At 34.6% G+C, this 114,053-nt stretch carries 142 protein-coding genes, 1 tRNA gene and 2 pseudogenes (2 of these 145 only partly in view); 120 read left to right on the top strand and 25 right to left on the bottom strand.

The genetic code is table 11. The features are described from left to right. The 4 genes from A4G25_RS04080 to A4G25_RS04065 all read left to right on the top strand — a co-directional run. On the top strand, positions 1–114 hold the 3' portion of the coding sequence (locus A4G25_RS04080; RefSeq protein ID WP_047132416.1) for an ABC transporter permease. It extends 699 nt beyond the left edge of the window; the window shows 114 of its 813 coding nt (coding positions 700–813); its start codon lies off the left edge, out of view; the stop codon is at positions 112–114. Further along, positions 111–1,184, top strand: a complete 1,074-nt coding sequence (locus A4G25_RS04075; protein ID WP_047132417.1) for an ABC transporter substrate-binding protein — start codon at positions 111–113, stop codon at positions 1,182–1,184. The genes A4G25_RS04080 and A4G25_RS04075 overlap by 4 nt, the downstream gene beginning before the upstream one ends. Before the next feature lie 30 nt (positions 1,185–1,214). Further along, positions 1,215–2,372 carry a lipoteichoic acid stability factor AuxB gene (gene auxB / locus A4G25_RS04070; RefSeq protein WP_047132418.1) on the top strand — a complete coding sequence of 386 codons (1,158 nt, stop codon included), beginning with the start codon at positions 1,215–1,217 and terminating at the stop codon, positions 2,370–2,372. Between the two features lie 265 nt (positions 2,373–2,637). Then, a complete protein-coding gene (locus tag A4G25_RS04065) occupies positions 2,638–3,438 on the top strand; it encodes a DUF4064 domain-containing protein (protein ID WP_052766762.1) in 801 nt (266 codons plus the stop codon). A 51-nt stretch (positions 3,439–3,489) separates the two neighbouring features. Here A4G25_RS04065 and A4G25_RS04060 read toward each other — a convergent pair whose 3' ends face one another. Then, complete coding sequence (locus A4G25_RS04060) at positions 3,490–4,833, bottom strand: Nramp family divalent metal transporter (RefSeq protein ID WP_047132419.1); 1,344 nt, start codon at positions 4,831–4,833, stop codon at positions 3,490–3,492. Between the two features lie 202 nt (positions 4,834–5,035). After that, a complete protein-coding gene (locus A4G25_RS04055) occupies positions 5,036–5,647 on the bottom strand; it encodes a YktB family protein (protein WP_047132420.1) in 612 nt (203 codons plus the stop codon). Positions 5,648–5,808: 161 nt separating this feature from the next. Here A4G25_RS04055 and A4G25_RS04050 point away from each other — a divergent pair, with 161 nt between their 5' ends. After that, entirely contained in the window at positions 5,809–6,630 is an 822-nt protein-coding gene (locus A4G25_RS04050; RefSeq protein ID WP_047132421.1) for an inositol monophosphatase family protein, read from the top strand. Between the two features lie 159 nt (positions 6,631–6,789). Here A4G25_RS04050 and A4G25_RS04045 read toward each other — a convergent pair whose 3' ends face one another. Then, complete coding sequence (locus tag A4G25_RS04045; RefSeq protein ID WP_047132422.1) at positions 6,790–6,981, bottom strand: DUF5325 family protein; 192 nt, start codon at positions 6,979–6,981, stop codon at positions 6,790–6,792. A gap of 94 nt (positions 6,982–7,075) precedes the next feature. Here A4G25_RS04045 and typA point away from each other — a divergent pair, with 94 nt between their 5' ends. Further along, positions 7,076–8,923, top strand: a complete 1,848-nt coding sequence (gene typA, locus A4G25_RS04040; protein ID WP_047132423.1) for a translational GTPase TypA — start codon at positions 7,076–7,078, stop codon at positions 8,921–8,923. A gap of 131 nt (positions 8,924–9,054) precedes the next feature. Here the strand turns inward: typA and A4G25_RS04035 are convergent, their stop codons facing one another. Next, positions 9,055–9,243 carry a DUF2197 domain-containing protein gene (locus A4G25_RS04035; protein WP_047132424.1) on the bottom strand — a complete coding sequence of 63 codons (189 nt, stop codon included), beginning with the start codon at positions 9,241–9,243 and terminating at the stop codon, positions 9,055–9,057. Between the two features lies 1 nt (position 9,244). Further along, on the bottom strand, positions 9,245–9,727 hold the full coding sequence (locus tag A4G25_RS04030; protein WP_047132425.1) for a hypothetical protein: 483 nt from the start codon (positions 9,725–9,727) through the stop codon (positions 9,245–9,247). Between the two features lie 136 nt (positions 9,728–9,863). Here A4G25_RS04030 and A4G25_RS04025 point away from each other — a divergent pair, with 136 nt between their 5' ends. The 3 genes from A4G25_RS04025 to A4G25_RS04015 all read left to right on the top strand — a co-directional run bounded on the left by A4G25_RS04025 (position 9,864) and on the right by A4G25_RS04015 (position 15,479). Then, a complete protein-coding gene (locus tag A4G25_RS04025; RefSeq protein ID WP_015899990.1) occupies positions 9,864–10,139 on the top strand; it encodes an Fpa/YlaN family protein in 276 nt (91 codons plus the stop codon). A gap of 243 nt (positions 10,140–10,382) precedes the next feature. Next, positions 10,383–11,603, top strand: coding sequence for a cell division peptidoglycan polymerase FtsW (gene ftsW, locus A4G25_RS04020; protein ID WP_047132426.1), 1,221 nt, complete (start codon positions 10,383–10,385; stop codon positions 11,601–11,603). Positions 11,604–12,029: 426 nt separating this feature from the next. Continuing rightward, positions 12,030–15,479, top strand: coding sequence for a pyruvate carboxylase (locus A4G25_RS04015; RefSeq protein ID WP_047132427.1), 3,450 nt, complete (start codon positions 12,030–12,032; stop codon positions 15,477–15,479). Between the two features lie 138 nt (positions 15,480–15,617). Here the strand turns inward: A4G25_RS04015 and A4G25_RS04010 are convergent, their stop codons facing one another. Beyond that, positions 15,618–16,544, bottom strand: coding sequence for a COX15/CtaA family protein (locus tag A4G25_RS04010; RefSeq protein WP_047132428.1), 927 nt, complete (start codon positions 16,542–16,544; stop codon positions 15,618–15,620). Between the two features lie 272 nt (positions 16,545–16,816). Here A4G25_RS04010 and cyoE point away from each other — a divergent pair, with 272 nt between their 5' ends. From cyoE to A4G25_RS03990, 4 genes are all read left to right on the top strand, one after another. Then, positions 16,817–17,728 carry a heme o synthase gene (cyoE, locus tag A4G25_RS04005; RefSeq protein WP_047132429.1) on the top strand — a complete coding sequence of 304 codons (912 nt, stop codon included), beginning with the start codon at positions 16,817–16,819 and terminating at the stop codon, positions 17,726–17,728. 25 nt (positions 17,729–17,753) lie between these two features. After that, positions 17,754–18,215 (top strand): DUF420 domain-containing protein, encoded by a 462-nt coding sequence (locus A4G25_RS04000; protein ID WP_015899995.1) that lies wholly within the window; start codon positions 17,754–17,756, stop codon positions 18,213–18,215. 131 nt (positions 18,216–18,346) lie between these two features. Beyond that, positions 18,347–19,387 (top strand): CAP domain-containing protein, encoded by a 1,041-nt coding sequence (locus tag A4G25_RS03995; RefSeq protein ID WP_047132430.1) that lies wholly within the window; start codon positions 18,347–18,349, stop codon positions 19,385–19,387. Positions 19,388–19,407: 20 nt separating this feature from the next. Next, positions 19,408–19,848, top strand: a complete 441-nt coding sequence (locus tag A4G25_RS03990) for a YlbF/YmcA family competence regulator (RefSeq protein WP_047132431.1) — start codon at positions 19,408–19,410, stop codon at positions 19,846–19,848. Positions 19,849–19,955: 107 nt separating this feature from the next. On the opposite strand, the gene A4G25_RS03985 is transcribed toward A4G25_RS03990, so the two are convergent. Continuing rightward, positions 19,956–20,882: a lysophosphatidylglycerol phospholipase D gene (locus tag A4G25_RS03985; protein ID WP_047132432.1), complete on the bottom strand. Its 927-nt coding sequence runs from the start codon at positions 20,880–20,882 to the stop codon at positions 19,956–19,958. A 132-nt stretch (positions 20,883–21,014) separates the two neighbouring features. Between A4G25_RS03985 and A4G25_RS03980 the strand changes: the two genes are divergently transcribed. Then, complete coding sequence (locus A4G25_RS03980) at positions 21,015–21,269, top strand: DUF2129 domain-containing protein (RefSeq protein ID WP_015899999.1); 255 nt, start codon at positions 21,015–21,017, stop codon at positions 21,267–21,269. 52 nt (positions 21,270–21,321) lie between these two features. Here A4G25_RS03980 and A4G25_RS03975 read toward each other — a convergent pair whose 3' ends face one another. Beyond that, the gene (locus tag A4G25_RS03975; RefSeq protein WP_047132433.1) at positions 21,322–21,711 is read right to left on the bottom strand and encodes a DUF7147 family protein; all 390 of its coding nucleotides are present in this window, start codon (positions 21,709–21,711) and stop codon (positions 21,322–21,324) included. A 61-nt stretch (positions 21,712–21,772) separates the two neighbouring features. Between A4G25_RS03975 and rsmD the strand changes: the two genes are divergently transcribed. Then, positions 21,773–22,324: a 16S rRNA (guanine(966)-N(2))-methyltransferase RsmD gene (gene rsmD / locus A4G25_RS03970; RefSeq protein WP_015900001.1), complete on the top strand. Its 552-nt coding sequence runs from the start codon at positions 21,773–21,775 to the stop codon at positions 22,322–22,324. Continuing rightward, positions 22,317–22,802 (top strand): pantetheine-phosphate adenylyltransferase, encoded by a 486-nt coding sequence (gene coaD, locus A4G25_RS03965; RefSeq protein WP_046100552.1) that lies wholly within the window; start codon positions 22,317–22,319, stop codon positions 22,800–22,802. Before rsmD ends, coaD begins: the two co-directional genes overlap by 8 nt. Before the next feature lie 154 nt (positions 22,803–22,956). On the opposite strand, the gene A4G25_RS03960 is transcribed toward coaD, so the two are convergent. Continuing rightward, the gene (locus A4G25_RS03960) at positions 22,957–23,904 is read right to left on the bottom strand and encodes an ornithine cyclodeaminase family protein (RefSeq protein WP_047132434.1); all 948 of its coding nucleotides are present in this window, start codon (positions 23,902–23,904) and stop codon (positions 22,957–22,959) included. A 19-nt stretch (positions 23,905–23,923) separates the two neighbouring features. Continuing rightward, the gene (locus A4G25_RS03955; RefSeq protein WP_047132435.1) at positions 23,924–25,072 is read right to left on the bottom strand and encodes a nucleotidyltransferase; all 1,149 of its coding nucleotides are present in this window, start codon (positions 25,070–25,072) and stop codon (positions 23,924–23,926) included. Positions 25,073–25,199: 127 nt separating this feature from the next. Here A4G25_RS03955 and A4G25_RS03950 point away from each other — a divergent pair, with 127 nt between their 5' ends. From A4G25_RS03950 to pheT, 5 genes are all read left to right on the top strand, one after another. Then, on the top strand, positions 25,200–25,748 hold the full coding sequence (locus A4G25_RS03950) for a YceD family protein (protein ID WP_047132436.1): 549 nt from the start codon (positions 25,200–25,202) through the stop codon (positions 25,746–25,748). 88 nt (positions 25,749–25,836) lie between these two features. Then, positions 25,837–26,010 carry a 50S ribosomal protein L32 gene (gene rpmF, locus A4G25_RS03945; protein WP_046100555.1) on the top strand — a complete coding sequence of 58 codons (174 nt, stop codon included), beginning with the start codon at positions 25,837–25,839 and terminating at the stop codon, positions 26,008–26,010. A gap of 173 nt (positions 26,011–26,183) precedes the next feature. Next, positions 26,184–26,930, top strand: coding sequence for a TrmH family RNA methyltransferase (locus A4G25_RS03940; RefSeq protein ID WP_047132437.1), 747 nt, complete (start codon positions 26,184–26,186; stop codon positions 26,928–26,930). Positions 26,931–27,254: 324 nt separating this feature from the next. Continuing rightward, the gene (pheS, locus tag A4G25_RS03935; RefSeq protein WP_047132438.1) at positions 27,255–28,313 is read left to right on the top strand and encodes a phenylalanine--tRNA ligase subunit alpha; all 1,059 of its coding nucleotides are present in this window, start codon (positions 27,255–27,257) and stop codon (positions 28,311–28,313) included. Next, on the top strand, positions 28,313–30,718 hold the full coding sequence (pheT, locus tag A4G25_RS03930) for a phenylalanine--tRNA ligase subunit beta (RefSeq protein WP_047132439.1): 2,406 nt from the start codon (positions 28,313–28,315) through the stop codon (positions 30,716–30,718). The genes pheS and pheT overlap by 1 nt, the downstream gene beginning before the upstream one ends. Before the next feature lie 70 nt (positions 30,719–30,788). Here pheT and rnhC read toward each other — a convergent pair whose 3' ends face one another. Further along, positions 30,789–31,733 (bottom strand): ribonuclease HIII, encoded by a 945-nt coding sequence (gene rnhC, locus A4G25_RS03925; protein ID WP_047132440.1) that lies wholly within the window; start codon positions 31,731–31,733, stop codon positions 30,789–30,791. 302 nt (positions 31,734–32,035) lie between these two features. Here rnhC and zapA point away from each other — a divergent pair, with 302 nt between their 5' ends. The 14 genes from zapA (at position 32,036) to A4G25_RS03855 (ending at position 46,647) form a co-directional block, all read left to right on the top strand. Further along, on the top strand, positions 32,036–32,302 hold the full coding sequence (zapA, locus tag A4G25_RS03920) for a cell division protein ZapA (protein WP_015900011.1): 267 nt from the start codon (positions 32,036–32,038) through the stop codon (positions 32,300–32,302). Between the two features lie 9 nt (positions 32,303–32,311). After that, positions 32,312–32,833, top strand: a complete 522-nt coding sequence (locus tag A4G25_RS03915; protein ID WP_047132441.1) for a CvpA family protein — start codon at positions 32,312–32,314, stop codon at positions 32,831–32,833. 117 nt (positions 32,834–32,950) lie between these two features. Continuing rightward, entirely contained in the window at positions 32,951–34,663 is a 1,713-nt protein-coding gene (polX, locus tag A4G25_RS03910; protein WP_047132462.1) for a DNA polymerase/3'-5' exonuclease PolX, read from the top strand. Positions 34,664–34,672: 9 nt separating this feature from the next. Further along, positions 34,673–37,021 (top strand): endonuclease MutS2, encoded by a 2,349-nt coding sequence (locus tag A4G25_RS03905; protein WP_047132442.1) that lies wholly within the window; start codon positions 34,673–34,675, stop codon positions 37,019–37,021. Between the two features lie 137 nt (positions 37,022–37,158). Beyond that, complete coding sequence (gene trxA / locus A4G25_RS03900) at positions 37,159–37,473, top strand: thioredoxin (RefSeq protein ID WP_047132443.1); 315 nt, start codon at positions 37,159–37,161, stop codon at positions 37,471–37,473. A 242-nt stretch (positions 37,474–37,715) separates the two neighbouring features. After that, on the top strand, positions 37,716–39,503 hold the full coding sequence (gene uvrC / locus A4G25_RS03895) for an excinuclease ABC subunit UvrC (RefSeq protein ID WP_047132444.1): 1,788 nt from the start codon (positions 37,716–37,718) through the stop codon (positions 39,501–39,503). A gap of 494 nt (positions 39,504–39,997) precedes the next feature. After that, positions 39,998–40,612 carry a succinate dehydrogenase cytochrome b558 subunit gene (locus A4G25_RS03890; protein WP_047132445.1) on the top strand — a complete coding sequence of 205 codons (615 nt, stop codon included), beginning with the start codon at positions 39,998–40,000 and terminating at the stop codon, positions 40,610–40,612. A gap of 55 nt (positions 40,613–40,667) precedes the next feature. Then, entirely contained in the window at positions 40,668–42,461 is a 1,794-nt protein-coding gene (gene sdhA, locus A4G25_RS03885) for a succinate dehydrogenase flavoprotein subunit (protein ID WP_047132446.1), read from the top strand. Beyond that, a complete protein-coding gene (gene sdhB / locus A4G25_RS03880) occupies positions 42,461–43,285 on the top strand; it encodes a succinate dehydrogenase iron-sulfur subunit (protein WP_015900019.1) in 825 nt (274 codons plus the stop codon). The genes sdhA and sdhB overlap by 1 nt, the downstream gene beginning before the upstream one ends. A gap of 185 nt (positions 43,286–43,470) precedes the next feature. Beyond that, positions 43,471–44,118, top strand: coding sequence for an NAD(P)H-binding protein (locus tag A4G25_RS03875; RefSeq protein ID WP_047132447.1), 648 nt, complete (start codon positions 43,471–43,473; stop codon positions 44,116–44,118). A gap of 15 nt (positions 44,119–44,133) precedes the next feature. Then, a complete protein-coding gene (locus A4G25_RS03870; protein WP_047132448.1) occupies positions 44,134–44,526 on the top strand; it encodes a MarR family winged helix-turn-helix transcriptional regulator in 393 nt (130 codons plus the stop codon). Positions 44,527–44,740: 214 nt separating this feature from the next. After that, a complete protein-coding gene (gene racE / locus A4G25_RS03865; RefSeq protein ID WP_047132449.1) occupies positions 44,741–45,541 on the top strand; it encodes a glutamate racemase in 801 nt (266 codons plus the stop codon). Positions 45,542–45,556: 15 nt separating this feature from the next. Next, positions 45,557–46,141, top strand: coding sequence for an XTP/dITP diphosphatase (locus A4G25_RS03860; protein WP_047132450.1), 585 nt, complete (start codon positions 45,557–45,559; stop codon positions 46,139–46,141). After that, positions 46,138–46,647, top strand: a complete 510-nt coding sequence (locus A4G25_RS03855) for a YfcE family phosphodiesterase (protein ID WP_047132451.1) — start codon at positions 46,138–46,140, stop codon at positions 46,645–46,647. Before A4G25_RS03860 ends, A4G25_RS03855 begins: the two co-directional genes overlap by 4 nt. A gap of 55 nt (positions 46,648–46,702) precedes the next feature. Here the strand turns inward: A4G25_RS03855 and A4G25_RS03850 are convergent, their stop codons facing one another. Then, complete coding sequence (locus tag A4G25_RS03850; RefSeq protein ID WP_047132452.1) at positions 46,703–46,882, bottom strand: hypothetical protein; 180 nt, start codon at positions 46,880–46,882, stop codon at positions 46,703–46,705. 157 nt (positions 46,883–47,039) lie between these two features. Next, complete coding sequence (locus A4G25_RS03845; RefSeq protein ID WP_047132453.1) at positions 47,040–47,417, bottom strand: VOC family protein; 378 nt, start codon at positions 47,415–47,417, stop codon at positions 47,040–47,042. A 108-nt stretch (positions 47,418–47,525) separates the two neighbouring features. Here A4G25_RS03845 and A4G25_RS03840 point away from each other — a divergent pair, with 108 nt between their 5' ends. Together A4G25_RS03840 and A4G25_RS03835 are read left to right on the top strand one after the other, a co-directional pair. Next, positions 47,526–47,978: a VOC family protein gene (locus A4G25_RS03840; RefSeq protein ID WP_047132454.1), complete on the top strand. Its 453-nt coding sequence runs from the start codon at positions 47,526–47,528 to the stop codon at positions 47,976–47,978. A 170-nt stretch (positions 47,979–48,148) separates the two neighbouring features. Further along, entirely contained in the window at positions 48,149–48,595 is a 447-nt protein-coding gene (locus tag A4G25_RS03835; protein WP_047132455.1) for a GNAT family N-acetyltransferase, read from the top strand. Positions 48,596–48,691: 96 nt separating this feature from the next. Here the strand turns inward: A4G25_RS03835 and A4G25_RS03830 are convergent, their stop codons facing one another. Beyond that, the gene (locus tag A4G25_RS03830; RefSeq protein WP_047132456.1) at positions 48,692–49,075 is read right to left on the bottom strand and encodes a hypothetical protein; all 384 of its coding nucleotides are present in this window, start codon (positions 49,073–49,075) and stop codon (positions 48,692–48,694) included. A 129-nt stretch (positions 49,076–49,204) separates the two neighbouring features. Further along, positions 49,205–49,699, bottom strand: a complete 495-nt coding sequence (locus tag A4G25_RS03825) for a hypothetical protein (protein WP_047132457.1) — start codon at positions 49,697–49,699, stop codon at positions 49,205–49,207. A gap of 372 nt (positions 49,700–50,071) precedes the next feature. Between A4G25_RS03825 and A4G25_RS03820 the strand changes: the two genes are divergently transcribed. From A4G25_RS03820 to A4G25_RS03800, 5 genes are all read left to right on the top strand, one after another. Further along, a complete protein-coding gene (locus A4G25_RS03820) occupies positions 50,072–50,461 on the top strand; it encodes a hypothetical protein (RefSeq protein WP_047132458.1) in 390 nt (129 codons plus the stop codon). A 273-nt stretch (positions 50,462–50,734) separates the two neighbouring features. Then, positions 50,735–51,232: a fibrinogen-binding protein gene (locus A4G25_RS03815; RefSeq protein ID WP_047132459.1), complete on the top strand. Its 498-nt coding sequence runs from the start codon at positions 50,735–50,737 to the stop codon at positions 51,230–51,232. Between the two features lie 299 nt (positions 51,233–51,531). Next, on the top strand, positions 51,532–52,023 hold the full coding sequence (locus A4G25_RS03810; protein WP_052766763.1) for a serine O-acetyltransferase: 492 nt from the start codon (positions 51,532–51,534) through the stop codon (positions 52,021–52,023). Positions 52,024–52,840: 817 nt separating this feature from the next. Then, complete coding sequence (locus tag A4G25_RS03805) at positions 52,841–53,311, top strand: hypothetical protein (RefSeq protein ID WP_052766764.1); 471 nt, start codon at positions 52,841–52,843, stop codon at positions 53,309–53,311. Between the two features lie 78 nt (positions 53,312–53,389). Continuing rightward, positions 53,390–54,331: an HIRAN domain-containing protein gene (locus A4G25_RS03800; protein WP_052766765.1), complete on the top strand. Its 942-nt coding sequence runs from the start codon at positions 53,390–53,392 to the stop codon at positions 54,329–54,331. A 675-nt stretch (positions 54,332–55,006) separates the two neighbouring features. On the opposite strand, the gene A4G25_RS03795 is transcribed toward A4G25_RS03800, so the two are convergent. Beyond that, positions 55,007–56,035, bottom strand: a complete 1,029-nt coding sequence (locus A4G25_RS03795; RefSeq protein ID WP_047132460.1) for a tyrosine-type recombinase/integrase — start codon at positions 56,033–56,035, stop codon at positions 55,007–55,009. Positions 56,036–56,166: 131 nt separating this feature from the next. Between A4G25_RS03795 and A4G25_RS03790 the strand changes: the two genes are divergently transcribed. Next, the gene (locus A4G25_RS03790; RefSeq protein WP_063164615.1) at positions 56,167–56,787 is read left to right on the top strand and encodes a hypothetical protein; all 621 of its coding nucleotides are present in this window, start codon (positions 56,167–56,169) and stop codon (positions 56,785–56,787) included. Here A4G25_RS03790 and A4G25_RS12950 read toward each other — a convergent pair. The 4 genes from A4G25_RS12950 to A4G25_RS03775 form a co-directional block, all read right to left on the bottom strand. After that, positions 56,784–56,930 carry a hypothetical protein gene (locus tag A4G25_RS12950; RefSeq protein ID WP_156483155.1) on the bottom strand — a complete coding sequence of 49 codons (147 nt, stop codon included), beginning with the start codon at positions 56,928–56,930 and terminating at the stop codon, positions 56,784–56,786. The genes A4G25_RS03790 and A4G25_RS12950 overlap by 4 nt on opposite strands. A 263-nt stretch (positions 56,931–57,193) precedes the next feature. Next, entirely contained in the window at positions 57,194–57,436 is a 243-nt protein-coding gene (locus A4G25_RS03785; protein ID WP_047130985.1) for a hypothetical protein, read from the bottom strand. A 102-nt stretch (positions 57,437–57,538) separates the two neighbouring features. Further along, the gene (locus A4G25_RS03780) at positions 57,539–58,006 is read right to left on the bottom strand and encodes an ImmA/IrrE family metallo-endopeptidase (RefSeq protein WP_047130984.1); all 468 of its coding nucleotides are present in this window, start codon (positions 58,004–58,006) and stop codon (positions 57,539–57,541) included. 14 nt (positions 58,007–58,020) lie between these two features. Further along, positions 58,021–58,350, bottom strand: a complete 330-nt coding sequence (locus tag A4G25_RS03775; protein WP_047130983.1) for a helix-turn-helix transcriptional regulator — start codon at positions 58,348–58,350, stop codon at positions 58,021–58,023. A 156-nt stretch (positions 58,351–58,506) separates the two neighbouring features. Here A4G25_RS03775 and A4G25_RS03770 point away from each other — a divergent pair, with 156 nt between their 5' ends. From A4G25_RS03770 to A4G25_RS13190, 4 genes and pseudogenes are all read left to right on the top strand, one after another. Further along, positions 58,507–58,731, top strand: a complete 225-nt coding sequence (locus A4G25_RS03770; RefSeq protein ID WP_047130982.1) for a helix-turn-helix transcriptional regulator — start codon at positions 58,507–58,509, stop codon at positions 58,729–58,731. Between the two features lie 13 nt (positions 58,732–58,744). After that, positions 58,745–59,512: a phage antirepressor KilAC domain-containing protein gene (locus tag A4G25_RS03765; RefSeq protein ID WP_047130981.1), complete on the top strand. Its 768-nt coding sequence runs from the start codon at positions 58,745–58,747 to the stop codon at positions 59,510–59,512. A gap of 11 nt (positions 59,513–59,523) precedes the next feature. Beyond that, the gene (locus tag A4G25_RS03760; protein ID WP_046100573.1) at positions 59,524–59,724 is read left to right on the top strand and encodes a hypothetical protein; all 201 of its coding nucleotides are present in this window, start codon (positions 59,524–59,526) and stop codon (positions 59,722–59,724) included. 317 nt (positions 59,725–60,041) lie between these two features. Next, positions 60,042–60,128, top strand: a pseudogene (locus A4G25_RS13190) (hypothetical protein); the annotation flags it as partial. Between the two features lie 2 nt (positions 60,129–60,130). On the opposite strand, the gene A4G25_RS03755 reads toward A4G25_RS13190, so the two are convergent. After that, positions 60,131–60,337: a hypothetical protein gene (locus A4G25_RS03755; protein ID WP_046100574.1), complete on the bottom strand. Its 207-nt coding sequence runs from the start codon at positions 60,335–60,337 to the stop codon at positions 60,131–60,133. 59 nt (positions 60,338–60,396) lie between these two features. Here A4G25_RS03755 and A4G25_RS03750 point away from each other — a divergent pair, with 59 nt between their 5' ends. From A4G25_RS03750 to A4G25_RS03480, 59 genes and pseudogenes are all read left to right on the top strand, one after another. Continuing rightward, positions 60,397–60,627 carry a DUF771 domain-containing protein gene (locus tag A4G25_RS03750; protein WP_047130979.1) on the top strand — a complete coding sequence of 77 codons (231 nt, stop codon included), beginning with the start codon at positions 60,397–60,399 and terminating at the stop codon, positions 60,625–60,627. Next, positions 60,624–60,788 carry a hypothetical protein gene (locus A4G25_RS12945; protein ID WP_156483154.1) on the top strand — a complete coding sequence of 55 codons (165 nt, stop codon included), beginning with the start codon at positions 60,624–60,626 and terminating at the stop codon, positions 60,786–60,788. The genes A4G25_RS03750 and A4G25_RS12945 overlap by 4 nt, the downstream gene beginning before the upstream one ends. Positions 60,789–60,870: 82 nt before the next feature. Further along, positions 60,871–61,080, top strand: a complete 210-nt coding sequence (locus tag A4G25_RS03745; protein WP_047130978.1) for a hypothetical protein — start codon at positions 60,871–60,873, stop codon at positions 61,078–61,080. Beyond that, the gene (locus A4G25_RS03740; protein ID WP_047130977.1) at positions 61,080–61,565 is read left to right on the top strand and encodes a siphovirus Gp157 family protein; all 486 of its coding nucleotides are present in this window, start codon (positions 61,080–61,082) and stop codon (positions 61,563–61,565) included. Before A4G25_RS03745 ends, A4G25_RS03740 begins: the two co-directional genes overlap by 1 nt. Next, complete coding sequence (locus tag A4G25_RS03735) at positions 61,566–62,246, top strand: ERF family protein (protein WP_047130976.1); 681 nt, start codon at positions 61,566–61,568, stop codon at positions 62,244–62,246. Next, the gene (ssb, locus tag A4G25_RS03730) at positions 62,246–62,677 is read left to right on the top strand and encodes a single-stranded DNA-binding protein (protein WP_047130975.1); all 432 of its coding nucleotides are present in this window, start codon (positions 62,246–62,248) and stop codon (positions 62,675–62,677) included. The genes A4G25_RS03735 and ssb overlap by 1 nt, the downstream gene beginning before the upstream one ends. Positions 62,678–62,688: 11 nt before the next feature. Further along, a complete protein-coding gene (locus A4G25_RS03725) occupies positions 62,689–63,372 on the top strand; it encodes a putative HNHc nuclease (RefSeq protein WP_047130974.1) in 684 nt (227 codons plus the stop codon). Beyond that, a complete protein-coding gene (locus A4G25_RS03720; protein WP_047130973.1) occupies positions 63,359–64,069 on the top strand; it encodes a DnaD domain protein in 711 nt (236 codons plus the stop codon). The genes A4G25_RS03725 and A4G25_RS03720 overlap by 14 nt, the downstream gene beginning before the upstream one ends. After that, positions 64,069–64,425 (top strand): hypothetical protein, encoded by a 357-nt coding sequence (locus A4G25_RS03715; protein WP_047130972.1) that lies wholly within the window; start codon positions 64,069–64,071, stop codon positions 64,423–64,425. The genes A4G25_RS03720 and A4G25_RS03715 overlap by 1 nt, the downstream gene beginning before the upstream one ends. Further along, the gene (locus tag A4G25_RS03710) at positions 64,415–65,650 is read left to right on the top strand and encodes a DnaB helicase C-terminal domain-containing protein (protein ID WP_408641260.1); all 1,236 of its coding nucleotides are present in this window, start codon (positions 64,415–64,417) and stop codon (positions 65,648–65,650) included. Before A4G25_RS03715 ends, A4G25_RS03710 begins: the two co-directional genes overlap by 11 nt. Then, the gene (locus tag A4G25_RS03705) at positions 65,647–65,877 is read left to right on the top strand and encodes a hypothetical protein (protein WP_047130970.1); all 231 of its coding nucleotides are present in this window, start codon (positions 65,647–65,649) and stop codon (positions 65,875–65,877) included. The genes A4G25_RS03710 and A4G25_RS03705 overlap by 4 nt, the downstream gene beginning before the upstream one ends. Continuing rightward, entirely contained in the window at positions 65,852–66,040 is a 189-nt protein-coding gene (locus A4G25_RS03700) for a hypothetical protein (RefSeq protein WP_047130969.1), read from the top strand. Before A4G25_RS03705 ends, A4G25_RS03700 begins: the two co-directional genes overlap by 26 nt. A gap of 2 nt (positions 66,041–66,042) precedes the next feature. Then, the gene (locus A4G25_RS03695; RefSeq protein ID WP_047130968.1) at positions 66,043–66,564 is read left to right on the top strand and encodes a hypothetical protein; all 522 of its coding nucleotides are present in this window, start codon (positions 66,043–66,045) and stop codon (positions 66,562–66,564) included. Further along, on the top strand, positions 66,565–67,062 hold the full coding sequence (locus A4G25_RS03690; RefSeq protein ID WP_047130967.1) for a DUF3310 domain-containing protein: 498 nt from the start codon (positions 66,565–66,567) through the stop codon (positions 67,060–67,062). It abuts the gene before it with no gap. Continuing rightward, entirely contained in the window at positions 67,055–67,507 is a 453-nt protein-coding gene (locus A4G25_RS03685; protein ID WP_047130966.1) for a nucleoside 2-deoxyribosyltransferase, read from the top strand. Before A4G25_RS03690 ends, A4G25_RS03685 begins: the two co-directional genes overlap by 8 nt. Continuing rightward, positions 67,507–68,193, top strand: a complete 687-nt coding sequence (locus tag A4G25_RS03680) for an N-6 DNA methylase (protein WP_174531717.1) — start codon at positions 67,507–67,509, stop codon at positions 68,191–68,193. Before A4G25_RS03685 ends, A4G25_RS03680 begins: the two co-directional genes overlap by 1 nt. Beyond that, positions 68,145–68,348 (top strand): hypothetical protein, encoded by a 204-nt coding sequence (locus tag A4G25_RS03675; RefSeq protein WP_063164614.1) that lies wholly within the window; start codon positions 68,145–68,147, stop codon positions 68,346–68,348. The genes A4G25_RS03680 and A4G25_RS03675 overlap by 49 nt, the downstream gene beginning before the upstream one ends. Continuing rightward, complete coding sequence (locus tag A4G25_RS03670) at positions 68,335–68,745, top strand: hypothetical protein (protein WP_047133049.1); 411 nt, start codon at positions 68,335–68,337, stop codon at positions 68,743–68,745. Before A4G25_RS03675 ends, A4G25_RS03670 begins: the two co-directional genes overlap by 14 nt. Next, entirely contained in the window at positions 68,742–69,143 is a 402-nt protein-coding gene (locus A4G25_RS03665; RefSeq protein WP_063164613.1) for a YopX family protein, read from the top strand. The genes A4G25_RS03670 and A4G25_RS03665 overlap by 4 nt, the downstream gene beginning before the upstream one ends. Beyond that, the gene (locus tag A4G25_RS03660) at positions 69,133–69,327 is read left to right on the top strand and encodes a hypothetical protein (RefSeq protein ID WP_047132963.1); all 195 of its coding nucleotides are present in this window, start codon (positions 69,133–69,135) and stop codon (positions 69,325–69,327) included. Before A4G25_RS03665 ends, A4G25_RS03660 begins: the two co-directional genes overlap by 11 nt. Then, complete coding sequence (locus A4G25_RS03655; protein WP_047132962.1) at positions 69,324–69,566, top strand: hypothetical protein; 243 nt, start codon at positions 69,324–69,326, stop codon at positions 69,564–69,566. Before A4G25_RS03660 ends, A4G25_RS03655 begins: the two co-directional genes overlap by 4 nt. Then, the gene (locus A4G25_RS03650) at positions 69,567–69,788 is read left to right on the top strand and encodes a hypothetical protein (RefSeq protein WP_047132961.1); all 222 of its coding nucleotides are present in this window, start codon (positions 69,567–69,569) and stop codon (positions 69,786–69,788) included. Then, complete coding sequence (locus A4G25_RS03645) at positions 69,781–70,080, top strand: MazG-like family protein (RefSeq protein ID WP_063164612.1); 300 nt, start codon at positions 69,781–69,783, stop codon at positions 70,078–70,080. Before A4G25_RS03650 ends, A4G25_RS03645 begins: the two co-directional genes overlap by 8 nt. Before the next feature lie 44 nt (positions 70,081–70,124). After that, positions 70,125–70,331 (top strand): helix-turn-helix transcriptional regulator, encoded by a 207-nt coding sequence (locus tag A4G25_RS03640; protein ID WP_047133007.1) that lies wholly within the window; start codon positions 70,125–70,127, stop codon positions 70,329–70,331. A 14-nt stretch (positions 70,332–70,345) separates the two neighbouring features. Then, positions 70,346–70,522, top strand: coding sequence for a hypothetical protein (locus tag A4G25_RS12940; RefSeq protein ID WP_156483153.1), 177 nt, complete (start codon positions 70,346–70,348; stop codon positions 70,520–70,522). 11 nt (positions 70,523–70,533) lie between these two features. After that, positions 70,534–70,767 (top strand): DUF1381 domain-containing protein, encoded by a 234-nt coding sequence (locus tag A4G25_RS13125; RefSeq protein WP_047133008.1) that lies wholly within the window; start codon positions 70,534–70,536, stop codon positions 70,765–70,767. After that, positions 70,764–70,937, top strand: coding sequence for a transcriptional activator RinB (rinB, locus tag A4G25_RS03630; RefSeq protein WP_047133009.1), 174 nt, complete (start codon positions 70,764–70,766; stop codon positions 70,935–70,937). Before A4G25_RS13125 ends, rinB begins: the two co-directional genes overlap by 4 nt. After that, a complete protein-coding gene (locus A4G25_RS13040) occupies positions 70,934–71,119 on the top strand; it encodes a hypothetical protein (RefSeq protein WP_232011926.1) in 186 nt (61 codons plus the stop codon). Before rinB ends, A4G25_RS13040 begins: the two co-directional genes overlap by 4 nt. After that, a complete protein-coding gene (locus tag A4G25_RS03620) occupies positions 71,116–71,586 on the top strand; it encodes a Holliday junction resolvase RecU (protein WP_047133010.1) in 471 nt (156 codons plus the stop codon). Before A4G25_RS13040 ends, A4G25_RS03620 begins: the two co-directional genes overlap by 4 nt. A gap of 48 nt (positions 71,587–71,634) precedes the next feature. Then, a complete protein-coding gene (locus A4G25_RS03615; protein WP_047133011.1) occupies positions 71,635–72,081 on the top strand; it encodes a transcriptional regulator in 447 nt (148 codons plus the stop codon). Between the two features lie 683 nt (positions 72,082–72,764). Then, positions 72,765–73,100, top strand: a complete 336-nt coding sequence (locus A4G25_RS03610) for an HNH endonuclease (RefSeq protein ID WP_047133032.1) — start codon at positions 72,765–72,767, stop codon at positions 73,098–73,100. 186 nt (positions 73,101–73,286) lie between these two features. Further along, the gene (locus tag A4G25_RS03605) at positions 73,287–73,649 is read left to right on the top strand and encodes a hypothetical protein (protein WP_082107885.1); all 363 of its coding nucleotides are present in this window, start codon (positions 73,287–73,289) and stop codon (positions 73,647–73,649) included. After that, the gene (locus A4G25_RS03600; protein ID WP_047133012.1) at positions 73,646–75,316 is read left to right on the top strand and encodes a terminase TerL endonuclease subunit; all 1,671 of its coding nucleotides are present in this window, start codon (positions 73,646–73,648) and stop codon (positions 75,314–75,316) included. Before A4G25_RS03605 ends, A4G25_RS03600 begins: the two co-directional genes overlap by 4 nt. A 15-nt stretch (positions 75,317–75,331) precedes the next feature. After that, positions 75,332–76,510, top strand: a complete 1,179-nt coding sequence (locus tag A4G25_RS03595) for a phage portal protein (RefSeq protein WP_047133013.1) — start codon at positions 75,332–75,334, stop codon at positions 76,508–76,510. Further along, complete coding sequence (locus tag A4G25_RS03590) at positions 76,473–77,180, top strand: head maturation protease, ClpP-related (protein WP_047133014.1); 708 nt, start codon at positions 76,473–76,475, stop codon at positions 77,178–77,180. The genes A4G25_RS03595 and A4G25_RS03590 overlap by 38 nt, the downstream gene beginning before the upstream one ends. Positions 77,181–77,191: 11 nt before the next feature. Next, positions 77,192–78,403 (top strand): phage major capsid protein, encoded by a 1,212-nt coding sequence (locus A4G25_RS03585; RefSeq protein WP_047133015.1) that lies wholly within the window; start codon positions 77,192–77,194, stop codon positions 78,401–78,403. A 17-nt stretch (positions 78,404–78,420) separates the two neighbouring features. Then, positions 78,421–78,708, top strand: coding sequence for a hypothetical protein (locus A4G25_RS03580; RefSeq protein ID WP_047133016.1), 288 nt, complete (start codon positions 78,421–78,423; stop codon positions 78,706–78,708). Beyond that, positions 78,692–79,060 carry a hypothetical protein gene (locus A4G25_RS03575; protein ID WP_047133017.1) on the top strand — a complete coding sequence of 123 codons (369 nt, stop codon included), beginning with the start codon at positions 78,692–78,694 and terminating at the stop codon, positions 79,058–79,060. The genes A4G25_RS03580 and A4G25_RS03575 overlap by 17 nt, the downstream gene beginning before the upstream one ends. Next, positions 79,050–79,439: a hypothetical protein gene (locus A4G25_RS03570; protein ID WP_047133018.1), complete on the top strand. Its 390-nt coding sequence runs from the start codon at positions 79,050–79,052 to the stop codon at positions 79,437–79,439. Before A4G25_RS03575 ends, A4G25_RS03570 begins: the two co-directional genes overlap by 11 nt. A 5-nt stretch (positions 79,440–79,444) precedes the next feature. Next, positions 79,445–79,855, top strand: coding sequence for a hypothetical protein (locus A4G25_RS03565; protein WP_047133034.1), 411 nt, complete (start codon positions 79,445–79,447; stop codon positions 79,853–79,855). Between the two features lie 11 nt (positions 79,856–79,866). Further along, on the top strand, positions 79,867–80,490 hold the full coding sequence (locus tag A4G25_RS03560) for a major tail protein (RefSeq protein WP_047133019.1): 624 nt from the start codon (positions 79,867–79,869) through the stop codon (positions 80,488–80,490). A 19-nt stretch (positions 80,491–80,509) separates the two neighbouring features. After that, entirely contained in the window at positions 80,510–80,689 is a 180-nt protein-coding gene (locus tag A4G25_RS03555; RefSeq protein WP_047133020.1) for a hypothetical protein, read from the top strand. Positions 80,690–80,748: 59 nt separating this feature from the next. Then, positions 80,749–81,096, top strand: coding sequence for a phage tail assembly chaperone G (gpG, locus tag A4G25_RS03550; protein ID WP_063164610.1), 348 nt, complete (start codon positions 80,749–80,751; stop codon positions 81,094–81,096). A gap of 46 nt (positions 81,097–81,142) precedes the next feature. Continuing rightward, complete coding sequence (gpGT, locus tag A4G25_RS12935; RefSeq protein ID WP_156483152.1) at positions 81,143–81,295, top strand: phage tail assembly chaperone GT; 153 nt, start codon at positions 81,143–81,145, stop codon at positions 81,293–81,295. A 28-nt stretch (positions 81,296–81,323) separates the two neighbouring features. Continuing rightward, positions 81,324–82,316 (top strand): annotated as a pseudogene (locus A4G25_RS03545) (phage tail tape measure protein); the annotation flags it as partial. 118 nt (positions 82,317–82,434) lie between these two features. After that, positions 82,435–83,364: a hypothetical protein gene (locus tag A4G25_RS03540; RefSeq protein ID WP_047133023.1), complete on the top strand. Its 930-nt coding sequence runs from the start codon at positions 82,435–82,437 to the stop codon at positions 83,362–83,364. A gap of 177 nt (positions 83,365–83,541) precedes the next feature. Continuing rightward, positions 83,542–87,477: a phage tail tape measure protein gene (locus A4G25_RS03535; protein WP_413783659.1), complete on the top strand. Its 3,936-nt coding sequence runs from the start codon at positions 83,542–83,544 to the stop codon at positions 87,475–87,477. A gap of 1 nt (position 87,478) precedes the next feature. Next, positions 87,479–88,333: a distal tail protein Dit gene (locus A4G25_RS03530; RefSeq protein ID WP_082107886.1), complete on the top strand. Its 855-nt coding sequence runs from the start codon at positions 87,479–87,481 to the stop codon at positions 88,331–88,333. A gap of 9 nt (positions 88,334–88,342) precedes the next feature. Then, positions 88,343–89,932, top strand: coding sequence for a phage tail protein (locus A4G25_RS03525; RefSeq protein WP_082107887.1), 1,590 nt, complete (start codon positions 88,343–88,345; stop codon positions 89,930–89,932). Then, a complete protein-coding gene (locus A4G25_RS03520) occupies positions 89,925–90,155 on the top strand; it encodes a hypothetical protein (RefSeq protein ID WP_047133026.1) in 231 nt (76 codons plus the stop codon). Before A4G25_RS03525 ends, A4G25_RS03520 begins: the two co-directional genes overlap by 8 nt. Then, on the top strand, positions 90,152–92,116 hold the full coding sequence (locus A4G25_RS03515; protein WP_047133027.1) for a right-handed parallel beta-helix repeat-containing protein: 1,965 nt from the start codon (positions 90,152–90,154) through the stop codon (positions 92,114–92,116). The genes A4G25_RS03520 and A4G25_RS03515 overlap by 4 nt, the downstream gene beginning before the upstream one ends. After that, positions 92,116–93,594 (top strand): BppU family phage baseplate upper protein, encoded by a 1,479-nt coding sequence (locus A4G25_RS03510; protein WP_052766786.1) that lies wholly within the window; start codon positions 92,116–92,118, stop codon positions 93,592–93,594. Before A4G25_RS03515 ends, A4G25_RS03510 begins: the two co-directional genes overlap by 1 nt. Then, positions 93,594–93,965, top strand: a complete 372-nt coding sequence (locus A4G25_RS03505; RefSeq protein WP_047133028.1) for a DUF2977 domain-containing protein — start codon at positions 93,594–93,596, stop codon at positions 93,963–93,965. The genes A4G25_RS03510 and A4G25_RS03505 overlap by 1 nt, the downstream gene beginning before the upstream one ends. 19 nt (positions 93,966–93,984) lie before the next feature. Further along, positions 93,985–94,137, top strand: a complete 153-nt coding sequence (locus tag A4G25_RS12795; protein ID WP_082107888.1) for an XkdX family protein — start codon at positions 93,985–93,987, stop codon at positions 94,135–94,137. A 37-nt stretch (positions 94,138–94,174) separates the two neighbouring features. Further along, entirely contained in the window at positions 94,175–94,597 is a 423-nt protein-coding gene (locus A4G25_RS03500) for a hypothetical protein (RefSeq protein WP_047133029.1), read from the top strand. Continuing rightward, positions 94,584–94,982 (top strand): hypothetical protein, encoded by a 399-nt coding sequence (locus tag A4G25_RS03495; protein WP_063164609.1) that lies wholly within the window; start codon positions 94,584–94,586, stop codon positions 94,980–94,982. The genes A4G25_RS03500 and A4G25_RS03495 overlap by 14 nt, the downstream gene beginning before the upstream one ends. Positions 94,983–95,029: 47 nt before the next feature. Further along, entirely contained in the window at positions 95,030–95,506 is a 477-nt protein-coding gene (locus A4G25_RS03490; RefSeq protein ID WP_047133038.1) for a phage holin, read from the top strand. Further along, positions 95,503–96,966 carry an SH3 domain-containing protein gene (locus A4G25_RS03485; protein ID WP_063164608.1) on the top strand — a complete coding sequence of 488 codons (1,464 nt, stop codon included), beginning with the start codon at positions 95,503–95,505 and terminating at the stop codon, positions 96,964–96,966. The genes A4G25_RS03490 and A4G25_RS03485 overlap by 4 nt, the downstream gene beginning before the upstream one ends. A gap of 547 nt (positions 96,967–97,513) precedes the next feature. Then, complete coding sequence (locus A4G25_RS03480; protein ID WP_047131331.1) at positions 97,514–98,224, top strand: hypothetical protein; 711 nt, start codon at positions 97,514–97,516, stop codon at positions 98,222–98,224. 147 nt (positions 98,225–98,371) lie between these two features. Here the strand turns inward: A4G25_RS03480 and A4G25_RS03475 are convergent. After that, positions 98,372–98,445, bottom strand: a tRNA-Arg gene (locus tag A4G25_RS03475). Between the two features lie 336 nt (positions 98,446–98,781). Here A4G25_RS03475 and A4G25_RS03470 point away from each other — a divergent pair. Together A4G25_RS03470 and A4G25_RS12790 are read left to right on the top strand one after the other, a co-directional pair. Beyond that, positions 98,782–98,916, top strand: coding sequence for a beta-class phenol-soluble modulin (locus tag A4G25_RS03470; RefSeq protein ID WP_015900036.1), 135 nt, complete (start codon positions 98,782–98,784; stop codon positions 98,914–98,916). A gap of 55 nt (positions 98,917–98,971) precedes the next feature. After that, positions 98,972–99,109, top strand: coding sequence for a beta-class phenol-soluble modulin (locus A4G25_RS12790; protein WP_015900037.1), 138 nt, complete (start codon positions 98,972–98,974; stop codon positions 99,107–99,109). A 48-nt stretch (positions 99,110–99,157) separates the two neighbouring features. Here the strand turns inward: A4G25_RS12790 and A4G25_RS03465 are convergent, their stop codons facing one another. Together A4G25_RS03465 and A4G25_RS03460 are read right to left on the bottom strand one after the other, a co-directional pair. Beyond that, positions 99,158–99,913 carry a hypothetical protein gene (locus tag A4G25_RS03465; protein WP_126498524.1) on the bottom strand — a complete coding sequence of 252 codons (756 nt, stop codon included), beginning with the start codon at positions 99,911–99,913 and terminating at the stop codon, positions 99,158–99,160. Positions 99,914–100,248: 335 nt separating this feature from the next. Further along, the gene (locus tag A4G25_RS03460; protein WP_047131330.1) at positions 100,249–100,431 is read right to left on the bottom strand and encodes a hypothetical protein; all 183 of its coding nucleotides are present in this window, start codon (positions 100,429–100,431) and stop codon (positions 100,249–100,251) included. Positions 100,432–100,636: 205 nt separating this feature from the next. Between A4G25_RS03460 and A4G25_RS03455 the strand changes: the two genes are divergently transcribed. Continuing rightward, positions 100,637–101,317: a YjjG family noncanonical pyrimidine nucleotidase gene (locus tag A4G25_RS03455; protein ID WP_047131329.1), complete on the top strand. Its 681-nt coding sequence runs from the start codon at positions 100,637–100,639 to the stop codon at positions 101,315–101,317. 51 nt (positions 101,318–101,368) lie between these two features. On the opposite strand, the gene A4G25_RS03450 is transcribed toward A4G25_RS03455, so the two are convergent. Continuing rightward, positions 101,369–101,818, bottom strand: a complete 450-nt coding sequence (locus A4G25_RS03450) for an N-acetyltransferase (RefSeq protein ID WP_047131328.1) — start codon at positions 101,816–101,818, stop codon at positions 101,369–101,371. Positions 101,819–101,967: 149 nt separating this feature from the next. Between A4G25_RS03450 and bshC the strand changes: the two genes are divergently transcribed. From bshC to pgeF, 11 genes are all read left to right on the top strand, one after another. Further along, entirely contained in the window at positions 101,968–103,581 is a 1,614-nt protein-coding gene (gene bshC, locus A4G25_RS03445) for a bacillithiol biosynthesis cysteine-adding enzyme BshC (protein WP_047131327.1), read from the top strand. Positions 103,582–103,723: 142 nt separating this feature from the next. Further along, positions 103,724–104,155, top strand: a complete 432-nt coding sequence (gene mraZ, locus A4G25_RS03440) for a division/cell wall cluster transcriptional repressor MraZ (RefSeq protein WP_046099485.1) — start codon at positions 103,724–103,726, stop codon at positions 104,153–104,155. 35 nt (positions 104,156–104,190) lie between these two features. After that, a complete protein-coding gene (rsmH, locus tag A4G25_RS03435) occupies positions 104,191–105,105 on the top strand; it encodes a 16S rRNA (cytosine(1402)-N(4))-methyltransferase RsmH (RefSeq protein ID WP_232011966.1) in 915 nt (304 codons plus the stop codon). Positions 105,106–105,124: 19 nt separating this feature from the next. Next, complete coding sequence (gene ftsL, locus A4G25_RS03430; RefSeq protein WP_015900045.1) at positions 105,125–105,529, top strand: cell division protein FtsL; 405 nt, start codon at positions 105,125–105,127, stop codon at positions 105,527–105,529. Continuing rightward, a complete protein-coding gene (locus A4G25_RS03425) occupies positions 105,510–107,663 on the top strand; it encodes a penicillin-binding protein (RefSeq protein WP_047131325.1) in 2,154 nt (717 codons plus the stop codon). The genes ftsL and A4G25_RS03425 overlap by 20 nt, the downstream gene beginning before the upstream one ends. Before the next feature lie 98 nt (positions 107,664–107,761). Beyond that, the gene (mraY, locus tag A4G25_RS03420) at positions 107,762–108,727 is read left to right on the top strand and encodes a phospho-N-acetylmuramoyl-pentapeptide-transferase (protein ID WP_047131324.1); all 966 of its coding nucleotides are present in this window, start codon (positions 107,762–107,764) and stop codon (positions 108,725–108,727) included. 3 nt (positions 108,728–108,730) lie between these two features. Continuing rightward, complete coding sequence (murD, locus tag A4G25_RS03415; protein WP_047131323.1) at positions 108,731–110,080, top strand: UDP-N-acetylmuramoyl-L-alanine--D-glutamate ligase; 1,350 nt, start codon at positions 108,731–108,733, stop codon at positions 110,078–110,080. Between the two features lie 14 nt (positions 110,081–110,094). Then, the gene (locus tag A4G25_RS03410) at positions 110,095–111,015 is read left to right on the top strand and encodes a cell division protein FtsQ/DivIB (protein ID WP_052766729.1); all 921 of its coding nucleotides are present in this window, start codon (positions 110,095–110,097) and stop codon (positions 111,013–111,015) included. 102 nt (positions 111,016–111,117) lie between these two features. Beyond that, positions 111,118–112,530, top strand: a complete 1,413-nt coding sequence (gene ftsA / locus A4G25_RS03405) for a cell division protein FtsA (protein WP_047131322.1) — start codon at positions 111,118–111,120, stop codon at positions 112,528–112,530. Between the two features lie 29 nt (positions 112,531–112,559). Further along, positions 112,560–113,732 carry a cell division protein FtsZ gene (ftsZ, locus tag A4G25_RS03400; protein ID WP_047131321.1) on the top strand — a complete coding sequence of 391 codons (1,173 nt, stop codon included), beginning with the start codon at positions 112,560–112,562 and terminating at the stop codon, positions 113,730–113,732. Between the two features lie 228 nt (positions 113,733–113,960). Further along, positions 113,961–114,053: the 5' portion of a peptidoglycan editing factor PgeF gene (pgeF, locus tag A4G25_RS03395; RefSeq protein WP_047131320.1), read on the top strand. 702 nt of this gene lie beyond the right edge of the window; the window shows 93 of its 795 coding nt (coding positions 1–93); its start codon is at positions 113,961–113,963; its stop codon lies off the right edge, out of view.

Here is a 114,053-nt window from a genome sequence, read left to right as displayed (position 1 = left end):
AATGCAATTTCAACATTAATCTTTATGGTGATTGTTGTCGGTATTTTAGGTTATTATCTTGTACAACGATTTACTAAACACAGACTTTCAGTGAAGCGAGGTATCATGCGATGAAAAAATTTGTTCAACTAATTGTTGGTGCATTGATACTGGGTCTCATATTTTTAGGTCTTAGTAAATGGTATAGTTCAGAAGATAATCAAAAAACAGGAAAAAAGATTTATGTCTATAATTGGGGAGAATATATCGATCCTGATCTAATTAAGAAATTTGAAAAAGAGACTGGAATCAAGGTAGTATATGAAACGTTTGATTCAAATGAAGCGATGGAAGCAAAAATACGAAATGGCGGTACGCATTATGATGTGGCTTTTCCTAGCGAATACACAGTTCAAAAGATGAAAAAAGATTATTTATTATTACCGTTAGATCATCAAAAACTGCCGAACATGAAAAATTTAGATTCTAATTATATGAATATGGATTATGATCGACACAATCGCTATTCAGTGCCTTACTTTTTTGGAACAGTAGGAATTATTTATAATAAAGATGCTTATCCAAAAGAAGATTTTACAAGTTGGCATAGTTTATATAATCCTAAGTTTAAAAATGATATTATATTAGTGGACGGTGCCCGAGAGATTATGGGTATGAGTTTAAATAAATTAGGATACAGTCTTAACGATACAAATCCGAAGCATCTGCAAGAAGCGGAAAATGACTTGAACCACCTCGCTCCGCAAGTCAAAGGCGTAGTCGGAGATGAAGTTACCATGATGCTTGAACAACATGAAGCAAATATTGCTGTTGTTTGGAGTGGTACTGCAGCACCGATTGTCCAAGAACATCCTGAATTCAATTATGTGGTACCAAAAGAAGGTTCTAATTTATGGTTTGATAATATGGTAATCCCTAAAACAGCTCAAAATAAAGAAGGGGCATATCAATTTATCAATTTCTTGTTAGATGCGCAAAATAGTAAGCAGAATACAGAATGGGTCGGTTATGCGACACCAAACAAAGCAGCTGCACAAAAATTACCAGCTGAAATTCGAAATGATCATCGATTTTATCCAACAAAAGATACTCAAAATAGGCTTGAAGTATATAAAGATTTGGGTAAAGATATTCTAAGTGATTATAACGAGCATTTTTTGAATTTTAAAATGACGTTACAATAGATAAGTAAAATGTAATAGGGAGTGTTAGTGATGTCTGGAGAACCACAATACACACAAATTAGACGGCCAGTGAGCAGAGTGGCTGAAAAAGTACTGGGGTGGCTGAACTGGATAGGGTTATTGCTACTTACAGTAGCAACGATGTTTATTGCACTTGTTTCATTCAGCAATGACACATCTATTCAAAAATTAGAACAAACATTAACCAATAATGAATTTGCACAACAAGTTTTGACTAATAATGGACTCAATACAACGCAATTTGTTATTTGGCTCCAAAACGGAATATGGGCAGTTATTGTATACCTCATTGTGTGCTTATTAATATCATTCTTAGCTCTTATTTCTATGAATATTAGAGTGTTATCAGGAATTCTATTCTTAATTGCATCAATTATTACATTACCGCTTGTTTTATTACTTGCAACAGTAATAATTCCAGTACTCTTCTTCATCGTAGCAATCATGATGTTTGCACGTAAAGATCGCGTTGAAACAGTACCTTATTATCCAGGCGGTTATGGACCATATGATCGTGATTATGGACATGATGATTACTATGAACGTGAAAGAGGTTATCATGGAGGATATGAGGATGCTGGTCGACGTCCACGTCACGAACCTTCTTATGAAAAACGTGACAGAGAACTTGCTGAAGAGGAAGATGATACTCGCGTTTATCATCCTGAAAAAGAGGCTGAAGAACCTGCTTATGCAGCTTCTAACTTTAAAGGAGACTCAGAAAACGACCGCATAGATACACAAGAAACTGATAATCCTGAAGAAGAGCCGCAATTTCTTTCACGTCAAGCTAAATACAAACAAAAATCAGCTGATGAAGTCAAAGAGCAGCAAGAAATGGATCAATATGAACGTGAACAAGCACGTATTGATGAAATTGAAGGCAACAACGAGCCGGAAGAAGTTCAAAACCGTGTGAATGAACCACGTAAAGGAGAAACACCTGAAGAAAAAGCAGCGCGTAAACGTGAAAAGAAAGAACGTAAAAAACGTGCGAAAGCATTACGTAAACAACGACCAAGTGCTGTGAACCAGCGTCGTATGAATTTTGAAGAACGTCGCTCGTTCAGCCAAAGCAAGCCTGAAGAAACAGAACAACCATCAAACGACAATACAACTAAAGATAGTATTGAAGAAAAAGCAGATGAAACGAAAGAAGAAAAATAAATAGAAAATAAGTAACGGTTATGTCAACCCTTTTTAAGGGTGAGGCATAACCGTTATTTTTTAGCCTCATCAACCTAAAGAAACCTAAAGGAATTAATTAAATTATTAGTTGTAATTTGAAACTATGCATGCTTAAACACTATTTGATAGGGTATTTACGATTATAAGACCAGTTCAAATGGCCTTAATTTAATGGCCGAGGTTAGCATAGAGAGTATAACGTAATCAAGCAACCTCGATCTTGCCTAATCAGGAGGGTAATTCCATGAATAGAAAACTAGAGAGAGTGTTGGGTTGGATTGGTGTAGGACTAACTTTACTTTATACATTGTTATTCCTTATAGGTTTAACGTTAGGTAAAGGTACTTTATCTAAAATATTATTAAAACAAGGCGATTCAAGTATGTCTGGTACTTACTTAGAACAATCAATGATTTTTGAAGCAGTCGCATTGATTGTTGTAGCAATTATTGCTGCAGTAGGTATTGTATTAAGTAAGAAGAGCCGTATTCTCGGCGGTGTTTTACTTGTTATCGCAGCAATTGCCGGCATATTCTTATCAAACTTTATTGCAACAATTTTATTCTTCATTGCAGGTATTATGTTATTTGTAAGAAGAAGCAAGAAAAAACATTTTGAAAACCAAGAATATGATAGAGAACATGGTTATTTTGATGCTACGACAAGTAAGTATGATGATTTAGATGAAGCTCATAAAAAAGGTAAAGTAGATCCTAACTTAGAAGACCCTGAACATTTTTCTGAAGCAGAACATGCAGAACACAATCGCAAAGAAAGAGAAAGACGGGAAAGTGGTATTTTAGGCGGCAAAAAGCATGATGAAAGTCATCAAAAAAATGATAATCAAGGTCCAGAAGAAAAACGTATCTATTCTGAGACGCGTGGTTATGATAAGAATGGAACTGAATTCTCTGAAGAAAGAGAAGAAACATTCTATGAAGATAAAAAAGAAGATGTCAGCAACAATGATTTAACAAGCCAACGTAGACGTAATGATGACGAAAAGCCAAGCCGTCATGATTTAAATGATGATAAGAAAGATTAAATAAAAAGTAATCCTCGATTCAATTAAGAGTCGAGGATTACTTTTTTAAGATTAAAGCTCTTGGAAAGTTTGAATAATTAAGTGGATATTCAAAACGCTAAGTATGACGATTAATGTCCAAGATACGATATTAATCCATAATTTATTTTTAAAGCGTCCCATTAAGTCTGAGTTGTTGGTTGCAAGTTGTAATGGTATTAATGAAAACGGCAACGCAATACTTAAAAACACTTGAGAAAATACAAGTAATTGTTCCATCATGGCTTCATTACCATGGAAAATAATTAAACATACGATAACAGGTATTATTGCGATTGCACGTGTAATTAAACGATTCAACCAGTTAGGAATTTTTAAGTTGATAAATCCTTCCATTACAATTTGGCCTGCTAAAGTCCCTGTGATTGTAGAGTTTTGTCCTGAAGCTAATAAAGCGACAGCAAATAATGTACTCATCAGACCACCTAATGAAGCACCTAAAAGAGGTTGTGTCTTCAATGCATGGTATAAGTCGTAGAATCCGCCTAAGCTTTCAGAATTGCCTCCAAAGAACAAAGCAGCCCCTAATACTAGCAACAAACAATTTATAATAAATGCAATACTCAATTGAATATTTGAATCAATCGTTGCGTATTTGATTGCTTGTGCTTTTGAGCCTTCATCTTTTCTGTCATAAGTTCGCGATTGTACAATTGATGAATGTAAATAGAGGTTATGCGGCATGATTGTTGCACCCACAATACCCAATGCAATATATAACGCACCGTGCTCTGTAATAATTTTACTGCTTGGTATAAATCCGTTCAAAATACGGTTTACATCTGGAGAAGCGATATAAACTTCAAAAATAAAGATTGCCAATACTGTAAAAATAAGCGCACCGACAATGGCTTCGATTTTTCTAAAGCCGAATTTCATAATGAATAATAGTATAAATACATCTAAGACAGTAATAATTGCGCCGACGAGTAATGGGATTCCGAATAATAGGTCAAGTGCAATTGCGCTGCCGATGACTTCAGCGATATCAGTTGCGATAATTGCGAGTTCAGCTATAATCCAGAATACATAACCTAATGGTTTGTTCAAGTAATGCTTAGTGACTTGTGCTAAATCATAACCAGAAGCAATACCTAATCTTACCGTCATACTTTGTAAGAGCATTGCAGATAAGCTTGAAATAAGGATTATAAATAATAAAATATATCCATATTTCGCGCCGCCTTGCATAGATGTTATCCAGTTCCCTGGGTCCATATAGCCAACAGCGACAAGTAAACCTGGTCCTAAGAAAGACAAGAACTTTTGTTTAATACTGCTGTTGGAATTAAAGCTGACAGAATTGTTTACTTCATCTAAGCTGTCAGTATCATATTTGACCTGTCTTTTGCTCAAGAAGGTCACCTCCGCTTCTAATACTTCTAATATTGTTCAATAATAAAGTAAAAATAAAGTTAGGTCAACCTAAAAATTTAATGTGAACGCTTTTTTAGCGGAGGGCGATACAATTTCACAAAATAAAAAAGCACCTTGCCTGTTAACACAGAAAAGGCGCTAAAATAATCCTGAGTGTAGTTATAAGCTTTTAAATATGCTATTATGAATAAAACTTAAGTAAATGATCAAAAGTATCTTCTAGATAACTTTTAAAAGCTTTATCAGTTTTAAGTTCAGGCGCTTTAGGGGATAATGTACGTGCAATGAAAAATTCGCCTTTTTTCAACTGATGTGCACGGTGCAATGCTTCTTTTAATTCATCGGTCGTAAGATCTTTGATAAGTGGTTTTTCCATTTTAACGTGATCTGTACAAATACGATAATCATCCGGCAGGTTTTCAATCTCATCAAAGTGCTTTTCAAAAACTTCAATATAATGGTTTTTGTTTTTCGCTTCATGCATCACACCGAACATTACAAAGACTTGGTCCTCATATAAGCCGATTTGAAAATGAGGTAGCATTTTATAACCGCGTTTATTAGTAGAAAAGGCGACCCAAGTATCTTTAGGTGGATTAACCGTACGTCGCGCATGTTTGGCAATATGTGCATAGAATTCGTCAGGTGTGTGGGTATTTAAGAAATCTGTGAAATATTCACCAAGTGCCGCCAGTTTAGGTTGAATTTCTGATTCTATTGCTGACATGCGTCCTTCTAACCCTGGCACTTCAAAGACTTTAAAGTTTTTTTGAGTAAATGTGTATTTAGACATGATGTACCTCCTATGTAGGTGTATTGAAGATATTGTAGCATAGTTTTAATACCCAATCAGAGCAGATGCAATTGAGGACGGTATAATTTCATGTGTATGAAAGTGAAAATGTTATGTTAGTAACGATGTAGTTCGTAATATCAATAAAGGGGTGTTCGCAAGTGGCAGTATATGATTATGCAAAAGGACTCGTGATTGAAGCGGGTAACAATATTCGAAAAATGATGCAAGAAGAAATTGATATTGAAACAAAATCTAATCCTAATGACTTAGTAACAAATGTCGACAAAGCGACAGAAGATTTTATCTATAATAATATCATCGACAATTATCCAGATGCACAGGTGATAGGGGAAGAAGGACATGGCAAGCCTATGTCTGAATTAAAACCTGAAGGCATCGTATGGGTGATTGATCCGATTGACGGCACATTGAATTTTGTGCATCAGCAAGAAAATTTTGCAATCTCTATTGGTATATATAATGACGGTAAACCTTATGCTGGTTTTGTATATGATGTTATGAACGACAAATTATATCATGCCAAAGCAGGTGAGGGTGCATTTGTAAATGAACACCCATTGAAACCGATTGCAGACAGTGAATTAAAGAAAAGTTTAATTGGAATTAATCCAAACTGGTTAACAAAGCCGCAAATAGGTGTTATATTCAAAAAGGTAGTAGATGATGCGAGAACCGCACGGGCATACGGTTCAGCAGCTTTAGAAATCGTTAATGTTGCGCGAGGCAAACTCGCTGCATATATGACGCCAAGATTACAGCCTTGGGATTTTGCAGGCGGTTTGATTATTTTAAATGAAGTAGGCGGGGTAGGTTCAGATTTATTAGGAAAACCTTTAGATCTGACACAACCGCATTCTGTACTTGTCGGTAATAAAGCAGTGCATGAAGAAATTTTGAATAAGCACATGCTTTCAGAAAGAGAGACACTTGAAGCGCTGCACGCAAGATACAAACAATAAAAAGGTCGGGACCATGTATGCATTAGGCAAATGAGCAGTAATCTGCTCATCTGCTGCATGGCATGAACCCAACCTTTTTCTTTTGACTGAAATTTATGAGTAATCTCCATTATGCAGGGTACTGCAATAAATGGATACCTTTGTTACAAATATGACGAGTTATAACCAGCCATTTTCTCGGTATTTCTTTTTCGTAGCAAATCCTGCGCCAAAGATACCAATCATGATTACAAATGTAATGATTGAGAATGGTAAACTCTTAGCGGCAATACTGAAACTGAACAGTAAAAGGAACAGAACTGCTAGAACAGTGTATACCCAAAAAATCGCATGTGATTTTTTTTTCTGCATTCAAACCCCACCTTATTATTCTTTGCTCAATAATATGATATAATAAAAAAGTTGCAAATTGAAGTGGGAATTTACTCAAGAAAGGAAATTTAGTATGACAAATTTAAGAAATGACGTTCGTAATATTGCTATCATCGCTCACGTTGACCATGGTAAAACAACTTTAGTTGATGAATTATTAAAACAATCTGGTATTTTCCGTGAGAATGAACACGTTGACGAACGTGCAATGGATTCAAATGATTTAGAAAGAGAACGCGGTATTACAATTTTAGCGAAAAATACTGCGGTTGATTATAAAGGCACTAGAATTAATATCTTAGATACACCAGGACATGCTGACTTCGGCGGCGAAGTTGAACGTATTATGAAAATGGTAGATGGTGTTGTATTAGTTGTTGATGCCTACGAAGGTACAATGCCTCAAACACGTTTCGTGTTGAAAAAAGCGTTAGAACAAAACTTAAAACCAGTTGTCGTTGTAAATAAAATCGACAAACCTTCAGCACGTCCTGAAGCGGTTGTAGATGAAGTGTTAGACTTATTTATCGAATTAGAAGCAAACGACGAACAATTAGAATTCCCTGTGGTTTATGCTTCAGCGGTAAACGGTACAGCAAGCTTAGACCCTGAAACTCAAGATGAGAATATGCAATCATTATATGAAACAATTCTTGAAGAAATCCCAGCACCAAAAGATAACAGAGAAGAACCATTACAATTCCAAGTTGCGTTATTAGATTACAATGACTATCTAGGACGTATCGGTATTGGCCGTGTGTTCAGAGGAACAATTAAAGTCGGCGACCAAGTATCGTTATTGAAACTCGACGGCAGTGTTAAAAACTTCCGTGTGACTAAATTATTCGGTTTCTTCGGATTGAAACGTGAAGAAATCCAAGAAGCGCATGCCGGTGATTTAATTGCAGTGTCTGGTATGGAAGACATCAACGTAGGTGAAACTGTTACACCGCTTGATAACCAAGAAGCATTGCCAGTATTACGTATTGATGAGCCGACATTAGAAATGACTTTCCGTGTTAATAACTCACCATTTGCGGGTCGTGAAGGTCAATACGTAACTGCACGTCAAATTCAAGACCGTTTAGATCAACAACTTGAAACAGACGTATCATTGAAAGTAACACCAACAGATTCACCAGATGCTTGGACAGTAGCTGGTCGTGGTGAATTACACTTATCTATCTTAATCGAGAATATGCGTCGTGAAGGATATGAATTACAAGTATCTAAACCGCAAGTAATCTTAAAAGAAATTGATGGTAAATTATGCGAACCATTCGAACGTGTACAATGTGAAGTGCCTCAAGAAAATGCAGGTGCAGTTATTGAATCATTAGGTCAACGTAAAGGTGAAATGTTAGACATGGTTACAACTGATAACGGTTTAACACGTTTAATCTTTATGGTGCCAGCACGTGGATTAATTGGTTACACAACTGAATTTATGTCAATGACAAGCGGTTATGGTATTATCAACCATACTTTCGAAGAATTCCGTCCACGTATTAAAGGACGCATCGGCGGCCGTCGTAACGGTGTATTAGTATCAATGGACCAAGGTAAAGCAAGTGCATACGCTATTATCGGTTTAGAAGATCGCGGTACAAACTTCATGGAACCTGGTACTGAAGTATACGAAGGTATGATTGTTGGGGAAAACAACCGTGATAATGACTTAACAGTTAATATTACAAAAACTAAAAACCAAACCAACGTACGTTCAGCAACAAAAGACCAAACTGAAACAATGAAACGTCCACGTATTTTAACACTTGAAGAAGCGTTAGAATTTATTGATGATGATGAATTGTTAGAAGTAACACCTGAAAATATTCGTTTGAGAAAGAAAATCTTAAATAAAGCACAACGTGAAAAAGAAGCGAAACGTGTGAAACAAATGATGCAAGAAGACGAATAATAAATTTAAAAAAGCTGTACAGCAAAACTTTTTGAAAGAGTTGAGCTGTACAGCTTTTTTGAATTGTAAAATATATTAAGTGTTTTTACCTAAATTAGAAATGCCGGAAACTCAAAGTATCCGGCATTTCTTTATTCTTCGATGTGAAATTCATTGTTGTCTTTATATAAATTGTGACGTTGTTTCGGCACATCTAAACGGCTTTTACATTCCCCGCACATAAAAGTGCGAATAGGATTGTTTTTTAGCTGTTTTGCTTCTAAAGTGTTTTCATCAATGAGTACTTCGGTATCACAAATGATACACTGTACTTTTTTCAAATTATACCACCTCGATATATATCACATGTTTAAATTCATGTGAGTAACCTTCTTCAGGTATGTAAATGAAACTATCAACACCACTGTCTTCATACAATCTTTTACCATGATCTGCAAATTTAAAGAACAGGTACGGTAATAAACTGATTGGAATTTCGATAGAATCTTCATCATTTGATAAGCGGATTGCTGTAGCGTTTTCACTAGGTTCCGCATTTTTAAAGAAAGGTGTCATGTTAATGACGAAAGTATCTTCAATCATTGCACGTTTTTTGTATTTTGTTTCTGAGTTTAAAGTAGGAGGATTCGTTTGTCCTTCTAAAATTGCACGATTCCATGCACGGTTATTTTGAAATTCGATTGGTTTCGTACCCTCAAATACACCATTTTCTAAGTCTTCAATTTTGACTTTACGATCATCAAAAATCCAAGTTGTACTGTCTAATGTGATTGGAAATTTGACGTTACCCTTGATTTGTATCATTATTAAGCGCTCCCCTTTATCATATCTGAGTATATGATAACACAGATTAGAATGTATGGATTGAAATTTACTTGCAATTTAGTATCGAGTAGGCTAAAATTTTTAATATGACAACAAATGATAGGGGGAGTATGTCATGGCTAAAACGAACAGTATAAATAACGCGGCATATGACCAATTAAATAAAGATGCAGACCGCATCCTACAATTGATTAAAGTACAGATGGACAATCTTACGTTGCCGCAATGTCCACTATACGAAGAAGTTTTAGATACACAAATGTTTGGTTTGCAAAAAGAAGTAGACTTTGCAGCTAATTTAGGCCTTATTGATATTGAAATGGGTAAAGAAATTATGTTGCGTCTTGAAAAAGAATTGTCTAAACTTCACGAAGCGTTTACAAACGTTTGATTATTTAACATATCAGCACCTGTTTAAGACATATCATCGGCTGTACGTCCATCATTTTTGTGATTGGATACAGCCGATTTTTCTTTTCGGACTAGATGGAAATCACTTGCATAAATTTGTGTATCTATGGTTCTATAAAGAGAGATTGTAAATTTAATTTACATAAATTTGAAGAAAGTCCATAAAGAAATTAGTGAAATGATTGGAATAACTTCAGATATTAGAATTGGATGATTAATTAAAATGAATAATTTAAAAGCAATATTTCGACATGTGGCAAAATACTCGAAATTTATCGATTATCCGCTTGTCATTACTTACATAACACTATGCTTAATCGGCTTGATTATGGTATATAGCGCAAGTATGGTAGCTGCAACGAAAGGTACTTTAACAGGCGGTGTCCCGGTTTCAGGTACATACTTTTATACACGCCAGTTAATGTATGTCATTATGAGTTTTGTTATTGTATTCTTTATGGCCTTTTTCATGAATGTAAAATTCTTGCAGCAAAAAAGAGTACAGCAAGGTATGATGCTTATTATCTTCCTATTATTATTTGCAACTCTTTTAATAGGGAAAAACATAAATGGTTCTAAAAGTTGGATTAATTTAGGTTTTATGAATTTACAAGCATCGGAACTATTAAAAATTGCCATCATTTTATATTTACCTTACATGATAAATAAAAAGCGACCGCAAGTATTTACAAATTCTAAATTGATTAGAGGACCGGTTATCTTTATTCTTGCTTGCGTCGGAATGGTATTCTTGCAAAAAGACGTCGGTCAAACGATGCTGATTTTAATCATATTCTTTTCAATTTTATTTTATGCAGGTATTTGGGTAAAACAACTGCTGAAATATGGTTTAGGTATCTTTATACTAGGTATTGTTATATTCGGAGGTGCAGCATTATTTGGTTGGTTGCCTTCATACTTAGTGGCACGTTTCAGTATCGTCACAGATCCATTTAAATATGAATCAGGTACAGGTTACCATGTGGCAAACTCTCTTATGGCCATCGGTAATGGCGGATTATTTGGTAAGGGACTTGGAAACAGTGTTTTAAAGCTTGGTTATTTACCTGAACCGCATACCGACTTTATATTTGCAGTAATCTGTGAGGAGTTAGGACTGATAGGCGGTCTGCTTGTGCTCGGACTTTTATTCTTCATTGTTTATCGTGCTTTCCAATTAGCTTCACAAACGACGTCATATTTTTATAAACTTGTTTGTGTAGGGGTTGCAAGTTATATCGGAAGTCAAACTTTCGTTAACTTAGGCGGTATTTCAGCACTAATTCCATTAACAGGGGTGCCGTTACCATTTATTAGTTTTGGTGGTTCTTCAATGATTGCGTTAAGTATAGCGCTCGGACTCTTGTTAATTACAGCTAAGCAGATTAAGTTAGATAAAAAAAGAGCAAAACAGCAACATGTAGATATTCCAAGAAAATATTGAATTTAAACAGAGATTAGGATGTATTTCAAAATGCATCCGATCTCTTTTTTTGTATACAATGTAAACTTTATAATGATTAAAATTAACAATACACAAACATTTTCAATGATAATTAACTTTTTGTTAAGGTTTTTAAATTAAGTAATCATGATTGGACTAGAAGAAACATATAAATAAAAATTATGATGAATGATAACTGAATATGATATAATGAAACTATGCTGTTTATTACACTGTAAGTAAAAGGATTATGGAACAAGTGTAATTATAAACAGGGGAATCACAAGAAAGAGAAAAGAAGTTCCAACTGTTTCTATTTTGAATAACTAATCAAAAAGTAGGACAGTAATGTTCGTGTTTTTGATTGGAATTATTGCACAACAAAGGTTTTGAAAATTCTAATAATTCAGATGGGGGTAAGTGTAATTGAAGAAGATTAATAAATTGATGGTGGCCAATCGTGGAGAAATTGCAATTCGAATTTTTCGTGCAGCAACAGAGCTGAATATTAAAACTGTAGCGATTTATTCAAATGAAGATAAAGGTTCATTACATAGAAACAAAGCAGATGAATCCTATTTAGTGGGTGAAGATTTAGGCCCGGCAGATAGTTATTTGAATATTGAACGTATTATTCAAGTTGCAAAAGATGCTGAGGTAGATGCGATTCATCCAGGTTACGGCTTTTTAAGTGAAAATGAAACATTTGCACGCAGGTGTGCTGAAGAAGGCATTATTTTTATTGGTCCAGAGCTCAAACATTTAGATATGTTTGGTGACAAAGTTAAAGCGCGTACAACCGCAATTAAAGCAAATCTACCTGTTATTCCAGGTACAGACGGACCAATTGAGGATTATCATAAGGCTGCAGAGTTTGCAAAAGAAGCGGGTTATCCGCTGATGATTAAAGCAACAAGCGGCGGTGGCGGTAAAGGTATGCGTATCGTCAATAACGAAGGGGAACTTGAAGAAGCTTTTTCTCGTGCGAAATCTGAAGCTGAAAAGTCATTTGGAAACAGTGAAGTTTATATTGAAAAATATATTAATGAACCTAAACATATTGAAGTACAGATTATGGGGGATTCTGAAGGCAACATTGTCCATTTATACGAACGTGATTGTTCTGTTCAACGTCGTCATCAAAAAGTTGTTGAAGTGGCCCCTTCTGTTGGATTAGATGAAAGCCTTCGTGAACGTATTTGTGAGGCAGCGCTACAGTTGATGAATAATGTAGGATATGTCAATGCAGGAACAGTAGAGTTTTTAGTATCGGGAGACGATTTTTATTTCATTGAAGTTAACCCTCGTGTGCAAGTTGAACATACGATTACTGAAATGATTACAGGTATTGATATTGTTAAAACACAAATTTTGGTCGCAGATGGTGAATCATTATTTGGTGAAGAAATCGGTATGCCGCACCAAGAAGACATTCAAACATTAGGTTATGCGATTCAATGCCGTATCACAACTGAAGATCCTCAAAATGATTTTATGCCGGATACAGGTCATATTATTGCTTATCGTTCAAGCGGCGGTTTTGGAGTGCGTTTAGATGCTGGAGATGGTTTCCAAGGTGCAGAAATTTCGCCTTATTATGATTCATTATTAGTAAAACTATCAACACATGCGATGACTTTCAAACAAACGATTGAAAAGATGGATCGTTCTTTACGTGAAATGCGTATTCGCGGTGTTAAAACGAATATTCCATTCTTAATAAATGTAATTCGAAATAAGCAATTCCAAGAAGGGGATTACACAACTAAATTTATCGAAGAAACACCAGAATTATTTGATATTCAAGCCACACAAGACCGTGGAACTAAAACACTTGAATACATCGGTAATGTGACGATAAATGGTTTCCCAAGCGTAGAAAAACGACCGAAACCAGACTTTGAGCGTCCGCATATTACACATGTTCCGCAATCAAAAATTAATCAGCTGCATGGTACGAAACAATTGTTAGATGAGCAAGGTCCTAAAGCAGTAGCGGATTGGTTATTAAAACAAGATGATGTGCTGATTACAGATACAACATTTAGAGATGCTCATCAATCTTTACTTGCGACACGTGTACGTACAAACGATATTTTAGCAGTTGCTTCTGAAACAGCCGATATCTTGAAAGATGCATTTTCATTAGAAATGTGGGGCGGTGCAACATTTGACGTAGCGTATAATTTCTTGAAAGAAAACCCATGGGAAAGATTAGAAAAACTGCGTACAGCGATTCCAAATGTTTTATTCCAAATGTTATTGCGTGCATCTAATGCGGTCGGCTATAAAAACTATCCGGATAATGTTATTAAAAAATTCGTTAAGGAAAGTGCAGAAGCAGGTATTGATGTTTTCCGTATTTTCGATTCATTAAACTGGTTGGATCAGATGAAGGTTGCGAATGAAGCGGTACAAGAAGCTGGTAAAATTTCTGAAGGTGCGATTTGCTATACAGGTGATATTTTAGATCCGTCACGTTCTAATGTCTTCACTTTAGAATACTATGTTAATTTAGCTAAAGAATTAGAAAAAGAAGGATTCCATATTTTAGCAATTAAAGATATGGCAGGTTTATTAAAACCAAAAGCAGCTTTTGAATTAGTTGGTGAATTGAAAGCAGCTACAAACTTGCCGATTCATTTGCATACACATGATACAAGTGGTAATGGTATTTTAGTATATAAGCAAGCAGCAGATGCTGGTGTAGATGTAATTGATACAGCTGTATCATCTATGAGCGGATTGACAAGTCAACCAAGTGCCAACTCATTATATTATGCACTCAATGGTTTTGGCAGAGATGCGCGTGCAGATATTAATGGTTTAGAAAGATTAGGTCAATACTGGGATACAGTACGTCATTATTACAGTGATTTTGAAAGTGATTTTAAATCACCGAATACTGAAATTTATCAATATGAAATGCCTGGAGGACAGTATTCTAACTTGAACCAACAAGCGAAAAGTTTAGGATTAGGCAATAGATTCCACGAAGTCAAAGATATGTATCGTCGTGTCAATTTCTTGTTCGGCGACATTGTTAAAGTAACACCTTCTTCAAAAGTTGTCGGTGATATGGCTTTATACATGGTACAAAATGATTTGAATGAAGAAGATGTAATCAAAGACGGTTATAAACTCGACTTCCCTGAATCTGTAGTATCATTCTTTAAAGGTGAAATCGGACAGCCGACAAGCGGCTTCAATAAAGAATTGCAAAAAGTTGTGTTAAAAGGTCAAAAACCATTAACTGAACGTCCAGGAGAATATTTGCAAGCCATTGATTTTGAGACATTGCGTGAAGAATTACAGGCAAAACAAGATAAACCTGTTACTGATCAAGATTTAATCAGTTATGCGATTTATCCGAAAGTTTACGAACAGTATATTAATACAAAAGAACAATTCGGCAATGTTTCGTTGCTTGATACACCTACTTTCTTCTTTGGTATGAATGTAGGAGAAACAGTCGAAGTTGAGATTGATAAAGGTAAAACTTTAATTATTACATTAGAAGCGATTACTGAACCAGATGATAAGGGTATTAGAACGATTTTCTTCATCATGAATGGTCAGACACGTCAAATTAAGATTCAAGATGAAAATGTGAAGACAGACGCGACAATCAAACCAAAAGCGGATAAATCAAATCCGAACCACATCGGAGCACAAATGCCTGGTACTGTTTCTGAGGTGAAAGTAGCGGTAGGGGATCATGTAGATGCCGGACAAGCATTACTGATTACTGAAGCAATGAAGATGGAAACAACAGTACAAGCACCATTTGCAGGAACAGTTAAAAAAGTAACAGTGACTGATGGTGAAGGTATTCAAACAGGAGATTTATTAGTAGAGTTAGAAAAAGATGAATAAGCAGAATAGAAAATCGTAATAATAGACTCCCTTTAAAGCAGACACTGAAAAGTGAATGTTTTAAAGGGAGCTTTTTAATTTTTTGATAAAAAAATCCGTCGGTTAACTTTGGAAAGTCGACCAACGGATAATATATTATTAATAAGCATTATTTTTAACTTTTTCAACACGTGTCGTACGCAACATCAACAAGATGAAGTAGGCGATGAGGCCGAACTCAAATGTGATAATTAATGCATGTAATAATGCGATTAAAAGATTCACGTGTGTGAAGATAGATAAAGCACCTGTAATAATTTGCAAGATGATTAATAACAATGCTGCTGTGTAACCGTAACGAATTGTACGGTTGTCGTGATAGTGTTTGATGGCATAATTAAATGCTAGGAAAACACTGATACTTGCAATTAATGCTAATGTTCTGTGTGCAAGCTGTACCCAGTCTTGCTCTGTATGCGGAATTAAATCCGCAAATGGAAGCGGCCAAGAACCATATGCCATAGAAGATTTAGTGTGACGTACTAAAGCACCTGTATAAATTCCGACATAAAGGCAAATTGCCATTGTCCATGTATAAATACGTAATTTACGATCAATATGAACTTTATTCGCTTCGTATTTTTGGTCTACATCGAAAATAAGCAATGTTAAGACAAATACTGAAGAGAAACTAATAAGTGAAATACCAAAATGTAGCGCAAGTACGTAATCATTTTGTTGCCAAAGTACTGCAGCAGCACCAACAAGTGCTTGGATTAATAAGAATCCAACACTGATAATGCATAAAGGTTTCACTTCTTTAATATACCCGATGTTTTTCCAAGCTGTAATTACCAACCATAATACAACGATTAAAGATAATGCAGAAGTTGCTCTGTGACTGAGTTCGATTATAGTATCTATCGGCAAGTTTTGCGGTAAAAGTGCGCCGTGGCATAAAGGCCAAGAAGCCCCGCAACCATTTGCCGAGCCCGTTTTAGTAACCAACGCGCCGCCTAATTGTACCCATGCCATAATAATCGTTGCTAAAATTGATAACCATTTAAGGTTACGTTTTTTAAACAATTTTAAACACCCCACTGATTATTGACATAATTAAAGGCAGGACATAAGTGAAGATGCCCTCGCCTGTGTTGTCATTCAAATAAATTGTAAAGATTTATAAACATTATATCAATAAATAATATAGATTTTAATAGCTGACACTTTGAATTTGTGTCACAAAATTGACGATTTATAATGTCGTTAAAGTGTCACAAATTTGTCTTATTTAATCTAGTCAATAGTTACCTTTTGCTATATCATGGTATTATATGAATATTTTAAGGAGGGGCATTATGGATAAAGGACAAACTTTGTCGCAAACTTCTGGGCGCGTTACCTTCAAAGAATTAAAGGCGATTATTAAAATGGGACTCGTCCAAGGTAACCTGATTCCTGCATTTGCGGGTTCATGGCTTGCAATTGTATTGGCGAATCATTCCTTCCTATCATCTATACCGCAAATTTTGTTGATGCTGATTGGTTCAACACTTATCATGGGAGGCGCATGTGCACTCAATAACTATTATGACCAAGATATTGACCGCATTATGCCTAGTAAACAAGGAAGACCAACGGTAAATGACAGAATTTCAAATAAAAATTTATTGATTTTAAGTTTTGGAATGATGGTTATTGGAGAAATTGCATTATTTATTCTTAATATACCATCAGGCGTAATCGGTTTAATGGGAATTATCGGTTATGTATCGTTTTACTCAATCTGGTCTAAACGACACACAACTTGGAATACTGTGATTGGAGCATTTCCAGGAGCAGTACCGCCAGTGATCGGATGGACAGCAATCGAGGGACAACTAAGCATGACGGCTATTGCCTTATTCTTAGTCATTTTCTGCTGGCAACCGATCCATTTCTATGCATTAGCGATTAAACGCCAAGATGAATATTCAGCAGCGAATATTCCAATGTTACCATCTGTAAAAGGATTTAATCGTACAAGAATCGGTATGTTCGTTTGGTTGATTTTATTATTGCCTTTACCATTCTTATTAAGTGATTTAGGTCCTGTATTTATTGGATTGGCAACACTTTTAAACTTAGGTTGGATTTATTTAGGACTTACAAGTTATAAAAAGAAATCTGATCATATGAAATGGGCAACGCTAATGTTTGTTTATTCACTAAATTATTTAGTGCTATTTTTCGCATTAGTTGTTATAATTTCTTTAATCAATATGATTTAAATAAATTTGAGATAGGATGAGATTAATGAGCCTACCTATATTACCGACTATCAGCACAAGTTGTATCCAAATCTGTGCCGTTTTGGTAGCAATTGGCTGGTATTTGATTAGAAAAGGTAAAATCGAAGCGCATAAAAAAGTAATGTTGACTGCTGCATTCTTTGCACTGACATTCTTTATTATTTATGCAAGCCGAACTTTCTTTATCGGCAACACTGCTTTTGGTGGACCGGACTGGTTGAAAGGACCGTATACGTTCTTCTTAGTTTTCCATATTATTTTGTCTACTGTTGGCGGTTTGCTTGGTTTGACTCAAATCATTACAGCTTTTAAAGACAAATTCAACATTCATAGAAAAATGGGGCCTATTGCAGCGATTGTATGGTTCTGTACTGCTTTCACTGGTATTATCGTATACATTTTATTATATGTTATGTACCCGGGTGGAGAAACAACTTCATTATTTAAAGCTACATTTGGTTTTTAATAGCAGGATAATCGACTGATGACACGATGTTATTAGTCGTTTTTCTTTTATTCAAAAATAAAAGACATTCCTTGCGGGTTGTTTATATAAACATGTACAATAATAATACTTAATATTGAGGTGGGCGGAGAATGAGGAATTTACTTATTAAAGTTATCGGTGTGCTATTGCTTATAACTTTTCTTATTTATTTATTTTATTCACCTCGGCTGAAATTTGATGTTTTGGAAAATCCAAATAAGAAAGCGCCGACGAAAATAGAGCAAACTCAAAAAAATAATAATCAAACCGAAAATCCTAAGCCTAAAACAGGTATAGGAACTTGGATTAATAATGATATTAGTATGTTAACGAAAAAATTTGGACAGGCTGACCGTGTTTATGAATACCACGATAATTTTAAAAATTATGTTTTTAGAGAGAATAATCAATATTATATTGTAACTGCTAAACATAATAAAATTAAATCTGTTTATGCTACAGGCAGCAAAGCTGAAATCTCACCTGTTAAAATTAATGAAAATACATCACATATTTTTGAAAATACCAGTATTAACCCTGAGCCTCGGATTAAGGCAGATGGTAAGGACTATGATTTAGAGCTTTCTGATGAAGATATGAAGACACAGATGCTTATCAAATATGGAGACGAATACGCGCAAGTCTACATAGACCAGCAAAATAATAAAGTCGTGGGTGTTCGATTCTTAGATGCTGAAGCACTAGTTTTATTTAACCCTTACCAAATGACGAAAGTGTCTAATGGAAAAACTGTAGAAAATGATCACAAAGAAGAGCCGTACGAACAAAATGTAAACCAATTGATGACATTGTATGAGGTTACAAATCAAGTTAGAAATCTAAAAGGACTCAAGCCATTTAAAGTTAATAATGATTTAGGTCATATTGCCTCTGTGAACTTGTATGAAAGTACGAATAATAAAAGTGTTGAATTTACTGAAGGTGCTTTAAAACAGCAACTTGATGAAAGAGGTATCGACTTTAAATCTGTCGGTCAAAACGTTGGTTATGATTTCAATGATGTACCGACATTATTACACAGTTGGTTAAACTCTGATACTCACCGTTCTCGCTTATTGAACACTCAATATACCGAAATGGGCGGAGATGTTATGGATGGTTATTATACATTGATATTTATTGATGAATAAGAAATAGAAGGGTGACTTGAATGATAAATACTGAAGTTATTGATGTGTTAGACCAAGTAGATAAAGTAAGTGATATGATTTTGAATTCAGACATTTATCAGGCATATACAAAAGCACGTTCAGTAATGAATGATGATCCTGAGGCTGCTGCACGTTATAATGAATTCATGAAAAATAAAATTAAATATGATGAAGTCATGCGTTTCGGGAAATATCATCCAGATTATCAACAAGTGACAAGAGCAACGCGTAAATCTAAACGTGATTACGAGATGGTTCCAACAGTTATGGCTTATAAACAAATGGAAGTAGAATTGCAGAACTTAGTAGATGAAGTTATCACGATTATAGCTACTTCAATTTCAGACCATGTAAAAGTTGAAGTAGGTAATCCATTCTTCAGAACAGATATGCATGGTTGCAGTACTGGCGGCACTTGCCAATGTAAAATTCATGCTTAATAATATCAACATCCAAGTTGAAAGATAGTATCTTTTAATTTGGGTGTTTTTTAATATTTAAGAGAAATAAAAAGCAAGTCCCAAATTGAGACTTGCTGGATAACCTATTATTTTTGAACTTGATTTTGACGATATTGGAATGCCAAATCAGGACGATCTGTAACAACTGTATGAACACCTTTATTAAAGAGATCGCTCATTAAATCAATACTGTTAACGCCATAATAACCAGGGACGATGTTGCGTGAATTCAACCAGCTAATTAAGCGCTGTGATGTTAATGGTATATTATGATAAGTTGTAGGCATTTGGAAAGTATTGGCTTGAACTTCGAACATATTGCCTAGACCAGTAAAGAATTTAGTAAGGCCTACTGTTACTTCCTCTTCACTAGCACCAATTGCTACTGTGCCTAAACTGATTTCATTGAAACGACGTATTTGTTCTTGATAAAAGCTAGTTACTAGCACACGATTTTGAGCATTATGACTTACAATTGATTCATAAATTAATTCTGGAGCAATTTGTCCTTCCATAGAATCAGGGTGGTCTTTTAAGTCAACGTTAATTAACATTTCTGGATAAGTTTCTAATAATTCATCAAATGTCATTACTTTTGCATCTGGATGATTGCGATAAGGTGTATCATTATTGATATCTTTAAAATGATATCCTGCATCTAAACGTTGGATTTCATCTAAACGATGTTCGCTGACTTTGCCTGAACCGTTAGTGGTGCGATCGACTTCAGCATCGTGAAAAACAATTAATTGCTCATCGCGTGTAACGCGCACGTCAGTTTCAAAACCATCAACTTCATAGTCTTGTGCTGTATCAAATGCAAGTTTAGTTAATTCAGGACGTAATGCCATCCCGCCACGGTGTGCGAAGATATAATGTTTTTTGTGCGTGAAAAATGGTGGAATAGGATGTGATTCTGGACGACCTTTGAATTTTGAATATAAGATAAGACCGCTGAAAATACCGGCAGCTCCTGCTGCGCTGTTTCTGAGTAATCTACTTATTTTTACCATATATAATCCTCCTACTGAGTTTGAATTTAATAGCAAAAGTGAAATGATTCCAACACGTTTACGTTGGCTTGTTGGTTATTTCCAATTTAGTCAACTCGTGATACTATAGATTAAAGTAATGGAGTGATGATAATGACAGAAATCATACCTAGAACAAGTTTGATTATCTATCTTAAACATATGAAACATGAACGTCATATACGAAAATATGGTCATATTATTTACAGTAATCGTCAACGTAAATATGTCATCATGTATATTAATGAAAATGATGCTGATCGTATTGTAAACCGGCTCATGAAATTAAAATATGTGCGCCAAATTGATGGCTCACCTTATAAATATTTAAAGAAAACGTATGAAAAAGAAAAATACGAAATCAATTAATATTTGTTGTGTTATATCCTGAATTATAGCCTTTCTTGCTTTTGTTTAAACCTTATTGCAAAGGTGGAATCCAGCGATAAAGTCGTAAGACACCAATTAAGTAATTGAAATAAAGTTCCAAATCATGGAAGTCATCTGTAGATTTAACGTCTAATTCATTGAGTGTTAAGTCGTATTGATTCGCCCAAGTGCGAATCATTTCAGATTTTTTGTTGTCTTCTGGATGTGGATTTTTGAAGGCGTTCACCATAATATACATAGCTTGGAAATAATTGCCTTCTGTCGGGTTCATAATAATAGCCGCAGAACTGAGCCTTTTTTGTGAATCGGGACTGTTAAAGAATACAATGCGATTGATTCTTTTGTGGTTATATTCGATAAGTGTTTTGAATTCGAATAAGTCGGTGAGTCCTTCACCTAAAACGATAAATGATTGTTTCAACTGAGAAACCTCCTTGTTACCCAAATTATATTATAGAATGAGTTAGGAAGTGAAGTATAAGATGAGAGTCATTGCTGGCAAGCATAAAAGTAAAGCTTTAGAGAGTTTAGAAGGCAGAAACACACGTCCGACAATGGATAAAGTCAAAGAAGGTATTTTCAATAGTCTGCATGAAGTATCAGGTATCGGCTTGGACTTGTTTGCGGGAAGCGGCGGTTTAGGTATAGAAGCACTTTCTCGCGGTATGGATGAAATGATTTTCGTAGATCAAAATTTTAAAGCTGTTAAAATCATAAAAAATAATTTGAAAAATTTAGATTTAACGAAGCAATCTGAAGTATACAAAAATAATGCGGATCGTGCATTAAAAGCATTAGCTAAACGTGAGATTCAATTTGACATTATCTTTTTAGATCCTCCCTATCAAAAAGGGTTGATAGATGATGCATTAGCTAAAATTGAGGAGTTTAACTTATTGAAGAAAAGTGGTATCATCGTTTGTGAGTTTAACCATAAAGAAAATATTGATACACAATCATTTGAGGTTATTAAGCGTTATCATTATGGGTTAACAGATACTATGCTATTAGAAAAAGGAGAACGTGATGACTGAATCTAAAGCAGTAATACCAGGGAGTTTTGATCCGATTACATACGGACACGTGGATATTATCGAAAGAGTCGCACAGCGTTTTGATGAAATTCATATTTGTGTTTTAAAAAACAGTAATAAGGAAGGGACGTTTACTGTTGAAGAACGTATGGCTTTAATTGAAGCCTCTGTTGCAGATATCCCAAATGTTGAAGTTCATCAATTTAATGGGTTATTAGTTGATTTTTGCGATGAAGTGGGCGCAAAAACAATTATTAGAGGCTTGCGTGCGGTCAGTGACTTTGAATATGAGTTACGCTTAACTTCTATGAATAAAAAGTTGAATAGTGACGTCGAAACACTATATATGATGACAAGCACGAATTATTCATTTATCAGTTCAAGTGTGGTCAAAGAAGTTGCGCAATACAAAGCTGATATTTCAGAGTTTGTACCTGAACCTGTGGAAAAAGCTTTAAAAGAAAAGTTTGGTAAATAAAATAAAACTCGTTTCAAAGCAATCGCAGTGGGTTGCTTTGAAACGAGTTTTTTAATACGAGAAAAAAGTATAAAAGTTTTTAGTATTATTCTATTTAATTACTGATTTAATTCAGAAAATGTTTTCTAAACATGTTTATACGGCTTTTGTAATTTCATTTATTCAATTTTTGATATGCACCAATTGCTACTGCTAAATCAAAATAAGCAGCACCTACACATTTAAATACGGTAATTGCATCTTCGCTTTTGCGTTTTTGATTATTAATAGACAGTGTTTTTAATTCGTCATCAATTTCTTCAAATGTAAAAGTTCCATTTTCATTGGCTTCAATTAATTCACCAGATTCTTCTTTGACACCATCTAAGTCGTCGACTACTACCCAATCTGCTTTAGGAAAAATTTTGTAATCAATTTCTTTCATAGAAGGTTGATAAGATCCGATGCCATTGATATGTGTACCAGGTTGAACATCTTCTGCATTAAATACCGGTTCATTAGAAGGGGTTTGGCAATTAATGATGTCTGATTTTTTAACTAAATCACTGACGTCACCAGTCACTATTACTTCTAAATCTGGATACTTTTTTAAAATACGTTGTTTAAAAGATTCAGCTTTTTCTGTTGTACGGTTATAAAGTAAAACTTTATCTATAGGTCGAACTTCCATATTGCCCAAAAATTGTTCAAAAGCCATACCGCCTGTACCGATCATACCTAAAATACGAGCGTCTGGGTTGCTCATATATTTAGTAGCAATGCCACTTAAAGCGCCAGTACGTAATCTTGTTAAATAACTCCCATCTATAATCGCTTCATGTTCGCCATTTTCAAGATTAGTGATGACAATTTGAGCTTGTGTAGTCGGCTTCCCTGACTTAGGATTTTCAGGAGTGATTGAAGTAATCTTGACTGTGCCGAGTTGTTGTTTTAAATCAACACAAGGCATATACAGCATTGCTTTGGCTCCTTCGCCTGTAGGTATTACCGTTCGTGGTGCTTGATTGATATCTTCTAAATGTGAAAATGCTTTTTCAATATCTCTTATCGCATCTGACATTTTATAATTATCCTCAACTAGTGTTTCTGAAAATACTTGCATCGTTGGTTAGACCTCCTTATCAATGTTCATTATTCTTTACCCTAATAACAGGTGTATTGAAATCCGTTTGTGTTTGACCAGAGATTAAGTTATAAATTTCAGTAGCTTGAATTTCAGATTGAAAGTAAGCAGCGGTTGTTTTGTTTACATTAGTTATATAACGACGATCTGGAAAATCCTTTTTCAATTGTTTCAAGTAACGTTGTCCTGTTTCATTCATGCCCAAAATGCGAACGGCATTAAGCTTATTCGGCTTATCTTGTTGTTTGAAATTTAATAAAACATTCATTAGCATGCGTTGAATTCGGGTAAAAGTATAACGCTTGGTTTTGAGTTGGATCATTAACTGTTCAATGCTATTAGATTCACTGATACTTGATTTCAAACGGTGTTCAAAGCCTTCACTTATTGTATGAATGTCTCGTAAATCATCTGATGAAGTACTCAATATTTTATATTTTAAATATGGAAAAAGTTGATTCATAGTTAAATGCGGTTTTGTATAAAGCTCTTGAATGGAATTAGGTACAACGTGCTGCCACATCTTATCATCTGTATTAAGTGCATGTCTGATTGCTGTGCCGCTTGCGAATTGATTGTCACTGATTGCTTGATTATGATGTTCTGTTTTATGTCTTTGTATGGAAAAAGGTTGAATTGCGGGTGCTGATTTTAAAATAGCCTGCACGTAAGACAGTCCTAAAATATTATTTGGTGTTTGCAGGAGGGGAGGTTCTCCTAATAGTTCACTGATAATTCTTGGATAACTTTTGCCTTCTCGCAGCTTTATTTGAAATTCTGGGTGTTCTTCGATATGGTTGATTTGTAAGGCAAGTTCTTCGAATGCTTGTATACTGCCTGATTCACTTCCGAATACTAGTGCATCAGCATTCATGTAATCAGCAACTTTGACACCGACTTCTGCAAAATATTCGCCGGCTGATAAGGCTGCATATGCTGGCAGTTCGACAACTAAGTCACAAGTTGAAAGTGCCATTTGTGTGCGTAAAAATTTGTTGTAAACAGCAGGTTCTCCGCGCATAACAAATTGGCCGCTCATAATTGCTATCGTCACATCTGCATCTGCGATTTGACGGGCTTGTTGTGCATGATAAACATGTCCGTTATGGAAAGGGTTGTATTCAGTAATTAATGCAGCGCATTTCATTTGCAATCTATCCTTTCAGAATTCATTATAATTATTGTATCAAAAAGTCAAGATGTTAAGAAAAAATCTTGACAACTTTACGCTAGAAAGTTAAAATAAATTTTGTGCTTGTTAGAGGTGAAGCCATATGAAATGGTCAATAACGCAATTAAGAAAATATCAAGGTAAGCCTTTTGAATTTGATCAAACTGTAAATTTTAATCATTTAATTGATAAATTAGGACTCATTGATTTGTCCGATATCCGAGTTAAGGGTGAGCTTGATGTCAAATCAAATGAAGTTGTTGCAGACATGCATATCACTGGTGAATATACGATGGAAGATGCTCGTACACTAGAACCGGTCAAAGTACCGATTGACGTTGAAACAACTGAAATTTTTGATTTAGAAGGTCATGAATACAGTGACGATGAAGATGATGAAAATGAAAATTATCATCTCGCGTTAAGCGGAATGATTGATTTACGTGATATTGCAGAAGAGCTTGTCATCATAGAAAAGCCTATCCGAGCAGTGGCTGACGACAGCAGTTTCGATGATATGCTGCAAGAAGGCCAAGGTTGGGAAGTTATTGACGAAGACCAATTAGAACAAAATGAACAAGCAGATGAAGGTTCTAAGAAAGTCGATCCAAGGCTTCAAAAATTACAACAATTTTATGATGAAAAGCAATAGAATTTGATGTACAATAGAGAGTATTGTAATCATTATTTTCCAAACAGTAACAAAGATTTTGTGTTTGAATTTTAAGGAGGATTAAATCATGGCAGTTCCAAAAAGAAGAACATCTAAAACTAGAAAAAATAAACGTCGTACGCACATCAAATTAGCAGTGCCTGGTATGACTGAATGCCCTAACTGCGGTGAATACAAATTATCTCACCGTGTATGTAAAAACTGTGGTTCTTACAATGGCGAAGAAGTCGTTTCAAAATAATTAATTTTTAAAGACCAATTGCTTAAATGCGCAATAGGTCTTTTTTTATGCTCACATTTGGCTCGTTCATATATTAGACTGGCAAATTAAAGATATACTTCTCAGTCTTTCTTTTCGCTGTTTCAATAATCATGATAAAATATAGAAAAAGTAGTAAATGAGGGAACATAGCTATGGAGCAAATTACATCTGCACAAAATGCGAAGATTAAGCAAGCAAATAAATTAAAAAAGAAAAAAGAACGCGATAAAACCGGCCTGATTTTAGTAGAAGGTACACATCTTATTGATGAAGCTGTTAAAAGCAGTTTAACTATTAAACAATTATTTGTCGTAGAACCTGAGCGGTTTGAAGTTGAATTGATTGAAGCTGCTGAAGAACAGTATCAAATCAATTTCAAAGTAGCAGAAGCATTATCTGGAACAGTGACACCGCAAGGTATTTTTGCGATTATCGAAAAACCAGATGTTTCAAAACAAGTAGAAGTTGCTAAACAAGTTCTCTTGCTTGATCGCATTCAGGATCCTGGCAATTTAGGTACACTTATCAGAACAGCAGACGCAGCAGCATTAGATTTAATTGTAATGTCCCCAGGTTCAGCAGATCCTTTTCAAGACAAAGTGCTGAGAGCGAGCCAAGGCAGCGTGTTCCACTTACCGATTATTTCACATGATATTAAGGAATTTGTGCAGGAATTTGATGGTCCAGTATACGGCACAGCATTGGATAATGCGATTAATTTCAATGAAGTGGAATCTCAAGAGAAATTCAGCTTGCTGTTAGGTAATGAAGGTCAAGGTGTTGATCCAGAATTGCTTGAATATACAACGCAACGTTTGACAATCCCGATGTATGGCAAAGCTGAGAGTTTAAATGTCGCAATAGCAGGCAGTATTTTAATTTATAAATTAAAAGGTTGACCGGTAATTTTTGATTACTTATAATGAAGTATGATTACAAATGCATATTTGCTGATAAAAAGACGTAAACTATAAAAATGCGTTGAACAGGGAGAATAACCGTGACTGTAAGTTATTCCAACGTTGTATAGTTTTTTTCACCTTTTTGGCAACTTAAAGAGATTTAAGTCGGTTAAAGACCGTTATAAATTATATAAACAAGTGTATGCGTATGCATAAATTTGGGTGGTACCACGGAAGACTTCGTCCCATATATTTAGGGTGAAGTCTTTTTTTATTGTAAAAATTTCCGCTTGAGACCGCAATATCATTAGGAGGGCTAACATGATCCAAACTGAAGAAATGAATCAGTTAAAAGCAGACGCACTTGCGGATATTTCGCAAGCAGCGGATGAAAAAGCATTACAAGATGTGAAAGTGAAGTATTTAGGAAAAAAAGGTTCTGTATCAGGACTTATGAAACAAATGAAAGATTTATCAAATGAAGAAAAACCAAAATTCGGTCAAGCTGTCAATGAAGTAAGACAAGCAATTGAGAGTGCAATCTCTGACCGTAAAAGTGTATTAGAACAAGATCGTTTGAATAAACAACTTGAAGAAGAAACAATTGATGTTACACTGCCAAGTCGTTCTATCAAACTAGGTGCAACACACCCTTTAACACGTACAATTCAAGAAATTGAAGATTTATTCTTAGGTTTAGGTTTTGAAATCGTAAATGGATATGAAGTAGAACAAGATTACTATAACTTTGAAGCTTTGAACTTGCCGAAATCACACCCAGCACGTGATATGCAAGATACGTTCTATATCACAGAAGAAACATTATTACGTACACATACTTCTCCAGTACAAGCGAGAACTTTAGAAAAACGTAATGGACAAGGCCCTGTTAAAATTATTTGTCCTGGTAAAGTGTATCGTCGTGATTCTGATGATGCGACACATAGTCATCAATTTACTCAAATTGAAGGACTTGTTGTAGCAGAAAATATTAAAATGAGTGATTTAAAAGGGACTTTAGAATTAGTCGCTAAAAAACTCTTTGGTGAAGAGCGTGAAATACGTTTGCGTCCTAGTTATTTCCCATTTACAGAACCATCAGTTGAAGTTGATGTATCTTGTTTCAAATGTGGCGGCAAAGGTTGCAACGTATGTAAGCAAACAGGTTGGATAGAAATTTTAGGTGCAGGTATGGTTCACCCGAATGTACTTGAAATGGCAGGTTTCGATTCTTCTAAATATACTGGATTTGCATTTGGTATGGGACCTGACCGTATCGCAATGTTGAAATACGGAATAGAAGATATTCGTTATTTCTATACAAATGACGTTCGTTTCTTAGACCAATTCAAAGCTGTTGAAGATAGAGGTGAAGCATAATGTTAGTATCAAAAGAATGGTTAGAATCTTTAGTTGCAGTCAATGAACCCGTTAGCGATTTAGCAGAACGAATTACACGTACTGGTATCGAAGTTGACGATATCATTGATTACAGTGCAGAAATCAAAAAATTAGTTGTCGGTTATGTTGAAAGCAAAACGCAACATCCGAATGCAGATAAATTAAATATTTGTAAAGTAGATATCGGTGAAGAAGAACCTGTACAGATTGTGTGCGGTGCGCCGAATGTAGACGCAGGACAATACGTTATTGTAGCTACAGTTGGTGGTCGTTTGCCAGGTGGTATAAAAATCAAACGTGCGAAATTACGTGGTGAACGTTCTGAAGGTATGATTTGTTCATTACAAGAAATCGGACTTTCAAGCAATGTTGTACCTAAAGCATTTGAAGATGGTATTTATAATTTCCCAACTGAAGTGAAACCAGGTACAAATGCATTAGATGCATTATATTTGAATGACCAAGTAATGGAATTTGATTTAACACCAAACCGTGCAGATGCATTAAGTATGGTAGGTACAGCTTATGAAACTTCAGCGTTATATGGTGCGCCTTTAACATTACCAAAAACACAACCAGATACAATAAACACTTCTGCTGAAGAAGAACTATCTGTTAAAGTAGATAATCCAGAAAAAGTACCTTATTATAGCGCACGTGTTGTTAAGAATGTGAAAATTGCGCCATCACCTGAGTGGATGCAATCACGTTTAATGAAAGCAGGCATCCGTCCAATTAATAATGTAGTAGATATTTCAAACTATGTGTTATTAGAATACGGTCAACCACTTCATATGTTCGACCAAGATCATATCGGGTCAAAAGAAATTGTAGTTCGCCAAGCTGAAGCGGGCGAAAAAATGACAACACTTGATGATACAGAACGTGAACTAAAAGATTCTGATATTGTTATTACAAATGGTAAAGAACCAATCGCACTTGGCGGAGTGATGGGCGGAGACTTCTCTGAAGTGACAGAGCAAACGCAAAATGTTGTTGTTGAGGGCGCAATTTTTGATCCAGTTAGTATTCGTCATACATCACGCAGATTAAACTTACGCAGTGAATCATCAAGCCGCTTTGAAAAAGGTATTGCCACAGAATTTGTAGATCAAGCAGTAGATCGTGCTTGTTACCTATTAGAACATTATGCAAGCGGTGAAGTACTAGAAAATCGTGTGGCAGCAGGTGATTTAGGTGAATTTATTACACCTATTCAAATTACTGTAGATAAAATCAATGGGACAATCGGTTCTGAAATGACTGTTGAAGATATCATCAAATCATTTGAACAACTCGGTTTTAAAACTGAAAACAATGATGGCAATTTAACAGTACATGTTCCTTCTCGTCGTAAAGACATTAAAATTAAAGAAGATTTAATTGAAGAAGTTGCGCGTATCTACGGATATGATGAAATTCCATCAACTTTACCAGTATTTGAAGACGTAACAAGTGGTCATTTGACAGACCGTCAATCGAAAACACGTATTGTGAAACGTACGATTGAAGGCGCGGGTTTAAGTGAAGCAATTACGTATTCATTAATTTCAAAAGATCGTGCAAAAGAATTCTCAGTTAGCGACCGTCCGAATATCGAACTATTGATGCCGATGAGTGAAGCACATGCAGTACTGCGCCAAAGTTTATTGCCACACCTTATTGATGCGGCAGCTTATAATGTAGCGCGCAAAAATGATAATGTGTTCTTATATGAAATCGGTCGTGTTTTCTTTGCTAATGGTGAAGGAGAATTACCGGATGAAGTAGAATATTTAAGTGGTATTATGACAGGCGAATATAGCGGAAATACTTGGCAAGGTAAAAAAGAAAATGTTGATTTCTATCTTGCAAAAGGTATCATCGACGCAATTGCTGAGAAATTAGATATCACATTTGAATATGAAGCAACTAAGATGGATGGTTTACATCCAGGACGCACAGCAAATGTATTATTAAATGGAGATATCATCGGTTTCATTGGAGAATTGCATCCGCAACTTGCTGAACAAAATGACTTGAAACAACGTACGTATGTATTTGAGTTGAACTACGATAAAATCATGAATGTTTCTGTAGGTTATATTAATTATGAAGCAATTCCTAAATACCCAGGTGTAACAAGAGATATTGCATTAGAAGTAGATAAAGATATGACTGCTGCAGAATTGATTCATACAATCAAAGCACATGGTCATGATATTTTACAAGATGCACAAGTATTTGATGTCTATGAAGGTGAACATATGGAAGCTGGTAAAAAATCAGTTGCGATACGTATTGCTTACTTAGATAGAGAAAATACATTGACGGATGAACGTGTAACAGCCGTTCATGATGAAATTGTTGAAGCATTAACAGCACAAGGCGCTGTAATTAGATAATATAAATATAAAACCGTTCCCTGAAATTGAGTGTCAAAACAATCAATAAGGGAACGGTTTTTTCTGTTAATTAGTGCTTTTTATCATATAATGCTAAAGCTTTTTCACGATTTTTAAAATGTGCTTTTGAGATAGAATCTAATTTTGAAGTGCTATATTTCTCAATGATTTTTGCAGCAAATAAATCAACTTTATTACTGGCACCTTTAGGTACAGTTGTATGCAATTCACGACCGATTTGGTCCATATGCTTTACAAAAGCATAACGTGAAATAATGCTTGCAGCAGCAATTGCGATTGACTTAGATTCACCTTTAGTTTCGAAGTGTGTTTTATCAGGATAAGGCATTTGAGATAATGCATAATTTTGATAAACACCGCGTACAGCAAACTGATCAATTACAATATAATCTAGAGGTTCATGACTTTTTGTAATCTTATCAACTACATTTTGAATGGCTTGGTTATGCAAAACAGCTTTCATTTTGACTTGTGACCATCCTTTTCGTTGTTGTTCATTATACTTGTCATTTTTCATTGTCAGTAATGAATGGGGGATAAAAGTAATGATTTGTTCAGCTATTTCTACAATTTTAGCATCGGTTAATTTTTTAGAATCATCCACACCGAGCGTTTTTAAAATTTCAGCGTTTTTCTTTGAAACATATGCAGCACAGACTGTTAAAGGACCGAAATAATCGCCACTTCCAGCCTCATCACTGCCGATACAGTTGGCTTTGTTGAAAGGGTATGTTTGATTGGATGATTTTGTATTTTTTTGTGAAGATGATTTTCCAGAAACAGCAGCTTCTTTTTCACCTAATAATTGTTGAGATATTTTTTCGGCTTGATTGCCTTGAAACATCACTTTACCAGAATTGTAAATATTGATAGTTGTACCTTGGTGTTTTGTACGTGCACGCATACCAGGTGGTAAATTTTCTGTTGAGAAATTAGTTTTATTCATTAATTGTTGAATCTCTGATTCTGTTAACTTATATACGGCGTTTGCCATGTCTAAACTCCTTGCTTTTAAAAAATAATTTAAATCTATTTTACTATATTGAAACTCTAAAACAAATTGACTTATTTTACATTTAGTTTAAGTTATGTTGTAAAAAGACAGTCACTACTTACATATTAAATATGACTCGTGTATAATGGTTCGTGATGAAGAGCAGAAACATTTCTTGTGTAAGAAGTCAAATTTTAAGTGAAGAAATAATCTGCTAACAAGGATAAAAAGTTGACAATAAGATGATTGGGCTTATTGTCATAAGTAAATATTCATAATTTACGCGAGATAGGAGTTATCATATGGGTGAATTTAAAAATAGAATCAATGTAACGATTAATAATAAAAATTATACAATTGTCGGTGAAGATAATCCTGAACATATTCGTTATGTCGCACATTTAGTGGATGAAAAAATACAAGAATTAGGACGTAAAAGTGCAGGGTTAGATACAACACGCAAAGCAGTGCTGACTGCTGTAAATATTATGCATGAAAAAGTAATTTTAGAAGAAGAAAATCGCCGTTTAACACATGAATTGAATCGTTTAAAAAATCAAGACCATTAGGTTCTGCCTATGATATTGAATTTTCTTATATTTTGTGTGTTTATAATCATTGCAGCAATGGGGTTTCGCAGAGGAATATGGCTGAGTACTTTGCATTTTATAACAACCATTGCGTCATTTATAATGGCTGCACAATTTTATCAATCCATTGCTGAAAGGTTAGAATTATTTTTACCATTTCCAAAAACGCAAGCAGCTTTAACGAAATACTATATCGAATATAATCATACACATCTGCGATTTGAAGCTATTGTGGCATTTATTTCAATCTTTATACTTAGTAAGTTTATTTTATATCTTATTTTAACCGTGTTTGATAAAATGACGTATATCAATCGCCTCACATTACAAAGCAGAAGCGCGGGTGTAGTTTTAAGTTTTTTAAGTTCAATTATTGTCTTATTACCTGTATTATATATGTGCAGTTTGTATCCGAGCGAATGGATACAAAATCAATTTACACATTCTATCATTGCACAATTAATTTTGTTTCATACCCCGTATTTATCATCTTTGGTGATGGCACTATAATTTCATTTTTAAAAGAAGAAACTATGAAGAGGCGACGCTTTTCGCACATCAAAAATTTTGATAGCCGAACTGCTTTATGTCTCTCTTTTTATTGGAGGGGAAAAAATGAGTCAAAAGATAACGAAAAAAGATGTTGTTCGTTTATTAGAAAAAATTGCAACTTATATGGAACTTAAAGGAGAAAATGCATTTAAAGTTTCTGCATACCGCAAAGCAGCACAAAGTTTAGAAACGGATGAGCGTACTTTGGATGAAATTGATGACGTTACCGAATTAAAAGGTATTGGCAAAGGTGTCGGTGAAGTTATTAATGAGTATCTATCAACAGGCCAATCAGAAACTTTAGAAGCATTAGAAAAAGAAGTGCCTGAAGGTTTAGTACCATTGTTGAAAATCCAGGGATTAGGAAGTAAAAAAATTGCAAAATTATATAAAGAATTAGGTATTACAAATAAAGAAGCATTGCAAAAAGCCTGTGAAAACAATGAAGTCAGTGCATTGAGCGGTTTCGGCAAAAAAACAGAAGAGAATATTCTAGCTGGAGTAAAAGCCTTAAGTGAACGAAAAACACATTTTCCAATTAACTTGCTTATTAAATTGAATAATGAAATTGAAGAATATTTAACAACCATTGAAGGCATTGATAAATTTCATGTGGCAGGAAGTTTTCGCCGCGTTAAAGAAATGAGTAAAGATTTAGATTATATCATTAGTTCAACGCAACCTGAAAACGTACAAAAAGCATTGCTAGAAATACCGCATAAAGTAAAAGAGGTTGCGGTAGGTTTAACGAAAGTATCAGTGGAAGTAGAGTTCGATGATGAAGTGATTGAAATTGACTTCAGAATTATTGAACCAGCAGCGTATTATCATACTTTACAGCATTTTACAGGTTCAAAAGATCATAATATCCGTATTCGTCAATTAGCAAAAGAACGCGATGAAAAAGTGAGCGAATACGGTATTGAACAAGCAGATGGTACATTATTGCAATTTGATAGTGAAGCAGAAATATATGAACACTTCAACAAATCATGGATTGCACCGCCAATGCGTGTTGATGGTTCGGAGTTTGATCGGGATTTATCTGATATTGTGACATTGGATGATATTAAAGGTGATATCCATATGCATACAACAATGAGTGATGGTGCTTTCAGTTTGCAAGAAATGGTAGAAGCCAATATTGCAAAAGGCTATGAATATATGGTTATCACAGACCATTCACGCAGCTTGAGAGTCGCACATGGTTTAGATGTTGATCGTTTATTACGTCAAAATGAAGAGATTAAAAAGCTGAATGAAAGATATAATGAAATTGATATTTATTCAGGAACTGAAATGGACATTTTGCCAGATGGTACGATGGACTATCCGGATGAAGTCTTAGCACAATTGGATTACGTCATTGCTTCTATCCATCAAAGCTTTGGACAAACAGAAGAAGAAATCATGCATCGTTTAGCATCAGCATGCCGTAACCCTTTTGTCCGCCATATTGCACATCCAACTGGACGTATTATTGGACGTCGAGATGGATATAAGGTTAATATTCAGCAATTATTTGATTTGGCGCGCGAAACGGGTACAATCTTAGAAATTAATGCAAACCCGCAACGTCTTGATTTAAGCGCTGAAGTGTTAAGACCAGTACATGATATTATGATAACTATTAATACAGATGCACATCATATTGAAAACTTAGAATTGATGAAATATGGTGTCGCAACAGCACAAAAAGCATTTATTAATAAAGAACGTGTTTTAAATACGATGAGTCGAAAAGATTTTAAATCGTTTATTGAAAATAATAAAAAATTACAGAAATAGGGGAATGAAATGAGACAGAAAACATTAGATGTGCTTGATTTTGAAAAAATCAAAGCACAAGTTGAAAATGAAGCAGTCAGTGATTTAGGAAGATCTAAAGCTGCTGCGATGACTCCTGCATCTGATTATGATACTGTCGTTTTTCAAATGAATGAGACAGATGAACTTTCCCAAATTTATAATAAGCATCGTTTACCAAGCTTGAGCGGTTTAACAGAAGTTAAACAATTAATTCATCGTGCTAAAATCGGCAGTATTTTAAATGTTAGAGAATTAAACCAAATTAAGCGTTTAATTCAAGTACAAAATCAATATAAGACTTTTTACAGTCAATTATTAGAAGAAGAGGAAGCTATTAATTATCCTATATTGGATGAAAGAATGGCTCAGCTGCCGATTTTAACAGATTTATATCAAGAAATTCACCAAAAATGTGATGCTTATGATTTATTTGATGATGCAAGTTATGAATTGCAAAGTATCAGAAGCCGTATTCACAGTACATCACAACGTATTAAACAAAATTTAGATAGAGTCGTTAAAAGCCAGTCTAATCAGAAAAAATTATCGGATGCGATTATAACAGTTAGAAATGACCGACATGTTATCCCAGTTAAAGCAGAATACCGTCAAGATTTTAATGGGATTGTACATGACCAATCTTCTTCAGGCCAAACGCTTTATATTGAACCTTCAGCAGTAGTAGAAATGAATAATAAAATCAGTCGTTTGCGTAATGATGAGAAGGTAGAAGTTGAACGTATTTTAAGTGCGCTATCTGCCGATGTTGCTGAAGAAGCGGATGCTTGTTTGATTGCAGAATCTGTAATGGGGCAAATTGATTTTTTAACTGCGAAAGCACGTTATGGTCAATCTATTAAAGGTACAAAGCCTGAATTTACACAAGAACGCAATGTGTATTTGCCTAAAGCATTCCATCCATTATTAGAACGTGCCACTGTGGTAGCTAATACGATTGAGTTTGCTGAAGATATTCAAACTGTCATTATTACAGGTCCGAACACTGGTGGTAAGACAGTTACATTAAAAACGCTAGGTCTTATTATTGTAATGGCACAATCTGGATTGCTGATTCCGGCATTAGACGGCAGTAAGTTAAGTGTCTTTGATAATGTCTATTGCGATATAGGTGATGAGCAATCTATTGAGCAATCTTTATCAACTTTCTCTTCACATATGAAAAATATTGTGGAAATTTTGAAACGTGCCGATCACAATAGCTTGATTCTTTTTGATGAATTAGGTGCAGGCACTGACCCTAGTGAAGGGGCAGCACTTGCTATGAGTATCTTGGACCATGTTCAAAAATTAGGTTCTTTAGTTATGGCAACGACGCATTATCCAGAATTAAAAGCATATAGTTATAACCGCGATGGTGTTATGAATGCGAGTGTCGAATTTGATGTCAATACACTCAGTCCGACATATAAATTGTTGATGGGTGTCCCGGGTCGTTCTAATGCATTTGAGATTTCCAGCAAATTAGGACTCAGCGGCAATATTATTCGTGAAGCCAAATCCTTAATCGGTCAAGATGAACAAGAAATTAATAATATGATTGCGTCTTTAGAGACAAATGCTAAAAAAGTAGAAGATCAACGCATCGAATTAGATCAACTCTTAAGAGAAGCAAAACAAGTCCATGGTGATTTGAATAAAAAATATGAACAATATCAAAATTATGAGAAACAACTCATGGATGATGCGAAGCTCAAAGCTAATCAACGTGTAAAAGCTGCTACTAAAGAAGCGGACGATATTATTAAAGACTTACGTCAAATGCGCGATGAAAAAAATGCTGAAGTCAAAGAGCATGAATTAATTGAGAAACGTAAACACCTTGATGAACAATATGAAGGTACAGATATTAAGCAGAATGTTAAAAAGCAAAAATGGGATGAAATCAAAGCTGGCAATGAAGTTAAAGTGTTAACTTATGGTCAAAAAGGCGAAGTGCTTGAAATATTGGATGATGATGAAGCGGTCGTTCAAATGGGCATTATTAAAATGAAATTACCTATTGCCGATTTAGAAAAGAAAAAGAAAACGCAAGAAAAACCGTCCAAAACAATTTCTCGTACAAACCGTTCGGCAGTAAAAATGGAATTGGATTTAAGAGGCTATCGATATGAAGAAGCCATTTCAGCACTTGATCAATATCTCGACCAAGCGATGCTCAGCAACTACGAAAACGTTTATATTATTCATGGAAAGGGAACAGGTGCATTACAAAAGGCAGTTCAGCAACACTTGAAAAAGCATAAAAATGTAGCTTCTTTCCGAACAGGTACGCCAAGCGAAGGCGGATTCGGCGTAACAGTTGCTGAATTGAAGTAACTTTAAAAAATATGAAATTAAAGCAAGTATGATTACAACAAAATTATACACATTCTTCATGAGCAAAGCCGGTGCATTTTCAAAATGTATCTGATATACTTTGTTCATCATTAAATTCCTAAGGAGGAACGATATTTATGGCATTAGTTAAAGTAACTGACTCAAACTTTGATGAAAAAGTTCAAGACGGTGTTAAATTAGTAGATTTCTGGGCAACTTGGTGCGGACCTTGTAAAATGATTGCTCCAGTATTAGAAGAATTAGCACAAGACTTTGAAGGTAAAGCAGATGTTTTAAAATTAGACGTTGACGAAAATCCTAACACTGCTGCTAAATTCGAAGTTATGAGTATTCCAACTCTAATCGTATTCAAAGATGGACAACCAGTAGATAAAGTTGTTGGTTTCCAACCGAAAGAAAACTTAGCAGAAGTTTTAAACAAACACCTATAAGTTGCATTGAATAATGTCTTGTTTCGGCGTTTAAAGTTGAAACTTTCAAGAATATCGTCGATATGAAATAGGTTAGTAAAGAAGGCTGGATTCACTTTTAAGGTGGTCCAGTTTTTTTGTGCTTTGAAAAATGTTGAAAGCAAGCACGCAACTAGGTAACCAATATAGACAGATGCTATAATGACACTCGAATCAGTTGATATAGTTGTATAACTACAATCTTTAAAGAAAGGAGGAAAAAAATGGAGGCTTATAAAGAAAAAATTAAAGAAAAGTTGTCAGTAGTACCCTTTGAACCAGGTTGTTATTTAATGAAAGACCGAAATAATCAAGTGATTTATGTAGGGAAAGCAAAACGTCTGCGCAACCGTCTGCGTTCATACTTTACCGGTGCACACGATGCGAAAACTACACGGTTAGTTGGAGAAATCCGTAATTTTGAGTTTATTGTTACTGATAGCGAAACTGAATCTTTATTACTTGAGTTAAATCTCATTAAGCAATATCAACCTCGTTATAATATTCTACTGAAAGATGATAAAAGCTATCCGTTTATTAAAATTACTAAAGAAAAATATCCAAGATTATTGGTAACAAGAACTGTCAAAAAAGGTTCCGGCAAATATTTTGGTCCATATCCGAATGCATATGCAGCTGTTGAGACGAAAAAACTGCTGGATCGGATTTATCCTTTCCGTAAATGTGATAAGATGCCGAATAAGTTGTGCTTGTATTATCATATCGGTCAATGTTTAGGCCCCTGTGTATACGATGTAGATCAAAAAGAATATGATGAAATGACTCAAGAGGTAAGCGACTTCTTAAATGGTGAAGATAAAACAATTATTAAAAATTTAGAATCACGTATGCAAGCAGCAAGTGAAAAACTAGATTTTGAACAAGCAAAAGAATATCGTGATTTAATCCAAAATATCCATAACCTAACTAAAAAACAAAATATCATGTCTGCAGATAATACTGCACGGGATGTTTTTGGATATTATATTTCAAAAGGTTGGATGTGTGTTCAAGTTTTCTTTGTTCGAAATGGAAATATGATCCAACGTGATACAACCATGATTCCATTACAACAAACACCTGAAGAAGAATTTTATACTTTCATCGGACAATTTTATCGATTAAATCAGCATTTATTGCCTAAAGAAGTTCATGTCCCTAAAAATTTAGACAAAAAAATGATTGAATCTGTTGTAGATACGAAAATTTTACAACCTGTTCGTGGTCAGAAGAAAGATTTAGTTAATATGGCCAATCATAATGCTGAAGTGTCACTTCAAAATAAATTTGAATTGATTGCACGAGATGAATCAAGAACTGTAAAAGCTATCGAAGAATTAGGAGAACAAATGGGTATTCAAACTCCAATTCGTATCGAAGCATTTGATAATTCGAATATTCAAGGTGTAGATGCTGTATCTGCTATGGTTACTTTTGTAGATGGTAAACCAGATAAAAAAGGTTATCGTAAATACAAAATTAAAACAGTAGAAGGACCAGATGATTATAAATCAATGCGAGAAGTAATCCGCAGACGTTATACACGTGTATTAAATGATGGTTTGCCATTGCCTGATTTGATTATTGTCGATGGTGGTAAAGGGCAAATGTCAGTGGCTATTGATGTATTAGAAAATGAACTAGGGTTAGATATTCCTGTTGCAGGATTAAGAAAAAATGATAAGCACCGAACATCTGAGTTGTTATATGGACCAGCTGCAGAAGTAGTGCCGTTGAAAAAGAACAGTCAAGCTTTCTATTTATTGCAACGTATTCAAGATGAAGTCCATCGCTTTGCAATTACCTTCCATCGTCAAACACGACAAAAACATAGCTTTACTTCTGTACTTGATGAAATTGAAGGTATTGGTCCAAAACGTAAAACAACTTTATTGCGTACTTTTGGTTCAATTAAAAAAATGAGAGAAGCAACGTTAGAAGATTTGAAGGAAGCTGGTCTGCCTCAAAAAATAGCGGAAAGTTTGCAAAAGGAATTAAATAAAGAAGGTTAAAATGCGTAAAACTGCGTGTGTACACTTTACACATATGCAGTTTTACGCATTTTTGTTAAAAAAAGTGTAATATTATTTGAATTAAATGCAAAATAGAAAAAAGTGCAATGAGAATAATTCTCATGCCCAAAAACCGTTTGAAAAGTGTTAAAATATTGTTAACGAGGTTTTATATTTTTTTAGGACTGTTTGTAAACGCTTTCTAAATGAAAACAGTTCTCAATTACCTTTACATCAAAGTTTTAAACTTTATAAGTTGTAATCAAGCAAGAGTTCAGATTAGACAGCTGAGATAGGGGTCAAATACATACAACGTATGATGTACTGAGCTTGTGGGTTGCTTACGCACAATACAACTTATTACAACTAACTTTTATTTAGCTGCTTTTAAAATTTTGACTAGGGTAAATTGTGGGACAATTTAGAGCTTTTCCAGATCATTTCCTTTAAATAAAACCAATAAATACTATTTGTTTCACAGGGGGGACTTCCTTTTGGGTTATACTAAGAATCAATTCTACTTGCGACGTATTCACTCGTTACTAGGTGTTATTCCGATCGGAGCATTTTTACTTGTGCATTTGACGGTTAACCATCAAGCAACAAAAGGAGCTGGCGCATTCGATAAAGCATCTCAGTTCATGGAATCATTACCATTCTTGCTAGCACTTGAGATTTTACTTATTTACTTACCAATTTTATACCATGCATTATACGGTGTTCATATTGCTTTCACTGCGAAAGAGAATGTTGGACATTATTCATGGTTCAGAAACTGGATGTTCTTGTTACAACGTATTACAGGTGTTTTAGCATTTATCTTCATCGCTATCCACTTCTATCAAACTAAAATTGAAATGTGGTTAGGTCACAAAACACTTGGTTTCACGATGATGCATGATTTATTAAGCAATCCATTTTGGTTGGTTTTTTATCTAATTCTAACTGTTGCAGTTATTTTCCACTTCGCTAATGGTTTATGGTCATTCGGAGTAACTTGGGGATTCTTACAATCACCAAAATCACAACGTGTTTTCACATGGGTTTCATTAGTTGTATTCATCGTAGTAGCATATATCGGCGTGAGTGCAATCTTAGCATTTGTTTAACAGAACATAGAATCAGCGTAAATAAAGGTTATATTTTCAGGGAGTGACATTTAATATGGCAGAGAAAAAAGTTATTGTTGTCGGCGGCGGATTAGCCGGAATGATGACAACAATTAAAATAGCAGAACAAGGTGTACATGTTGATTTATTCTCAGTTGTACCCGTAAAACGTTCGCACTCTGTGTGCGCACAAGGGGGTATTAACGGGGCTGTTAATACGAAAGGTGAAGGTGACTCACCTTGGATTCACTTCGATGATACGGTTTACGGTGGCGACTTCTTAGCTAACCAACCACCAGTAAAAGCAATGGCGGATGCAGCACCAAAAATCATTCACTTGCTAGACCGTATGGGTGTAATGTTCAACAGAACACCTGAAGGCTTATTAGACTTCCGTCGTTTCGGTGGTACAATGCACCACAGAACAGCATATGCTGGTGCGACAACAGGTCAACAATTAGTTTATGCACTAGATGAACAAGTTCGTAAATTTGAGGTAGATGGACTTGTAACTAAATATGAAGGATGGGAATTCTTAGGTATTGTTAAAGACCATGATGGTGCTGCACGCGGTATCGTGGCTCAAAACTTAACAGATGCTAAAATTGATTCATTCCGTTCTGATGCAGTTGTTATGGCGACAGGTGGTCCTGGTATCATCTTCGGTAAAACAACAAACTCAATGATTAATACAGGTTCAGCAGCATCTATCGTTTATCAACAAGGTGCAGTATATGCAAATGGTGAATTTATCCAAATCCACCCAACTGCAATTCCTGGTGATGATAAATTACGTTTAATGAGTGAATCAGCACGTGGTGAAGGTGGACGTATTTGGACATACAAAGACGGTAAACCTTGGTATTTCTTAGAAGAAAAATATCCTGATTATGGTAACTTAGTTCCGCGTGATATCGCAACACGTGAAATCTTCGATGTTTGTGTGAACCAAAAACTAGGTATCAATGGTGAAAACATGGTTTACCTTGACCTTTCACATAAAGATCCACATGAATTAGATGTTAAATTGGGCGGTATCATCGAAATTTATGAAAAATTCACAGGTGACGACCCACGTAAAGTACCAATGAAAATTTTCCCAGCCGTTCACTATTCAATGGGCGGATTGTATGTAGACTATGATCAAAATACAACAATCAAGGGATTATTTGCAGCAGGCGAATGTGACTTCTCACAACACGGTGGTAACCGTTTAGGTGCGAACTCATTATTATCTGCGATCTACGGCGGTACTGTAGCGGGTCCTAACGCTGTTAAATACATTGATACAGTTGAAAAATCTTATACTGAATTAGATGACAGCTTGTATCAAGACAGAGTTGACGAAGAACAAAAACGTTTTGACGAATTATTAAATATGAAAGGTACTGAAAATGCCTTCAAACTTCACCGTGAACTTGGTGAAATCATGACTAAAAACGTAACTGTAGTACGTGAAAATAAAGCATTGCTTGAAACTGACGAAAAAATTCTTGAATTGATGAGACGTTATAAAGACATCGACATGGAAGATACTCAAACTTGGAGTAACCAAGCGGTGTTCTTCACTCGTCAATTATGGAATATGTTAGTACTTGCACGTGTTATTACAATCGGTGCATATAACCGTAACGAATCACGTGGTGCCCATTACAAACCAGAATTCCCTGAACGTAATGATGAAGAATGGTTAAAAACTACAATGGCACATTACAATGGTAAATATGAAGCACCAACATTCACATATGAAGATGTTGATATCAGCTTGATTCCACCACGTAAACGTGACTATTCAACTAAATCTCACACTGCAGAAAATAAGGAAGAAGAAGAAGGGAGCGAATCATAATGGCAGAAGAAGTAAAAGACCAAGCTGTTGAGCAACATCATCAACAACAGCAAGCTTCTAATAAACAAAAAACTGTAACTTTGATCATTAAACGACAAGATACTAGTGACTCTCAGCCATATGAAGAAAAATTCGAGATTCCTTACCGTGAAAACTTGAATGTTATTGCGTGTTTGATGGAAATCAGACGTAATCCAATCAATACAAAAGGTGAAAAAGTTGCGCCTGTAACTTGGGACATGAACTGCTTAGAAGAAGTTTGTGGTGCTTGTTCAATGGTTATCAACGGCCATGCGCGTCAAGCATGTTCAGCAATCGTTGACCAATTAGAACAACCGATTCGTTTAGAACCAATGAGCACTTTCCCAATCATCCGTGACTTGCAAGTTGACCGTTCTCGTATGTTCGACAACTTGAAACGTATGAAAGCTTGGATTCCAATCGATGGTACGTACGATTTAGGTCCTGGACCTCGTATGCCTGAGAAAAAACGTCAAACTGCTTATGAATTATCTAAATGTATGACTTGCGGTGTATGTTTAGAAGTTTGTCCTAACGTTACTAAAAACAATGGTTTCGTTGGTGCACAAGCAATTTCACAAGTACGTTTATTCAACTTACACCCAACAGGTTCAATGACAAAAGACGAACGTCTAGACGCATTGATGGGTGCAGGTGGTTTACAAGAATGTGGTAACTCTCAAAACTGTGTAAATGCTTGTCCAAAAGGTATTCCTTTGACAACTTCAATCGCAGCTTTAAACAGAGAAACTTCATTCTACATGTTTAAATCATTCTTTGGTTCAGATCACCAAGTGAACTAATTATAAATATTTTGAGGAAACGGAACATATTTTGTTCCGTTTTTTTATTTAAGAGACGGTTTTCAATCTTTTTTTGAAAATCGTTTTTTTTTGCATATAAAGCACTTAATTTTTGACATAGAGGTGGAGATATTATATTATTTGTTTGTGCAAACAAATAAATGAAAATGAAGAGGAATTTTCTTATGTATAACAAAATTTTAGTTTTAGGTGCTGCAGGTCAAATCGGACGAATTTTAACAAAAGATTTATTAGAACAAACAGACTCAGATTTAGTATTATTTGGTCGGAATATTACAGATCGTTTGAGTATTCAAAATGACCGTGTTGAATTAGTGAATGGTGATTTCAGTGATGAGAAAACATTAGAAAAAGCAATTCAAGATGTAGATTTAGTTTTTGTAAATGCAATGAGCAGAGCTCAAGATATTCAAGTGATTGCGAAAGTGCTTGAAAGTAAACCAGGAATTAAAATGCTAGGAGCATCTATGGCCGGATTGCACGATGATGTTCCAAAAGCTTTAGAAGAATTTGCACAACAAAATCTTCCAAGCTCATACATTGATGGTGAAAAAGAATCAGCTCAAATAATTGAAGACTCAAATATTGATTATACTTTATTACACCTTACTTGGTTATATGATGACCCTTCAAATACTAGTTATGAATTGGTACCAACACCTGAAGTACTTAAAGATGCCCAAGTAACACGTGAAGCAGTGTCAAAAGCTGTTATTGACATTATTACAGATGAAGACCAAAATAAATATAAACGTAAAGGATTTGGGGTAGGCGAACCTAACACACATTACGATAGACCTTCATTTTATTAATACGAAAGGATTAACATGAATATTGAACAATTGTTAAATCTACAAAAATTCCAAAGAAAGTTGAATTTGGAATTGAGCGGAGTTTTAAAACGAAGCAATTATGAAATTACATTAAATGAATTTTATGTACTCTACTTTTTAAAGAAAAGTGAGGGGCATAGCTTAAGTATTAGCGAATTAAGCCAAAAGAATGGTTTAAGTATCAGTGCAACTTCTAGAATGCTTGTGAAATTTGAACAAACTTGCGGTGTGATTGAACGTCATCCGGGCGAAGATAAAAGATCTGTGATGATTACTTTGACACCTAAAGGCGAAGAATATTTAACTGAAAGCTTAACATCAGTAGAAGCAATACTTCAAAATTATACGTTAACGTTTGGAATATTGGAAAAGGAACTACATTTATAACTGTATTTTGATTTTTAATATCTTAATTTAAGTACTCATCTTCAAAGGGCGAGATGGCAAAACCAATTATGGTAGCTATCTCGCTCTTTTTTACGCTTTTTAAGATGACTTCTTTATGGAATGCTTTATAAAATTGAAATTCTGATTAATTCAACGGATTTCATGAATGTGATAAAATATATTTTAAGAATGTTTTGCACAAGGATGAGAAAAAATGAATAAACCAATTGGAGTGATTGACTCAGGAGTCGGCGGCCTCACTGTAGCCAAAGAAATTATACGTCAGCTGCCGAATGAAACAATATATTATCTAGGTGATAGTGCACGTTGTCCTTATGGTCCTAGAGAAGGCGATGAGGTACGGAAATTCACTGTACAATTAGCTCAAAAATTAATGGAATTTGATATTAAGATGTTAGTTATTGCATGTAATACTGCTACTGCTGTAGCATTGGATACATTAAAAGAATTGTTGTCGATACCTGTTATTGGTGTTATTGAACCTGGATCACGTACGGCAATTATGACAACAAAAAACAATAATGTTATGGTGTTAGGGACTGAAGGAACCATTAAATCTGAGGCTTACACAAAACATATTAAAGCCATTAATCCAAATGTGGATGTGACAGGTGTTGCATGTCCGGATTTTGTTCCATTAGTAGAACAAATGCGTTATCATGATCCGGTTCCAACAAACATTGTGATACATCAAACGCTTAAAAATTACCGTATTAGTAAAGCAGACACAGTTATTTTGGGATGTACACACTATCCATTATTATTTGAACCGATACATGACTATTTCGGGGGTTCGAAAACAGTGATTTCTTCAGGATTAGAAACAGCGCGTGAAGTAAGTGCTTTGTTAACATTCAGTAATGAACATGCACCTTATATACCAAATCCTAATCATCGCTTCTTTGCGACAGGAGACACTGAACATATTGAATATATTATTTCACAATGGTTGAAAATTGATGATGTCGAAGTAACACAAGTAAAAGTTGATTAAATAGAGGTGGAAAAGATGGAAGATTTAGTGATAGCAACAGGAAATAAAGGAAAAATTAATGATTTCAAAGTTATTTTTCCTGAATACAATGTCATTGGCATCGGTGAGTTAATTAAAGGTTTTGATGTTGAAGAAACAGGTACAACTTTTGAAGAGAACGCTAAATTGAAATCAGAAGCAGCTGCAAAAGCATTAGGCAAACGTATCATTGCTGACGATAGCGGACTTGCTGTGGATGCTTTAAATGGGGAACCTGGAATTTATTCTGCGCGTTATGCAGGTACTGATAAAGATGATGAAGCTAACATCGTGAAGTTACTGAATAATTTAGGTGATAATGAAAACCGCGATGCTCAATTCGTATGTGTTATCAGTATGAGTGCACCAAATGAAGAGACAGTAACTTTCAGAGGAACGGTTGATGGTGAAATAACACATGAAAAAGAAGGGAACAATGGTTTCGGTTATGATCCTGTGTTTTTCGTTCCTGAAAAAAATAAAACGATGGCACAACTTTCTGCTGAAGAAAAAGGAGAGATTAGTCACAGACGCCGTGCAATTGATAAACTTCGAAATTATTTAAAGGGTGATCAGATTTGAACAGATGGTTAATTGTAAGTGACAATCATACGGAAGCAGGTATTTTATTTGATATTTTTAATCATTACGATGAAGTGAATGTTGCGATTCATCTTGGTGATTCAGAGTTTCAATATGATGATACGGAACTCAGCTTATTTCGACGTGTAAAAGGTAATTGTGATTTTTATCCAGAATTTCCTACAGAAGAAATTGTAGAAGCAGATGGCGTACGCGCTTTTTATACACATGGCCATATGTATAATGTAAATACAACACGCATGCAGCTTGCAGAAAAAGCTAAATCATTAGAATGCCAATTTGCTTTTTATGGCCATACGCACATTGCACGCTATGAGGAAATATCTGGCGTGCACGTCATCAATCCAGGGAGTATTTCTCAATCCAGAAGCCGAACTGAAGAAACTTATGCAGAGTTATTGATAGATGACAATGAAAAAGATGCTACTTTAAATTTCCGTAATCGACAACATGCTATTATTGATACGGTTGAATTTAAGATATAAAAATGATGCCAGAGTATATCAAAACTTATTAAAAAGTGATATACACTGGCATTTTTTATTGTTGTGTTTTGTGGTTTGAAAAATCTATAAGAGACAGGATAAACATAATTGTTGGCGGTATAATGAAAATAAATCCCAAAAAGCCAACAATTAAAAACATATGCACTCCACTAATAATACCTGCAATAGACAGGAGATTTATTACTTCAGGATTTTCTGAAAATATAGGTCTCATATATTCTTCTCCTTAATATGTAATGAGTTATTATTTCATCACTAAGGATAATTTAACATATTTTAATATAGATTGAGTGATAACCCTCAAGTGATTGATTGGATATCTTAACTGGCTTAAAACTCTGTAACATAAAGTTAGAAGTATCTTTTAGAAACTACTTATTTTCTTTGACTGCAAAGTAGTTATCTTCGCTATCAGCAAAATTGAAAACTCTGCCTTGTGGAGATTCAACAAGCTCACCTATAAAGATGCCTTTACTTTGAAAATCTGCATAAAGCTTGTCGATATCATCTGTTCCAAACATCAAAGACGGTGTATCTGTACTGATACCAAGTGACATCGCTTCTACTTTTGCTTTATCATGAAGTACTATTTCAGTTTGTGATGCTTTTGTTGGTTTAAGTACAATCGTACGTATTGCTTGGTTTGAAATATCGGAAACTTCTACAAAATCTAATTTTTCAATCCAGAAATTTTTTGCTGCTTCTTGGTCATAAACGTATAACATAACTTGATCTAATTGATTTATCATTATTTCACCTCAAATAAGTTTCATAGTCTCTTACCTTTATTATTATTGTTTGAAACATAGTATAATAAGGTATGTAAAAGTGCAATATTAAAAAAAGGAGCCTAAACTATGACTCAATTATATCCATATTTAGCATTTGATAATACCAAAGAAGCTTTAAAATATTATGAAGAGGTATTCGGCGCAACAGATATCAATCGCTTGCCAGTTCAACGCGAACAAGCTGAGAGTTTCGGTGTTGATCCAGACAAAGCAGAAGATAGTACGATGCATTCTGAATTTAAAATTGCAGGTGTGACTTTATTTGCTTCAGACGCATTTGATAAAAATAAAGATAATAAAATTACTGAAGGCATCTCATTATTGATTGATTATGATATTAACGATGCAGAAGATGTTAAACGTGTTGAAGAATTATACGAAAAAGTAAAAGATGATCAGTCGATTACAGTTGATATGCCATTAGCAGACCAATTTTGGGGTGGAAAAATGGGCTCATTCTCGGATAAATATAATGTTCGTTGGATGCTGCATGGTCAAGATCACAGCAAGCAACAATAATCTTATTTTGTTGTAGGAACTGTATGTATACAAAGTAACTTCATACGGTTCCTTTAACTTATTAAACAGTTCATCAAATTGGGTTTGAAGTTATTATTAAGCAATACATATCATATATATTAATAAATATAAGAATTATTGAAGGTACATAGAAAAATGAGGTGAGTTATATGGATAATATTGAAGTCATCGTTAAAAAGACACAAGATTTGTCACCGGAAGAACTTGTTCAAATTATGATTGAACGCGTAAAAGTTTTTGTCGTTGAACAAAATTGCCCTTATCAAGAAATAGATGAAGAAGACTTTAATGCTGAACACGTGATTTTAAAGAAAGATAACCAAATTGCTGCTTATGCCAGACTAATAAAAACAGAAGAGGATTTTAGAATTGGCCGTGTTATTGTGGTTAAAGCGTATCGCAAAAATAAATTAGGTTATCAATTAATGGATACGGCAATTGAAGAATTGAGAAAGGTCGATACAAAGCGACCTATTAAGATTTCAGCACAAGAACATCTGCTTAAATTTTATGGTTCGTTTGGATTCGAACGGACTTCTGAGACATATTTAGAAGATGGTATACCTCATGTTGATATGGTATTAGAAGCGGATTAATAAGTAATAAAGACTCCCTTTAAGCATTACTGAAAAATGTAATCGCAATGAATAAAGGGAGTCTTTTTGAATTAAATAGTATAATTAAATTTTCAATTATTGTTCTTGAGCATCAATATATTCTCTATAACTTTCACGTTCCATAGATAAGTTTTCCATTACTTTTGCAAATTCTACAGTTTCAGGTTTGTCCTCAAATTTTAATTTTAACTCTTCATCAGAATCACCATATTTAAATTCTACTGAGTGATTCAACATGTTGTTTTTAAACTTCACTTCATGTAAATCTGCAATAACATAATCATAAACGTCATTATCTAAGACTACATAGAGATTAACACGACCTACGAAAACAGCACCTTCTCCATGTCCTTTACCGTTAATTTTAGGATGTACATCAGCTTCAAATTCAAATAATACTTCAATTAAGTCAGGTTTTTCCTCTGTTAAAACATCTACATATTTTTGTTTTGCGTTCATTATAAAAACCTCCATATTTTAAAGAAATGCTAAATACAGTGATGCTAGATTATAGTTTATAATTACCCTGAATTAAATAGAGTTAATAAGTGTTATAGATAAATGGCCATGAAATTAGATATAAATGGTTTATTCTTCATTTATTTTAATGATACTTACAAAACTAAATTGTGCATCGCTAGGAATTTTCATAATCTCTAAACTTAAAGGATGAATTTGGTTTTCAGATTTCAAATTATAGATGTAAGGTGGTAATTCATTTTCAAACTCTACTGGATATTTTTCAAGAGAATCTACTAGAAGACGAAAATAATCTTGAGGTTCGTACTCATTAACACGTTCTGTCAGTAACTTTAAATAAGATTTACCGAATAAGGATTGATGCTTTCTTATTGTTTCAAATGCATTTTCGTTTTTTAAACTGATTAAGTTCAATTCATCATCATCAAAACTTGTGACATCTTTTAACACTACATTCAGTGCTCTAAGTTCAGGTATGAAATCTCCTTCATATATAAAGTTATTGTATTCGAAAATGAGTTTGTATCGGTTGGAATAGTTTGATGTATTATTACCAATGTACTTTAAAAGATAATCTAATTGCTGCAAGTATTTAATATCCATTTTGAAAAACCCCTTTGTTAGTTTTAATATTTATACCCTAAAAACCAAGGTTTTTACTGATAAAAGATTTTATTTTTGTTTACGTCAACTTTTTTATTAAAAATCAAATTTGTTGTTTTAATTTATCTTCCAATACATTAAACTGATTAATAAAGGAATATTATGCAAAGAAAAGGGGACATGTATAGTGAAAAAGGTTTTATTTTTATTATTAGCTAGTTTTTTAGTTTTAGGGGCATGTGGACAAAAAGATGATAGCAAGTCTGATGATAATAAATCAGAAACAACTAAAAAAGAAACTAAAAAAGATGACAAAGAAAAATCAGAAAAAAGAAAGATAAGACAAAAGAAAATAAAGATGACAACGAAAATGTGGATAATAACCAACAATCAGAAACAGCAATGGAAAATGAGCAACAGACTAATGAGGTACAAAACAATAATCAGCAAAGTGCCGCAGATCAAAATGCTGCAGAACAAAATGGAGCACAACAACAATACAATCAATCAAATGCGACTGAACAAAATGTAGCGCAGCAAGCACCACAACCACAACAAAATCAAGCACCAACAGAAGAAGAAGTAACGCAAAAATTAAAAAGTGGTCAAAATGTAAATGGAATTGTTGATGCTGAAGGTAATACCTGGCATCAAGCTCCAGGTGGCGGAGATGCAGTTGGTATCACTAAACCTGACGGTACAACATGTACGGTCGGTGGATGTATGTCGCCAGATGGAAAATCAGTTCCCGATGAACATTAATAATATAATTTTTTAAGGCTCTCATAACATGAGAGTCTTTTTTAGTATGAAAAGAGTTTAGAAGATTATAGATTCAATCAACAATAGAATTGTTAATTGATAGAGAAAAAATTTATAGCAATACCTTTAATGATTGAATAACAAGAAAAATCGGGATTCATAATTTTTGGTAATAATAATTGTTTTATTGTTTGTTAATAATGAGTTAATTACTGTTTTGTTGTAAATAGTGTATTGTATGTAATCATATAAGATTACATGGAGGATTTAATTATGAAAAATAAAATTATAGCAAAATCATTATTAGCGTTAGCGGCATTAGGAGTAACAGTTACAACATTAGCAGGCAGTATTGAAGCAAGTGAATCTTATGGACCTAGAGACAAGAAACCTGTCAGTATTAATAACAATATTGTTGAATACAACGATGGAACTTATAAATATCAATCTAGACCTAAATTTAACCAAACACCTAAGTATATTAAAATAAAACATGACTACAACATCGTTGAATATAATGATGGTACTTTTGGATATGGCGCTCGTCCAGCAACGACAAAGTCAGAGAAGAAAAATGATTTGTTATTAAAGAGAGCGCAACAGTTGCAGAATGCTGAACAATTAGTAAGAGAATTTGAAAAGACACATACAATTAATGCACACAGAAAAGCACAAAGAGCTGTAAATATTGTATCTTTTGAATACAGCGTGAAAAAACATGTATTACAAGAAAGAATTGAAAACGTATTGAAAAAAGGTTACGTTAAATAAAAAAATCCATAAAGAATATCTAAAGACAATGTTTATTTTGTCTATGAATGTTTTGAAGAATAAAGATTATTTTTTGAATCATAAGTAAAAACACGCTAATCATGGAGTAGACAAATTATGGGATACAATTAAGCAATGTGTAAAAAAACAATTCGTAATTTCAAGACATAAGATAGGTTTGCTTGGCTAAGGCAGCTCTCTTTTTTACATAATCTTTACAAAAATAGTTAATTCACAACATAATTTTGAATTATACTATTTTGTAATACTGTTTTTAAGCCAAGAAAAAGAGGTGCGAAATGTTTAGTGAACTAAAAGAAGATTTGAATGTAAATTATTCTTTGATAAGCAAGATGGTGATAGCACATTATAGATTAGGTAATTATGCTTATCGAAAGGATTATAAATCTTTGATTTTGTTATACAAAATGTTGAAAGGTGCAATTAAAGCAATTTCAAATTCAGACATACATCCAACTGCTCAAATAGGGGAAAGATTCAGGTTGGAACATGATGGAATTGGTGTTGTAATACATTCAACTGCAGTAATTGGAAATGACTGCAGAATGTTTCACCAAGCTACTATAGGGATTAACGATTTCAAAAGTGAACAGGCTGCAAGTATTGGAGATAATGTAATGATAGGAACAGGAACAAAAATCATTGGTGATCTCGAAATAGGAAACAATGTAAAAATTGGTGCAAACGCAGTGGTTACTAAAAATGTACCTGACAATAGCGTCGCAGTTGGTATTCCAGCTCAGATCGTGGAACCGGAACTAGTAGCATAATAGAGATAAAAATTATCCGCCTAAATTAATAGGTGGGTTTTTAATAGTTAAAAAAGCATCGAAATAAATCTGTTTTTTCTTTCTAAAAATAGGCGGAATGTAGTATATAAAGGGCTTTCAACTATCTTCTAAAATTCTATTACGTCCCGGGGGGTTTGTAGTGGATAATAGAAAGATTAATGGTTAATGACAAAAAATAGTAAGGACTTTTATAAGGAATTATAAAAATTGTGGAAATGATTCGTTTGAATAAAAACAGGATAATATAGATGAATCCTTTTCTTTAAATCATCATTCAACAGAAAAATTAGAAGATAATATGTTTTTTAATGAATTGGAACCAGTCATAGATGTAATCTGGACAGATAAGGAATTTTATATATTTGAAATACTTGTCGAAGGTAAAAGTTACAATGAAAAATGAAATAGGAGAGATAATGGGTGTGACAGGAAGTCGAATAAGACAAATATATTAGTAAGTTATTGGATAAGCTGCCTTAACAGGTGGTTTTTTAAATATATACATATATAAAGTGTTACTTTTTTTGTGAAATGCACTTAAATATATGTATGAATTAATGTTGCAATAGATTAGAATTATATAAGAGGATTGTATTATATGTATCGCCTCATAAAGCAAATAATCCTTCTGGAAATATAAGTGACGAAGATATACAAGGTATGGCAGATAAAGCAAGCGAATATGATGCCGAAGTCGCAAAACACAACGCAAATGTTGAAGAGCATAACGAATGGATTCAGGAACAACTTGAATCTGCTGGATTAGATAAATAAAACAAAGTAGAGGGATATTACTATGAAAAAAGTCTTATTTTTATTATTAGCAAGTTTCTTAGTTTTAGCAGCATGCGGCCAAAAAGAGGAAAGTAAATCAGAGGATAAGAAGTCGGAATCTAAGAAAAAAGACTCTAAGGCTAAGAAAGGAAAAGAAGATAAAAAGAAATCAGATAAAAAAGAAATGGCAGACAACCAACAAAAAGAAAACTCCGATCAACAAGTTTATAATAGCGAGCAACCCACAGTACAACCAGACAATACACAACAAGTGGAAGCACCTCAACAGACAAATGAACAGCAACCCGTTCAACAAGAACAGAATGTACAACCTACTCAACAAGCACCTGTCAATACTGCAAGACAACAAGCGTTGAATGAAGGAATTGATTTCGATAATCCTACACCTGCTCAAATTGAAAGAATGAGAGAATTGAGCAAACAATCACCGTATGGCATGCAAGAGCCTACATTAGCGGGGCCTATGGAATAAAAATTGTGCAGTCACTCTGCTTTTGTTGTTTTCAAAAAAGTAAATAATGAATAACTAATATGAATAGAGGTAACAACAATGAAAAAAGTCATGTACTGGGTATTTATAGGGTTTTCAATTTTTATGATTATAGGCGGAATTATTTCTATCAGTGAAGACGGAGCAGAAGAAATAGATATTTTATTGTTTCTGGTATTCTTATTATTGTTGATATTCAGCATTTACAAGTTAGTAAAAATCAAAAAAATGAATGAAATGAATAAACCTAAAGAAAACTATTTACTAAAGAAACTTGAAGAAGAATATCGAAAGAAGCAGGCTGAAAGAAAATACGAAGAAAATTCTACACCAGTAAAAGAAAAGCAAAACGAAAAAATAAATAATGCAAAATTTGAAAAGGAAAATACTGAGATTAATTCAAAACACACTGAATCTACTAATCAAGACATTATTGATTATTCAAAAAATGAAGAACGAATAAAGTCGCTCAGTTTTCCAGTTGAACAAGAAACTCCAAATAATATAACTAATAGTGTCGCGAATAAAAATGATGAAGATAATCTTTTTTACGAATCATTTCCTGTGGTTGGATTGAATTATGAGAACAGACGAGAAAAACTGAAGAAAATGATAAATGCTATGAAAAAGAATGAAGAATTTTATCCTTTGTATGATGATTTAAGAGGGATGGAACTAAGAGAAGAATTGGAGTTCGGAGATAAAATATACGAAATACAAGATGATGAAAGCATTCACGGAGTCTATTTAGAAAAAGAACCTGACAATAGATATGATGCAAATGCTATAAAAGTTATGGTTTCAAATGAATATGGTGAATTTCATATTGGATATATTCCCAAAGAGGATGCAGCTATATTTAACAATTATGTCGACGATATAGTTACTTGCAACGCTTATATTTATGGTGGTAAATATAAAGAATTTGATGATTTTGAAGATAAAATTAAGACGAAAGAAAATCCTTACGGCTTAATTTTGACAGTGTCTTACTACAAATAAAAATAATCAGGAAATCTACGCTGCCCTTATTATTTTCAAAGCAATTAAATGACTGAGGTCAAAAAAAGTTAATATAAAGATAGAATAACAAGAATATAAACAACTACAGACATAAATGATTAACAGAGGTAACAGCATGAAAAAATAACTCTCATTTTATTTTTTGTAATAACACCATTGTTGTTTTTGAAAGAAATATTTTCCACAGATTTATTTGGTTCTGATAATAATAATGGAGTGACTTCTGGGGAAAGAATTATATATGTGTATGATCAAGCAATATAGTTTAACCATTATTTGTAGACCCTTTCCAATTGATTCTTCCAAGCGAAAAGCATAATTAAAATGATTTTATGACAAATAATTTATGGGCAGTAAAAGTTTTTTAACGAAAATTCTACTAGGTAACCGCTATTTTTTAGACAAAGTAGTGGTTTTTTTATTTAACAATGTTAGTTATCATCTTTATAAACTATATTTCTATTTTATTTAATTATCTTTAGCGTTCGTAACATAAGAGTTTATTGAATTTGATTTCCTTAAATTTTCCCTATAAAAATAAAAAAGCCCATAACCACAAGGGTTAAAGGCTCTAATAGACGTCCTGGGAGGGATTGTATAAACGCCTGAATACCAGTGTTTTCGGTTATTTGGTGTAGTTATGGTGTAGTTCCGCTACAAAACTTTTAAAGCATTAATAGCTTTATCATTTTCCGTTTCATAACTTTCTTCTAATAAATGAGAATATACTTCTAAAGTTGTTTTGATATTTTTGTGTCCTAATCGTTTAGAGATATAATAAATCGATATACCTTTGCTTAATAGATAAGAACAATGTGTATGACGTAACGCATGAGATGTGATAGGTTTTATATTCAAACGTTGGCAGTAGCATTTGAGTGCTTTATTTACTGCATTAGTCGTTATGGAGTCGAAAACCAATCCGCTCATATTTTTCGGATAACTGTCAATCACACTTAGAATATGCTGCATATCATTTGGCGTAATCGAAACAGTACGAGGGGAGGTATCTGTTTTGTTCTCATCTATATACAAAGTACAATCTTTTTTATTAATAAAGTCATATTGTAATCTGATTGCACCGCTTATTCTGCAACCCGTAGCAATCATGATGAATAAAATAAGTGATGATCGTGAATTACTTTCTCTAACGGCTTCTTTCAATTTGGTATACTCTGCCACTGTTATATATTTATCATCTTCTTTTTGTGCTTCCACTTCGCCTTTATACGTAACCTTATAAGTAAAATTCTTTTTGACAATACCCTCATGCACAGCATCGTCAACGGCAGTAGATATATTACCATTGAATTTACGTATGGTTTCATTGGAATGTTCTTCTGCATAACTTGTGATGAATTTCTGATACATTCTGCGAGTAATATTTTTTAATGGCGTATGACCGATTTTATCACTGTCTAATAACTTAATAATAGTGGTATAGGTTCTGTACGTAATTTCAGACACATTAGGCTTGCGATAAGTTTCTGCCCATTCTTTAAAATAATCATGCAGCGTTACATCGTTATCAAATTGCATACCTTCTGACAATTCTGCACGCGCTTTTGTTTCTGCTTCTGTTGCTTCTCTTTTAGTTTTAAAACCGCTTTTACGATAAGTTTTACCCTCATAACCGAAAGCATATTGCCAAGTGTTGCGTTCCTTTCTTTTACTGACAGTCATATCAATCCTCCTTTAAAAAGGTAAAAAATAATAAGGGTACGGTGGTGTACCCAGTAAATATAACTTTTGTTTATCGTTCTGTGTAACATATATAATTATATGTTATAATTAAAGAAAAAGTAGGTGAGATAGTGGATTTTAATATTATATTAGCGATAGTTGCAACAGGTTTACCTGGACTTTTTTCATACTGGATACTTACTCAATTAGACATTGTGTTTTACAATAATAATCAAAATGCAGATAAATCTGTTTTACTAATTTCATTATCCTTATTGAATGTATTTATTGCATTTATTTCTTTAAATCTTCTAGGTATTACTATTAATAATATTTCTCCTATAAAATTAATTATTATTTTTATTATTAGTTTAGTAATTGTTTGTCTTCTATCAATGTATATATATCCTTTTGTATTCAAGTGGTTACAAAAGTACATGAATGACAAGAAAGTTAAAACAGGATTATCTATTAAATCTAATTACAAAGTGTTGCCTAGAATATTACATGCAAGACCTAAAAACAAAAAATATACTCAAGCATATATATTTGATTTCGATAATAGATTAATTATAGAAGGTACAGTAGGAGAGTTTTCTTACACTTCTCCCGAAATATCAATAGAAAATACAGTTGATACGAAAACCACATATGAGCAAGCGATAAGAATATATGATAGAAGCGATAATATTAATAGATCTATTTATTTAGATTATGATAGAAATATTAAAATAATATTAATTCATTATTAATCCTTGCTTGGTGGCTTAGGTGGTTTAACAGGTTTAGATTGAAGCCGTCCTGTTTCTTGATTCCTAAATTCACCTTTGCCAGGGGAAACACCACCGTTCTTTTCCCAAGCAATTTGTTCTTTGTTTGATTTCTTTTCACTCACAATATCACCACCTTTCAGCGTCTAACTCAGTTAGGCGTTATTTTTATACCTATTCGCCCCATACTGGAGGGGATAAAAAATAGGGCAAGTGAATGTCCTGTTAAGTTAAACCTTCATTAATAAGTAATAGTTATTAAAAACAATTAGTTTATGTTATTATTTGATTAATAGGATATCGGGCGCTCGTGGTTTCGTTATTTCAGAAACTATGCGTTGCACCTTCCTAATTAAAGGCTTGGCTCAAAGTCACCGTATCATCAAACTTAGGTTTCCTTTGAATTCACCCGATGCAAACTATACATTACTGTATAGAAGGGCAATAAATTACCAATATTCGTTGTTCCAGCGATACTTTTTGCAAATCGAGATTGTACTTTCATAGATTGTAAATTGTTAATCACACCAACTCCTTTAACATTTTTCAGTCCAAATGCTTTAGATAATGATGGCTGTTGTTTTGCAATATCTTTTAATGCATTAGTAGCTGGAGAACCAATATTTTTCAAAATTGTTATCGCCGCCGTTTTTTATCGGTGGCTTCTTTGTGTTTCCACAAAGTTCAGCATATGTGTTTATCCTATTAAATCATTTTTCATTTTTTATCCCCTCTATTCTTCTTTATTTATATATTTAAAAACCTGCAACGGCTCGAACTGAATAACATGACCATTGTGACAGGTTGATAAACCGAATTTACTTTTGTAATGTTGTAAAACTGTATATACGTATTCTTCGCTTAACTGAACATATTCAGCAAGTTCATATAAGCTACTTACTCCGTATTTATATGCGTCTATAATTTTATTTAACGGTAGCGCATTTTCATAACCATATCTTCTTGCGTAATTTTCGAATTTTCGGTTATTGAAACTTGATTGATCTAAAATATTTCCATATGTAAGTTTAAGATGACCTAATTCTTCATAGAGGTTTTCCAATTTCTCAGTATCGCTTAGACCTTTGTCTATAAGAATTAAATCATCTGAATAAAAACCTTTATAACCATCAGGTAAATGAACGCGGTCCTTGATTTTCACATAATCAATCTCCATTAATAAATCTTCATAACGTGACAATAAAGCCAACCCCTTTATTTATCTTCGTTTTTAAATCTTTCTACTAAACTCATGATGTAATCTATATCTTCTTGTTTCAATTCGCCCTCTAAATGAGCTGCTAATGTTTGTGGTTCTTCTGTTGATTCTTCTTTAGGAAAGAAATCATCAATGCTGCATTTTAAAATATGAGAAAGTTCAAACAGCGTATCTTGATTAGCTTTTCTCAAACCTTTTTCATATCTGCTAACAGCTTGTCTACTAACGTTTAATTTATCAGCTAAACCTTGTTGAGTTAAACCACGTTTTTCTCTATGCTCTTTTATCTGATTTCCAACATAAATTGCTAGTTCTTCTTGATTCATTTTAATTTCCTCCGTTGTTTTGTTAAATTAATTATACATTATATGTCACCAATTTGGTAGCCTAATTTTTACAAAAATCTAAAATAATTTGCAAAAGTCTATTTACATGTCACCAATATGGTGCTATAGTTGTATTTGTCAGGAGGTGCTAATGCAATGCAACATAAACTATATGGCTTGAGAAAAGGTAAATATACTCAAGATGAAATGGCGAAAATTTTAAATATAAGTAGAAACTCTTACATCAACAAAGAGCGAAGTAAAACGCCATTCAATTTAGATGAGATGTTTATAATCTCAAAGTTATTCAATAAAAATATGGAAGATATTTTTTTACCCAGATGTCACCAAAATGGTAACAAAGAGCACCAAAAAACTTAAAGGAGGAACTTAAATGCAAGCATTACAGGAAATACAAATCGAAAATAACTCGGAACTAGGAGCAGTTGTTTCTAGTAGAGTAGTAGCAAGCGAATTAGTAAGACAACATAAACATGTACTTGAGGGGATTGACGAAGTAGCTAAAAATAGTACAGCCGATATTTCGGCTCTATTTATTCCGCATCGATATAAAGCTAAAAATGGTAAGTACAACAGAGAATACCTACTCACTAAAGACGGTTTCACTTTATACATGTTCAATATTCAGGGTCATAACGATTTCAAAATGGCATACATTAATAAATTCAACGAAATGGAAAACGCGCTTCAAAACAGATTGCCAGGAACTTATAAAGAGGCATTGATTGAATTGTTAGAAACAGTTGAACGAAATGAACAATTAGAACTCGAAAACAACATGCAAAAACAAAAGATTGCTGAATATGAACCTAAAGCTTCTTATCTAGACACAATTTTGAACAACAAAAGTTTAGTGACAGTAGGTCAGATTGCAAAGGACTATGGTATGTCGGCTCAAGCACTAAACAAGTTGCTGCATAAATTAAAAGTACAGTACAAACAATCTGGACAATGGTTACTTTACTCGAATTTACATGATGAAGGATATACGCATTCATCAACTACAGAAATCGAGCATAAAGACGGCAGCACGTCAGTACGTATGAACACTAAATGGACGCAAAAGGGCAGACTGTTCATTTATGACTTGCTAAAAGATGAAGGCATCTTACCTACCATAGAAAAACAAATCGAACAATAGGAGGAATTTCAATGACGGATAAAATAAAAGGTTTGGAAGTAGATATATCTAAAGGAGAAACTCAAATGCAAGAAAACAAAGAACCTCGATGTGAAGATAATAACATCAAGGTTACTGGTTGGGAAATTGTTCATATTAATAGAAAACTAAATCTTTTCAATTACCTATTAATAGTTTTAGTGCTGTTAGAAGTAATCCAATTGTTCCTATAAGCGAAGGAATAACAGCTTTAAAAGTAACCTTCCAAAAAGCTTACCTACCTTTTGTGGTTATAAACCTTTTATTTGTTGTTCCCCATAAAGGAAAGCCATTAACGTAGAAAGTTTTATTGCTTATCTCAGAATAAATGTAATTTTCATCTAACATCTCTTCTAAATTAATATCGTCGCTTTCTATTATTATAGATCCTTTGATATAGGCGATTAATAGTTTCAAATATATACGAGGTGTAATTTTAAGCACCACCTTTAACTAGGAGATAACACTATTGTACGAAATTAAAATAATAAAAGCTATAGGAGGAAACGGAATGAGCAAACTATACAAAACAACCCTCCTCATCACAATGGCAGTTGTGACTTGGAAGGTTTGGAAGGTTGAGGGAAATATTAGAAAAATTTATCGTTCTTTATCACGTTCATCGAGAGAACTTCCGAAGCTATCAGCAAATTCAATGGCTTCAAGGTATTCATTGAAGAATAATTGACGACGACTTTTCATATATTCCCAATAATCAGAACGATTATTAAAATCGTCGGGCTTTTTAGCGCTCGGTAGTGTTTGAATATACGCTGCAGCAAACTGACTAGGATAGAAATTCGACATATTAATCACCTCCTTTCACTAGGAGATAACAACATTATACACGAAAGGAAGTAATTCAAATGACTAAAACTTGGTGGACTATGGAGGACTTAGTTAATGAAACTGGTCGCAGTCGTCCGTGGGTAATCAAAAACATTCTTGAGATTCCAAAGTATAAATCAATCATTCAAGAGTTTGGACATTACCCAGCAAACAATAATGATCATTACGCATTTATTGGTAGCAAGATGAAACAGTTTTTGGAGGAAAGATTCCAGGAAATTTATCACTTTAAGGAGGTGAGTAAATGAAAAGTTATTACTGGTCATTAGCATCATTTGCAGCATTTAGTTTTGTAATCATGTTTATTACAGAAGATTTTTTCAAAGGTGTCGGATTAGGTTTTCTAATCGCATTAGCTTCATATGTATTCTTTGAAGATTACTTTTTTCAAGAATTAAAAAAAGACTGATACTTGCACCAACAAGTAACAGTCAGAAACAGTTTTCAAATTAACTAATTTAAATATATCAAATTATCGGAGGACGTCAAACATGAATAAAGAATTAATAACTATTGAGTTGGAGACTTGGAATGAAAGAATTAGAAACGATGAACGTAAAAATATACAGATTAATGATTTATTGAGAGATAACCACAACAAACGAATTGAAATTGAAGATCTAGAAGTAACTATTGAAGAGTTGAACAGAAGAATAGAAGTACTTGAAATCGAAGAAGTAGAAGAATTGGAGGAAATTTAATGGTTACATTATTCGATTTGAAAGACTCGTACAAAGAAGTTTACGAGTTAATCGCCGAACAGGGCGAAGAACAAGTATTAATCGACACGTTATCAAGTATCGAAGATGCTTTCGAAGATAAAGCAGACGGTTATCAAGCAGTAATCCAATCATTAGAAGCAGATAATGCAGCTATTGATGAAGAGATTAAACGTTTAAGACAACGTAAAACATCTAACCAAAATGGCATTAAGCGACTTAAAGAGTCGTTGCAAGATGCCATGATCAACACAAACAAAACTAAATTCAAAACCGCATTGCACAGTTACTCTATCGCCAATAATCCTCCAAGTTTGGACATCGAAACAGAAAAGTACATTCCAAGTGAATACTGGGTATCACAAGTGCCTAAAGTTAATAAAAAAGACTTACTGGCAGACTTGAAAAAAGGCAAGGAAATCAAAGGTGTAACAGTTAAGCAATCTCAAAGTTTGAGGGTGAGATAGATGAGTGAAGAAAAACAGGAACTCAACTTATTTCAAAAGATAGCAGATGTTAAAGCTAATATAGATGGATTCACTAAAGATACTAAAGGCTACAACTACTCATATGTTAGTGGTTCGCAAGTATTACACAGAATTAGAAATAAGATGATTGAAAACAATTTATTACTTGTACCAAAAACATCAGAAGAAAATTACAAACAAATTGATGTGACAAGATTTAATAAAAAAGCTGGTCGTGAGATTACAACATCAGAATTTATCGTTGAAATGAAATTGACTTATGTGTGGATCAATGCAGACAAACCAGAAGAACAGTTCGAAGTAACATTTTATGCAGTAGGACAACAAGATGACGTTTCTAAAGCACATGGTACTGCACTAACTTACGCAGAAAGATACTTCTTAATGAAATTCTTCAATATTCCAACTGATGAAGATGATGCAGATGCAAAAGAAAAGCGCGAGCAATATACCAAACCAGATGCTAAAGCGATTGGGACATTAAAAGAAGAAATGTTGAAATTCAGCGAACTTATGCAGTCTGTAGGAAAACAAGTAAGCGTTGATGATGTCCAACAAAAACTAGGTATCAACGATGTTCAAAGTTTAAGTAATAGTCAAATCACTGTGTGCGTCAAAAAATTAGATAACTGGTCAAAACAAGCGAAGGAGAATGAATAATGATAAACAGAACAATTTTAGTAGGAAGATTAACACGTGATCCAGAATTTAGAACAACGCCAAGCGGAGTATCAGTAGCAACATTCACTTTAGCAGTTAATCGTACATTCAAAAACGCACAAGGCGAACGTGAAGCTGATTTCATTAACTGTGTTGTATTCCGTAAACAAGCGGAAAATGTTGACAAATATGTATCTAAAGGCAGTCAAGTAGGCGTAGATGGTCGCTTACAATCACGCAGCTATGAAAATAAAGAAGGTAATCGCGTATACGTTACAGAAGTTGTATGTGACAACGTTCAATTCTTAGAAACAAAAGGTACTCAAAAGCAGAATGGTCAACAACCTAAACAGTCATTAAGCAGTCAAGAAAATCCTTTTGCTAATGCTAATGGTCCTATTGATATTTCTGATGATGATCTTCCATTCTAGGAGTGGTTTAAATGCAAAGAATCACTAACTACATTCAAGAAGATGACGGTTCAATTACTGCCGTCATCAAGAATGTAACACTCGGTAATAAAGAAACATTATTACTGGATAACGGTATGGAAGTTGAAGTAGATGTGATACCTGTTGATCCATTCAAGATTACTGATAAGCAAAGACGTAAGATATTTGCACTTTGCAACGACATAGAAGCCTATACAGGTATGCCGAGAGATTACATGCGTTATATGTTTATGGATTACGTAGAAGTTCTTAATGGATATGCAGAACGCTTGTCATTGAGTAACTGCACACGCAAACAAGCAGCAGAAGTTATAGAGGTAGCGTTAGATTGGATATTCCATAACGATATACCACTAGCATATAAGACCAGTGAATTATTGAAGAATGACAAAGCATTTTTATACTGGTCCACAGTCAATCGTACATGCGTCATTTGTGGCAAAACTCATGCAGAGTTAGCACATTATCAAGCGGTAGGACGAGGACGCGATAGACGCAAGATAAGCCACTTAAACAATAAGGTGCTTGCATTATGTTCAGAACATCATAAGGAACAACATGCTATCGGTATGGATAGTTTCAATGAGAAATACCACTTAGAGAACAGTTGGGTAAAAGTCGATGATCGGCTTAATAAAATGTTGAAAGGAGTAAAAAAAGATGGCTACATTTAGAACCATAAAAGAGAGCGGCGACTTCGTAACAGTGCATAAAACATTTATTTACGATAGCAACCTAAGTGCCAAAGCTAAAGGTATATTACTGTATTTCCTTAGTAGACCAGATGACTGGCAAATCTACACATCAGAAGTTGTAAAACATATGAATGACGGTCAAAAAGCAATTAATAGCGGCATACAAGAATTAATAAAATATAAGTACGTACACAGAACACAAAAAAGAAATGCTAAAGGTGTATTTAACGGCTATGAATACCTAGTTTATGAGAAACCAACCGAAATGCCATTTTCGGAAAACGGAAAAACGGAAAACGGAAAATCGGAAAACGGGAAACGGCACACTACTAATAATAATAGAACTAAGAATGATTTAACTAATAATAATGACACAGTGTCTGAGTCATTAAAACATATAAGTAATGAATTAGAGATGATACAAAGCCCTTTAAAGATACAAGAGATAGAAGAATTAATTAAAAACTTAGGTAATGAAGCATTAGACATAGTAAAAGTAGCTACTGATTATACAAGAGATAACAACAAAGGTATTAACTACTTAATCAAAGTATTAACTAATTGGATTAAAGAAGATGTAGATACTAAAGAGAAAGCAGAGAACAAAGTTAAACCTAAAAAACAAAGTAGCAATATAGATGGAATGCTAGATGATCTACTAGGGAGTGATAGTTAATGTCTATGACTAAGAAACAAGCTGCAGAAGTAATTAAGTTTGCTAACAACGTTTATGAAATGAATTTTGATAGAGAGAAAGCAAAGTTATGGTTAGACATGCTAAGTGAGAACGGGGATTACGAGCCTACGATGAATACATTAAAGAAATACATCAAAGATGGTAATCCTTATCCACCTAAGATACCGAACATCATGCGTAGTTACCCTAAGCAACTAGAACATAAGGTTGATGAAAAGACAAAGGAACATCAAAGCAAAATGGCGAATGATCCAAAGTATCGAGAGGAACGAGTAAAAGCATTACAAACTTTAAGAAATAAAATGAGAGAGTTCGGGGGCGAGAATTATGTATAACATCAATGAGATAGAAAGCACTATCGTTGCGAGCCTATTAAAAAAGCCGGACCTTCTCCAAAAGTTAAGAGTAAAGCCCGACATGTTCACAAATGTTGGTTACTCCTATTTTATCACATTCATCTTAGAAAAAGGGAGTGTGGAATTAAATGAGTTATTTATCAAAAGTGCTAAAGACAAAGGTTTTATCAGCAACGACGAACTAGCACATCTTTACAATACTGATTTTGTCGGAGTCGGCTACTTCGAATCATATCAAGACGACATCATACACGCTTACCAACGCAGAGAATCGGAACGGCTAGCCAACATGTATCAACAAGATGATACGACAAGCATAAGAGAACTGATAGATAACTTACAGGCAATCGAATTATTAGATAAAACGGAAGATACAGGAACGAAAGAATATGTAAACGAATTGATTGAGGAAATTTATAGTGATGCACCGAATAACAAAATTAAAACGGGCTTTCCACTTATGGATTATAAAATCGGAGGTTTTGAGCCAAGCCAATTGGTCGTCATCGCAGCGCGTCCGTCAGTCGGCAAAACTGCATTCGCGTTGAACCTCTTATGGAATGTTGCTAAGAGCGGTTATCAAACAACATTCTTCTCTATTGAAACGACCGGTAAAAATGTTTTGCAAAGAATGCTCGCCAGCATTTGCAAAATCGAGTTAACGAAAATTAAAGAGGTATCAAACTTAACTGTCGATGACATAACCAACCTTACTAAAGGCTTGGACGACATTATGCACAATAATGTGAACATTGTCGCTAAGAGTAGTATAACGACACAGGACGTGAGAGCGCAAACAATGAAACAAACAGATAAACCGCAAGTCATATTTATCGACTATCTCCAATTAATGCAGACCGACGCAAAGATAGATAGACGGGTAGCAATAGAAAGAATCTCACGCGATCTAAAAATCATAGCAAATGAGACAGACGCAATCATCGTAATCTTATCTCAATTAAGTCGTGGTGTTGAGTCACGTAATGACAAACGGCCGATGTTATCAGATATGAAAGAGTCCGGCGGTATCGAGGCAGACGCTTCAATAGCAATGCTGCTTTATCGTGAAGATTATTACGACAAAGATATTGAAGAAGAGGACGGCAAGTCCACAGTCGAATGTAATATCGCCAAGAATAAAGACGGCGAAACAGGCGTAATTGAATTTGATTTCTATAAACGTATACAGAGGTTTTACACATGACATTTCCAACATTCAGATTACAAGAATTACTAGGCAATATGTTCAGAAACGAATACAAAAACGATCCGATTATACAAAAACATATTTTAGAGCTGGGTTGGGCGATAGACAGATTAATTAAAAGAAATGAAATCACACCATTCGATGATTATGAAGTTGTTATGAAGAAAGCATTAAAAGAAATGGATTGGAGTGCTGTAAATGGAACGCAGAGAAGAGAAGGTTAGAATACGATACACCATAGATTTCGAAAAGAAAATTCCATTGAATTTAAAACCGTACGAAACGGTTGATGACTACATCGAGGAAATCGCAGACGACATATTTTATAACACAGATGACTGGTTAGACGGTGATGTAAGAGACATCGACAACGTAAGGGGGATATAAGCATGGCAATAGTTTATTACAATGACAGAGCATTTACATTATCAGAGGAAAAAGTCAAGCATGCACATAATATAGGCTTGAATATGATTACTATTCAATATCGTTTAGATGAAGGTTGGGGGTTAGATGATGCTATTTCATTATCTCCTGAGTATGTAATGAAAAACGGCGTGATATGTGCAGCATTTATCTTGCCGGAAGTCAGTTACTACTTACCGCTTGAAACATTAGAAGATAACGCAATCAAAAGTTTAACGGCGTTCAGAAAAAGATTAGAGAACAATAAAAGCATAGATGGCTTATTAAAAGAAAACAATTTTTACTTCGTAGACAGAAATTCACGTACTGAATACGACTTGGCACTTGAAGATGTAATGCGCAGAAAAAGAGCAGAAGAACGGGCAAGAGAACGTAAGAGAACCGAAAAGCCATGGCTATATGATGGCACACCGCAATGTGTGAAACCTAGCAAATGGTACAAGCATTTAGCAGAAAACGACATATTTATTAAGGTGGTGCAGTAAATGATTAAAATACATGAACTCAATCAAAGTGATCGTATCATTATTTACAACTATAAAGGCATGAACATTGCAGACGGTGGACATTGTGCGACAGTCATTGACTTATCTAAAAAGAATTTTGAATATGATACGGCAATCGTAAGAACGGACGGACAAGAAAAGGTTTTAGAACTTACTGATGAAGATTATTTCGACAAGTTGCCTATCAGTCATAAGAAGATGGAAAGCAAAAGCATACATTCTCCGCGTATAAAGGGACTTAAAATAACACCGCCGTTAAAAAGTGATAGAACACCAGCACATTATGCCGGTACAGATAATGTAGATGTTATTGAATTTACGAGACAACAATTTGGAAATGAGGAATGGATTGCAGCAATGAAGTTCAACATCATCAAATACACTACAAGATTAGGGCGTAAGGACGATATAGACAAAGAGCTGGATAAGATTATCGATTATGCACAAAGACTCAAGGAGGAGCTGGCACATGAGTAAAGTTTATCTGGCACATTCGATTGCAACGACAGGGGAATTCAATCACTCAATCGAGACGGCGAAGAAAATTATGAAATTAGGTTACGAAGTTTACGCACCGGCATTGAACAATGCGATCAATGATAAGTCCAACAATCCGACACCTAAAGATATTTACAACGGCGATGTGACTGAAATATTGAGTAGTGATTATGTGGTAGTGAATGTCAACGGCGGTACACAGGACGGTACCATTTCAGAAATCGGATTGGTTGCGGGACTGAATGAATGCGGACGAGATATTCCGATTATTGCTTACACAAGCAACAAACGCTTACTGCAACCGCAATTTTATCAAGGTATCGCCAGTGCTTCAGCTAATCACTTGGTACTCGGAATGATTGAGAAGTGGGGAAGTTTCGTAGGTTCGGAAGAAGATATGCTGAAACGGTTGGAGGATTGTTAATGGCAGATATTATTAAAAAGATTAATCAGCTACTCGGTATCAAAGACGGTTATCAAGCACCGGCACGCATGATGGAAATTATCACATCAGATGAAAGAGAAACGTATTTCAAACAATTCTTAGAAGCATTTGATTACAACGTGAATTACGACTGGTTCCACGAATACTTTCAAGAAGAACATGCAGAACGTAAAACGAAAAAACAGGACTTCACACCGAAGTCGATAAGCAGATTAATGAATCACATTGTGGGCAATCATCAAGGCAGTTACTACGAACCGGCAGCCGGTACAGGCGGAATACTGATTGAACGTTGGCACCAAGACAGATTGCAAGTCAGTCCTTTCGAGTATGAACCGCGTATGTATTATTACGAAGCAGAAGAATTGTCAGACAGAACAATACCATTCTTGTTATTCAACATGATGATACGAGGCATGAACGGTACAGTCGTGCAGTGCGATGTACTGACGAGAGAAGCATACGGCGCATGGTTTATACAAAATGACAACAATGATCATATGCAGTTCAGTTCACTGAATCGATTGCCATACAGCAAATGGACGGAAAAAGAATTGAACGTGAAATTTATCGAACAGAATTATGCAGAAGTAAAACAGACGGAGGATATACCGCAATGGCTGGCAGAGAACTTACAAACGGAATTAAACAGCGTTTCAAACTAAATACCGTAGGACGTTCACCAAGCGAAATACAGCGTGATTTAGAGCAGATGGGCGTAAAGGGATTCGTAGTATACATGAGTCCCTCTCGCGTCACTGTGTTAGCAGATAGAGCAGACTATGAAAGTAACAGGAGGAAATGGAATGGTAAAAATTAAAGTGAAGAAAGAATTTACAAAGAGAGAATTTATCAAATACCTGTTGGAACAAGATGATATAGAAGTGGATTTGGAAAATTATCATATTGAATATCACGAAGGTATTAGAACAGATGTAATCAAACCTGAAATTTCAGGCAAGTTCCCTATCAGTTTTAATCATGATACGAAAATGATTGAACTGTATGTCGAAGAAGAAGTTACAAAATATTCAGAGATACCTAACTTAGTTGAACTGTACGACTTGGAAACAGGAAAAGGACCAGAGACACTTATGCATCAAAAAGCACTCGTAAATAACTTTATTGAAAATGAAGCAGTAATTGCACTTTATGCAATGAATGATGATTACACTCTCGCCCTACTGTGGACGAGAGAAGGAGGTATGGTGGAATGATACCTAAATTTAGAGTATGGGATATAGACGAAGAAGAAATGCTTTATACCGAAGAGAGTTTAGTCGTGTATTTTTGTGATGCAGGAATTGTTGCTACAGAGCCCGAAAACCCTAATAAATTTTTTATAGATATAGAAAATTTTGAACTTATGCAATCCACAGGGTTGAAAGATATAAACGGTAAAGAGATTTATATTGGCGACTTAGTGAAGTGCGACTTGAATATCAACGACACAATTGATGAACGTGTGTATGAAGTGGTTGACAATGGATTTGAATTAATTTTGGAACATGTTTTTACTGCATGGCACTTATCCGAATGTATAAATTCTGTCGAAGTCATAGGAAATATCCACCAAAATCCTAACTTACTGGAGGCTGATAGTCATGAGCGATAAAGAACGTGCAGACAAATACCGCAAGGCGTATTACGAATTACTTGATGATATTAAGATGTACCGCAGCGAATGGGCAGAGTTAGAGCATTACATCAGACTGAAAATACAGTGGAATCCTAGCAGTTCACAGTATAAGAATGTGAGACATGAAATGGATCGAATTAAGGGAGGAATTGTGGAATGAAACCACGTGATTACGAAAAAGCTTGGCACACGCTGAAAGAAGATATGATGGACGACTATGTTTGTGTACACAAGCAAGCAGATAAGATTAAACATCGTGTAAGTCAATGTTATGAATCGCAAGTAGCGAATCTTATAGTTGCCAAGGATGAATTACAAACTTGGTTAATGCACATGGACTATTTAGACGGCACACATGAGTTCAGTAATTTAAAGCATGATTTAGAGAGGGGTAATTAAATGGATTACAAATATGAAAAAGCAATAATAAATCAAAGTGAATTAAATCGTGAGTCTGGGCGTAAAAAGAACATGGAACTTATTGATGAGTTGAAAGAAGTCTATCGTAAAGCAAAAGCATTTGATGAAGTCTTAGATGTATCTAGTTGGAATGCTATGGACGTAGGCGACGCAGTACACAGTATAGTTAGAGAATATGAGGAGGAAAATATTAATGAATAATTTAATCAAACAAGTAGAACAATGGAGTAAAGATAAAGGATTAGATAAAGGTAATCCGGACAGACAAGCACTTAAATTCTATGAAGAAGCCGGGGAAGTAGCAGCAGCATTATCACGTGGGCAATCAGAAGCATTGAAGGACGGTATCGGGGACACAGTAGTTACGCTTATCATTCTTGCACAACAACATGGTATGACGTTAGAAGAATGCTTGCAGTTTGCATATGACGAGGTTGCTGGACGTAAAGGTAAGATGATCAACGGAACATTTGTTAAGGAATCAGATTTATAAATTGCTTGGCGGTTCGTCCGCCTTGCTTTTGAGGAGGTAAGATAATGAAATTCGGTCAAAATCTTAAACGCATTAGAAAACGCATGAATATGACTCAAGAGGAATTAGCCACAAAAATGGAAATTTCACGGTCTTATTTAAGTGATATTGAAAATAGAAGGACAAACCTTAGCATAAAAACAGTTAAGAAATTAGCGGACAGTTTAGGACTATCAGTCAATGATTTATTTAATGACGATACTACATTTTAGGAGGTGCTGCGTAAATGAACAATTGGATAAATAGCCCGGCTAATCCTAGCAATCCTGCATCACCAATGAACCCAATGAATCAAGGTGAAAATAGTAAGGAGTTTGCACTTATAGACGTTTTATGGGCTATAGGTATAGTTGGTTTGATATGTGTGTTTATTATTATAGTTGTTTTAATTATAACAAGGTAAGGAGTGACGCAATGCAATTTCTAGTACGCAAAACACACCACACAACAGGTGAGGTTTTTCTTGATGTAACTAGAGCTAAGGAGAATGAAGAATTTATTGTAGTGGACGCAGAAAATAAGGAAGATGCGAAAGAAAAGGTTAAGAAACATAAAGGATTATTGGAAGTAGTACCATCTAGTTTTAATAACGGTCCTATTAGTAGAGCGTTAAAAGCTGGTATGTATAGAAAGGACAGTGACCTATGAAACAAATACTCAAACTATTATTAACACTTGTGCTCTACGAAGCAGCTAAATACATCACTGAACAACTTATTATTCACGCAACACAGAACGATGATGTGGAAGCACCTGCAGACTTTAATATAGACGATCATATACATCTTAATAATATTAAGGCGGAGGTAAGTGAATGATGTGGATAGCACTAACCATTCTCTTCGCTCTCCTTTCACTTGTGCTTAATATGGCGAACAGAGAACTGAATCAGGAATTGAAGATACAGAAATATATTATACAAACGCTGACTAAAAGAAATGATGATGCAGATATTAATAACCATAAACATCTAAATGACTCAAAGGAAGTGGATAAATGAGTTATGCGAACAGAGGCAAGTGGTTGGAATCAGTAATCACACATGTAAATCAGATATATGAAATGAACAACAAAGCAATCATACGTAAGGTGCCGACAGATATTAATTACAACACACGCACAGGCAAAGCATTCTTTAAAGCTAAAGGTATGGTGGACTTCGTAGGTATCAGTAACGGCAAGATGATAGCCTTTGATGCTAAGAATACTAAAGGTAAAAGCATACCATTCAATAACATACAACCGCACCAAGTAGATTACTTACAGAAAATTAAAGCACATGGCGGCGCAGCTTTCTTACTTATCTATTTCGAACGTTATCAAGAGTTATATGCATTGGATATTGATGAATATGTAGGATTAGAAGAAACGTTGGATAGAAAAAGCATTCCGTATAGTTACTTTGAAAATATAGAACCAGTACAAAGTAGAAACGGTATAGCATTTGATTACTTAGATATTATGTGAATAAGGACCATAATGATAGATTTTATAAAAAATAGCTGGGGGTTTCTCATGAAATTAGGTAGTGCAGATATTAAGAAGCTAGAAGAGTTGTGGATTTACCATGAAGAGTTGAAAGGGCAACTCGCATATAGAAGATATGAATTACTATATCAACCTAGTGATAAAAATGTAGGAGGTGGTAAATCTAACTTGCCGGGCAAGCCAGTAGAGCAAGAAGTAATTAAACTTAATAAGGACAACCTGTATAGAAACCTAACTGAATCAATCATGGCAGTTGAAGATGTGTATAGGAATGCAACTAAGGAACAGAAGCTGATAGCACAATATCGCTATTGGGAAAAAGACCTTGCTATATATGAATGGCCGGACATTGCTCATGAGATAACTAAACAGAGAGAAGATGATAAAATTATCAGTAAAGACGCAGCGCTAAGAATGCGTAATAAGATGATGAGAGAAACAGCTAAAAAGATAGGCTGGGTTACAAAAGAGTAACCGCACTTTCGAGGTTGTAGAAGTGCGGTGTGTCAATAGCTTATTATGATAGTATAGGTTTTTACCTAGAGAAATAAAACAGGGCGTGTCATTCTAAGATACGCATTTGATTAGATACACGGTTCTTCAAACACACTATATTATACGAGGCACATCACATTGTGGTGTGTCTTCTTTGTGCTTATTGATATGAACACTACACATGAACTCCAACTATATAACTATTAGTCATGCTCGTAGTGTTGATATGAGTTAGCATATGTCATTACAAAGGAGGAGACACAGTGGAAGTAGTAGTTGTATATGGACCACCATTGAGCGGTAAGACAACGTATGTGAAAGAAAACATAACAGATGATGATATAGTATTCGACTATGACGCTATGGCTCAAGCTATAACCTTTGGTGACTATCAAGATAATAAACCTAATACACAAGATATACTCTTGATATTACGTAATACTATGATTGATTGCACACAAATTAAGAAGGCAGGTAAGTTATACATCATTACTACATTCTTATCTAAGAAGATAACTAACAGGATTGAAGACAATGGTATGAGTTATAAAGCTATCAAGATGGATGTAGATATAGATGTGTGTATCGATAGGTTAAACAAAAGCAACAGACCAAACAAAGAAGGACTTAAGAAGGCTATAAGAGAATGGTACTCACGTGGTATTAACAAGCCAGCAAGTGATCGTAAGGTAGATAAAGAAACAAAAAGGTTTTATAAGTCTAAAGAGTGGCGTAGGTTGAGGGAGTTGGTATTGATTAGAGATAATTATGAGTGCCAACATTGCAAAGAAAAAGGAATTGTTAAAACGATAAACCCAGACAAGCATAAATCATTGGATGTAGACCATATTAAAGAGTTAGATAGTCATCCAGAGTTAGCATTAGACATGGATAACTTAGTTACATTATGTATTAGTTGTCACAACAAGAAACACAATCGTTATCAAAACGGATTTCCTACTAAAAAAAATAAATGGTCAAGTGATGAATGGTGGTAATTTTTAAAACCAAAAATTATTTTGAGAAATAAATTTATATAAAAAATAATTTAATCCCCCCGTCAAAAAATTTTAATTTTATTTTACGTCGGGGAAACGAGGCAGGGGAGTCTTTTCTCGACATTTACTAACAAATTTCGCGTATAACCCCCTCCCTACAGCATATATAGAAAAGAGGTGATAACTGTGGAAAGAGATGAACAACAAATCAAAGAACATGAGGCACGAGTAGATAAAGAAAAGCAACGATTAGACAAGGTTTTTCAATCTATACCCGATGATAAAAAAAGAGTAGCTCAAGGCTTAATTGTTCAAGCTGCAAGAATGCGTGTATTACTTGATGACGCATGGTTAGATATCCAAGAAAACGGCGACTATGAGTTATTCACTCAATCAGAAAACGCCCCTCCGTACGAACGCGAAAGACCAATAGCAAAAATTTTTAATTCTCGTGACGGTGCTTATCAGAAAATCATACAACAACTTACGCGGTTGTTACCTGAAGATGTGGCGCAAGAAGTGAAGGAAAAAGGTAGGAGTTTATTATGACGAAAGTAAATAAACATGTACAACGGTACATAGATAAATATAAAAACGGTGAAATTAATTTAAACAGTGACCGAATTAAATTGATAGATCACTTAGAACTTAATGTTTTGTATCGAGAAGATTTATATTTCGATGATGAGCAAATAGAAAAGTGTATTGCTTTCACAGAAAAGTTTTATTTTAAATTACAGCCGTTCCAGAAATTTCTAATCGCATTTATTTTCTTATTTGATGAAGAAGATGAATTATACTTTGAACAGTTCTTTTGGTTAGTAGCACGTGGTGCTGGTAAGAATGGTTTGATTAGTGCTTTATCCAATTATCTAATAAGTGAATTACATGGAGTCGATAATTATGACGGAACTGTTGTAGCTAACACTGAGAAACAAGCTAAAACATCGTTTGAAGAAATGCACAGACAAATCATAAAACACAATTTATACAGTGGAAGAATAAATGATGTAGAAGGTGAAGGCTTCTTTGATTTAACCAAATTACGTATAACATCAGAAGTTACACAGAGTAAATTCGAATTTGCAACAAGTAACGCTGGTAGTAAAGATGGTGGACGTGAAGGTTTTATTATTTATGATGAGATTCACAGATATGAAAACAATGACATAGTAGACGTATTCTCTAGTGGGCTTGGTAAAGTTAAGCACCCTAGAGAATTTTTTATAGGCACAGATGGTTTTGTTCGTGAAGGGTTCTTAGATAAATTGAAAGACCGTTCTAAAGCAATTTTAAATGGCGATTCACCCGACGATAGATTATTTCCATTTATTTGTAAGTTAGATCATAAAGAAGAAAAAGACGACCCTACAACTTGGTCTAAAGCGAACCCAATGTTTGAAGAGCCTATGAGCGAATATGGCAAACGTCTTTATCGTAAAGTATTAAATCAATACAAAGCTTTAACGCACAGTCCTAGTGGATATGAAACCTTTATAACAAAGCGTATGAACCTACCCGAAGAAGATTCAAGCAAGATTGTAGCATCTCGTGAAGATGTACTTGCGACAGCTCGCAATATTCCACCACTGAAGAATAAAACAGCAATTGGTGGTGTTGACTATGCAAGTATCAAAGACTTTGCAGCAGTCGGATTATTGTTTAAACAAGGAGACGATGTCGTGTGGATATCACACTCATTTGCTCGTAAAGGCTACTTAGACGAAGCTAAACTTAAGCCACCAATAAAACAATGGGAGAAAGAAGGTCACTTAACAATAGTTGATGAGCCATCTATTAATCCAGTTCATATCGTTAATTGGTTTATAGAAATGCGTAAAAAGTACGCAATACAAGAAATAGTGGCAGACAATTTCCGAGTTACATTGCTTAGACCGTTATTTGAAGAAGCAGGATTCGATATAGAAATTTTACGTAATCCTAGAGGTGTTCATAGTAAGTTAGCACCTCAAATTGAAACATTATTTGCTAATCATCGTGTTATTTTTGGTGATAATCCATTGATGCGTTGGTATACCAATAATGTAGCAGTTCAAATAAAAAAAGATGGTAATAAAGAATTTGTTAAGAAAGATGAACACAGAAGGAAAACAGATGGGTTTCATGCTTTCCTACATGCACTTTATAAACTCGAAGAAATAGAAGAAATCGATTTAGATAAAGCATTCGACTTATTAGATAAACTTGATTTCTAGTTAGGAGGTGATTTATTGGGAATTTTTGATTCAATACTGAAAAGGAATCTAGACTTACGAGACATGCTTGATTTGGATTTAGCCTATGCCCCTGCTAGTAGGTCGTATTTGAAACGTATTGCACTTGAAACCTCTATTAACTTTATTGCTCGTACCTTTAGCCAATCGGAATTTTGGGTTAAAGATGGACAAGAATTAGTTAGAGACAAGTTGTATTACAAATTAAATGTACGACCTAATACAGATTCTAGCGCTTCAGACTTTTGGCATAAGGTCATTTATAAACTTGTGTATGACAACGAAGTATTAATTATAAAGACTGATAGCGATGACTTATTGATTGCTGATGATTTTTATAGAGAAGAATATGCAGTCTATGATGACTTGTTTAAAGATGTAGTAGTTAAAGACTATGTATTTAAACGTAGTTTTAAGATGGATGAAGTAGTTTATCTAAACTACAACAACGATAAGCTACAAAGGTTTGTAGATGGATTGTTTGGTGATTATGGTGAGTTGTTCGGTCGTATGATGGACACACAATTACGAAAGAATCAGATTAGAGGTGTTGTTAATGTCGCCAATGGCGGTGGTCAATTAGACGATAAGAATATGACAAGGTTACAGAAGTATATTAATAAAATTTACAGTCAATTTAAAAACAATGGTGTTGCAATCGTACCGCAAGTACCTGAGTTTGATTACGAAGAATTATCAAAAGATAATGCAAATGGTACTGATAATGGCGCTGAAAATTTACAAAAAGTTAAACGTTTATTTATTGATGATGTAGCTAAAATCATTGGCATACCATCTAACCTTATTCATGGTGATGTGGCAGACCTTAGCAATGCTATGGATGCTTATCTTGATTTCTGTATTAATCCACTTGTTACTAAGATTGAAGACGAGTTAAACAGTAAGTTTTTCACAGAAAGAGAATACTTAAAAGGAAAGTGCGTCAAAGTCGTAGGCATTAACAAGGTAGACCCTATCAAAAATGCAGAAAAAGTAGACAAATTAATATCATCAAGCGCAGCTAAACAAAATGAAGTGCGTGAAATGCTCGGTCTCGAACCCGTAGAAGGTGGAGATCGTTTTATTTTGACTAAAAACTATGAGAAAGAAGGTTCAACGGAAGGAGGTGAGACTGATAATGGAGACGAAAAAGGAACTAATCAAAGCAACGTCTAAATATTCGTTTAAGAATGAAGTACAAGACGATAAAGTCATTCTCACTTTAGGAGGACCCGTTGCAGAAGCGTCAATTTTTGCAGATGAAACTATCAACAGTGCAGACATTGCGAATGCATTAGACGATGTGAACAAAGACGTTGTTATTAGATTAAACAGTCCTGGTGGTGATGTATTCCAAGGTATTGAAATTTATAACTACCTTAAGAATCATTCATCAAACATTACAGTAGAAGTTACTGCTTTAGCTGCAAGTGCTGCATCAATTATCGCTATGGCTGCTGATTCTATTGTAATGGAAAAAGGTGCTTCAATCATGGTACATGAAGCTGCAACTTTAGCTATTGGTAATAAAGCCGATATTAAAAAAACGCTAAACGCTTTAGAAACGATTGATGAATCTATTGTGGACATTTACCAAGAAAAAACTGGTTTAGATCGTGATGAAATTTCTCAAATGATGTCTGAAGAAACTTGGTTTACTGCTAAAGACGCAGTAGATAAAGGTTTTGCAGACGAGACAAAAGAAAAGGTTGAAACACCTAAAGAAACTAAAGTAGAAAATAACGCAGAAATTATTGAATTACAGAATCAAATTGCAAACTTAACAAATGAAGTTAAGTCTTTTAAAAATCAAAACAAGAAACCAAAAACAAAAAGGTTGTTATAGGAGGAAAAAGTATGACGATGAAATTTAAAGATGAAATCAACAAAGATGTTGAGAATTTAAAGAATGAATATTTCAATGCAGTACGTAATGAAGAAGATCAAGAGGTAGTAGAAAATAAATATGCTGAATACATGGCTGCCTTTTCTCAAAACTTACACAATGAAGTTTTAAAAGAAGCGCGTGAAGAAGTTCACAACACTACTACAGATAAACAAGTACGTATGAATCGTGGAGACAATATTTTAACAGCAGAAGAAAATCGTTTCTTCACAAACTTAGTAGAAGATGAAGCTAACTTAGACACTTACAAAGAAGAAGTTATCTTACCTGAATCTACGGTTTTACGTGTGTTCGAAGACATGCAACAGGCTCGTCCTTTATTATCTAAAATTAACTTCCAAATTGCTGGAATTAAAACACGTATGATTGTTGGAGACCCAAGTGGTGCTGCAATCTGGGGAGAAATCTTTGGCAAAATCCAAGGACAGATCCAAGCTAACTTTAAAGAACTAAGCTTCTCACAAAACAAATTAACAGCATTTGCGATTGTACCGAAAGACATGCTCGACTTTGGTCCAGAATGGGTTGAACGTTATGTGCGTTTACAATTAGCAGAAGCTATGGCGCTTAAATTAGAAGAAGGTGTTGTATTAGGTAATGGCGCAGCATCTAACCAACCATATGGTTTAACTAAAGATTTAACATACGACACTGACGGTGTAACTGTAACAGGCGCAGCAGATAAAACATCAACTGGTACATTAACATTTGCAGACGCTCAAACTACTGCTAATGAACTAGCTGGTGCATTAACAACGTTATCTACAAAAGAAAATGGTCAAAAAGTAGATGTAACATCAGGTGTAACTTTAGTGGTTAATCCTGTTGACCAATTCTATATTAAAGCTCAAAATACTATGCAAACAGTTAATGGTGCATGGGTTACATCATTACCATTTAATGTAGATGTTATTGCATCTGAATTTGTAAAAGAAAACCAAGCGCTATTCGTAGTAGGTAGTCGCTACTATGCAGTTCAAACTGGTGCAGTTAACATTAAGTCTTATGACCAAACATTAGCTTTAGAAGACGCAGACGTATTCATTGCTAAACAATTTGCACATGGTATGCCTGACGATAACAAAACTTCATTAGTATATAACTTAGATATTGCTGCGAAACCTAGTGGTGGTAAAGATGAACCTTCTGACGTAGGTGCTTAATAGAGAGTGGTGGTTCAATGATCGAGCAAAAACAAATTGATGAAATGAAAAGACGATTGAAGATATTTCATAAATTCGAAGATAATCATATCAAGTCTTTACTTGAGCAATCGTACGAAGATATTCAATTTAGATGTCAAGAATTTGTAATTGGTAAAAATATAAGAGGCACAGAACTTGTGTATGAGCGTGCAAGGTATGCTTATAACGACGCATTAGAATATTTTCACGAAAACTTTTTACCGCAAATCACGTCTTTCGCTTTAGAAAATATGAAGGAGATTGATTATGAAGAAGAGTTATAAACCACCAGAAATAAGTAATGGAGACCTTAGAGTTCCCGTTACTTTTTTTCGTATGATTGAAAATGAAGGTCCTTTACCTGGTAGTACTCAAACCGATGATGTTTTTACTACACTTTGTGAAGTTTATGAAAGTTCAACAAAAGACTTAGAGAAAACAAGTAACGTTACAGGCACAAACAAAGTGACTATTAACTTTAGAAACCCTCATTCAGATTACCGTATTAATCATTCAGATACGTTTGAATTAATTCATGATCTTTATCAAGATTTAACATTTAGAGTCATTGATTTTGCACCCAATTCGATTAATAAAGAGATTATTAAAGTGGTAGGTGTAGCTAATGACAATTAAATTAAAAGGCATGAAAGAAATAGAGAAGGCGTTAGAACAAAAGTATGGAGCTAGAAAAATGCGTCAAATAACAGATGAAGCATTGGTTGCTGGAGGAAAAGTAATAGTCAAAGAAATCAAGAAAAACTTCGAATCATTTGAAGATACTGGCGCAAGTATAGACGAAGTTACGTTATCAAAACCGTTTACTTTAAACGGCGTTCGTACAATTAAAATCTACTGGAAAGGTTCAAAAAATCGTTATACAATCATTCACCTAAATGAATTCGGTACTGTCAAGAATCCTAACCCGAGAGGTAAAGGTGCTGTTGATAGAGCTTTAAGAAGTGGTAGAGAAACATATTTTAAAATAGTTAAAAGACGATTAGAGAAAGGGTGATGCAGATGAGGGACATCTTGATGGATATTTATAATGTGTTGATAAATGATAATCAAGTTATAGAGTATGTGGGAAAAAGAATTAAGTTCTATGAATACCCAGAACCTGCTGATGCGTCTAAACCCTATATTGTCATGAGTGAAGTTGACGATACTTTGCCAGTCGAATATGCAGACAACGATAACATGGCTTTAAGTTACTTGGTACAGATTGACTTATTTGTGCCAGAGTCAAAAAATTATCAAGCTTATTACGTTAGAAATCAACTTAGTTATCATATATCTAGGTTGATGAAAGATAAGTTGGATATGGAAAATACAGCTAATGCAAAACCAGAATACGATAGAGAATTAAAAATTTACAGGTCCGCTCGTAGATACGAGGGGGCCTTTTATCGTTCTGAATTAAATTTATAGGAGGAATTAATATGCCAAGAAAATACAATTCATTTACAGGAATTAGAGGATTTCATTATAAACCTTTAGATTCAGAAAAAGTAGGAAGTGTAACTGACCCACAAGCAATTAAGTATTTACAAGAAATTTCAGTATCAAAAGAACAATCTATTGAAAAAGGATATGGTGATAACGTAGTAGCTGAATTAGCTGTTTCAAACGGAACAGTTGAATTAGAATCAACTTTCCATCACTTACCTATTGAGGACAGAGAAGTGCTGTTTGGTCTTGATAAATCAAAAGAAGGTATTTTAGGTGTAGGTAACAACACGCCACCTTACGTATCAGTAATTTTCGAAAAAACTACAGAATCAGGCGCTTCTGAATACGTTGGTCTATTAAAAGGTATGTTCACATTCCCTGAAATGTCTGGCCAAACAAAAGAGGACGGCGTTGAATTCTCACAAGATCAATCTACAGGTGAATTCATGCAAGCAGAAGTTGAAGGATTTGAAAATGAACAAACAATGTTACTTGGTCGTGATGAAAAAGGCTCTACTGTTATGCGTGACGCTATTTGGGAAAAAGTTTTTGGAGTGGCACATCCTGACGCTGGCAGTACTGGAGATACGTCAAGCTCAGATATTGGAGCGTAAATAATAGGAGGTTTTATAAATGGCTAAATACGAAGTGACAAACACTTTTAAAGATTTACAAGATAACAATAAATTGTATAAAAAAGGTCAAACATTTCCTAGACCTACTAATAAAAAAATTGAAGAAGAACGTATTTTAGAACTATTGTCTAGTGAAAACAGACAGAAGAAACAGTTAATTAAAAAAGTTGAAGACTAATTTTGAGGGCTTAGCGCCCTCTTTTTATTTACATTTCAAAAACAAAGGAGCAATTATAAATGGCTAAACGTAATTTTATTAAATTAGTACAAGTAGACAAAAAAGGTAACGCAGTAACAGATTCAGAAGGCAACGCGAAATACGATACATTCATTACACCTACACAAATTCCTTTCCGTAAAATCTATGACGCTGCTGATTTAATGGACGGCGCATCAGATGAAGAAACTTCCGCACAAGAAAACATCGACCAAATGCTAGATATGGTGGTCGACATTTACAATAACCAATTCACTAAAGATGACTTATTAGACAGATTACATGCACCCGATGCAGTAGAAGAATTACAACAACAAATTCAATTCATCGCACAAGGACAAATGGACGAAGAAAGAAAAAGGAATTAGCACGAATCATCTAAAATCCATTTCCTACAAGGAACATAAAGAAAACATGAAGAAACTCATGCTGCAAATGATGAAGGAAGGCGGCAAGGATATTAACGATATTTTAGACATGCCGTTTGCCTTTTTCATGGAATTAGTTGACGAAAGTAATAAGAAAAATGTCAAGAAAACGGACAGCATGATTGATGCGTTCATGTAATACATCTTATAAGTAAGGAGGTGGAGTGATGGCAGAAAGAATAAAAGGGTTGCAGATTGACCTATCCATGAAGGATATGGGCGTTCAACGTAGTATCGCAGAAATTAAACGTAGTTTTAAAGGGTTAAATGCTGATTTAAAACTATCTAATAACAACTTTAAGTATTCTGAAAAAAGTTTGAATTCATATAAGTTAAGAACTAGAGAATTATCGCAAGCAGTCAAAGAATCTAAAGCTAACGTTGCAGCGTTGAAAGCCAAGTATCAAGAGGCAGCAAGAGAATCTGGCGTGAATAGTAAAAAAGCAGCTCAATTAAGACAAGAATATAGTCGACAAGCTGACAATCTTAATTATTTGCAAAAAGAACTCGACCAAACACGAGATAAATACAGAGAAATGATTGCGGTAAGTAAATCGTCTGTTGGTAGACTTGGGCAAACTTTTTCTGAAATAGGACCTAAGATAAAATCTGTTGGTGATTCAATGAAGTCGGTTGGGCGAAATATGAGTATGTACGTTACTGCACCAATTGCAGCAGGGTTTGGCGTTGCGATGAAGAAAAGTATAGACTTCGACGATACTATGCGCAAAGTAAAAGCTACATCTGGTGCTACTGGTGATGAGTTTAACCAACTTAGAACAAAAGCACTTCAAATGGGCCGAGATACTAAATTCACAGCTTCAGAATCTGCTGAAGCAATGAACTACATGGCACTTGCTGGTTGGGACACTAAAGATATGCTAAAAGGTGTTGGCGGTGTAATGGATTTAGCTGCTGCATCTGGTGAAGATTTGGCAAGTGTGTCTGATATTGTAACCGACAACTTAACAGCATTTGGCATGAAAGCTAAAGATAGTACCCACTTTGCAGATGTTTTGGCTCAAACGAGTTCAAAAGCCAATACTGATGTACGTGGTTTAGGTGAGGCGTTTAAATACGCTGCTCCAGTTGCTGGTGCATTAGGTTACACAGTAGAAGATACATCGATAGCTATTGGCCTTATGAGTAATGCGGGTATGGATATGCTCGAACACACAGTAATGTGTGCGTAGAAATCGGTGAATTCGGTAGAGGTTAAGGTGTAATATTTATGGTAAATGCTGTCAGAATAAGTTACAATTAAGGTAGAGGTGACTTATGAAAAAACTGACACACGAAGAGTTTGTAGAATCGGTAAAAAATAATAATAATGATATTGAAGTAATAGGTAGATATGTTGATAGACGCACGAAAATAAAAGTAAAGCACAAATGCGGATATATTTGGGAAACTAACCCATATACTATTTCTAAAGGTCATGGTTGTCCGAAATGCAATAATAATCTTAAAAAGACAACTGAAATGTTTAAAAAAGAAGTTCGTAGCTTAGTTGGGGATGAATACGAAGTATTAGGCAATTATAAAAACAATAAAATAAATATAAAGATGAAACATATAAGTTGTGGTAATGTTTTTGAAATGTCTCCCAAAGCCTTTTTAAACGGACAAAGATGTCCTAATGAAAGATATAAAAAATCAACTTTAAAAAACACACGCAAAATAAATGAAGTTGTTAAAGAAATAGAAAAGTCTCGAAAAGGAGAATACGAGTTATATTCTGATTACAATGGATCAAGTAGACCAGCTACAATAAGACACGTTAAGTGCAACAAACTTTTTAAAGCGACTCCAATCCAAATAATCAGAAATAAAACAGGATGTCCTTATTGTTATACATCAAAAGGCGAAGATGTCGTGGAAGCATATTTAAAAGAGAAAGGCTATAGTTTTTCTAAACAATACAGGATAAAAGAGTGTAGAAATCAGAGACCTTTACCTTTTGATTTTGCAGTTTTTAAAGAAGGGCAATTATGGCTACTCATTGAATATGACGGTATTCAACACTTCAAACCTAAATTCGGTCGAGAAAATCTAATGAAAACACAACATAACGACAAAATAAAGAATAAATATTGTGAAGATAACGATATCAACTTATTACGAATACCTTATAAAAGATTCTATAAACATGAAGATTTCGTTGCGTACGTATATAACGAATTAGAAACTAATATTTCACTATATTAATACCGAGCCAAGCGTGTGAACGTTCAAATAGTAGCACGAAGGTCTAGAGACTAGATGTTGAGTTAGAACAAACAATAACACATCCACGAGCGCCGATTATCCTAAGGGATAAAGATATAGTCCGATACTCAAAGGAAACTTTGAGATTATAGGGTAAACTCCTATATATAACAAATGATAAAAGGCGAAAAAGCTGGTACAGCATTAAGAACGATGTTCACTAACCTTGCCAAACCAACAAAAGCAATGAAAGATGAAATGGATAAACTAGGTATATCCATTACTGATAGCAACGGCGAAATGTTACCTATGAGAGATGTAATGGACCAACTTAGAACTAAAATGGGTGGTTTATCTAAAGATCAACAAGCAGCCGCAGCTAGTACAATATTTGGTAAAGAGGCTATGAGTGGTGCGTTAGCAGTTATCAATGCTTCAGATGAAGATTATAAAAAGCTAACTAAATCCATAGATAGCTCTAATGGTGCTTCCAAAAGAATGGCTAACGAAATGGAAGGTGGCATTGGCGGTGCAATGCGTAAGATGAAATCAGCTATTGAAAGTTTGGCGATTTCTTTAGGAGACGCGTTAGCACCAATGTTATACAAAGTTGCTACATGGGTTACTAAATTAGCAAATAAGTTCACTAATTTACCTAGTGGCGTTCAAAAAACAATAGCGATTGTAGGATTATTAGCCGCAGCTATTGGACCACTATTAATGGTATTTGGTGTTATGGCATCAACAATCGGTACTGCTATAACAGTATTAGGTTCTTTAATGACGAGTATGAGAACATTATCGTTTTTATCTAAAACCAGCGCAGCAGCGACTGGAATTTGGAATGGTGTTACCGCTACTGCTCGAGGTATAGCAGAAGGTTATAGATATGCGGTAGCAGCATTAACTACTTCTCAAACAATGCAGGCTGCAAAAGCAAAAATAAGCGCAGCGGCGCAAGCTGTATGGAATGGTGTAACTAAAGTAGGAAAGGGCATAGCTTTGGCTGCATCTGGGGCTATGAATATTTTAGGGAAAGGCTACCAATGGTTAGCAGTTACACAAAATGCGACTACTGGTAAAACTAGGATAGCCACAGCAGCAACAGCTGTTTGGACTGGTGTAACTAAAGCGGCGGCATTAGCAACTAGAGGTTTAGGACTAGCAATCAGATTTATGACAGGACCGGTTGGAATAGTTATCACTGTAATCACTGCACTGGTAGGGGCTATTGTTTACCTTTGGAAAACAAACAGTACATTCAGAAATGCGGTTATCAGTATTTGGAATTCAATTAAAAATTCCGCGATAGCCATATTCGGATTTTTGAAAAAATATATTGTTGGTGTTTGGACTATTGTAAAAACATCTACAATAATCATATGGAATGCTATTAAGGTAAGCGCTATAACAATATGGAATGCTATTAAATTTGCTATACAGCACCCTATACAAGCGTTGAAAAATGTCTTATCAGCTTTATGGAACGGTATGAAGAATGCAGCTATCAAAATATGGACTTTGCTTAAAAATGGCGTAATCGCAATAATTAGAGCTTATGTAGCACAAGTTAGATCCAATTTCAATTTAGTGAAAAGAATTGTATTGACTGTATTCAATGCTATCAAATCTTTCTCTATCAAAGTTTGGAATGCTATTAAAAATGCCGTTATAAACCGAGCTAAAGGACTTTGGAATGGAGTTAAAGCTGCATTCAACGCGCTTAAAAAAGGTACAACTGCGATATTCAATGCAGTTAAAAACTTTGTGTTGAAAGTATGGACCAACATTAAAAATAGCGTCGTAAACCGAGCTAAAGCCTTATGGTCCGGCGTTAAAAATACATGGAACAACCTTAAAAACGGAACTACTAAAACATTCAAAGCAGTAGGCAGTTTCATGAGTTCTAAATGGAGTAGTATTAAATCCGGAACAGTAAATAAAGCTAAAGCACTTTGGTCCGGTGTTAACGGTGCTTGGGGTTCTTTATCCAAAGGCACACATAAAACGATGAATGCTATCGGCGGTTTCATGAGTAAGAAATGGAAAGGTATTAAAAGCGGCACGATCAGCCTAGTTACCGCAATGAAAAATAAAGTAACTGGCGTCATGGACAAAATGGGTTCTGCTATTAAAAACGTTACCGGTAAAATTGGCGGATTCTTCGGTGGAATGATTAAAGGTGTTAAGAAAGGCTTAAATACACTTATCAAAGGTGTTAACTGGGTCGGCGATAAACTAGGTATGGAAAAATTACCAGATGTTAAATTCCATACTGGTACTGAATCAACCCACACACAAAAATTTGTTACTAACGGCAAGATTAATCGTGATACCTTCGCCACTGTCGGAGATAAAGGCCGCGGAAATGGTCCGAACGGTTTCAGACATGAAGCAATTGAATATCCTAATGGCAAAATGGCATTAACTCCAAACAAAGATACAACAACGTTCTTGCCTAAAGGCGCAAAAGTGTACAACGGTGCTGAAACTCATTCAATGTTGAACGGATTGCCTAGATTCTCATTCGGTACAAATCCGTTAGGCAAACATAACCCTAAAACTAAGAAGAAGAAAAAAGGCGATAATGTATTCGGTGATGCTTGGGACGCAACTAAAGCCGGTGCTGCTAAAGTATTAGACGGAGGCAAAGCGGTTGTAAGCAACGTCGGTGAAAAAGCCGGAGAAATAGTAGGCAAAGGTAAAAAATGGCTTAAAGATAAAATCGGCGACGTAATGGATTGGGCAGAAAAGCCTAAAAAATTACTTGATAAAGTTTTAGAAGGGTTCGGCTTAAATTTGGGCGGTTTCGGTATCGCCAAAAAAGCTAAGTTGCCTTACGATATGATGAAAGGCATGTACGGAAAACTTAAAAAGGCAGCCGTTGATAAAATCAAACAAGCCTTTGAAGAACAAGGCGGAGACGGCGACGGCGGCTATATTGATTTAAGTCGTGGTATCAACTTCGGCTTTGCAGCAACCGCAGCAGAGGCAGCAAGACAAGGTTACCCTTTCGCACGACCACATCATGGGTTAGATATTAACTATCCTTACGGAACTAAAGTGTATTCCACAGTTTCTGGTAAGGCGACAGGTTCTAAAGGCTATAATGGTGGGTTCGGTAACATGATGTCCGTTATATCTGGTGCAATCGAAGTTATTTACGGTCACTTATCCAAACTTAACTGGACAGGTTCAAAATCTGTTAAACCGGGTACACTTTTAGGATTATCTGGTGGCGACCCGGCAAGACAAGGTGCTGGTGCAGGTAGCTCAACAGGTCCTCACCTACACTATGAAATGAGATGGAATGGCGTTGCCAAAGACCCTACAAATTGGTTGAAGAAACATAACGGCGGTGGAAGCCAAAACAAATCAGCAAGCAAGTGGAAAGGCGATATCAAACGAGCAGCTAAGAAAATGAAGGTTAATCTATCTAATAGAGAATTAAACGGTATCGTCGCACAAATTGCCAGAGAATCCAACGGTAATGCTGGAGTAACACAAGGTAACATCGGAGATATCAACAACTTACGAGGTACACCAGCACAAGGGCTATTGCAATATGTACCAAGTACATTCAAATCATATGCGGTCAAAGGTCATAAAAATATTAAGAATGGTTACGACCAATTACTTGCATTCTTTAATAACTCTAACTGGCGACGTGATTTGCCATATGGTAAAAGCGGCTGGGGTCCATCTGGTTCAAGAAGATTTGCCACAGGCGGATTAATTAATTCATCTGGCTGGTACAATCTTGCAGAGGGTGGTTACCCAGAAATTGTAGTACCTACAGACCCGTCTAAAGCTAGTGATGCAATGAAACTAATTGCCATTGCATCTGAGCGCGTTTCTCAGCGTGCTAAAAACAATAAACGTCCTAATCAAATGCGTACACCTTCTACTAGCAACAATAACGACAACGAAATGATAAATGTTATGGCTAGGCAGTTAGAAGCCACACAAAGACAAGTTGAATTACTGACACAACTTGTAGCTAGTAACCAACGTTTAGAGCAGAAGCCCACAGGTGTGAGCGAGCAAGACATGAGTAAGGCACAAGGTAAACGAGCGCAAATGATGGCATACAACATGGGAGGTGCTTTCTAATTTGAAAAAAGAAGTAAGGTTATTTAACGATAACTTTGATGTTAAATTGACTGATACACCTAATTTATTGTTTTTAGATCATATAGAAGAAGATGTGGAAGTTAAAGCAAACACAACTGAAATTAATGGTACTGATGGAGTACTTATGGGTCCGACTACGTTCGGGCCTTTTAATTTAGTTTTAAACTTTTCATTTAAAGGGTTAGATACTAAAGATTTAAAACTCTATAAACAAAAAATAAGAAATATCCTATATCAACGAGAACCTTATTATTTGTGGCATAGCGATGCACCTGGTAAGAAATACGCAGTGTATTGTGATAGCAATGACAACGAAGATTTAACAAACTCATTCGCTACATTTAAAGTTACTTTTGTGGTTATCAAAGGCTATTCAGAATCATTGAAAGACACAAGTGAGTTTAGTTTATCAAGTGGTGATTGGCAATTTGAAGCAGGCGTTTTATCAGATGATGAAATTAAATACACGCACGATACAACAGCTTTTAAAATTTACAATGGTTCATCGGATACAATCAATCCATTATTAAGACATCAATTTAAATTACTAGTTAATATTGATGCACCTAAAGGGTTTAAAATCACTAATCACACTACACGTGAAGTATTAAAAGATGGAAAAGAAACCAATGTCTTTGAATACAAAAAACCCATCACATATAGTGAAACGATAACTTTAAGTGGTGTTCATCCAATAAAAGACCAAAAACGCATAGGGATAGACACAAATTGGGGTTGGTTGACGTTAGCACCTGGATTTAATCATATAGAAATAACTGGTGTGAGTATAAAAAATGTAACTACTAAATGGGTTTTCCCATTTATATATAGGTAGGTGAAATTAGTGGAACCTTTAATTTTAAAAAATAAAAAAGGTACTTTTGGAGAGATTGTAACTGATTTTGATTTTGAATCTTTCAAATATGAATATGAAAAAAATAATGAACGATCTGTTAGTTTTACTATATATAAAACAACTCAGAACGAGGATATATTCGACGCCTTAATTAATGAAATGCTGTTAGAGTGGAAAGGACAAGACTATGTTATAAAATCAACATCTATTAAATATGATGGTTCGGTTGTAACAAATGAAATCACTGCTAAACATATATTTATGGAATTCCAAAATCATTATATCCAGAAAGATTTGGAAAACGAGGAAATGAATAACGATGAAAGTGATGCTGAAGAAAACAAACCAACAATGACTTTAGATCAATATCTAGACTTTGGTTTTAAAGGGAATAAATTAGGTTTCTCATTTGAAGTTAAAGGGACATTTAACCAACGAATTGCTATAGAAGAATTAGGCAATAAAAATGGTTTGGAATTTCTTACAGAAGGCGCAGAGTTATTCAATTATATATACTTTGCAGATAATAAGAAAATTTATATTTATGATGATGAAACTTTCTATCAAATGTCTGACTTACCATTAATATATAAATACAACTCTAGTGAAGTGCAAGCAACTACTTCTACTACAGAAATCAAAACCTATATACAGGGTTACGGTAAAAAGAAAACTAAAGCTGAGACAAAAAATTATAATCCTATGAAACCTAAAGACTTAAATTATTTTGGCACATTCATCAAAGACGGTACTTGGCGTACTGAAAGTGTTGGTGCTAGTTACACGAAAACATTTAACTGTAAGTGGGGTAACGAGACACTTGAATGGACATTAAAGAAAATGGCTAAAGGTGGCGTGTTAGACGTATATCTTGATGATGAACATATAGGTAAATATGAATGCTATAGCAAAACTGCAACATCTGAAAAGATTATCATTGCTCAACGCTTATCAAAAGGCAACCACATATTTAAAGCAGTGTTTAGAGGTGCAAAAAGTGGTGTCGATTATAAGAAATCTAAACCATGTATGTATGTGGGCACAGAGAAGTCAACAGTATTAAATGTAACTGCAGTGTTGAAAGGGACAGACGTTTATCACGCATACGCTGAATATAAATCACCTAACTATGAAATTTTTGGACTTTCCGAAGCCCCAACAGTGTTTGATGATAATGCATTAGATGAAAACGAGTTAAAAGAAAAGTTAAAAACTGAATTAAATGATGAACCAACCGTTGAAGTCTCAACTAACTATCTAGGTAGTTTTGAAGAAAAGCATTACTTGAGGAATGATGATATAAATGAAAACCATATGATTCATTTCATACACAGACCTCTAGGTTATGACTTAGATTTAAAAGTAGTTAAATTAACTGAATCACATCCATTAGTTAATCAACCCGTTGAAGTCGATTTCAGTAACTCTCCAACTGACATTATTAAAATACAACAGCGCTTAAGTAGAAATATAAAAAAAATAAGTAACATTGGTAAAGGCGAGTCCATAGGGGCATCGCCTTATTTTATTACAGAAAATTATTCAGACATTGTTGGGGTGACGATACTAGATGAGTAAGACATATAACAATAGATATTTAAAAGATTCTGATGGTGAAATTTACCTGCCTATGACAAGCACTGAGTGCATTATAGACATAGATAAAATAAACAATGCGAATAGTATTATCGAGCTTAATTCTAAAATCAACAACCTGGAAGAACTTGTTGAATTACAAGGTAAAGAAATAGAAAAACTTAAAGAAAAACTAAACCAAAAAGAAAGTGAGGTAATTGAATGATTAATTATTTTTTAAACTTCCCAGTACAAATCGGGCAAGATTATAGGTTCAAGATGATACACAATTTCAAACAAATTATTAATAACTTCAATTATTTCAAGCGAGATTTTGAATATCATAAAAAAGAAGAACAGCACGCCCACAATGCAGTACAAATTGATTACGATAGAAATAATGTAAAAACAGAAATAGATAGAATGAAATCAGCCTATGACAATATCATCATTGCGAACAACGGTGACGGAATTGCAGAAGTAAGTGACGCAAGGGTCACATTTAAAGGCGTTCAAAAGCCGTTGCTAGCTGAACGATTAAGAGATGATTATTTAGATCATGTCCAAAGTAATGAGAAAGTTGCTAACGACTTAGAAGAATCTAAAATAATCAAAAGTGCTTTAGACTTTGACGGTGTGTATGTAAATGAAGAAAAAGGCTCATTCAAAGGATTGCAGGCTTGGTTAGATTGGAACAAAGAACGAGGCGGTGGTCCTCTTATCCTACCACCAGGAATTTATAACGTTGAAAAACGTTTAATCATCCCTCCGAACACTACAATTTATGGTTACGGGGCAACGATCAGAAGATATAATAACGCTGGTGGTTGGTTTACTAATTTAGTAATCGGAGAATCCCCAATTAAATATGAGGGTAATGGGAATTTAAAATTTTATGGTGTTACTTTCGATGGTAATCATAATATTAACAAAGCTATGAATGGAATTGTTTTAGCACATGCTGAAAATGTTACTTTACAAGATTGTACTATTTTAGATGTTCATACAACACATGCTTTGGATTTGAATGGTTGTAAAGATGTTTTAATAGACCATTGCTCATTCAAAGGACAGAAAGACCCTGAGAATAATAATAAAGAAGCAATACAAGTATCATTAGCTGCTGAAATAGGTATTGGTGATATAAAAGGTTCATCTTACGATAGTACACCTTCTAAAAATGTTGTAGTTCAAAATTGTTACTTTGGACCATCAAGAAATTATCCAAGTTACGCTACAGCAGTTGGCGACCACTTTTCTGTATACGATGAATGGGTTTCTAACGTAGTTATAAAAAATAATTTTATCGAAGGAACAACGAACTTTGCGTTACGTGTTTATAAATTTAAAAACACATTGATTGAAGGTAACGTAATTGATAAATGTAACGGCGGTATCTTTGCCACACCAACTCCTGGTGGTTATACATCTTCACATAATGCGCAAGGTGTGCAAATGGGTTCTGCTCAACAAGGGGAGAATTTACGAGTTATTGGCAACACTATTACTAATATTGGAAAAATAGGTGTGCATGTATCTGCATATCCTAATAAGAAAGTACCGAACAAAAACGAATCGTTTGATATTGTGGAGATTAAAGATAACACATTCAAAAACATTAAAAATGTTGGCGTTTATATTCCTGAAGCTAAACGTGTAAAAGTAATTGGAAATAACGTTGTACAGTCTAGCATAGGGATTCAGTGTTATGGTACATGGCATCTAATGGTAATGAATAATATGATAAGTAACACGGATACTATAGGTGTTTTTATTGCGAACAATAGAAATTTGGAAACAGGAAGTGTGCAAACACATGCAATCATTTCAAATAACCAAATATATGCAACAGGACAAGATGGCATACGAATATCATTAGGTTCTAGGTTTATCAAAGTTGATAACAACTCTGTTTATTCTTACGGGTTAAATGCTAGCAAATCATGGTATATAGCAGGTATTTATTTGATTGAATGTACGAATAGCACAGTTACTAATAATTTTATTAGAAATGCTAACGAAAAATATTTGGATGCAGTTCGTATTAATGAAGATTGTAAAGACGTTAGAGTTTGGAATATTGATAGCGGCGGTGCACCTATTACAATACTAAACCCAGAAAGTAACTTTTATGGTATCAGAGATATTAATGGTAAAAAAGTTAAGTTTGAAGGGGTGAATAATTAATGGCAATGTCAAAAATAGGTAAATTAAAATTAGAAACATCGGCATATTATAAACAAAAACAAGATACAAAAATAAGTTTTTATAATATGGATATTAATACATCTATATTAAGATTTGAAGTTACAAGAAATAATGTGGTTTTACCATTAGGCAAAGTTAATACAAAGGTAATGATTCATCTAACTGCTGAAGATGGTAGTTGGGTTATTGATGACGTCGGAGTCACAGATGAACTGAATGGTATATGTGAGTATAAAATACCGAATGATTTCTTAGATCACACAGGTAAAGTAGAAGGACAAGTATATATTAGTGTTAACAATAAAGAAGATACAGTCACAGAAGTTAATTTCACATTTACTATACAAGACTCGTTAATTAATAAAATACCTGCAGTAGATAAAATAATTTATATTCGCAAATATACAGAACTTGAAAATCGTTTAAAAGAGAAAGTACAAAACATTGAAGATGCTTATAAGAATATTGATGATTATATTACTAAAGTCCAACAAGCTAGCGAAACTGGTGTAAATACTATTAACACAGCTAAAGATGATGCTTTACAAGAATTGAACAGTAATAAAGACAATTCTATAAACGACATCAACACTAATGGACAAACTCAATTACAATTTTTAAATGATAAAAGTACAGAGGTTTCAACAATGATTTCTGATTTTAAATCTCAAGTAGATTCTGAATTGTTCGTCAAAAAAGCAGACACTGAACAATGGCAAAAATACGCTCTAACTGCTTTTGACGGTACACGAATCATTTTAGATGAATTATCAGAAGATGTAGCAAACTTAGCGCCAGGTTATTACACAACAACAATACCAAGTGATGAAACGATTGCACGTACACCACAAATTATTGAAACAAGTGGAGAAACATACCCGGCATTTATTGACATTTATAAAGATTCTTTAAACCAACAACAAATATATATAACTAACCTTGATACTGGCAATATATATGTGAAACACATTCAAGGTGCTGGTACTGATTTAGGTTGGAAGAAAATACCGCAAATATATGAAACTGACAATTTGATTAGTGAGATGTTTTTAAATACGACATTAAATGATTATGATGTGACTTTAAAAAATTACTTGTCAAACACATATAAGAAAAAGGATAAAAAAATATTTGTTGGCGATGCTCGAGAAAGAAACACAACATTTCAAATTTCAAATAGTTATACTGAGTTTTCTTATCTTATGTTGAAATATCGTTATCCGGGTGGCGGCAAGACAATTTTTGCACACATCGATAGTGGAAAGATAATATCAATTAATGATTCAAACTTGACTGATAGCACAGGTGATAACCCTTACCTATATGAGATGGGTTTAAAATTTACATCTGATAAAGACTTCGTTGTAACACACAACAATGTCTTTAATATAAAAACAAGCTCGCCACAATATGATGCAAATTATATCGTCGTACAAGAGATAGTAGGTGTATATTAATGCAACTTTTAATAGAGAATGATTATATTACTTCTTATGTGATAATTGGATCAATTACAAACGGGGTTGAATTTGATGAAGGTAATTTACCAACTGACTTTTTCAATCAATTTGAACCTAATAAATATGTTGTAAACAGTGAAGGTAAAGTGGTTTTGAGTGATGAATATGAAGAAAAAGAAGATATTTATATACCGTCTAACATCGAAGTTCAAATGGCTCAAGCACAAATGCAAGTAACCAAGACAGCTAATCAGTTAGTAAAGTCTCAAAAGGAACAAGCAGAAACTTTAAAAGAATTAACTAAAAAAAGAAAAGCGTATGCAACAGTTAGAAGAACAACAAGCTCAAACAATGCTCGAAATCGCTAAATTGAAAGGGGAATAAATTATGTATCCAGGATTCGATTCAATCAAATACTTTTATGACATTAACTGCTACACAAACGAGGATATTCAAACTTACGTGGAATTAGACGCGTTGACTAAAGAAGAATACAAAGAAATTACTGGTGAAGATTACCCAGAACAACCACAGGCTTAGGCTTGTGGTTTTTATTTTTTAAAAAGTAGGTGAACGCATGAACGAAAACTTCACAATACACGATAAACTAGCCACTTTATCTTTGTTTGGTCTAGGTGTGTTTGTAGATATACGTGGTTTCTACTGGTTTGTAAGACAAGAAGATGTACTTAATGAAAGTGAATTCTATCAAGCATTACATGAAGTTATGCCTATATGGATATGGGGATTACTACTGATTGTATTTGGTACTTGTCTAATTCTAGCAAGTCTATTCTTTGGTAAACGGTCTGTAAACAATACTTCGAACTATTTTATGTTAATAGGTGGCACAGGGAGTGCAATTATCCACTTCTTAATGGCTTCGGCAGGTATATATAATTCACTCAATTGGATAATCCCAGCACAATTTATTGCTATGACAGCTTGGCTTGGATTTGTTGGTTTCTTAGGTGGGTTAGGTATTTATGGCAGAAGATAAATATGTATTGAGACACGAATGGGAGAAATCAAGGGGCAAGATACACGAACGCATAAATGAAGTAGATACAAAGCACACAGACAACTTTAACAGTTTACTAAATAAGGTGGATAGACAGACACTGCTACAAGAAAAGTCGTTCGAGTCACAAGCTAGATCAGAAAAACACTTAGAAAAAATGAGTGAATCATTAGCAACGGTAGGCACTAGGGTAACTGATTTAGAATACGAAACGAAGGACCACGAAAAAGAAATCAAGAGTTTGCAAGGAATTGTAGAGGCAGAGGCGAAAGGTAACAGAGAAGTAATCGGCTACTGGTTGGGATTTGCAGGGGTTGTATTAGTCCCGCTTATCTCTTTGGTAGCAAACATCTTCTTTAAATAAGTCGGCACATATGTGTCGGCTTTTTTATTTTATTTGGAGGTTTTTAAATGAAGAGTATAAATTGGAAAGTGCGTTTCAAAAGCAAAACATTCTGGGTAGCTATCTTATCGGCAGTTATTCTTTTTATTAATAATGTAACACAAGCTATCGGGGTAGATTACACAAGTCAGTTAGAACAATTTAGTAATGGCGTTAATGGATTACTTGCTGTATTAGTCGCATTCGGAGTAATACAAGATCCTACAACGAAAGGAATAAAAGACAGTGGTATTGTACAGACTTATACAAATCCGCGTGATGAAAATGTTGACCCAGTTGAGTATCAGAAAACAGTTGACGATGATAGCGTTACACCAGAACGAAAAGAATTGACTCCTCAAGAATTCGACACATCACAGCCATTTACTGATGATAGTGACGAAGTTGTTTTCGATGTTGCAGAATATGAATATGATGAAGAATTACCACGTGGTGCAAGCAGATACCACGATGATGAAGTGTTGAAGGAAGGTGAAAAAGAATGACAGCTAAGATGACCTACAATCAATTTAAAAAGTGGCTTAATGAATCGAACGGAAAGCAGTATGACACAGATGGCTATGCGGCATTCCAATGTTTCGATTATGCAAACGCTGGGTGGATAGAGTTGTTTGGACACAGTTTGAAAGGCGAGGGTGCTGTGAATATTCCTTTCGATAATAATTTTAAAGGCGAAGCTGTTGTCTACCAAAACACACCGGAGTTTCTTGCTAAAACAGGCGATTTAGTTGTATTTAACAACAAATATGGTGGTGGTTATGGTCACGTTGCTTGGGTAACGTCAGCAACACTCGACTACATTTGGGTGCAAGAACAAAACTGGCTTGGCGGCGGATGGACAAGTGGCGATATTTGGCACGGCACTGGTTGGGAAAAGGTAACCAAACGTAAACATGAATATGACTTCCCAATGTGGTTCATCCGTCCAAACTTCAAACCAGAGAACGCAAAAAAAGAGAGTGTAGAAAAATCTTCACCACAATCTGCTACAAAAGCTACTGCCAAGAAGCAACCGGCAGCTAAAAAGAAAATGAAGAAATTAAGTTATATTCGTGACGAAGTAAGAGGTTATCGCCTACCTAATCGTGGATATAAACCAACATCAATAACGCTACACAATGATGCAGGAAGTGTTGGTGCTACAGCAGAAGCATATCATCGTGGTTTAGTGAACGCTCCTTTATCACGTTTAGAGGCTGGTGTAGCTCATTCATATATAAGTGGAAACACAGTATACCAAGCGCTGCCAGAAAGTCGTATAGCGTGGCATACAGCTAATCAGAATGGTAACAAAAATTCGTATGGTATTGAAATATGTCAGTCAATTGGTGCAAGTGATAAAATGTTCCTTGCCAATGAGCAGGCAGCTTTCCAAGAAGCAGCAAGACTGTTGAATAAATGGGGATTAAAAGCTAATAGAAATACAGTGAGACTTCATATGGAATTTTCACAGACTTCATGCCCTCATCGAAGTATGAAGCTCCATACTGGTTTCGATCCAGTGACACAAGGTGTACCTTCACAAGCAATTAAACTCAAACTTAAAGACTACTTCATTAAGCAAATAAGAGCTTATCAAGCAGGTAAGGTACCAACAGCTACTGTATCTAATAAAACAAGTTCTGCAAGCAATACTAAGTCAACTGTAGCTGGTGCTTGGAAACGTAATAGTTATGGTACATGGTATATGAGCGAGAAAGCGCGTTTTACAAATGGTAATGCACCTATTATGGTTAGAACAACAGGACCATTCAGAAGTTGTCCGTACGCTTATGATTTTCAACCGGGTGGCTGGTGCGATTATACCAGTGTTTTACTCCAAGATGGCCATGTATGGATTGAATATAAATGGAAAGGAACTCTCTATTATTTGCCGATTCGTACATGGAATGGTGCTGCGCCTCCAAATCATGTTGTCGGGCCGTTGTGGGGAACAATAAATTAAGTTATAATTGAAGTGTGAGCAATGGATAATGTCCATCCATTTGAGGATTGCTTGGCTGAGCAGTCCTCTTTTTTTATGTTATAATGCAAGTACACGAGAGGCACCGTGATTAACAACTAATCCCGATTGTTGATACCCTTTCAATCCAGTGTCTTTAAAAAGTAGTTGTTCCATGAAACGACTCGGTCAACGGCACGGACCGCTTAAAGTGTCTGCATCACATTAACTGAGCATTCATATGACGTTGCTGACGAGTGACATAGCTCTGTGTCCCAAAATGGGGTAGGTTGATGTGGTGTATATACATAACAAGATCCACCTAATTTATTAGGTGGGCTTTTTGTGTGTGGTTTTGTATGTTAAATCATTTATTTATTATGTTATAATCATAAATAAATAGCGGTACACATCTACAGAGTGTAATTGAGATTGACTGTTACTGACGGTTGCCTCTTTTTTTTATACATAAATTTACCATTTATAATTATAAGTGGTAAATTTATGCTATTATTATTTGGAAATTGATAGCATTAAAAGGAGAAGAGATATGCCATATTTTTTATTTATATATATTAGTGCATTACTTATATTATTAAGTGTAATGTCAGCAGATGGTTGGAATGCACTTGCTACATTTTTCACTGGATTTGCAACAATAATTGCTGCATATATAGCAGTTAAAGGTGTAAAAGATACAATAAAAAGTGATCGTGAAAATAAAAGAAAAGAATTATTGGACAACTTAGATTCAAAATCAGAGTGGCGTAAGCAATTATATGATATAGCTTCTAAAACATTATTGACTACTGATGATGTATATAGAGTGCTAGCTTCATTAAGATACTTACCTAAAAAGCAAAAGAGAATAGTTGGAGAACATAAAGAATTTGATAAAATAAACCATATAATTTTTGGTGAAATGTATGATATTATCGAAAGCAAGTATGCAGGTACCGGTAATCTCTATCCTTCTGATTGTAGAAGTAAATTAACTTTCAACGAAAGTGAAATTGTTAGATTATACACTAAATATTTATTAAAACATCATTGGGAGTATAATGGTGAAGATAAAGAAGAGTACATAAAGAATGAAGATTTACAATTCTACGAAGTATATAAATGTGTGCAAGATATAAAAGATAACCGTTGTTCAATGAAATATTTAAAAAAAATGAAAGATATGAAAGATGACGGAGTAGCTGATGAATTCATTAAAAACGTAAAGAAAAAAGTAAAAGAAAATAATTCACCCACCTAAATAATAGGTGGGCTTTTTTTATATCTTGGTGCAGTTTTGGTGTAGTAAAAATATTTTACGATAGATAACGATATACATCTATATATAACAAAACCTCGTCATATCAACGTTTGTAATAACGAGATACAACGAGGAATAACCAATAAACGTCCTGGGAGGGATTCGAACCCCCGACCGATGGCTTAGAAGGCCATTGCTCTATCCAGCTGAGCTACCAGGACACTTTTTTAACACAAGAATAATTATATCTAATTAAATTATAGAAATCAATACCATTCATCATAATTTTCAATATGATTTTTCACTTTAATAGCCTAATTGCACAAAATAAACATTGAATATCATATAAATCAAATTTCAAGACACCTAGGCATGCCTAAGTGTAAAAAACGAAATTCAATTGCACAGAATTGAATGAAACATAATGAGTTGAGGACTGTCATCCAAATATACTTTAAAACATTGTATAGTGTAATTAACAAAGGTCAACAAATTACATAAACAATATAAACATCAGATGCAGAACCTTTAAATAAAAATAATAGGGGTGAATTTTTATGGAAGGCTTATTTAACGCAATCAAAGGGACAGTTGAAGCTGCAATTAATCAAGATGGTGGACAATTAGCTGTAAACATCGTAGACATCGTACAAAACGGTATCCAAATCGTTTCTAAATTCATCGGTGCATAATTCATACTAATTGATCCAAAAAATATATAAAAATATAGAAAAGAGGAAATAGATTATGCTTACAAAATTAGCTCAAGCAATCGTAGACACAGTAAATGCTGCTCAAGCACAAGATCCTGCAAAATTAGGTACTAGCATCGTAGACATCGTACAAAACGGTGTTGGCATTGTAGGTAAATTATTCGGTTTCTAATTCAAAAAAATCACTTCTGAAGTATTCATAACTTCAGAAGTGATTTTTTTATTTTTTCAATTTAACAGTTCCGGAACCTTGAACTAAAATAATATCACCTTTATTTAAATTAACTTTTAGTGATTTTTTAGCATTTTCATCCTCTTTACCAACAACTTCATTTATTCTGTTTTTTTCAGTTTTACCTGAAGTTTTGACAGTAAAGTTAGCTGAATAAACATTGGCAGAGCGTACTGTATAAGAACCAGGTTCTACATCTGCGCCGACTATCCAAACACCTGTATTTAAATCTGTGCGTGGTTTTGTTGGTTCAGGAGTGAATTTAACATTTTTCATATCTTTGATTACTACTGTTTGACCATCGACTAAATAAGTAGATATTTTACTCGCTATATATTTCGAATCTCCACTTAGCGCATTACTGAAAATATAATTATCGTATTGGTTGTCTTGTTCAAATATACCCATGTCTTTGCTATGTTGTGTAATAGTATAATGGCCTGGTTTGATATCTTTTCCTACTTTATACTTACCTGCATTTTTAGTAGTTGCTTCACCTTTATCTTGTTTTGGATCAAAATCTCTTGGCAGAAACCTATACTGCGACTCATAATCGGTTAAAGATTTCTGTGAATTATTATCAGATGTTTTATTATGTGTTGAAGTTGTGTTTTTTTCGTTTTTGACAGGGTCGTTATTTTGGAGATTTTGATCTGTATCTTGCTTATCAACGTCTTTTTTATCTTCTCCAAAAATCATTTTTAAAGGATTAGGGATTGAAAAAGAAGGCTTATTTTTGGTCATACTGGACCATTCTTTTTCAATTGAGTTATTTGAGAAAATACCAAAAAAGCATATGATACCTAAAATAAATGAAACAATTGTAATAGAAAGTCTTAGCTTAAAACGTGTCTGTCTGCCAAGTGCACTTAATGTGAGGAAAATAAAAATTAGAAAAACAAGTGAAAATAGAACCCACAATAGAAGATAAGTAAGTGGAGAAAAGAACATGGGCACCGCTCCTTATTAATTTATTTAGTATTGTTACGATAATTATATAAAATTAATAAGATTGGAACAACAAAATTTGTAGAAATAAAAAAACGGCACGCAATTGCGTACCGCTCATTTAAATATTCTTATTTTACTGGGGGTTGTTGGCTCCAGTATTTAATTTCTTCAAATGGTTTACCATGTCTGATACGTTGGTTGATTGCTTCATCTTTTTCGTAATCACTTAAAGTGCTCATATATGGTGCTGGAGGCATTTCTCCAAATTTCTCATAATATTCTTTATAAGACTTAGCTACACGTTTATTCATAAATTTCAACTTCCTTTCATTCTTACTTAATTCATTTGAAGGCTTATTTATGTATTTACCCGTATATGAAGATTAAATTCAATAGGTTATTTTTAATACACACGAGCTTAATTGTACTCCTTTTAAATATAGTTATCAATTAAATCTTCGCATGCTTGAATAACATGACAGATTTCGCTAGGATGTTGGGTAATGAGGTGAAAAAATGAAATACGATACAATCTTACTTGATTTTGATGATACTATTGTTGATTTTCATGATGCTGAAGATCAAGCATTTTATCATTTAGCGGAACTATATGGTATTGAACCGACTAAAGAAAATTTGAATTTATTCAAAAAAGTAAACCAAGCGCATTGGGAAGCTTTTCAAGAAAATAAATTAACAAAAGAAGAGGTATTGAGTGAACGTTTTGTTAATTACTTTAATCGTTTTGATCAGAAAGTAAACGGGGGAGAAGCTGATATCATTTTTAGAGATGGTCTTGCGACTGCACCTGTAAAATATTTTCCTGAGACGTTAGAAACCATACAATATTTGGCCCAGAATGCGAAAGTTTATATAGTTACAAATGGGGTGGAGGATACACAATTGCGTCGTCTTGCACAAACACCCTTGAAAGAAAATATTCATGAAATATTTATTTCTGAAGTAACAGGTTACCAAAAACCAATGCCAGAGTTTTTCAATTATGTTTTTGATCGAATTGATGCAGATAGAGAAAAATCGTTGATTATTGGAGATTCTCTTACTTCGGATATACAAGGCGGAATCAATGCAGGAATTGATACGTGTTGGTTTAATTTCAGAAATAAAAAGAATGAAACAACAATTCAACCGAATTACGAAATAAGACAACTTGATGAAGTTAAGGATTTACTATGAAAAAATGACAAGCGGAAAAGATTCGCTTGTCATTTTAATGATTTTTAATTTTTATTTTGTTTCAGGTTCCCAAATTAATACATCATAGCCTTCATCATTATTTGAGTGTAAATCTTCAAAACCATGTTTTACAAAGAAATCTCTAGATTTGTTTCTTGCGATTGCTTTAATCGGGAGATTAGTTGCTTTTGCATAATCTACAAGTTCTGTTCCTAATCCTCTTGATTGAAAGCTAGGCAATACTTCTAATTTCCAAAGAATCAAGTACTTATCATAATTAGGGAAGTGTTTTTCTTCAACTTCACCATTTTCATAAAGTGCCATTCTTGCTCCAATTTTTTCGCCGATGAAAATTCCGTAAAAAGGTGAGTCGGAACTTGCATCAATCATTTCTCCAGCAAGTTCATCAATCATTGCAAGGTTTGGATCGCTGGTTTCTCTGAAATCTGCGAATAATTCATCTGTTTTGTAATTAATATCTAAACGTTTGACGTTGCCCATTCTATTTCTCCCCCTTCGCTTAGTTATAATAATTATATAATAAATAACTCGGATATGCATTGAAAATGGTAAGCCGTTAAATTGTGTTATTGTGCTATAAACATTATACTTATTGATGAGAAAAACACAGTAGTTAAGGAGAAAAGTGTATGGATTGTTTAATCGCAAATATCAATGAGAATGATCAATTTCTGGAAAGATTCAAAGAAAGTGAATCATTGTTAAATACTTTTTATCAATATGACGCGATGTCTCCTGAAAGCTTTAAACAAGCTTTAAACGCACCTAATAATGGCAGAGAACAGGAATTGGCATCTGTAATAAGCAACTATATGTCAGATTTAGAATTAACAGAAGCACAACAAACTAATATTGATAAATTAAAAAAAGGCGCCAAAGTAGTCATCGGAGGACAACAAGCTGGGTTGTTCGGGGGACCGCTGTATACTTTTCATAAAATATTATCCATTGTAAATTTAAGCCGTCAATTAAATGAAGAATATCATAAAGAAGTAGTACCTGTATTTTGGATTGCGGGTGAAGACCACGATTTTGATGAAGTGAATCATACGTATGTATTTAACACTGAAAAAGCAAATTTGTATAAGGTGAAGTATCATACGATGACACCGCCAGAAAGCAATGTGTCACGTTTTGATCCTGATAAAGAAAAAATGCTGGAAGCGTTAGATGACTTTTTAGTTCAAATTCCAGAGACAGCACATACTAATCATTTACGCCAAGAAGTACAATATATTATTAAAAATTATACTTCTTGGTCTGATATGTTCAAAGCACTCTTGCATCTTGTATTTAAAGAATATGGTGTATTGCTTATAGATGCACAAGATCCAAAATTACGCCAGTTAGAAAAGCCTATTTTAAAAGAGATGTTGAAAAAACATAATGCTGTAGATAATGCTTTTAGACAAGGCCAAACAAAAACAGTAGAAGCGGGTCTTGTTAAGATGATTCAAACTGACACAAATGTTCATTTGTTTCTTCATGAGGATAATATGCGTCAGTTGTTGACGTATGAGGATGGTCATTATTGTACAAGCAAGTCTCAAACTGTATATACATTAGAAGAACTTTTAGAGATAGCAGAAAGTACACCTGAACGTTTTTCAAATAATGTAGTTACACGTCCTATTATGGAAGAGTGGTTATTTAATACAGTCAGCTTTGTTGGAGGACCGAGTGAGATTAAATATTGGGCAGAGTTAAAAGCAGCATTTGATGTTTTAGATGTTGATATGCCGATTGTTTTACCGCGTATGAAAATCACTTATATTACAAAACGTATTGAAAAATTATTGAAACGCTATGACATTGATGCTGAACATGTGATTGCAGATGGCATTGATAAAGAAAAAGATAAATTCATCAGAGCACATTCTTCAGAGAAATTTCTTGATGAGCTGGATCGATTAGAAGCGCAGCAAAAAGAAACATACGAGAGATTAGCAGCAGAAGTAAAAGGAAATGAAGATAACAAAAATCTAGTAGAAAAGAATAATCAAATTCATCAATCGCAATATGAATACTTACGTAAACGTTACTTCATTAATATTGAACGTGAGAATGCAATTAGTATGAAACATTTCAGAGAATTAAATGAGACCCTCCACCCAATGGGAGGTCTTCAAGAAAGAGTTTGGAATGCACTTCAGTTTATGAATGAATTTGGGACAGACATGTTCAGTCCCTCCACCTATCCACCACTTCAATACACTTTGAAGCAAATTATTATTAAACCTTAGAGCTATAAGGCTCAGACCCGTGTTCCCGGTAAGGGAAGCGGGTCTTTTTTTCGTGAAAAAAGAATTTTTTTGATATGTTTATATAAATAGTGGAGGATAGTGGGGAGTTGTGGTAAATTATAAATAAGGCGAGGTGAGTAAAATGTTCATGGGTGAGTACGAACACCAACTAGATGCAAAAGGCCGCATGATTGTACCGTCTAAATTCAGATATGAATTGAATGAACGTTTTGTCATCACTAGAGGCCTTGATAAGTGTTTGTTCGGTTATACTTTAGAAGAATGGCAGAATATCGAAGAAAAGATGAAGTCATTACCGATGACGAAGAGAGATGCGCGTAAATTCATGCGTATGTTCTTCTCAGGTGCTGTAGAAGTTGAACTGGACAAACAAGGACGTATTAATATCCCGAAGAACTTAAGGGAATACGCTAATTTAACTAAAGAATGTACAGTGATTGGGGTTTCTAACCGCATTGAAATTTGGGACAGAGCTTCATGGAATGATTTCTATGATGAATCTGAAGACAGTTTCGAAGATATCGCTGAAGATTTGATAGATTTTGATTTTTAAATGGAGGAATGAAAGTGTTTCATCACGTAAGCGTCATGTTAAAAGAAACCATTGATGAACTCAATGTCAAAAAAGATGGTGTATATGTTGATTGTACGCTGGGTGGTGCAGGACATGCCCTTTATTTATTAAATCAACTTGATGAAAATGGACATTTGATTGCGATTGACCAAGACTTAACAGCGATTGAAAATGCTAAGGAGGTCTTAAAAGACCACTTGGACCAAGTTACATTTGTGCACAGTAATTTCAGACAAATCAATCAAATCCTTGACGACTTGGACATTGACAAAGTAGACGGTATTTACTATGACCTGGGTGTATCAAGCCCGCAATTAGATGTACCGGAGCGAGGATTCAGTTACCATCAAGATGCGCGATTAGATATGCGTATGGACCAAACACAGGATTTATCAGCCTTTGAGGTTGTTAATGAATGGCCATATGAAGATTTGGTGAGAATTTTTTATCGTTATGGCGAGGAAAAATTTTCAAAACAAATTGCCCGCAGAATTGAAAAGACAAGAGAAAATGAACCGATTGAAACCACTTTACAGCTTGTAGACATTATTAAAGAAGGCATCCCTGCGAAAGCAAGACGCAAGGGTGGTCATCCGGCGAAACGTGTTTTTCAAGCAATACGAATAGCTGTGAATGATGAATTGAAAGCTTTTGAAGATTCATTAGAACAAGCAATCGAAAGAGTTAAAGTACACGGCAGAATTTCTGTGATTACTTTCCATTCATTAGAGGATCGTTTGTGCAAACAAATTTTCCAAGAGTATGAGAAAGGGCCTGAAGTTCCCCGTGGTTTACCTATTATTCCAGAGGAATATACGCCGAAATTGAAACGAGTCAACCGCAAACCGATTAGTGCAAGTGAAGAAGACTTAGCAGAAAATAACCGAGCGCGCAGTGCCAAATTGCGTGTTGCAGAAATTTTGAAATAACAGGGAGTGACAAACTGCTATGGCTGTAGAAAAGATCTATGAACCTTACAACGAAAGCTACGAACCTGCAAGACAGACCCCAGAAGTAAATCCATCGCCTTCACCAACCCGTAAAGTGAAGCGTAAAGTTGTTGTGCAACTGACAAAGTTTGAAAAAGTATTATACATATCTTTAATCGCTGTCATTGCAATGGTAAGTATTTATATCCTTTCTTTAAAAATGGACGCTTATGATACTAAAGGCAAAATTGCTGATTTAGATCAAAAAATCGAAACGCAATCTAGTCAAAATAGTGCTTTGAAGTCTGAAATTAAAAAGAACTCTTCTTATGAACGCATTTACGAAAAAGCTCAAAAACAAGGCATGAGCTTAAAGAACGATAATGTAAAGGTAGTGCGTAATAATGCCGAAGCGAAAAATTAAAATTAAAAAAAATAAAATAGGGGCAGTCCTCCTCGTCAGTTTGTTCGGACTGCTCTTTTTTCTATTGGTTTTAAGATATAGTTTTGTCATGTTGACTGGACACTCTTCTGGTCAAGACTTAATTATGAAAGCCAATCAGAAATATCTCGTCCAGCAGCAAGAACAACCTGAGCGAGGAAAAATCTATGATAGAAATGGAAAAGTACTTGCTGAAGATGTTGAAAGGTTTAAATTAACAGCAGTTGTCAGCAAGAAAGCAGACGAGGGTTCAGATAAACCCCGACATGTCGTGGATAAAAAGAAAACAGCTGAGAAGTTATCCAAAGTCATAGATATGAAACCAGATGAAATTGAAAAAATACTAGATAATAAAAAAGCGTTCCAAGTTGAGTTCGGACGTAAAGGTACTGATTTAACTTACCAAGAAAAAGATGAAATTGAAAAAATGAAATTACCAGGTATTACACTCTACCCAGAAACAGAACGTTTTTATCCAAATGGAGTGTTTGCTTCTCATTTAATCGGGATGGCACAAAAGAATCCTGATACGGGCGAATTGAAAGGTGCAATGGGGGCTGAAAAAGTATTCGATAGTTATCTTGCAGGCAAGAAAGGGGCACTCTCATATATTCATGATATTTGGGGTTATATCGCTCCTAATTCCAAAAATGAAATTGCGCCTCAGCGCGGTGATGATGTACATCTGACTTTAGATTCGAACATTCAAGTATTTGTTGAAGAAGCATTGAATGATCTCGATAAACATTTCGAACCTAAAGATGCATTTGCGGTAGTAATGGATGCACATACAGGTGAGATACTCGCATTCAGCCAACGTCCTACGTTCAACCCTGAAACAGGTAAAGACTTCGGTAAGACATGGGCAAATGACTTATATCAAAACACGTATGAGCCAGGTTCAACATTCAAAACTTACGGTTTAGCAGCAGCCATTCAAGAAGGTAAATTCAAACCTGATGAAAAATATAAGTCAGGACATCGAGACATCATGGGATCGGAAATCTCTGACTGGAATAAAACGGGTTGGGGTAAAATTCCTATGAGTTTAGGCTTTACTTATTCTTCAAATACTTTGATGATGCATTTACAAGATTTAGTAGGTGCAGATAAAATGAAGTCATGGTATGAAAAATTCGGTTTCGGTAAGAAAACAGGCGGTTTGTTTGATGGAGAAGCATCAGGCGGTATTGCATGGGATAATGAATTGCAACAAAAAACATCAGCATTCGGGCAGTCTACTACTGTCACACCCGCTCAAATGCTGCAAGCACAGTCAGCTATTTTCAATAAAGGCAATATGATAAAACCTTGGTACATCAACAGTATTGATAATCCTGTTAAAGATAAAACTTTATACAAAGGAAAAAGGGAAATTGCAGGTAAGCCTATCACTGAAAAGACAGCTGAAAAAGTAAATAAACAACTGGATTTAGTAGTTAATAGTAAAAAAAGTCATGCGATGAATTATCGTGTGAAGGGCTATAGAATAGGCGGTAAAACAGGTACAGCACAAGTTGCCGATCCTGATAACGGCGGTTACGTTGAAGGACCTTACCCTTATTTTGTAAGTTTTATCGGACACGCACCAAGTAAAGATCCGAAAGTGATTGTATATGCAGGTATGAGCTTGGCTCAAAAAAATAAACAAGAAGCTTATGAAATGGGTGCAAGTAAAGCTTTCAATCCAATTATGGAAAATACATTGAAGTATTTAAATGTTGGTAAAAATAACGAAACTTCTTCTAAGAAAGCATTCAGTAAAGTTCCGGATGTTTCAGGACAAACTGTTCAAAAAGCAGAAGATAAACTAGATGCACAGCAATTAAAACCAGTTGTCATTGGACAAGGAGAAAAAGTAACACAACAAGCGCCAAGTACGACTGATAAATTACTCCCGCATAGTAAAGTATTGTTGAAAACAGATGGTGATCTAACAATGCCGGATATGAAAAATTGGAGTAAAGATGATGTAATTGCTTTTGAATCATTGACTGGAATTAATGTTAAAATGAAAGGAAGCGGATTTGTTTCTAAACAATCTGTGAGTCCGAATGAATCGCTGAAAGGTAAGAAAGATATCGAAATAGAACTTTCAGCACCTGATGCGAATTAATAGTTTGATACTAGCGCAGGCGAGATAGATACCATTATGGTATGTATCTTTGCTTGCTATACATAAGAAAAAGAATAAGAATAAATGAGGAGATAAATATGATTTACGTTTTAGCAATTATCGCTTTCTTGATTACATTAATATTGGTTCCAATACTTATTCCAACTTTAAAGCGAATGAAGTTCGGTCAAAGTATCCGTGAAGAGGGACCTCAAAGCCACATGAAAAAAACAGGTACGCCGACGATGGGCGGGTTAACCTTCTTAATCAGTATTATTATCACAACGATTATCGCAATTATCTTTTCAGATAATGCAAATCCATACATTTTACTGTTATTTGTAACAGTTGGGTTTGGATTAATCGGATTTGTTGATGATTATATTATTGTTGTAAAAAAGAACAACCAAGGTTTAACAAGTAAGCAAAAATTCTTAGCGCAAATCGCTATTGCAGTGATTTTCTTTATTCTAAGTGATGTTTTTAATATGATTCACTTTGCTACTGGTATTCACATTCCTTTTACAAATGTGAGTATTCCATTGTCAGTTGTTTATGTAGTATTCATTGTATTTTGGCAAGTTGGATTTTCTAATGCTGTGAATTTAACGGATGGATTAGATGGTTTGGCAACTGGATTATCTATCATTGCTTTTGCAATGTATGCCATCATGAGTTTCATGTTAGGCAATAACTCAGTAGGCACATTCTGTATCATTATGGTATTCGCTTTACTTGGTTTCCTTATCTACAATGTCAACCCTGCCAAAGTATTTATGGGTGATACAGGGAGCTTAGCATTAGGCGGTATTATTGCAACGGTTTCTATCATGTTGAATGCAGAAATTTCATTGATTTTTATCGGATTTGTTTTTGTTGCAGAAACATTGTCAGTTATTTTACAAGTGGCATCATTTAAATTAACTGGCAAAAGAATTTTCAAAATGAGTCCATTGCATCATCATTTTGAATTGAGCGGCTGGAATGAATGGAAAGTAGTAAGTGTATTTTGGATTGTAGGTTTAATTACTGGTTTGATAGGTTTATGGATTGGAGTGCATTAATAAATGCTTAAATATAAAGGTTTAGAAGGAAAAAATGTTTTAGTAGTGGGTTTGGCAAAGAGCGGCTACGAAGCAGCTAAGTTATTACATCAACTCGGTGCGCGTGTAACTGTAAATGACGGCGGCGATCTTTCTAAAGACCCGCATGCGAAAGATTTAGAAAAGATGGGATTGAAAGTCATCGGTGGACATCATCCACTATCTTTATTAGATAGCAATCCTATAATTGTTAAGAATCCTGGTATTCCGTATTCAGTTCCATTGATTAGTGAAGCTGAAAAAAGAGGATTGAGAATTTTAACAGAAGTAGAGTTGAGTTATCTGATTTCTGAAGCTCCTATTATTGCAGTAACAGGAACAAATGGTAAAACGACAGTTACTTCATTAATTGGAGATATGTTTGATAAAAGTCGCCAAAGAGGATTGCTTTCTGGAAATATTGGCTATGTTGCTTCAAAAGTGGCGCAAGAGGCTAAACCAGAAGATTATTTAATTACTGAATTGTCCTCTTTCCAATTACTAGGAATTGAACAATATCGACCGCACATTGCGATAATTACTAATATTTATTCTGCTCATTTGGATTACCATGGTACTTTAGAAGAATATCGTAATGCGAAACGTCGAATTTATAAGAACCAAACTGAAGATGACTTTTTAATTTGTAATTATAATCAACGACATCTTATAGAGACAGATGGATTAAAATCAAAAGTTTATTATTTTTCTACATCACAAGAAGTTGACGGTATTTATGTTAAAGATGGATATATCATGTTGAACGGTTTAAGACTCATTCATAAAGATGATATTGTACTGCCGGGTGAACACAATTTAGAAAATATTCTAGCAGCTGTATTGGCAGCTGTACTAGGCGGCGTTTCTATTGATGCAGTGATTGCCACTTTAACTTCATTTTCAGGTATTAAACACCGTTTGCAATATATTGGTTCTAATAAGACGAATAAATATTATAACGATTCAAAAGCAACCAATACCTTAGCAACTCAGTTCGCATTAAACTCATTCAATCAACCGATTATTTGGTTATGCGGCGGATTAGATAGAGGAAATGGTTTTGATGAACTCATTCCTTATATGAAAAATGTACGCGTGATGATTACATTCGGTGAAACACAAGATAAGTTGACGAAACTCGGCGAAAGCCAAGGTAAATATGTTATCCGCGCAACTGATGTGAAAGATGCGGTTGATAAAGTGCAAGATGTAATTGAACCTAATGATGTTGTGCTGTTGTCACCTGCTTGTGCAAGTTGGGATCAATACAATACATTCGAAGAACGCGGTGATATCTTTATTGACAGTTTCCGTGCTCATCTTCCATCGAAGTAAGGATGTGAATAAACGTGTCAGATAAAGTGCGTAAGATTGATTCAGAGTATCTGAAAGAAAAACGGCGCAAGCGTCGTGATAAACAACGGCGTATCCAACTCAGTATATTCGGGATTCTCATTGCACTTATTGCATTGATAGTGCTGTATATGTTTACACCGATAAGTCGGATTGACCAAGTTCATATCAAAGGAACACAACATGTCGATAACAGCGAAGTGAAAAAAGCTTTAAATATCAATAAAAAGACAAAAATATACACATTCAGCAAAGGGAAAGCAATTGCTGCATTGAAAAAGAATCCATATGTTAAAAATGTTGAGATTAAAAGACAATTCCCTAATGATATTGAGGTCAATGTAACAGAACATCAACTAGTTGGATTAATTGAAGAAAAAGGTAAATATTATCCAGTTTTAGGTAATGATCATATATTAAAAGATGATAATCAAAAAGTACCTGAAGATGCACCAGTCGTATCAGGTTTCAGCAAAGCTAAACGTGCTAAAATTATTCAAGCACTTTCTGAAATGAAACCGAATATACGCAATGCTATCTCAGAAGTAGAGTATGCGGATGATAAAGAAAATCGAAATCAGATTAAACTTTTCATGAAAGATAACATTCAAGTTCTCGGAAATATCAATACAATTTCCGACAAGTTGAAATATTATCCGGAAATGTCAAAAGCACTTGAAAGAGATGATAGTGGAAACCTTAAAAAATCAGGTTATATTGATTTATCTGTAGGCGCGTCATTTATTCCTTACAAAGATGAAAGCACAACTTCATCAGAAAGCAGTGATAAATTGCGTGAGGGCACAGCAATTGAGGATAAAGCCAAAGATGAACTTCAAAACACATTAAATAAAATAAATGAACAATCAAAAGATAGTTCTAAAGACAAATCGAAAGACAATAGTACAAATAATTAAAAAAGTCTTGAATATCTTGTGTTTATAGTTCACAACACAAGAAACGTATTGTAAACTAACTATAGTGTATTTTTTAAAGAAATTGTCAGGAGGTGCCTATCTATGGAGGAACATTACTATGTGAGTGTAGATATTGGTTCATCTAGTGTTAAAACAATAGTAGGCGAAAAATTTCATAATGGAATTAATGTGATAGGTACAGGACAAACCTATACCAGCGGTATCAAAAACGGCTTGATTGATGATTTTGATTTAGCCAAACAAGCTGTTAAAGATACAATTAAGAAAGCTTCAATTGCTTCTGGCGTTGACATTAAAGAAGTATTTTTGAAATTGCCGATTGTTGCAACTGAGGTTTATGATGAAACCAACGAAATTGAATTTTATGAAGATACAGAATTAAGCGGTACACACATTGAAACTGTGTTGGAAGGTATCAGAGATAAAAATGACGTTGAAGAAACTGAAGTTGTGGATACTTTCCCAATTCGTTTTGTAGTAGACGGTGATAATGAAGTATCTGATCCTAAAGAATTGATTGCTAGACATTCACTTAAAGTGGAAGCGGGTGTTATCGCAATTCAAAAATCTATTTTAGTAAACTTGATTAAATGTGTTGAATCGTGTGGTGTAGATGTATTAGATGTTTATTCTGATGCATACAACTACGGCTCAGTTCTGACACCGACTGAAAAAGAGTTGGGTGCAGTCGTGATTGATATCGGCCAAGATTTAACTCAAATTGCTTTTTATGAGCGAGGAGAGCTTGTTGATGCTGACTCAATCGAAATGGCAGGCCGTGACATCACTGATGATGTTGCACAAGGTTTAAATACGTCATTCGACACTGCTGAAAAAGTAAAACATCAATATGGTCATGCTTTTTATAATTCAGCATCAGATCAAGATGTATTTACTGTAGAACAAATAGATAGTGATGAAGATGCACAATTTACTCAAAAAGATTTAGCAGATATTATTGAAGCACGTGTAGAAGAAATCTTTTTCAACGTGTTTGATATCTTGCAAGAATTAGGATTGACAAAAGTAAATGGCGGATTTGTAGTCACTGGCGGTTCAGCAAATTTATTAGGTGTAAGAGAGCTTTTACAAGATATGGTGAATGAGAAGGTCAGAATACATACACCTTCGCAAATGGGAATCAGAAAGCCAGAATTCTCTTCTGCAATTTCTACAATTTACAGCAGTATTACTTTCGATGAATTGTTAGATTATGTTACAATTAGTAATCATGATAATGAAGAATTTGAAGAGGAAGTAATCGAATCTGAACCTAAAGAACATACTGAAAAATCAGGTGGATTTGACTGGTTCAAGAAGAAACCGAACAAGCAAGCTCATGATGAGCCTGTTGAAACTGAACAAAATGCAGCGGATGATCATGTTTCTGAAGAAGAACGTCATCCTAACCACGAAAATGATCAAAACTCAGACCAATCTCATGAGAAAGATGAAAGTAAATTTAAAAAATTATTGAAATCTCTATTTGATTGATTGCCCATTAAAACTAGGAGGATATTTAAATGTTAGAATTTGAACAAGGATTTAATCATTTAGCGACTTTAAAAGTCATCGGTGTCGGCGGCGGAGGTAACAACGCTGTAAACCGAATGATTGACCATGGAATGAATAATGTAGAATTTATTTCTATCAATACTGATGGTCAAGCATTGAACTTATCTAAAGCAGAGTCCAGAATCCAAATCGGTGAAAAATTAACTCGCGGATTAGGTGCTGGCGCGAACCCAGAAATCGGTAAAAAAGCTGCCGAAGAATCACGTGAACAAATTGAAGATGCTATCCAAGGTGCAGATATGGTATTCGTAACTGCAGGAATGGGCGGCGGTACTGGTACAGGTGCTGCTCCAGTTGTTGCGAAAATCGCAAAAGAAATGGGCGCATTGACTGTTGGTGTTGTAACTCGTCCATTTAGCTTCGAAGGACGTAAACGTCAAACACAAGCTGCTGCAGGTGTTGAATCAATGAAAGCAGCTGTTGATACATTAATCGTTATTCCAAACGATCGCTTATTGGATATTGTTGATAAATCTACTCCAATGATGGAAGCATTCAAAGAAGCAGATAACGTATTACGTCAAGGTGTTCAAGGTATTTCTGACTTAATCGCTGTTTCAGGTGAAGTTAACCTTGACTTTGCAGACGTTAAAACAATCATGTCTAACCAAGGTTCAGCATTAATGGGTATCGGTGTTTCATCTGGTGAAAACCGTGCAGTTGAAGCAGCTAAAAAAGCTATTTCTTCTCCATTACTTGAAACTTCTATCGTTGGGGCACAAGGTGTCTTAATGAATATCACAGGCGGAGAATCATTATCTTTATTCGAAGCACAAGAAGCAGCTGACATCGTACAAGATGCAGCAGATGAAGATGTAAATATGATTTTCGGTACTGTAATCAACCCTGAATTACAAGATGAAATCGTAGTAACAGTTATTGCTACAGGTTTTGAAGATAAACCAGCTACACATGCACGTAAACAATCTAATACAGGTTTCGGATCAAGTGCGTCTAATGCTTCAGGTGCTTCAAGCAAAGATGAAGGTATTGGCCATGCACCAAGATCTAATAGTTCAGAATCATCTAGCGAATCAAGAACGCACACTACTAAAGAAGATGATATTCCAAGCTTCATTAGAAACAGAGAAGAAAGACGTTCAAGAAGAACTAGACGTTAATTTCTCTATTAGGTTTGCATTGAGCAATCAATAATAAGTATCACGCAAGATTAGATGCAACAGGTCATCGAGTGGTCTAGTGAGAACAATAACAAAGGTGTCATCAGATCGAACGGTCTGATGACATTTTTATATTTGTTGAAATTTGAAGAATCGCATAATTCATTTTACTATGGAATTGAGCAAGTTAAAAAATTGGCAGATACCAAATTACGGGAGAGATGAATCATGCCAGAAAAATTTATTAAAAAACCGCACTATTTAGAACATACAGATGCTTTAAAGGATAATATTATGCTAGGTTTTACGACGCGTGAAGAT

The organism is Staphylococcus condimenti (genome assembly GCF_001618885.1).
GTDB lineage: Bacteria > Bacillota > Bacilli > Staphylococcales > Staphylococcaceae > Staphylococcus > Staphylococcus condimenti.
This window is presented reverse-complemented; position numbering and strand designations above follow the sequence as displayed.

Excerpts from the sequence above, each read along its gene's own strand:
- A4G25_RS04075 (WP_047132417.1), top strand. The coding sequence starts at position 111 with ATGAAAAAATTTGTTCAACTAATTGTTGGTGCATTGATACTGGGTCTC.
- auxB (WP_047132418.1), top strand. The coding sequence starts at position 1,215 with ATGTCTGGAGAACCACAATACACACAAATTAGACGGCCAGTGAGCAGA.
- A4G25_RS04065 (WP_052766762.1), top strand. The coding sequence starts at position 2,638 with ATGAATAGAAAACTAGAGAGAGTGTTGGGTTGGATTGGTGTAGGACTA.
- A4G25_RS04055 (WP_047132420.1), bottom strand. The coding sequence starts at position 5,647 with ATGTCTAAATACACATTTACTCAAAAAAACTTTAAAGTCTTTGAAGTG.
- A4G25_RS04045 (WP_047132422.1), bottom strand. The coding sequence starts at position 6,981 with ATGCAGAAAAAAAAATCACATGCGATTTTTTGGGTATACACTGTTCTA.
- typA (WP_047132423.1), top strand. The coding sequence starts at position 7,076 with ATGACAAATTTAAGAAATGACGTTCGTAATATTGCTATCATCGCTCAC.
- A4G25_RS04030 (WP_047132425.1), bottom strand. The coding sequence starts at position 9,727 with ATGATACAAATCAAGGGTAACGTCAAATTTCCAATCACATTAGACAGT.
- A4G25_RS04025 (WP_015899990.1), top strand. The coding sequence starts at position 9,864 with ATGGCTAAAACGAACAGTATAAATAACGCGGCATATGACCAATTAAAT.
- ftsW (WP_047132426.1), top strand. The coding sequence starts at position 10,383 with ATGAATAATTTAAAAGCAATATTTCGACATGTGGCAAAATACTCGAAA.
- cyoE (WP_047132429.1), top strand. The coding sequence starts at position 16,817 with ATGGATAAAGGACAAACTTTGTCGCAAACTTCTGGGCGCGTTACCTTC.
- A4G25_RS04000 (WP_015899995.1), top strand. The coding sequence starts at position 17,754 with ATGAGCCTACCTATATTACCGACTATCAGCACAAGTTGTATCCAAATC.
- A4G25_RS03995 (WP_047132430.1), top strand. The coding sequence starts at position 18,347 with ATGAGGAATTTACTTATTAAAGTTATCGGTGTGCTATTGCTTATAACT.
- A4G25_RS03990 (WP_047132431.1), top strand. The coding sequence starts at position 19,408 with ATGATAAATACTGAAGTTATTGATGTGTTAGACCAAGTAGATAAAGTA.
- A4G25_RS03985 (WP_047132432.1), bottom strand. The coding sequence starts at position 20,882 with ATGGTAAAAATAAGTAGATTACTCAGAAACAGCGCAGCAGGAGCTGCC.
- A4G25_RS03980 (WP_015899999.1), top strand. The coding sequence starts at position 21,015 with ATGACAGAAATCATACCTAGAACAAGTTTGATTATCTATCTTAAACAT.
- rsmD (WP_015900001.1), top strand. The coding sequence starts at position 21,773 with ATGAGAGTCATTGCTGGCAAGCATAAAAGTAAAGCTTTAGAGAGTTTA.
- coaD (WP_046100552.1), top strand. The coding sequence starts at position 22,317 with ATGACTGAATCTAAAGCAGTAATACCAGGGAGTTTTGATCCGATTACA.
- A4G25_RS03960 (WP_047132434.1), bottom strand. The coding sequence starts at position 23,904 with ATGCAAGTATTTTCAGAAACACTAGTTGAGGATAATTATAAAATGTCA.
- A4G25_RS03955 (WP_047132435.1), bottom strand. The coding sequence starts at position 25,072 with ATGAAATGCGCTGCATTAATTACTGAATACAACCCTTTCCATAACGGA.
- A4G25_RS03950 (WP_047132436.1), top strand. The coding sequence starts at position 25,200 with ATGAAATGGTCAATAACGCAATTAAGAAAATATCAAGGTAAGCCTTTT.
- rpmF (WP_046100555.1), top strand. The coding sequence starts at position 25,837 with ATGGCAGTTCCAAAAAGAAGAACATCTAAAACTAGAAAAAATAAACGT.
- A4G25_RS03940 (WP_047132437.1), top strand. The coding sequence starts at position 26,184 with ATGGAGCAAATTACATCTGCACAAAATGCGAAGATTAAGCAAGCAAAT.
- pheS (WP_047132438.1), top strand. The coding sequence starts at position 27,255 with ATGATCCAAACTGAAGAAATGAATCAGTTAAAAGCAGACGCACTTGCG.
- pheT (WP_047132439.1), top strand. The coding sequence starts at position 28,313 with ATGTTAGTATCAAAAGAATGGTTAGAATCTTTAGTTGCAGTCAATGAA.
- rnhC (WP_047132440.1), bottom strand. The coding sequence starts at position 31,733 with ATGGCAAACGCCGTATATAAGTTAACAGAATCAGAGATTCAACAATTA.
- zapA (WP_015900011.1), top strand. The coding sequence starts at position 32,036 with ATGGGTGAATTTAAAAATAGAATCAATGTAACGATTAATAATAAAAAT.
- A4G25_RS03915 (WP_047132441.1), top strand. The coding sequence starts at position 32,312 with ATGATATTGAATTTTCTTATATTTTGTGTGTTTATAATCATTGCAGCA.
- A4G25_RS03905 (WP_047132442.1), top strand. The coding sequence starts at position 34,673 with ATGAGACAGAAAACATTAGATGTGCTTGATTTTGAAAAAATCAAAGCA.
- trxA (WP_047132443.1), top strand. The coding sequence starts at position 37,159 with ATGGCATTAGTTAAAGTAACTGACTCAAACTTTGATGAAAAAGTTCAA.
- uvrC (WP_047132444.1), top strand. The coding sequence starts at position 37,716 with ATGGAGGCTTATAAAGAAAAAATTAAAGAAAAGTTGTCAGTAGTACCC.
- sdhA (WP_047132446.1), top strand. The coding sequence starts at position 40,668 with ATGGCAGAGAAAAAAGTTATTGTTGTCGGCGGCGGATTAGCCGGAATG.
- sdhB (WP_015900019.1), top strand. The coding sequence starts at position 42,461 with ATGGCAGAAGAAGTAAAAGACCAAGCTGTTGAGCAACATCATCAACAA.
- A4G25_RS03875 (WP_047132447.1), top strand. The coding sequence starts at position 43,471 with ATGTATAACAAAATTTTAGTTTTAGGTGCTGCAGGTCAAATCGGACGA.
- A4G25_RS03870 (WP_047132448.1), top strand. The coding sequence starts at position 44,134 with ATGAATATTGAACAATTGTTAAATCTACAAAAATTCCAAAGAAAGTTG.
- racE (WP_047132449.1), top strand. The coding sequence starts at position 44,741 with ATGAATAAACCAATTGGAGTGATTGACTCAGGAGTCGGCGGCCTCACT.
- A4G25_RS03860 (WP_047132450.1), top strand. The coding sequence starts at position 45,557 with ATGGAAGATTTAGTGATAGCAACAGGAAATAAAGGAAAAATTAATGAT.
- A4G25_RS03850 (WP_047132452.1), bottom strand. The coding sequence starts at position 46,882 with ATGAGACCTATATTTTCAGAAAATCCTGAAGTAATAAATCTCCTGTCT.
- A4G25_RS03845 (WP_047132453.1), bottom strand. The coding sequence starts at position 47,417 with ATGATAAATCAATTAGATCAAGTTATGTTATACGTTTATGACCAAGAA.
- A4G25_RS03840 (WP_047132454.1), top strand. The coding sequence starts at position 47,526 with ATGACTCAATTATATCCATATTTAGCATTTGATAATACCAAAGAAGCT.
- A4G25_RS03835 (WP_047132455.1), top strand. The coding sequence starts at position 48,149 with ATGGATAATATTGAAGTCATCGTTAAAAAGACACAAGATTTGTCACCG.
- A4G25_RS03830 (WP_047132456.1), bottom strand. The coding sequence starts at position 49,075 with ATGAACGCAAAACAAAAATATGTAGATGTTTTAACAGAGGAAAAACCT.
- A4G25_RS03825 (WP_047132457.1), bottom strand. The coding sequence starts at position 49,699 with ATGGATATTAAATACTTGCAGCAATTAGATTATCTTTTAAAGTACATT.
- A4G25_RS03815 (WP_047132459.1), top strand. The coding sequence starts at position 50,735 with ATGAAAAATAAAATTATAGCAAAATCATTATTAGCGTTAGCGGCATTA.
- A4G25_RS03810 (WP_052766763.1), top strand. The coding sequence starts at position 51,532 with ATGTTTAGTGAACTAAAAGAAGATTTGAATGTAAATTATTCTTTGATA.
- A4G25_RS03805 (WP_052766764.1), top strand. The coding sequence starts at position 52,841 with ATGAAAAAAGTCTTATTTTTATTATTAGCAAGTTTCTTAGTTTTAGCA.
- A4G25_RS03800 (WP_052766765.1), top strand. The coding sequence starts at position 53,390 with ATGAAAAAAGTCATGTACTGGGTATTTATAGGGTTTTCAATTTTTATG.
- A4G25_RS03795 (WP_047132460.1), bottom strand. The coding sequence starts at position 56,035 with ATGACTGTCAGTAAAAGAAAGGAACGCAACACTTGGCAATATGCTTTC.
- A4G25_RS03775 (WP_047130983.1), bottom strand. The coding sequence starts at position 58,350 with ATGAATCAAGAAGAACTAGCAATTTATGTTGGAAATCAGATAAAAGAG.
- A4G25_RS03770 (WP_047130982.1), top strand. The coding sequence starts at position 58,507 with ATGCAACATAAACTATATGGCTTGAGAAAAGGTAAATATACTCAAGAT.
- A4G25_RS03765 (WP_047130981.1), top strand. The coding sequence starts at position 58,745 with ATGCAAGCATTACAGGAAATACAAATCGAAAATAACTCGGAACTAGGA.
- A4G25_RS03760 (WP_046100573.1), top strand. The coding sequence starts at position 59,524 with ATGACGGATAAAATAAAAGGTTTGGAAGTAGATATATCTAAAGGAGAA.
- A4G25_RS03755 (WP_046100574.1), bottom strand. The coding sequence starts at position 60,337 with ATGTCGAATTTCTATCCTAGTCAGTTTGCTGCAGCGTATATTCAAACA.
- A4G25_RS03750 (WP_047130979.1), top strand. The coding sequence starts at position 60,397 with ATGACTAAAACTTGGTGGACTATGGAGGACTTAGTTAATGAAACTGGT.
- A4G25_RS12945 (WP_156483154.1), top strand. The coding sequence starts at position 60,624 with ATGAAAAGTTATTACTGGTCATTAGCATCATTTGCAGCATTTAGTTTT.
- A4G25_RS03745 (WP_047130978.1), top strand. The coding sequence starts at position 60,871 with ATGAATAAAGAATTAATAACTATTGAGTTGGAGACTTGGAATGAAAGA.
- A4G25_RS03740 (WP_047130977.1), top strand. The coding sequence starts at position 61,080 with ATGGTTACATTATTCGATTTGAAAGACTCGTACAAAGAAGTTTACGAG.
- A4G25_RS03735 (WP_047130976.1), top strand. The coding sequence starts at position 61,566 with ATGAGTGAAGAAAAACAGGAACTCAACTTATTTCAAAAGATAGCAGAT.
- ssb (WP_047130975.1), top strand. The coding sequence starts at position 62,246 with ATGATAAACAGAACAATTTTAGTAGGAAGATTAACACGTGATCCAGAA.
- A4G25_RS03725 (WP_047130974.1), top strand. The coding sequence starts at position 62,689 with ATGCAAAGAATCACTAACTACATTCAAGAAGATGACGGTTCAATTACT.
- A4G25_RS03720 (WP_047130973.1), top strand. The coding sequence starts at position 63,359 with ATGGCTACATTTAGAACCATAAAAGAGAGCGGCGACTTCGTAACAGTG.
- A4G25_RS03715 (WP_047130972.1), top strand. The coding sequence starts at position 64,069 with ATGTCTATGACTAAGAAACAAGCTGCAGAAGTAATTAAGTTTGCTAAC.
- A4G25_RS03705 (WP_047130970.1), top strand. The coding sequence starts at position 65,647 with ATGACATTTCCAACATTCAGATTACAAGAATTACTAGGCAATATGTTC.
- A4G25_RS03700 (WP_047130969.1), top strand. The coding sequence starts at position 65,852 with ATGGAACGCAGAGAAGAGAAGGTTAGAATACGATACACCATAGATTTC.
- A4G25_RS03695 (WP_047130968.1), top strand. The coding sequence starts at position 66,043 with ATGGCAATAGTTTATTACAATGACAGAGCATTTACATTATCAGAGGAA.
- A4G25_RS03690 (WP_047130967.1), top strand. The coding sequence starts at position 66,565 with ATGATTAAAATACATGAACTCAATCAAAGTGATCGTATCATTATTTAC.
- A4G25_RS03685 (WP_047130966.1), top strand. The coding sequence starts at position 67,055 with ATGAGTAAAGTTTATCTGGCACATTCGATTGCAACGACAGGGGAATTC.
- A4G25_RS03680 (WP_174531717.1), top strand. The coding sequence starts at position 67,507 with ATGGCAGATATTATTAAAAAGATTAATCAGCTACTCGGTATCAAAGAC.
- A4G25_RS03675 (WP_063164614.1), top strand. The coding sequence starts at position 68,145 with ATGGCTGGCAGAGAACTTACAAACGGAATTAAACAGCGTTTCAAACTA.
- A4G25_RS03670 (WP_047133049.1), top strand. The coding sequence starts at position 68,335 with ATGGTAAAAATTAAAGTGAAGAAAGAATTTACAAAGAGAGAATTTATC.
- A4G25_RS03665 (WP_063164613.1), top strand. The coding sequence starts at position 68,742 with ATGATACCTAAATTTAGAGTATGGGATATAGACGAAGAAGAAATGCTT.
- A4G25_RS03660 (WP_047132963.1), top strand. The coding sequence starts at position 69,133 with ATGAGCGATAAAGAACGTGCAGACAAATACCGCAAGGCGTATTACGAA.
- A4G25_RS03655 (WP_047132962.1), top strand. The coding sequence starts at position 69,324 with ATGAAACCACGTGATTACGAAAAAGCTTGGCACACGCTGAAAGAAGAT.
- A4G25_RS03650 (WP_047132961.1), top strand. The coding sequence starts at position 69,567 with ATGGATTACAAATATGAAAAAGCAATAATAAATCAAAGTGAATTAAAT.
- A4G25_RS03645 (WP_063164612.1), top strand. The coding sequence starts at position 69,781 with ATGAATAATTTAATCAAACAAGTAGAACAATGGAGTAAAGATAAAGGA.
- A4G25_RS03640 (WP_047133007.1), top strand. The coding sequence starts at position 70,125 with ATGAAATTCGGTCAAAATCTTAAACGCATTAGAAAACGCATGAATATG.
- A4G25_RS12940 (WP_156483153.1), top strand. The coding sequence starts at position 70,346 with ATGAACAATTGGATAAATAGCCCGGCTAATCCTAGCAATCCTGCATCA.
- A4G25_RS13125 (WP_047133008.1), top strand. The coding sequence starts at position 70,534 with ATGCAATTTCTAGTACGCAAAACACACCACACAACAGGTGAGGTTTTT.
- rinB (WP_047133009.1), top strand. The coding sequence starts at position 70,764 with ATGAAACAAATACTCAAACTATTATTAACACTTGTGCTCTACGAAGCA.
- A4G25_RS13040 (WP_232011926.1), top strand. The coding sequence starts at position 70,934 with ATGATGTGGATAGCACTAACCATTCTCTTCGCTCTCCTTTCACTTGTG.
- A4G25_RS03620 (WP_047133010.1), top strand. The coding sequence starts at position 71,116 with ATGAGTTATGCGAACAGAGGCAAGTGGTTGGAATCAGTAATCACACAT.
- A4G25_RS03615 (WP_047133011.1), top strand. The coding sequence starts at position 71,635 with ATGAAATTAGGTAGTGCAGATATTAAGAAGCTAGAAGAGTTGTGGATT.
- A4G25_RS03600 (WP_047133012.1), top strand. The coding sequence starts at position 73,646 with ATGACGAAAGTAAATAAACATGTACAACGGTACATAGATAAATATAAA.
- A4G25_RS03590 (WP_047133014.1), top strand. The coding sequence starts at position 76,473 with ATGGAGACGAAAAAGGAACTAATCAAAGCAACGTCTAAATATTCGTTT.
- A4G25_RS03585 (WP_047133015.1), top strand. The coding sequence starts at position 77,192 with ATGACGATGAAATTTAAAGATGAAATCAACAAAGATGTTGAGAATTTA.
- A4G25_RS03580 (WP_047133016.1), top strand. The coding sequence starts at position 78,421 with ATGATCGAGCAAAAACAAATTGATGAAATGAAAAGACGATTGAAGATA.
- A4G25_RS03575 (WP_047133017.1), top strand. The coding sequence starts at position 78,692 with ATGAAGAAGAGTTATAAACCACCAGAAATAAGTAATGGAGACCTTAGA.
- A4G25_RS03570 (WP_047133018.1), top strand. The coding sequence starts at position 79,050 with ATGACAATTAAATTAAAAGGCATGAAAGAAATAGAGAAGGCGTTAGAA.
- A4G25_RS03565 (WP_047133034.1), top strand. The coding sequence starts at position 79,445 with ATGAGGGACATCTTGATGGATATTTATAATGTGTTGATAAATGATAAT.
- A4G25_RS03560 (WP_047133019.1), top strand. The coding sequence starts at position 79,867 with ATGCCAAGAAAATACAATTCATTTACAGGAATTAGAGGATTTCATTAT.
- A4G25_RS03555 (WP_047133020.1), top strand. The coding sequence starts at position 80,510 with ATGGCTAAATACGAAGTGACAAACACTTTTAAAGATTTACAAGATAAC.
- gpG (WP_063164610.1), top strand. The coding sequence starts at position 80,749 with ATGGCTAAACGTAATTTTATTAAATTAGTACAAGTAGACAAAAAAGGT.
- gpGT (WP_156483152.1), top strand. The coding sequence starts at position 81,143 with ATGAAGAAACTCATGCTGCAAATGATGAAGGAAGGCGGCAAGGATATT.
- A4G25_RS03540 (WP_047133023.1), top strand. The coding sequence starts at position 82,435 with ATGAAAAAACTGACACACGAAGAGTTTGTAGAATCGGTAAAAAATAAT.
- A4G25_RS03520 (WP_047133026.1), top strand. The coding sequence starts at position 89,925 with ATGAGTAAGACATATAACAATAGATATTTAAAAGATTCTGATGGTGAA.
- A4G25_RS03515 (WP_047133027.1), top strand. The coding sequence starts at position 90,152 with ATGATTAATTATTTTTTAAACTTCCCAGTACAAATCGGGCAAGATTAT.
- A4G25_RS03510 (WP_052766786.1), top strand. The coding sequence starts at position 92,116 with ATGGCAATGTCAAAAATAGGTAAATTAAAATTAGAAACATCGGCATAT.
- A4G25_RS03505 (WP_047133028.1), top strand. The coding sequence starts at position 93,594 with ATGCAACTTTTAATAGAGAATGATTATATTACTTCTTATGTGATAATT.
- A4G25_RS12795 (WP_082107888.1), top strand. The coding sequence starts at position 93,985 with ATGTATCCAGGATTCGATTCAATCAAATACTTTTATGACATTAACTGC.
- A4G25_RS03500 (WP_047133029.1), top strand. The coding sequence starts at position 94,175 with ATGAACGAAAACTTCACAATACACGATAAACTAGCCACTTTATCTTTG.
- A4G25_RS03495 (WP_063164609.1), top strand. The coding sequence starts at position 94,584 with ATGGCAGAAGATAAATATGTATTGAGACACGAATGGGAGAAATCAAGG.
- A4G25_RS03490 (WP_047133038.1), top strand. The coding sequence starts at position 95,030 with ATGAAGAGTATAAATTGGAAAGTGCGTTTCAAAAGCAAAACATTCTGG.
- A4G25_RS03485 (WP_063164608.1), top strand. The coding sequence starts at position 95,503 with ATGACAGCTAAGATGACCTACAATCAATTTAAAAAGTGGCTTAATGAA.
- A4G25_RS03480 (WP_047131331.1), top strand. The coding sequence starts at position 97,514 with ATGCCATATTTTTTATTTATATATATTAGTGCATTACTTATATTATTA.
- A4G25_RS03470 (WP_015900036.1), top strand. The coding sequence starts at position 98,782 with ATGGAAGGCTTATTTAACGCAATCAAAGGGACAGTTGAAGCTGCAATT.
- A4G25_RS12790 (WP_015900037.1), top strand. The coding sequence starts at position 98,972 with ATGCTTACAAAATTAGCTCAAGCAATCGTAGACACAGTAAATGCTGCT.
- A4G25_RS03465 (WP_126498524.1), bottom strand. The coding sequence starts at position 99,913 with ATGACCAAAAATAAGCCTTCTTTTTCAATCCCTAATCCTTTAAAAATG.
- A4G25_RS03460 (WP_047131330.1), bottom strand. The coding sequence starts at position 100,431 with ATGAATAAACGTGTAGCTAAGTCTTATAAAGAATATTATGAGAAATTT.
- A4G25_RS03455 (WP_047131329.1), top strand. The coding sequence starts at position 100,637 with ATGAAATACGATACAATCTTACTTGATTTTGATGATACTATTGTTGAT.
- A4G25_RS03450 (WP_047131328.1), bottom strand. The coding sequence starts at position 101,818 with ATGGGCAACGTCAAACGTTTAGATATTAATTACAAAACAGATGAATTA.
- bshC (WP_047131327.1), top strand. The coding sequence starts at position 101,968 with ATGGATTGTTTAATCGCAAATATCAATGAGAATGATCAATTTCTGGAA.
- mraZ (WP_046099485.1), top strand. The coding sequence starts at position 103,724 with ATGTTCATGGGTGAGTACGAACACCAACTAGATGCAAAAGGCCGCATG.
- rsmH (WP_232011966.1), top strand. The coding sequence starts at position 104,191 with ATGTTAAAAGAAACCATTGATGAACTCAATGTCAAAAAAGATGGTGTA.
- ftsL (WP_015900045.1), top strand. The coding sequence starts at position 105,125 with ATGGCTGTAGAAAAGATCTATGAACCTTACAACGAAAGCTACGAACCT.
- A4G25_RS03425 (WP_047131325.1), top strand. The coding sequence starts at position 105,510 with ATGCCGAAGCGAAAAATTAAAATTAAAAAAAATAAAATAGGGGCAGTC.
- mraY (WP_047131324.1), top strand. The coding sequence starts at position 107,762 with ATGATTTACGTTTTAGCAATTATCGCTTTCTTGATTACATTAATATTG.
- murD (WP_047131323.1), top strand. The coding sequence starts at position 108,731 with ATGCTTAAATATAAAGGTTTAGAAGGAAAAAATGTTTTAGTAGTGGGT.
- ftsA (WP_047131322.1), top strand. The coding sequence starts at position 111,118 with ATGGAGGAACATTACTATGTGAGTGTAGATATTGGTTCATCTAGTGTT.
- ftsZ (WP_047131321.1), top strand. The coding sequence starts at position 112,560 with ATGTTAGAATTTGAACAAGGATTTAATCATTTAGCGACTTTAAAAGTC.